Origin of the sequence: Comamonas sp. NyZ500, assembly GCF_016772095.1 — a bacterium.
GTDB classification, from domain to species: domain Bacteria; phylum Pseudomonadota; class Gammaproteobacteria; order Burkholderiales; family Burkholderiaceae_C; genus Comamonas; species Comamonas thiooxydans.
This window is the reverse complement of record NZ_JAEIJE010000003.1, coordinates 284,092-396,253: the sequence shown is the minus strand read 5'-3', so window position 1 is coordinate 396,253 and position 112,162 is coordinate 284,092. Positions and strand designations below refer to the sequence as shown.

Genomic DNA, 112,162 nt, shown 5'->3' with positions numbered 1-112,162 from the left:
TGCAGTATGCGACGCAGCAGGGCTTCGTCGCTGCGCACGATCAGCCGGCTGGGCATGCAGTGCAGGCTCAGGCCTTCGTTCTCGGCCTGCAGCGCAAAATTGTTGTGGACCACTTCCAGCAAGGAGCTGAGCGCGAAGTCACGTACGCGGACTTCGAGCTGGCCCGATTCCATGCGCGAGATGTCGAGCAGGCTGGTGAGGATGGCGTCCTGAGAGGCCAGTGCCTTGTCCACCCGCTGGGCCAGTTGGCGGCCGGCCTCATCGTGCAGATAGGTGGGCAGCAGGCTGGTGAAAATGCGCGCCGCATTCAGCGGCTGCAGCAGGTCATGCACGGCCGAGGCGACAAAGCGGGTCTTGTAGCGGTTGGCGCGCTCGGCCTCCTGCTTGGCCTGAGCCAGGTCCCGGGTGCGGTCGGCAATGCGCTTTTCCAGCGTATCGGCCAGATTGCGCAGCTCGCGCGCCGTGTTCTTGTAGCTGGTGATATCGGCATAGCTGGTGACAAAGCCGCCATCGGGCAGGGGGTTGCCGCGAATCTCCAGCACCGTGCCGTCGCCCTTGGCGCTTTCGTGCAAATGGGGGCTGCCGCTGCGCAGATGCTGGAGCCGACGCTGGATCGCAGGCTCCACATCGCCCTTGCCCAGCAGGCCGCGCCTGGCGTTGTGGCGTATCAGAGCCTCGATGGGCTGGCCCACATGCATGAGCTCGGGCGGGTAGCGGAACAGCTCCACATAGCGCGAGTTCCAGGCCACCAGCCGTAGCTGCGGGTCCACCACCACCACGCCTTGCGGCAGATGCTGCAGGCTGCGCGAGAGTCCGGTGTCGGCCTGCTTGGCGGCCTGGACAATGCCGTCCTGGGCCGTGCGCAGCTCCTGCGCATGCTGGTGCAGAACGGTCTCCAGCTCCTTGCGGCTGCGCTGGCGCAGGGCCGCCAGGCGCTGGCGCTGGCGGATATAGAGCACCAGCAGCGAGGCGGCCAGCCATAGGCCGCCGGCGGCCACTGCCGCCCAGTGACTGGCCGTCTGGCTGTGGACGATGTCGTGCAGCAGATGCAGCTGCCATTGGCTTTCGGGGAGTTCCATGCGCAGCCAGAGCATGGGGTCGACCAGCGGAGGCTGGCTGAAATGGGCCAGCATGCCGATGCCCGCGGGCTGCCGGCTGGTGCGGTAGCCGAGCGGAATCAGGGCCTGGCCCGCGTATTGATGGGTGTCCCGCACCTCCTGCTGGTCGTTGCTGGACAGCGGCTCCAGCAGGCGGTAGCGCCATTCGTCGCGGTTGGAGAGAAAGACCACGCCATGCTCGTCCGAGGCGAAGACGATGTCGGGCGACTGGCTCCACTCGCCTTCGAGCTCCTGAAACAGGATCTTGATGGCGATGAGCCCAAGCACCGAGCCGTCATCATCATGAATGGCCTGGGAGAGAAAGTAGCCGGGCAGTCCCGTGGTCATGCCGATGCCGTAGAAGCGGCCACTGCCCTGGCTCAGCGCCTGGGTCACATAGGGGCGAAAGCTGTAGTCCTCGCCCACATTGCTGTGCGAGTCGCGCCAGTTGCTGGCGGCCAGGGCCTTGCCGCTTTTGTCGATGAGGGTCAGCGTGGAAGCTCGGCTGGCGCCGTTGGCCTGCTCCAGCTTGTGGTTGAGCCTGTCCACCTCGGTGGCGCTGAGCGGGTGGCTGAGCGCGCTCTTGAGTTCGGCATCGAGCGCCAGCACCTCGGGCAGGGTGCGGTAGCGGTCCACACGCTGCACCATGGCCTGGGCATAGAGCGTGAGCTGGCGCTGCACGCTTTCGCTTTCATCGTGCAAAGAGGTTTGCAGCGCGACGCGACTGGCGGCCCACATGCTCAGCAGCATGCCGCTGAGCACGATGACAAGGGTCAGAAACAGTCGGTTTCGGGCAAGGTTTCGCGCAAGACGCATGACGAGAGTGGGTGATCAAGGAGTCCAGTGTGGCTCTGGAGCCGGTTCAGTGCGAATTCTGAGGCCTAGGGATTTCCCTAAGTTGGTGCATGCTCTCCAAGGGAGCGCGTACGGACCTAATACCAATGGGTTATCGGCACAAAAAGGGCGCGGGAGTACAAACGGCAGCAATTCGGCGCACCACGGTGGTGCGCCCGCAATTTTGGAGATGCAGCGTGCACACTCTGCCCACAGAATCTGCTCCGCGCGAGCACTTGCCGTTCTACCGTCAGCTCTACTTCCAGGTGGTGTTCGCCATCATCGTGGGCGTGCTGCTGGGGCATTTCGAGCCCGCCTATGGCGAGGCCATGAAGCCCTTTGGCGATGCCTTCATCAAGCTCATTAAGATGATCATCGCACCGGTGATCTTCCTGACCATCGTCACCGGCATTGCCAGCATGACGCACCTGAGCGCCGTGGGCCGTGTGTTCGGCAAGGCCATGGCGTATTTCCTGACCTTCTCCACGCTGGCGCTGGTCGTGGGCCTGATCGTGGCCAATGTCATGCAACCCGGTGCCGGCATGCATATCAACCCTGCCGATCTGGACCAGACGGCCGTCAAGGGCTATGTGGCCAAGTCGCACGAGATGACGCTGACCGGCTTCGTGATGGACATCATCCCCAAGACGCTGATCAGTCCGTTCGTGGGCGACAACATCTTGCAGGTGCTGCTGGTGGCCGTGCTGTTCGGTGTGTCCCTGGCCATGGTCGGCGAGGCCGGCAAGCCCGTGCTGAACTTCTTTGAAGCCCTGACCAAGCCCGTGTTCAAGCTGGTCAACATCGTGATGAAGTTCGCTCCCATCGGTGCCTTTGGCGCCATGGCCTTCACCATCGGCAAGTTCGGCCTGGGCTCGCTGGTCAACCTGGCCGAGCTGGTGCTGACCTTCTACATCACCTCGGCCCTGTTCGTGCTGGTGATTTTGGGTGCCGTGGCGCGCTTTTGCGGCTTCTCCGTGCTCAAGCTGATCAAGTACCTCAAGGACGAGCTGCTGCTGGTGCTGGGCACATCGTCTTCCGAGTCGGCCCTGCCTTCGCTGATGCACAAGATGGAAAAAGCCGGCTGCGGCAAGTCCGTCGTCGGTCTGGTCGTGCCTACCGGCTACTCCTTCAACCTGGACGGCACCAATATCTATATGACGCTGGCTGCGCTGTTCATTGCCCAGGCCACCGATACCCATCTGACCCTGGGCCACCAGATCGCGCTGCTGCTGGTTGCCATGCTGTCGTCCAAGGGCGCGGCGGGCGTGACGGGGGCTGGCTTCATCACCCTGGCCGCGACCCTGGCTGTGGTGCCCGAGGTGCCCGTGGCCGGCATGGCACTGATTCTGGGTGTGGACCGCTTCATGTCCGAATGCCGTTCGCTGACCAACTTCATCGGTAACGCCGTCGCCACCGTGGTGGTCTCCAAGTGGGAAAACGCGCTGGACTACGAAAAGCTGGATGCTGCTCTGGCAGGCAAGGAAGAGAACGAGGCGGTGTCCGCTCACGCTTGAGCGCGCACAGACCTCAATCCAAAAAGCCCCGATCTGATGGTCGGGGCTTTTTTCATGGATTTCAGGCTTTAAGCCCAGCCGGGGAAGGCGCTGATAGCTATTGATTTGATTGCATTCAGGCGGAGTGTGAGGTGGCCGTCAGCAAGTCATGGGCCGCCAGCACGCGCAGGGTGTCGCGTCCCAGGCTCTTGCTGCGGGGCAGAAAGCGCACCCAGCTCAGTTTGTTGACGGTGCGCTCCAGCACCTGCCGGGCCTCGGCGGGAAGCTGCTGCACAAATTGCTGCCAGGTCTCCCGGGCCTGCTCCAGCGCACCAGCCTGCTGCAGAAACAGCGCTGTGGACTGGGCGTAGTTGAGCGCATCGCGCGCCATGCAGACGGCTTGCGGTAAATGGGCTGCAGGATCGTCTTCAAAGTCGATGAAGCCTATGACCCCGTCGGCGCAGACCACCATATTGCGCGCCACGGCCTGACTCAGCACCTCGCCGCGGGCATGAGCCTGCTGGATGGCCTCCAGGCCTTTTCGCCAGAGCTCCAGCGTGGGCTGCGCGCCCCGGGCAATCGCTTCCTCGATGGCATTGCTCAGCGATGGAGCTTCTTCGCCCGGGCGGCCCAGATGGCGCATCACAAAGGCCTGGTCGTCCGTGGCCAGCACTTGCGGCACGCGCAGCCCCTTGGCCTTGAAACTGCGCAGGCGGCGCACCTCGGTTTGCAGGGACTCGGTCCCTCCGGGGTTGGGCACGGGCTGCAGCACGGCGGCCCTGAACAGCTTGGCCAGCGTGCTCAGCAGCCAGTAGTTGAGGGCCGGGTTGCCTTTGTTGGCGCGCTTGACCCAAAGGGTTTCATGCGCGAGTTCATAGCGCATGATGCTGTGAGGCTGGTCCAGATGCTCGCGCAGAAATGCCTGGTAATCGATGGCGTTCTGCGCAGAGGGCATCTGCTCTTGGGCGGAAATATCCTGATATGGCACGGCGTGGGATCTGTCGGGCGCGAGGCTCTGGCTTCTCAGGTCCAGATACCGTTACGTTGGGGAAAAGCCTGCGATTGTGCCGCGTTGTCGGCATTGCCCGCCGCAGAGGGGCGCAATACGGGCTCGTGCAGCGGCTGAAAGCTCTGTGCCGTGGCCAGCGGCCAGTAGTTCTGGAAGACCTTGTGCTGGCGCTCCAGGTTCTTGAGCAGGCAGCCTGGCTCCACGCGCAGAATCAGGTTGGACAGCAGGCTGACCTGGGTGTCGTCCAGCCGGCGCACGATATGGTGGGCCGTGATCTCGTTGGGATGCCTGAGGCCGGCGGCCTGAACCAGCTCCTGCAGCGCATGCAAGGTGTTCTTGTGGAAGTTGGCGACGCGCGTGGCCTTGTCGGGCACAACCAGCGCCTGCTGGCGCACGGTGTCTTGCGTGGTGACGCCCGTGGGGCAGGTGCCGGTGTGGCAGCTCTGTGCCTGGATGCAGCCCAGCGCCATCATGAAGCCGCGCCCCGAATTGCACCAGTCGGCACCCAGGGCCATCATGCGGGCAATGTCAAAGGCCGTGATGACCTTGCCGGCCGCGCCGATCTTGATGCGCTGGCGCAGGTTCACGCCCAGCAGCGTGTTGTGCACCAGCAGCAGGCCTTCTTGCAGCGGCACGCCCACATGGTCGACAAACTCAACAGGCGCAGCGCCCGTGCCGCCTTCGGCACCGTCGACGACGATGAAGTCGGGCGTGATATTGGTTTCCAGCATGGCCTTGACCATGGCAAACCATTCCCAGGGGTGACCGACGCAGAACTTGAAGCCTGTGGGCTTGCCGCCGGAAAGACGGCGCAGCCTGGCGATGAACTGCATCAGCTCCACAGGGGTGGAGAATGCGCTGTGACTGGACGGCGAAATGCAGTCCACGCCAATCGGTATGCCACGCGCTGCTGCAATTTCGGGAGTGACCTTGGCGCCGGGAAGCATGCCGCCATGGCCGGGTTTGGCGCCCTGGCTTAGCTTGATCTCGATCATCTTGACCTGCGGATCGGTGGCGTTGGCGACGAATCTTTCTTCGCTGAACGTGCCGTCCGCATTGCGGCAACCGAAATAGCCCGAAGCCACTTCCCAGATCAGATCGCCGCCATGCATGCGGTGGTACTGGCTGATTGAGCCTTCGCCCGTGTCGTGGATGAAGCCGCCCATCTTCGCGCCCTGGTTCAGCGCCTGGATGGCGTTGCCCGACAGCGCGCCAAAGCTCATGGCCGAGATATTGAAGACGCTGGCGTGATAGGGGCGGGTGCAGGGATCCACTCCTTCAGCTGGTTGCTCCTGCGTGCCGCCAATCCAGAGGCGGAAGTCATGAGAGCTGAGCTTGGTGGGTTGCAGGGAGTGGTTGACCCACTCATAGCCCTGCTGACTCACGTCGAGCTGGGTGCCGAACGGCCGGTTGTCGACCTGACCCTTGGCACGCTGATAGACCAGCGATCGCTGGGCGCGCGAGAACGGCTGGGCCTCGGTATCGCCTTCGATGAAGTACTGGCGAATCTCGGGGCGTATGAACTCGAAGATGAAGCGCATATGCCCCATGACGGGATAGTTGCGCAGTATGGCGTGCTGCTTTTGCAGCAGATCCCAGATGCCGAGAAGCACCAGCAGCAAAGACGCAATCAACCACCCAAGCCCCTTGCCTGCCGTGGTCAGCGTGTAGAGCGAAATGCCTAGCACGAGCGCGGAAATGAAGAGGGCGCCATAGCGCAGGGGCAGACTATTGAAGAAGCGATGCACTGCAGATACTCCCATGGCAGGGTGTGTTGATGGCGGCCCGCTAAAATTCAGCCTGTATGGGGGCATCCATCCTGGATGCTTTGTCCCCTTGATCCATCGCCCGGCCCTGCACTTCGATAGTGATGAAATGGTTCGGGCCATCATAAAAGCCTTTCCCTATGCAAGAACAAGCACCTAACTCCGCCGCAGAAGACGCGGCTCTCGCCGACATGCCCGAGGGCGCGCTGAGCAATGATCAGCTCGAAGAGCTGGACGCGCTGCTCGACGAGCTGCGCACCCGCGGCGACGAAATTCCCCAGTGGGAATTCTGTGACGGTTTCCTGACCGCTCTGGTCTGCACACGCCGCCCCATTGCCGCTGCCGAATACATGCCCATGCTGCTGGGCGATGGCGAAGCCCTGCAAGTGGCCGAAGGCCAGCCTCTGCCCAAGCTGGAAGTCTTCAAGGACGAGGCCCAGCAGGCACGTTTCATGGAACTGTTCGAGCTGCGCCTGGCCGAAGTGCGCGAGCAACTGGATGCCGACATCAAGTCCCTGGCCGACGACGCAGCCTTCCAGCCCGAAGCGCTGGATACGCGTGGCGCCATCGCCATCCTGCCCGAAGCCGAGCAGGCCGAGCTGGCCGGCGAAGAAGTTCCCTCGTTCTCGCAAGTGTGGGCGCTGGGCTTCATGTTCGTGGTGGAGAACTGGGCCGACGAATGGGCTGCGCCACGCGACAAGGAAGCAGCCCAGTTGCTGGACGCGGCCATGGAGTTCATCGTCAACCTGACCGAGGACGACACGGACGAGCCGGCTCTGAATCTGTACGACGAAGCCGGCCCTGCCTCGACCAGCCAGGAACGTGTGGATGCCTTTGGCGAAGCCATCTGGGCCGTGTATGACCTGTACCGCCTGTGGAAGAGCATGGGCCCACGCCAGGAAACCATCGTCAAGGGCGAGCAGCCCGGCCGTAACGACCCTTGCCCCTGCGGTAGCGGCAAGAAGTTCAAGAAGTGCCACGGAGCCTGACCAGAGCCATCGCCTGAGGCGCTTTGCGCTTTCCCCCAAGGGGCGGCAGCACCGCTGCAGGGCGGTCTTTGCTTGCTGCCACCGAGTTAGGGACAGTGGCGTTGCAAAGGCCTTCTATAAAAGCGTCTCGGTTGGTGGGGTACTCAAAAAGCCGCGCGATATTTGCGCAGGCACTTGCGTGCAGTGTGAGTTAGTGGGATAGATGACGCATTTAGGTGAACGCATACGCGCCCGGCGACAGGCGCTGGGTTTGAGCCAGGGACGCCTGGCGCAGATGGCGGATGTCACTGCATCCGCCATCTCGCAGATCGAGTCGGGAGCCATTCGCACTCTCAAGAATGACACGTTGGCAAGACTGGCTATCGCCCTGCAGACCACGGCGCTGGAATTGATGGCAGGCCTGCATTCCGAGACCGCATCGCTACCCAGCGATGAGCAGCGCTTGCTCGACTGCTATAGAAAACTGCAGCCACCGCTGCAGGACATTGCTCTCAAACTGATTAAAGCCCTGCAGTGATTTCCGAATCACTTTATTGAGCAATCTCTTTTGTTTCAGAAAGGCCTGCTATCTGCAGGCCTTTTTGTTTTTTCATTTAAAAACAAGGGTTAACCCGATTATTGAATGTAGGACGAAATCTATTAATCTGTAGGAAATAAATGAAGATTGCGTAGATTGAACCGGAAGACATATGTGAGGGAAGAGTCAAGAAAATTGCAGATGCGTCTCGGTGTTTTTTGAAGTCTTTGTTTTTATTGGGGTTTTTCTGTGGGAGTACTCGCTTGCACATTGATTTAAATTGCCGAGAACTATGCTGCATAGTTGTTGATAGCTATTTCAAATATTTCAAGATGTTTCTGGCTTCGTAAGATTGGTTCCGCGGTGGTCGAAAACAGCCACAGCGATCTACCAACCTGATTGTTGAAGGAGCTAATCATGAAAGACCAAATCATCAAATTCTGGCGTGATGAAGAAGGTGCAACGGCGATTGAGTACGGCCTGATCGCGGGACTGATTTCCATTGGAATAATTGCTGGAACGACCGGTATTGGTACTAAGTTGGGAGATATTTTTACGAAGATAAAAACGACCCTTCAAGGGGTGGTTACAACTTAATTAAGGCGGTTGCATCACATGGGGTTGATATTCCTATTCTGGTTGATTCTTTCTTCGGTGTGTGATGCATTATTTCGAAAAAGCTTTAACTGGAATGCGATGTTGGGCGGGTTTGTTGCAATAATATCTATTATTTTTTATCCCAACTCGCATCCAGTGAATATTGGTATATTGGACTCTCTCTTAGGGGCTATGGCGGCTTTTTTTGTTCTTTTCGTTTTTTATAAAATGAAAATGATGGGAGCAGGGGATGTAAAATTTTCATCTGCTTTGGGGCTCTGGGTGGGATGGAAGTTATTGCTACCTATATGGGCGTTAAGTTGCATTTTTGCGATTATCCATGGAGCATTTGCACGTAGCGCACTAAAGTATTTTTTTGTAATGACGAGCTCCATTAAAGATGGAACTAGTGGCAGCAAAAAGTTCGTTCCCTATGTAACCTATTTAAGTTTGGCAACAATTTTAGTGATTGGATATCATAAGAGTCAATAAAAGGAAGAATTATGAGAAATCAAAAAAGGCAAAAGGGCGCCGAAGCTATCGAATTTGCTATTCTTTTTCCTATCTTCTTTTTGACTTTTTATGCAATCATTACTTACGGTTTGATCTTTGCGGCTCAGCAGACGTTGACGCTGGCTGCCGCTGAGGGAGCTAGAGCGGCTGTGCGCTATCCTGCTCCATTGCCCGTCAATGTTTCTCAAATTACTGCACGCAAGAATGCGGCATGTGCGATGGCTAATGGTGCAGTGGACTGGTTGAGAAAAATGGGCAACGGCTTGGGTGGGAGTTCTTGCATAGATAGCTCAACTGGTGACGCGGCAGGGATCTATGTCTCCTCGGGCGATTGCGTGGGCATCGTCACGACAGGTATTTCCTGTGTCAATGTTCGTATCAATTACAACTATTCAACTTCACCACTGATTCCAAAATTACTGGGGCCACTATTAAGCCTTCCGACTCCCGATTTGTTGAAAGGCGGGGCAATTGCTCAAGTAAGTTTGCGAGATTGATGAATTGAAAAGCTCTGCCAATGATGTAGAGCAACAAGAGGGGGTGGTTATGGTGAATGTCGCAAAGATCGCGGTCGGGGTTTTGCTGGCAGTGGCATTGGCTCTGGGCATTTATGGGTGGATGCTCGCCAAGGCGCCCCAAACTCCAGACCCTCAGGCTCAGACCTCCGCCAGCGACAGCAAGCCTAACGCCAATGTGAGCGTGGTGATGGCCTCACAGCCCATCCCCGCAGGACAGGTGCTCAAGGCCGAGGATCTGCAGGTCTTGCAGTTGCCAGCCATACCCGATGGCGCCTATAGCGAGATTCAGGCAGCTGTTGGTTCGGTGCCGGCAGTGGACATTCCCAAGGGCGCACCAGTACTCCAGGGGCAGATGGTGACCGGCCTGGCTCTCAAGGTGTCAGAGGGTGAACGTGCTGTCGCGGTCAAGGTCGATGAAAACATTGGCGTAGGCAATCGCATCAGGCCAGGTGACTTTGTCGATGTCTTCTTTGTACTGCGCCGCGATGGCAATGAAATCGACCAGAGCCAGGCGCGCTTGCTGCTCTCGCGCAAGCGTGTGCTGGCCTATGGCGCTGCGTCAGTCGATGCACTGACTACGGCTGAGAAAGCAGAAGGCAAGCAGGCCAATGGCCCCGACAACGCCCGCACTGCAGTGCTTGCAGTACCTGTGGCAGAGGTGAGTCAACTGGCCTTGGGAGGCTCTAACGGTAGCTTGGTACTTGCACTGCGCAATCCGACGGATATGACAGAGCCGGATATGGAAAAGTTTGCGCCGCTGTCCGGCGTGCTGACTGTGGCCATGCCCAAAGGAGCTGTTGCAACGCCGCTGGAAGGTGCTGACGCAGCGCAGGCCGGGGTAGCCATGAGCAGCCTGGCAGGGTCTGCAGGTACTTCGGCTGCGCGCATGAATGCGGCCAAGCCTATGACAGCCGGGGTTGCCAAGCCAGCAGTGCCGCGCACACGTACCGCTTCCGCAGACTCTTCCCTGCCCGTTGAATTCGTGCGTGGCGCCAACTCCCAAACCGTGCGGTACTGATCTATGAACAACAAGACTGTTTCAATCGCATCCCGCACCTTTTCGCTGAAGCCGCTGTATCTGCTCTGCGGCCTGTCCTTGAGTGTTGTCACTGCCCCGGTCCTTGCGCAGCAAGTGCCCAATACGGGCGAAAGCAGAGCGCAGCAAGCGACAGCAGCCAGGGAAATCAAGCTGGTGATGGGCGCTCAGCATGAGCTGAACCTGCCCGGCGGAGTGGAGCGCATTGCAATCGGTGACGACACGATTGCGGCGGTGCATATCAAGCGTGCAGGCAAGGGGGCTGCCGCCAAGATCCTGCTGAGCCCGCTCAAGCCCGGCAGTACATCGTTCATGGTCTGGCCGCGCGGTGAAGCGCAGGCGCAGACCTATATGCTCAATGTGCAGCAGCGGGTGGAATTGCGCACGGCCAAGGCTTCCAGCCTGATAGAGCAGCAATTTGCCGGCGAGCTGGCGAATGCGCAGTCCGCCGACAAGGCCAAGACCGTCGATCTCTCCAGCGTCCAGCTCAAGAGCAATGTGGTGCAGGTCGATGTCAAGGTGGTCGAGTTCAACAAGACCCAGATGAAGAAGGTGGGTCTCAACCTGTTCAGCACGGCGCCCAACAGCTCGGGTTTCAGCTTTGGTATTTTTGGACGTGGCTCCTATGGCATAAGCGGTGGTAGTTCCACGACGGGCGCGGCAGCAAACCCTTTGACCCAGGCTTTCAACTTGCTGATGCAGTTCGATAAGGCCGGAATTGGCGTCAATATCGGCATGCTCGAAGGCAACAATTTGGCGCGAGTGCTGGCGGCTCCAACGCTGGTGGCTCTGTCGGGTCAGAGTGCTAATTTCTTGTCGGGCGGGGAAGTGCCGGTTCCCGTACCTGCGGGTACGGGCATGGTGGCCATTCAGTACAAGCCTTACGGCATTGGCTTGACGGTCTCACCCACGGTGCTGTCCAACGATCGCATCGTGCTCAAGGTTGCGCCGGAGGCCAGCGAGCTGGATTACGCCAACACCATTGTTCTGAATAGTGCGACTGTCCCCTCGATTACCACCCGCCGTGCCGATACCACGGTGGAGCTGGGCGACGGCGAAAGCTTTGTGATTGGCGGCCTGGTCAGCCGCAACACCACATCAGGTACCGACAAGGTTCCTTTGCTGGGCGATATTCCGATTCTGGGCGTGCTGTTCAAGCGTCAGGAGTTTCAGCAAAAGGAGAGCGAGCTGGCGATTGTGGTGACGCCGCGCCTTGTCAAACCGCTGGCGCGCGATGTGAATGTGGAGCCGCTGCTGCCTGGGCGCACCGAGCAGCGTGATCCTGCGGTATGGGGTCCATGGGTGGCGGGTGGTCTGTCGTCCAGCGTGGCGCCGGGCTTCTCGCGCTGAGTGTCCGGGTAGAGGCATGAATATGCGCATGGACTCATCCCAACTCAATACCGCACAGCCAGGGGCGGCGAGAGGCAATGCACGAGTGGTGCTGGTCACCCAGTCGCCATCGCACGCTTTCTGGCTGGCGAGTGTTCTGGGTAGCGATGCTGAAGTGATACCGGTGGCAGGCGATCTGGCTGCGCTTCACACTGCAATTTCGGCGCCTGGGCTTGGCGTGGTGATCGTGGATTTCTCGGCTCCCATGACGGAGGCTGCCATCGTCCTGGTCGGCGATCTGCGCGCCAGCTTCCCCGGGGTGGTGATCATGGGGTCCGGCTCTGCTGCGGAGCCCGCTTCCATGCGTGCGGCCCTGCGCTGCGGCGTGGCTGAATTCATTGACTGGGATGCGTCCGAAGGCGAGGCCAATACGGCCATCAGGCATCAGATGCATGCACGCAGTCAGCTGCCTGCGGCTGTAGCGCTGGAGCCGGAAACCAAAGGTTTCTCCCTGCCTTTGCTGGGAGCGCGTGTAGGGATGGGGGTGACTACGCTGGCAACGCATCTGGCCGTGATGTTCCAGGAGATGCATGCCTATGACATGCGAGGTAGCAAGAACAGAAAGCAGATTGCCAGGCCTTTTGGCGCAAGTCAGTTGCCGCTGGATGAGTCCGCACATGCGGTATTGCTGGATCTGGGCTTGCCTGCACGCGATGGCTTGCTGTATCTGGGCATCGCTGGTGACTTCAGTTTTGTGGATGCGGTTCAGAATACTCGCCGTCTGGACGCGACATTGATCGAATCGGCCTTTGCCAAGCACTCCACGGGCACTGTGACTCTGGCCTGGCCTTCCGATCTGGGCATGCTGCGCGAAGTCAGCCCTGCAGCTGCAGCGGGCGTAGTCAACACGCTCAAGAGCTTGCTTGGGGTGCAGGTGATTGATCTGGGCGGCATGGTGCAGGCTGATTTTCTGGCGCCTTTGCTACGCGAGAGCGGACAGGGCTGGGTGGTTTGTGACCAGTCGCTGGGAGGCATTGTGTCTACGGCACAGATGCTCAAGGAGCTTGATGCCAAGGGTGTGAATCGCAGCACGCTCAAACTGGTGCTCAACCGCTTCAATGTGCAGGCCGGCCTGCCAGCCAAAGAGGTCGCGCAGCGCCTTGGTCTGGAATTGCTGCACGTGGTTCCGGATCGATCCACGGTTTTGCTGAATGCCGCCAGCTGTGGACAGTTGTTGTCGCAGTCGCTGCGCGGTGATCCCTATGTGACCTGTGTCAGAAGCATGGCCAGAGCATTGCTCAGCGGAGCGGTTGCTGCCGACAAGGTCGCGGCGCCAGCGTCGGGCGTTCTGGGGCAATGGGCCAAGCGATTGAGGAGAGGCGAATGAGCATGGACATTGTTTTCGCCGAAAAAAGCAGTCATTTTTCGGACTCCAAGCAACTGCTGCTGATCAAGAACGTCGCACACGAGCATTTGCTGACGCGTGTGGAGGAGCTGGGCGCGGTGTTTGCCAAATGGTCAACCAGTCGTGTGCGCCAGTTCGTACACCAGGAACTGGAACAGTTTGTGCGTCAGCAGCGGTTTCCCGTCAATGACGAGGAGGTGCAATGGATTGCGCAGGCTCTGAACAAGGAGCTGTCCGGGCTGGGGCCGCTTGATGACCTGATGGCCGACCCGGAGGTCGAGGACATTCTGATCAACGGCTATCAGCGTGTATTCGTTTCGCGCAAGGGAATTTTGCAGCAGGAGGCCTTGCATTTCACCGACAACGCCCATGTGCTGCGCATCGTGCGCCGCATCATCTCTCCCTTGGGTCGCCGCCTCGATGAATCCACGCCCATGGTCGATGCGCGCTTGCCGGATGGAGGGCGTATCAATGTGGTGATAGAGCCGTTGTCGCTGGACGGGCCGGCGGTGTCGATACGCAAGTTTCGCAATGATCCGCTGCGGGTTCAGGATCTGGTCGATTTCGGCACCATGGACGAAGGCATGGCCCGCTTGCTCGAGCTGGCGGTGCGCGAGCGCTGCAATATTCTTATCAGCGGCGGCACCAGTTGCGGCAAGACCTCCATGCTCAATGCGATTGCGGGCTTTATCCCCGCCAATGAGCGGGTGGTGACGATTGAGGATACGGCCGAGCTGACGCTGCCTCACCCTCATGTGGTGCGCATGGAAAGCCGTCCCGGTGGCTTTGAAGGCGCGGGAGTGGTTTCCATTCGGGATTTGTTGCGCAACAGCTTGCGCATGCGCCCGGATCGCATTGTGGTGGGCGAGGTGCGCGGCGCGGAAGTGCTGGAGATGTTGCAGGCCATGAACACCGGTCACGACGGCTCCATGGCCACCATCCACGCCAGCTCTCCGCGCGAGTGTTTGCATCGCATGGAGATGCTTGCCGGCTTTGCGGGCTTTCAGGGCAGCGAGGTCAGCCTGCGCCGCCAGATTGCCAATGCGCTCGATTTCATCGTGCAGATCAGCCGCCTGCCCAATGGCAAGCGGCGCATCACGTCGATCACCGAAGTCACAGGCATCATCGATAGCGTGATTGCCACGCAGGAGCTCTATCGTCACGAGCTGCTGCCCCAGAATGATGGAGAGGATCTGGAGCGTTGGACCACGCTGGGCATGGTGCCGCATACGCCCAAGCTGACGCGCTATCGCGCGGTGCTGCAGCACGCCGGAGGCAACGGCGCAAACCATGCGGGACTGCGCCATGGCTAGCAATGCGTTTTTACTCCTGAGTCTGGCGCTGCTGACTGCGGCTGCCGCGATTGCGCTGTGGATGCTTGTCGGCCGGCAGCAGAGGACACGTCGGATGACCAGGCATCTGGAGCAGAGCCTGGAAAAAAGCGCGGCCGCTGCAGCCGGGTTTGTCGCCAAGAATGCGGCATCGGCTTTTGATGGTTCAGTGGCGGATGCCTTACTGGGCAACGAGAAAAGAACAGGCTGGCCGGTTCCCGCCATTTTGTTGGGGACGGCCAGTGCCGGACTTTTCTATGGCGGGCTGGTCTTGATTGCTGTGGCGTTTCTGATCGTTGGCTTTGCTGTTGGCTGGCTGGCCGGTAGTGCGGCGCTGGTGGTATTGGGAATTGGCTTTTTCTTTTTGCTTTACACGCGGGCACAGAAGTACCGCGCCAGGCTCACACAGCAATTGCCGGGCTTTCTGGATAACACGGTGCGCTTGGTGACCATTGGCAACTCCGTTCAGGCGGCCTTCCAGATGGCTGCAGCCAGCACTAAAGACCCGTTGCAGTCGGTCATGGAAAAGGCCGCCAGTCTGGCCCGCGCGGGCATGGATCTGGAAAATGCGGTGGCCCATGTAGCGAGGCAGACCAGGCTGGACGAGCTGCATCTGCTGGCAGCTATTCTGCGCATCAGCGTGCGTTATGGGGGACGGGTCGATCTGCTGCTGGAACGTGTGGCCAATTTCATGCGCGACCGCGAACAGGCCGAGCAGGATCTCTCTGCCATGACGGCCGAAACGCGTCTGTCCGCCTGGGTGTTGAGTCTGCTGCCGGTGGCCGTGTGCTGCCTGATCATTTCCTTCAACGCGAGCTACTTTTTGAACATGTGGGATGACGCCAGTGGTCGCAATATCATTGGGGTGGCGGCGGCTTTGCAGGTCTTTGGGGTGGTGCTGCTCTATCGATTGGCCAAGCTTGATGAGGGGGGGGATTGATGGAGGCCGCACGTATTTACTTGATGTTGAGTATTGCGTTGCTTGCCGTGGCTGCTTTGATTGGAGCCGCCGTGATTGCCTATACGCATCAGCGCCGTGAACGCAGCAGTCAGGTGGTGCGGGATGCACTGAGCCGCAGCGGCGCGGCTGCGGCGAATGAGGCTGCTACGCCTGCCAGGCCCGCAGATCTGCTGCGCTCGCTCAATGGCGATGGCGAGCTGCCTGCGCACTGGCTCAATACCTCGCTTGGCAAGGCGTTGGTTGCACAGGAAGATCGTATTTTGCTGAGCAAATGCGGTTGGGGATCGACTCGCGCGCAGCTGCAATATTTGATAGCGCGCTGCCTGATCTCTGTATTGTTTTCGCTTCTTGCAGCCTTTGTTTTTTTGGGTAGCAAGCAATTTCTGCTCTACCTGTTTGCTGCGTTCACCATAGGTTTTCTGCTTCCCAAATGGGTGCTGCGCAGCGTGGCTCGCCGCCGCAGGGCCTGCGTTGCCCGCGAGCTGCCTTTGTTTGTCGATTTGCTGGGCTTGCTGCAAGGCACGGGAATGAGTCTGGACCAGACCCTGCAGGTGATTGGCTCTGATTTCGGCAATGTCATGCCTGTGCTTTCGCGAGAGATACAACTGGCCAACCAGCAGTACAGCCGGGGCAGCACGCGCGAGCGCTCCTTTGGGCGCATGAGCGAGGTCTATCAAAACGACAACCTGGCCAATCTGACATCGCTGATGATTCAGATCGACAGATACGGCGGAGCCGTGCAGGAGCCGCTGCGCATTTTTGGCGAACGTCTGCGCGAGCAGCGCAAGGCCAAGATGAAGGAGTTGATAGGAAAGATCTCGGTCAAGATGACTGCCGTCATGGTGGTGACGCTGCTTCCGGCCCTGATCATCATTACAGCCGGACCGGGGTTCCTTGCCGTGATTCGGGCGCTGGGAGGGATGACGAAATGAAAAAAGAAAGCCGATATCTGATGCTGCCATTGGCCGCTGCAACCATGGCCCTGCTGTCGGGCTGCTCCAGCATGGGTAATCTGCTGGGGCAGAACCAGCCCGTGTTGTCGCCCGCAGCCAAGGCCGCAGCAGACAGACCGCTGGAGAAGGAGGCGGTGGTCGACACGCAGGACACTTACCTCGCTCTGGTCAAGCAGATGCAGTCCAAGTCGCTCTGGTATGCCTCCATTGCGCACCTGGATGCGCTGGACAAGCAGTGGGGCGCTTCCAGCGATTCGCGGCTGTTGCGTGCCGATGCATTGCGTCAGGTGGGGCAGCTCAGTGCGGCCATCCCCATTTACCAGGGCCTGCTGGGCAGCGCCAAGGACGGAGCCGCACGCTACGGCCTGGGCCGTGTGGCCGCAGAGCAGGGCGACTTTCGCAGTGCCGCTCTGCAGATGGAGCAGGCGCGCATGAGCAATCCCGTGGACTCGCGCCTGTTGACCGATCTGGGCTATGCCTATCTGCGTGCGCGTGATCTGAATGCAGCGCGCATCCCCTTGATGCAGGCGGCGCAGCTCAACCCCGAGGACGCTCAGGCCAATGTCAATCTGAGCCTGTTCATGATGGTCAGCGGCCAGGGCGCACAGGCTGAGGAATTCATGCGCCAGCGCAAGCTGGATGCACAGACCCAGCAACTGGTCAAGGAGCAGGCTGGGGAGTGGTTGAGGGCTGCAAGCCTGGCCGCGGCAAAGCCTGCCGCGGCTGCGACCGGCAAGGTCGTCAACCTCTCCCGTCCGGAAGTGAAGACCGCGCCCGAGGCCGTGGCCAGTTCCGGGAAATCCGCCGAAGTGCCGGAGCCTGCTGCAGCGCAGGAGGTGCCCGCCGCAAAAAAGCCCGCACCGGAGCCTGAAGCCGCAAAGGCTCCGGTAGTGGTAGTCAAGGCAGCGGAGTCTGTGCAGCCTCCTGCTCAAACGTCCCAGCCCCCGTTGCCGCTGCCCGCAGCTGCGCCCATGATGGCGCGGAATGTGGAGCGGGGGCTCAGTGGTGGTCAGTGGATGGTCTCTGGCGGCAGCTTCGATGCAGGGCGACCACGTCACCCTGGTCAGGGGGCGAGCCAATTTATGCCAGCAGCTCCGCAAACCTATGCCTACGCGCCGCCTGTGCCTGTGCAGACAATTGACGCTCCTGTCGATGTAGCGGCTGCCGCTCCATTGGAAAGGATTCAAGAGTCAAATCGACCTGAAGTTTCCATACTTAAAGCGCAACAAGCTCCTTCATTGATAGCGGAAGTGGCACCACCTCTGGAGGCGGCCGTGGCGACGGCTTCTCAATCCGCGAAGCAGGAGACGCCCAAGCCTGCACAGCCTCTACTTACCGAGGCGATGCCCGTAAAGCTGCAGCAGACGCAGCCGGCACCGCAGCCCGTGATCTCGCGCCAGCCCGTGCGCCCGACAAGATCGATGCCGGAGGCTGCTGTGGTGATGGCTGCGGTAAACCCTGTCGCAGTGCGTCAGAGCGGTGAATCCGGTGGCAAACAGGCGGTGCAAGCCATGCTGCCCCAGCGCGCGGCGGCGGGCGGCTTGTTCTTCGAGACGCCCGATGAAGATGCCGGCAGCAAGGCTGCGGCCTCTGCCAAGAAGAGTGCACCCGAGCGTGCCTGGCCCTGAACCTTCAAGGAGTCCCCATGAATACGCAGACAGCATTCACCCAACGGGCCCGCGCATTCACCCTGGCGTTGATGGTACTGGGCACGGCCTCGGTCGCCATGGCGCAGGCCGGCAGCAGTACCGGCTCCAGCACAGGCGTGACCAATATGAGTGCGCCCCGAAGTGCGGCGGTGACGCCCACTGCAACAGCTCAGGCAGCAGTGACGCAGACACCAGCTCCCGGCAATGCTTCCCTGACATCGCCCGCAAGCAATCGGGTGGGCGACGCCACCAGCTATCTGCTGGCGTTGCAGGCCAGTGGTCAGTACGCATCGCGCAATGCCTATCCCGTGACAAGCGATGTGGCCCAGCGTACCTATCAGCGCTATCTGGAGAGTTTTACCCACAAGATCCCGGAAAGCACGGAAACACAAGTGGGCAGCAAGACAGGTGGTAGCCGCTAAGCGGTCAGCGAGGTTTTCTGCATGCAGTCTTTTGCCAAAGACCTGAGCCGTGTTCGCATTCGTCGCCAATCGGGCTCTGTGGCGACGCTGGGGGCGTTGTGGCTGATGATTGCCGTGATTTGCCTGGCAACCATCGATATCGGCAATGTGTTCTGGCAGAAGCGTGAGTTGCAGAAGATGGCGGATCTGGCGGCGCTGGCCGGGGCCAGTGGCACACCTCGCAGCGGAGCATGTCAGTCGGTGGCGGCAGATAGCATTCCAAGAAATGGGGGCATTCCATCGGAATTAGTGAGCACTGCGGAGGGGCGTTGGGAAGTCAGAACCGGATTGACGTCAGAGCAGTATTTCGTCGCAGGACAGGGGCCGTTGAATGCCTGCAAGGTGCAAGTGGCCAGAGTGGTCCCCTACTTGTTTCTTTTCGGAGCGGACTTGGATGCGGGGGGGCGACAAGTAACGGCATCTGCCACGGCTTTTCGCGCTCCACGTCTCGCACGCCTTTCCGTACGGTCTACCTTGCTAGAGCTGGATACGACAAAGTCGGACTTGCTGGACGCCGTGATTGGAGGAATGCTGGGAGGCAGCATTAAGCTGGGTGCGGTTGGTTGGCAGGGTATCGCGGGTGCCGATATCAATCTGCTCAAATTTCTGGATGCATTGAAGATTCGTGGCTCACTGAATGTGGGCAGTTACGATGAAGTCGCCAACGCAAAAGTGTCTCTTAGCAACTTCATGCTTGCCATGGCAGACGTATTGCCTCAGCAAGGAAATGCTGCGGCGGTTACGGCCTTGAAGATATTGGCCGCCGGGGTCGGGCAAATCCAATTGGCATTGGCGGATGTCTTGAAGCTGGGAACGGGACTGGGAACAGATGCGTTGCGTACGGATGTGAACGTGCTGGATATGGTCACCTTACTGGCTCAGTTTGCCAATAGCAAAAGTGCGGCCAAGGTAGGAGTTAATCTGGATCTAGGACTGGTTCATGCGGGCGTGAATCTCAAAGTCATAGAGCCCGCGCAGAGTGCGATTGGAGATCCTGACAGAGATGTCATTGAAGCAAAGACATCCCAAATCGACCTTGTGGTTGGATTGGGCCTGAACTTGCTGCTGGTGGGTGTGAATCTTTCCCTGGATGTGAAGCTGGCCCAGGGTGGTGCCCGTGTCACGGGTTATCAGTGCAGCAGTGCGGGAAAGTCTTTGACTGTCCTTGGGCAGACCGGAGTGGGAACCGTTGCGCTGAAGGGTGAGGCGACTCTGTTGCTTTCGTTGATCAAAATTCCAGTCGTGATCTCACTACCCTTGCTGTCGCCGCCCCAACAGTTGCTGTTCAATAGTCCGCCGCCGCCTAGGCTGGATAAGCCTGCAGTCTGGTTGAGCATGGTGCAAACCAATTTGGTAGGAGCCTTGTTCACTGCGCTGGAAAGTCAGCTCGGTCCACTTGGTACGCTGCTGGCGGCAGTTCTGTCCCCACTGACATATGCACTCGAGTCGATACTGAATTTGCTGCTGAACCTTTTGGGTTTGAGTTTGGCGCAAACAGATATTGGGGCACAACTCAATTGCGACACCAATGTGGAGTTGGTTTATTGATCGGACATCAGCAGTCGTGTCAGGTCGTGTAGTGCTATATGTGTAGTTATCTCTCGGATTTTCTGGCGAGAGCCATGGAGTGCAAGACGTCGTGTATTAGAGGTATCCGAGGTGCTCCACCCCACCCACACCGTCCCCACTGGCTTTTCAGCAGAGCCTCCGCTAGGGCCCGCAACCCCCGTCACGGCAATGCTGACCTGGGCGCGTGAGTGACGGATGGCACCTTCGGCCATGGCGCGCACGACTTCCTCGCTGACGGCGCCGTGCTTTGCGATCAGCTCGGCGGGCACGCCCAGCATCTCGGTCTTGGCCTCGTTGGAGTAGGTCACGAAGCCACGTTCAAACCATTGGCTGGAGCCTGCGAGATCGGTGCAGGCTGCGGCAATCATGCCGCCGGTGCAGCTTTCGGCGGTGGCCAGCATCCAGCCTTTTTCGGTCAGCCTGGCCGCCAGTTGCTGAACCAGTTCTTCGATATTGGCTTCTTGTGTGCTCATCGTCTCCTCCAGGACTCACGCGGTCAGAAGAAATGCCGCCAGAGGGCCACGACCAGCAGGGTGCAGAAAGCGGCCACCAGGTCATCCCACATGATTCCCCAGCCGCCGCGCGGGCCGAAGCCTTTGAACAGGCGGTCTGCCCATTTGACGGGCTGGGGCTTGACGGCATCAAAAAAGCGGAACAGCGCAAAGCAGATGAGCTGGCCCCAGAAGCCCATGGGCATGCACAGCCACAGAACAATCCACATGGCGACCACTTCGTCCCAGACGATATGGCCGGGGTCGGCCACGCGCATATGCTTTGCAGTGACGGTGCAGGCCCACCAGCCTACGGGAATGCTGGCGGCAATCAGCCAGCCGATCTGTGCCGGGCTCAGCCACAGTGCCAGCACCAGATAGGCCAGCCAGGCCCACAGGCTGCCCACCGTGCCGGGGGCGACGCGGGGCAGGCCGGAGCCAAAGCCCAGAGCAATCAGATGGGCCGGGTGTTGCAGCATGAACTTCACGCTGGGGTGGGCGATTCCCGCCGCATTCATGCCGGGGCGTGCTTTGTTATTGATAGCTGCTTGCGCAATATCGGCAGGTGCTGCAGCGCTGTTTGATGAGTCATCCGTCATGGCGTGATGATAAGCGCAGGCTTATTGCAGTCCGGTGATGGGCTGGTTTTCGGGGAAGCGGATCTGGTGCGTGGCCTGGAACTGCGCCGTGCTGCGGGCGGCCAGATTCTGCTCCCAGGCAACCATGCCGTTTTGCGCATTCCAGCTGGTGGTGGCAGGCTGCGGGCTGTATTGCGACTGCACCTTGATCTGCTCATTGCGCGAAACAGGGGCCGAGTCCAGCACCTGCAGCGCGATGGGCTGGTTGTGACGGTTTTCGACGGCGTAGTTGCGCACGATGCTGCGCTCAGTCTTGCTGCTGACCCAGCTGCCGCTGCCGGTATGACTTTGCGCAGGCAGGCGGCGCACCACGACGTTGTCATCGCGGCCAAAAGACAGACCTTGTGCCAGCGCCTGGGCGTTGCCAAAGTCCAGTCTGCCATTGCCAACCAGCGCCTCGTCACGGAACAGTGCTACCGGGCCCGCCGGCCAGATGCCTGGCGGAGCCTGCAGCGTGGCAATCAGATAGGCCGCCTCTTCCATGACCGGCGCGGTGCGAGTCAGCAAGCTGGTGGCCAGATTTTCCTGACCTAGCGACAGCGTGATGCGCTCGGCGCTGGAGGGCACGCTGATCTTGTACGGCACGATGAATTGCGTGCTGTAGGCCGTGTTGATGCTGGAGACATCGAGCACCGGCAAGTCCGGTGCTGCTGCCTCTTCGCGCATTGCCCTGGCTCCGCCGCGCGCCATCATGGCGATGGGGGCTGGTGCCGGAGCGGCGGGGGGCAGTGGCTGGGCGATATCCACCGTCCAGGGGCGCGGCATGACACCCTGGGTGCTGCGGCTGGGTTGGCCGGTGGACAGGCGCAGGCGCACATTGCTCCAGTCCTCGCCACTGGCCTGCACGACCAGGGCCTGGCGCTCCAGCTGCACCTGCTGCTTGGTGGTGTTCAACTGAGCGCGGTAGCTAGGCTGCCAGCTGGGGCCGCGCACCTGATAGCTCAGGCGCACATTGGCAGCGCGTGCGCTGGCCAGCTGCACGCTGACTTTCATGACCTGAGACTGCTCGGAGCCCGTGCGGTCGCGCTCCTGGCGCAGGGGCTGCAGCTGTGCCAGCAGATCCTGCTTCTGGCGCTGAATCTGGTGAGCACGCAGGCTGTTGTCGCGGCTGGTCTGGCGCAGGGCCTGGCTGGTGCCGGCGATCTGAGCGGGGCTGATTCTGGCTTCGTCGCCGGGCTTGCTCATGCCCTGCAGAAAATCGCCCACCAGCCTGGCTGCTCCTTCTTCGGCCTCGATGTTCGCGAGCTGATCCTCAAGGCTGCGAATCTGCTGGTCCAGCGGGCTGGTGCACTCCTTGGCAGCCATCTGCCTGGATTGCATCAGGGTCTTGATCTCACCCACGCGCACGCCTTCGTCTCCGCTGATCTGCAGGCTTTGCGTATCCACGCTGGCGGGCAGGCATTCAAAGCTGAGCAGGCGGGTCTGGGCGTCGATGCGAGCCTCGCGCTGTACGGCGGCGATGCCGGGATAGAGCGTGACTTCGGTGATGGGCGCGCGATTGCCCGAGACACTGAGGCTGCTGGCGTCGGCCAGGGCGAGCCCGGGCAAAGCAGCTGCGACACAGACCATGGATACGGGCAGAAGACGGCTTGAACGCATTGGGCAGCTCTTGTGGACAGTGAGGGCTTGAGCTTAACCCAGGGCTCTTGGCACGCCGCTTGCCAGGTGCCGGCCGCCTCCTGCCCGCGTGCTCGGCGTTCAGCTGCCGAAGTGGTCGAAGGATTTCCAGCGGTTTTGCAGCAGGGCTCCATTTGCGTCGATCACGCGCAGGCCCGGCTCGGCATCGATGCGGCCTATGCGATGCACAATCGTGCCGCTGGCAGCGCCTGCTGCCAGCACGTCGGCATGCCGGGCTGCGGGGGCGGTAAAACACAGCTCGTAGTCATCGCCGCCTGCCAGTGTGCATTGCTGTTGCAGCTTTGAATCGAATTGCCATGCATCGCTTTGCGGATAGGCGGCTGCGGCCATCAAGGGCGTGGTGCAGCGGCTGTCTACCGTGGCCCCGACGCTGGACAGTTCCAGAATATGGCCGAGATCGCCGAGCAGGCCGTCGCTGACATCCAGCGCGCTGCTGGCAATGCCGCGCAGCGCCAGGCCCAGGGCCACGCGCGGCGTGGGGGCTTCCAGCCGCTGGCGGGCCTGCTGCAGCAGCTCGGCAGGCAATTGCACACGGCCCAGCATCGCCTCCAGTGCCAGGCGTGCATCGCCCAGAGTGCCGCTGACCCAGATCTCATCGCCGGCCCTGGCGCCGCTGCGCAACAAGGCCTGGCCAGCAGGGACTTCGCCGAACACGGTAATGCAGATATTGAGCGGGCCGCCCGTGGTGTCGCCGCCGATGAGTTCGCAGTCATGGGCATCGGCCAGGGTCAGCAGGCCGGTTGCAAATTCGCTGATCCAGTCTTCGTCGGCACGGGGCAGAGACAGGGCCAGCGTGAACGCCAGAGGCCTGGCGCCGCTGGCGGCCAGATCGCTGAGATTGACGGCCAGAGCCTTGTGACCCAGCAGGCGCGGGTTCACGTCGGCAAAGAAATGGCGGCCCTCGACCAGCATGTCGCTGGAGATGGCCAACTGCATGCCGGGGGCCGGGGCCAGCAGCGCGCAATCGTCGCCCACGCCCAGGGCGGCGCGACGTACGGGGCGCTGGAAATAGCGGCGGATCAGATCGAATTCACCCATAAGGTCTCTGGCCGCTCGCGATGCTGCGGCCTGCTGGGCCGCTGGTCGGCGGCGGTTAAAGGTCAAGGCCAGAAAAAGCTCAGCGGCCTGCGCCAGAAGCGCTGGCGTATGGCCTTGTAGATGCGCGAGCGGTCCACGCCGCTGACGTTGTGGGCACGCAGGGCGACACGGAAAGCCAGATAGAAGCTCACCCCCACATTCAGCGCCGCATTGAAGGGCAGCATGGCCACGGCCCACCACAGCAGATCGTCATGCAGCACCTCCCAGCCCAGCGATGCCACGGCGACGCCGATCTGGCCCGTGGACAGGGTGACGTGGCGTACTTCCAGTCCCAGACCGAAAAAGGCCGCAAATGCAGGCACCAGGCCCAGCATGAAACCCAGCGAGATATTGGATGCCAGGCTGGAGACATTCTTGCGCAAGAAGCTTGCCCAGCGATCCGCGCGGCCCGTGCCCAGAAAGCGAGTGATGCGCGGGTTGTAGCGAATCACCGAATCGATGTTGCGCAGCACAAACCAGTTCTCCGCACCGCCGGCAATCAGGCTGCTGACAAACAGCAGCACGCCGGTAAAGGCGGCGAAGAGCACGGACGGCCCCAGCAGACTCAGCGAGTCCAGCACCTGGCGCGCATGCGGGGTGCTGAGCGCCTGATGACCGACAAGATAGGCATAGCCCAGCGACAGCAGCAACGCCCCGGGGAAGACGATGAGCACGTTGCCCAGAATGGCCGCCACCTGGGAGCGCACCAGATGGGCGACTTCGTCGACGAACTCCTGGATGGAGCCATCACTTTGGATGTCCTTGAGCTTGGCCGCCATGGCCGGCGCCGTCATGGCCGGCTGCTTGGTGGCCACCGTGAAGTGCAGCATCTGGATCAGCACAAAGCTGATGGCGTAGTTGAAGCCCGCAGCCAGCCCCGACCAGAAGACGGACAGGCCCAACGCATACAGTGCAAACTTGGCCAGCGTGGTGAAGGCCATCACAAAGCCGCCGCCCGCGGCCTTGGCGACCATCTTGCGATATTCGCTGCCGTCGCGGGTGATGTAGTGCTCGCCGGTTTCGGCACTGCGCTCGGCCACCTTGGCGGCCAGCAAGGACGAGTTGGTGGACATCAGCGCACGCACGCTTCGGCGCTCTATGCCCACGGCCACGAGGTTGGAGAGCAGCTCGGACGTCTCGTAGGCACGGTCTTCTGCCAGCAGGCAATCGAGCAGGCGGCGAATGCGCAGAATGCGCGCACGCACCTGGCGCAGGCGGAAGATCAGGCCGACGGAAATGCCTTCGGCCTCGACATAGGAGTACACCGAGGACACGGCGGCGCGGCAGGCCTCGAGCCGTTCGCGCAGCTGGGCGGCTGCGGCGTCGCGCCTGTCGGTGGTGCGCAGCGGCAGCATGACCTCCACACGCAGGTTTTCCACATCGTGGATCAGCGCATGAAACGGCTTTTCCTCGCGTGCCTGCTCGCTCATGCGCAGACGCAGCTCTGGGGCAAACCCCGTGGAGAGAATCTGGCCCGCGCAATAGGTGATGGCGTCAAGCAGGTTGCGCTCCCAGAAGCTCACGCCTTCTTCGAGCTGTTGCGGGGTCAGCAAGGTGGTGATGCGGGCCATGAGCTGGCTGTCCAGCGCATGCAGCCAGCGGGCGTCGAAACGGTCGGGAAAGACCAGCATGAACAGCTCGGAGGCATCCTCGGTCTCGGGCGTGCTGGGCAGCAGCTTGTAGCGCAGGCGCTCGGCCACTTCGCTGGCCATGGCCGTGCGCGGGGCAAAGCCGAAATCGGCCAGCAGGGCGGTGATGTCCACCGTCTCCATCAGCGTCTGGCTCCAGCGGCGCAGCCGGGCCAGGGCTTCGGGGTCGGCCTCGAAGGCCTCGACGATCTGTTTCACGCGCTGCACGGCGCCTTCGACAGAGGGTTCGGCTGCGCGTATCCATTCGGCCAGATGGATCAGCCACAGATGGCGTTGCGCAAGGCCAGCATCGGGGTCCAGGGACGCCAGCAGGCCGGGCAGGTCAAGAGTGCTTTTCTTCATGCAAATGTGGGTGCTTGCCTCAGTGCAGAACGCGCTTCTCGGGCATGGGCATGGGGTCGCCGGACTCATTCATCTGCAATACGAAGAGCGGGATCTCGCACTCGAAGGTCTCGCCCTCGTGGTTCACGCAGAGATAGCTGCCGCGCATGGTGCCCGTGGGCGTGCGCAGCTGGCAGCCGCTGCTGTATTCAAAGGATTCACCAGGCTGCAGCAGCGGCTGTCGGCCCACCACGCCCAGGCCCTTGACCTCTTCGACATGGCCCAGCTCGTTGGTGATGATCCAGTGCCGCGCAATCAGCTGCGCCGGCACCTCACCCGTGTTGGTGACGGTAATGGTGTAGGAAAACACATAGACGCCGGCGGCCGGAGCGGATTGCTCGGGCAGGTAGGCGGGCTGGACTTGGACCAGAAACTCATTCATCGGCATGAGCTAATGGTAACTGCGACAATTGCAATCCATGAGCCCCACCTACCGTATTGCCCCCTCCATCCTGTCAGCCGACTTCGCCCGTCTGGGTGAAGAAGTGCGTAATGTCATTGCGGCCGGCGCCGACTGGATCCACTTTGACGTGATGGACAACCATTACGTGCCGAATCTGACCTTCGGCCCCATGATCTGTCAGGCTTTGAAGCCCCATTCGGTCACACCCGATGGCAAGCCCGTGCCCATCGACGTGCATCTGATGGTGCAGCCCGTGGACGATCTCGCCACGGCCTTTGCCAAGGCAGGAGCGGACTACATCAGCTTTCACCCCGATGCATCGCAGCATGTGCACCGCAGCGTTCAGAACATCAAGGCCCACGGCTGCAAGGCCGGTCTGGTGTTCAATCCCGCCGCGTCGCTGGAGGTGCTGGACTGGATGATCGAAGACATCGACCTGATCCTCTTGATGAGCGTGAACCCCGGCTTCGGCGGCCAGAGCTTTATTGACAGCACGCTGCGCAAGATCGAAAAGGCCCGCAAGTTGATCGATGCTTCTGGCAAAGACATTCGCCTGGAAGTGGACGGCGGCATCAAGGAAGCCAATATCCGCGCCGTGGCCGATGCCGGTGCCGATACCTTTGTGGCTGGCAGCGCCATCTTCGGCAAGCCGGATTACAAGGCTGTCATCGACACCATGCGCAAGAATCTTGCCTGACTCCCGCTTAAGGTGCTGCGCCCCGCAGCTCCTTTGCATTGAGGCGGCGAAGCCGCCCAGGTCTGGCTCGCTGTCCTGGCTTCGGCTGCGCTCGATGCAAGAGCGCGGCTATTGGAGTCGGGGCTTGAGAGTTTTATTTTTGGCTGCAAGCCCAATATTGAAAAGCGCATGCAGCTATTGAATTAATAGTTGTATGAAGCTGAATCTGCCTGCTCCCGCCGCCGCCCTGGAACTGGATGCCGTCATGGTCGACCTCGATGGCACCATGGTGAATACGCTGGGCGACTTTGCCGAAGCGCTCAACCGCATGCTGGCCGATCTGCAACTGCCGGCCATAGCGCCGCAGATCATCGAGAACATGGTGGGCAAGGGCAGCGAGCATCTGATCCGCTCCGTGCTGGCGCATGTGGAGGCGCCGGACATCGATGCCCTGTATCCCCGCGCCTGGCAGCGTTATGAGCACCATTACCTGGCCATCAACGGCCAGTTTGCCGATGTCTATCCGGGCGTCGCCGAAGGTCTGCAGGCACTCCAGTCCCTGGGGCTGCGCATGGCCTGCCTGACCAACAAGCCCCTGTCCTTTGCCCAGCCCCTGCTGGCCGCCAAGGGGCTGGACGGCTTTTTCGACTGCGTGTTCGGTGGCGACTCCTTCCCGCGCAAAAAGCCCGACCCCATGCCGCTGGTCGAAACCTGCAAGGCCTTGGGCAGCGAACCAGCACGCACGCTGATGGTGGGCGACTCCAGCAACGATGCCCAGGCCGCCCATGCCGCTGGCTGTCCCGTGGTGCTGATGACCTACGGCTACAACCACGGTCAGCCCATCACGGCGGTCGAGGCCAGGGCCCATCTGGATTCGCTGGAGCAGCTTGTGGTGTGATGCCGTCTGTTGGTCCGCATATCTGGCAAGAAAGAGTGCGGATAAGCATATTTGCTAGAGTCATTTGCTTTGTTTGAACCCATGTCGGCTCGTGCATCGCCTTGCAGCCGGCAGAGAACGAAGGAGGACTCACGCCACATGCACGGATTGCACCTGACTGCCGACCTTTACCAATGCGCAGGCCATGAGCGCTACATGCTCGATGCCGACGCCATCGCCGGGCTTTGCCGCGAACAGACTGCGGCCTCGGGGCTGACCCTGGTGGATGACACCTGGGTGAAGTTCCCGCCCTATGAAGGCCAGCCCGGCGGGGTGACGGGTACGGTGCTGCTGGCGGAGTCCCATCTGGCCATACATACCTGGCCCGAGACGGGCAGTGTCACCATCGACGTCTATGTGTGCAATTTTTCCGCCGACAACTCGGGCAAGGCCCGCAGGCTGATGGAAGGCGTGATCGACGCTTTTGCGCCCAAAAAGGTGCTGCGCCAGCAATTGATGCGCGGAGACATCGGCATGGCGCAGCCGGCAGACCATGCCGTGGACCTTGCACCCGAGCCCGAATCCGGCTGGGCCCTGGAGCAGCTCGCGCCCCATGCACGCTTTGGCTATCGCGCCACGTCGTTGCAGACGCTGCAGACCCCATACCAGAAGCTGGAGTTGCTGCAGACGCCGCAGTTCGGCAAGGTGCTGCGTCTCGATGATTGCTTCATGACCTCCGAGGGCGAGGAGTTCTTCTATCACGAGGCCCTGGTGCACCCGGCCGCCATGGCCCACCCCGCGCCGCGCAAGGCCTTGATTCTGGGCGGCGGCGACGGTGGTGCCGCCGAGGAGTTGCTCAAGCATCCGAGCATGGAGCGCGTGGTGCTGGCCGAGCTGGACGAGGCCGTGGTGCATTTTTCGCGCCAGCATCTGCATGCCGTGCATCGCGGCGCACTCGATGATGTCCGTGTTGAAGTCTGCATAGGCGACGGTCTGGCCCTGATGGAGGCAACGGATGAGCGCTTTGATCTGGCACTGATGGATCTGACCGACCCTGACACGCCAGCCAGCGCCTTGTACGCGCCCGACTCGCTGGCACGCATGAAGCGCGTGCTGGCGCCGGGCGGCGCGCTGGTGCTGCATCTGGGTAGCCCTGTCTTCCACGGTCCGCAGGTGGCAGAGCTGGTGCGCAGCCTGCGTCAGCAGTTTGCCGTGGTGCGCTGCTACGGCCTCTATATTCCGCTTTACGGCGCTTACTGGGGGCTGGCCGTGGCCTCCGATGAGCTGGATCCGCTGGAGCTGAAGGCGCAGCAAGTGGCCGAGCGCCTCAGGCAGCGCAGGGTGCGGGATCTGCAGTACTACAACGAGCAGGTGCACGGCGCGCTGTTTGCGCTGCCCAACTATTACCGCGAGCTGCTCAAGTGAGTCAGCCAGCCTCGCCCAGCAGCGCTTTCTTGAGCTGCTGATCGGCGGGCCTGGGCCCGAGCCAGATGCCCAGCAGGGCATTGAAGAACTCGGGCTCCTTGAAGGCCTCGCCCTGAGGCTGGCCCTTGACGGTCACGAGGGCGCCCTGGCCGGGCAGCCAGTCCACCATGAAGCTCTCGCCCGCAAGCAGTTTTTTGTGCAGGGTGAAGATCTCGCTCATGCGCATCACCCCCGGAATCAGCTTGGAGAAGGCGGCGCGCTCCATATTGTCTTCCATGCCGCGCGAGAACAGCTTGCCCAGCTCGGCCGAGTCGATATCGCGCAGCATGGTCACGCTGATGCGCTTGGGGCCGGGCAGGGCAGCGATTTCCTGCAGGCTGCGCGCCGGCTTTTCCAGATACAGGCCGGCGGTATAGACCTTGAAGACGGCCTTGTAGCGGGTGCCTGCGCCGTTGAGTTCCAGCGTCCTGCCCTGGGATTGCAAGCTGGGGGCATAGATGACACCGTGAAGTTTCACGGGCTCGGAGGGCATGCCTTGTGCCTGAGCGGCCGGGCAGGCAAGAGCGGCTGCCAGCAGCAGGGCTGGCATCAAACGGGCACTGGGCATGGCTGTCTCCTCGTGATTTCCGGCCGAGCAGTTCTGGTGACCGCTTCGCTTTGCGCGCCGTGGGCCCGCGTTCCGGTGAAAACGGTATGTTTGTTTTTGCCCGTGATTGCCGCAATCAGGTCTGTCCCCAGCATGGAAGTCATTGCATGGCATCGGAGCGTCATTGTTTGCGCGGCGGCGCTATGCGCTACACTGTCCGCATCATGTTCATTCATCGCACGTTCAATGCAGGTTGTGGAGACCGGGGAGCCTGGCCCTGGCGTAAGCCTGCACATCCGAACTGCTGAAGCACCCGGCACGAGCCCGGCGTGCACCCCGCGGCCCCATGCTTTGCATACTTCGGGCCAATTGGAATGAACCGGCGCATCCTTTCTTCAAACGCGTCATCTGCCCGTAATCAATCCGTGCAGATGCACCATGCGCCATGACTCCCGGAGCTTCTCCCGTGATCACGGAACTGGAATTCAAATCACTTGCGGCCCAAGGCTATAACCGCATCCCGCTGTTGATCGAGGCCTTTGCCGACCTCGAAACCCCGCTCTCCCTCTATCTCAAGCTGGCCCATGCCAATGGCGACGGCAAGTACAGCTTCTTGCTGGAATCCGTCGTCGGCGGTGAGCGCTTCGGCCGCTACAGCTTCATCGGCCTGCCGGCACGCAGCTTTGTGCGCGCCTCGGGCTTTGGCACTGAAGCCAGGACCGAGGTCGTGACCGATGGCAAGGTGGTGGAGACAGCCGGCGGCAATCCGCTGGACTTCATCGCGGCCTATCAGCAGCGCTTCAAGGTGGCCGTCACGCCGGGCATGCCGCGTTTTTGCGGCGGCCTGGCCGGCTATTTCGGCTATGACGCCGTGCGCTATATCGAGAAAAAGCTGGAGAACAGCTGCCCGCCCGACAGCCTGGGCACGCCCGACATCATGCTGCTGCAGTGCGAAGAGGTCGCCGTCATCGACAACCTCTCGGGCAAGCTCTATCTCATCGTCTATGCCAACCCCGGCGAGGCCGAAGCCTATACCCGCGCCAAGAAGCGACTGCGCCAGCTCAAGGACCAGCTGCGCTATTCCGTCAGCGCGCCGCAGATCCGTGCCGGCGAGAGCTATCCCGCAGAGCGCAGCTTCGACAAGCAGGACTATCTGGACGCCGTGCAAAAGGCCAAGGAGCTGATTGCGGCGGGCGACTTCATGCAGGTGCAGGTGGGCCAGCGCATTCACAAGCGTTTCACGGCCTCGCCGCTGTCGCTGTACCGCGCGCTGCGCTCGCTCAATCCCAGCCCCTATATGTACTTCTACCATTTCGGAGATTTCCATGTGGTGGGAGCCAGCCCGGAGATTCTGGTGCGCCAGGAGCGCACGCCCGACGGCCAGAAGGTCACGATTCGCCCCCTGGCCGGCACTCGTCCGCGCGGCAATACAGTGGAGGCCGACAAGGCCACCGAGCAGGAGTTGATCGCCGATCCCAAGGAGCGTGCCGAGCATGTGATGCTGATCGATCTGGCGCGCAACGATATCGGCCGCATTGCCAGGACCGGGAGCGTCAAGGTGACCGAAGCCTTTGCCGTGGAACGCTACAGCCATGTCATGCATATCGTGAGCAATGTGGAGGGCATCTTGCAGGACGGCATGGACAATATGGATGTCTTCAAGGCCACCTTCCCTGCCGGCACGCTGACGGGAGCTCCCAAGGTGCATGCCATGGAAGTCATCGACCGGCTCGAGCCCAGCAAGCGCGGCATCTACGGCGGTGCCTGCGGCTATCTGAGCTTTGCCGGCGACATGGATCTGGCGATTGCGATCCGTACCGGCGTCATCAAGGACAACGTGCTCTATGTGCAGGCCGCTGCCGGCGTGGTGGCCGACTCCGTGCCCGAGCTGGAATGGAGAGAAACCGAGCACAAGGCCCGTGCCCTGCTGCGCGCCGCAGAACTGGTTGAGGAAGGTCTGGAATGAGCCAAGCCATTGATCTGGTGCAGCACTGCACCACCATGGAAGATGTGCGCAGCAATGTGAATGCGCTCGACGATGTGCTGGTGCCGCTGCTGGTCACGCGCATCGGCTATATGCAGCAGGCGGCGCGCATCAAGGGCGATGCGAGCCAGGTGCGCGATGAGGCGCGTATCGAAGCCATCGTCAGCCGCGTGCGTGAGCGCACGGCGCAGGAGGGCGGCCAGCCCGATGTGATGGAGACCGTCTATCGCGCGCTGATGGAAGCCTGCATCGACTACGAACACCAGGAATTTGCGCGCCTGCGTGAACCCAAGAAATCAGGGGAGTAAGACCATGAAACTGCTGATGGTCGATAACTACGACAGCTTTACCTACAACATCGTCCAGTACTTTGGCGAGCTGGGCGCGGAGGTGACCGTGGTGCGCAATGACGAAACCACGGTGGCCGAAGTCGGGGCGCTGATCGCGCGCGAAGGCATCGAGCGGCTGGTGATCTCGCCCGGCCCCTGCTCGCCCAACGAGGCGGGCATCTCGGTGGCGGCGATCAAGCATTTCGCAGGCAAGCTGCCGATTCTGGGCGTCTGCCTGGGTCACCAGAGCATTGGCGCGGCCTTTGGCGGCGACATCATCCGGGCGGGCCAGCAGATGCATGGCAAGACCAGCGTGATCAGCACCGATCAGAAGGGCGTGTTTGCCGACCTGCCCAGGCAGTTCACGGTCAACCGTTATCACTCTCTGGTCATAGACCGGAACACGCTGCCCGAATGCCTTGAAATCACGGCGACCAGCGAAGATGGTGAAATCCAGGGGGTTCGCCACCGCGAACTGGCCATCGAGGGGGTGCAGTTCCATCCCGAGAGCATTCTGACCGAGCACGGCCATGCGATGCTGAAGAACTTTCTTGACCAGAAATAACCGTCGATTTATTGATAGCTGCTAACGCTTGCTACTGCTTGATTTCAGGATGAAAACAATGGGAATTCAAGTGAAGGCAAGCGTAAGCAGCTCTCAAAAACATAGAGAGATATTGCAATGATCACTCCCCAGGAAGCGCTGCAGCGAACCATCGAGCATCGTGAAATCTTCCATGACGAAATGCTGCATCTGATGCGCATGATCATGCGCGGCGAGCTCTCGCCCGTGATGACGGCCTCCATCATCACCGGCCTGCGCGTGAAGAAGGAAACCATTGGCGAGATCTCGGCTGCGGCCGAGGTGATGCGCGAGTTCTCCAACAAGGTGAACGTGCACGACAAGAGGAATCTGGTCGATATCGTCGGCACCGGCGGCGACGGCGCCAACACTTTCAACATCTCCACCTGCTCGACCTTTGTGATTGCGGCAGCGGGCGGCAAGGTGAGCAAGCATGGCGGGCGCAGCGTCAGCAGCAAGTCGGGCAGTGCCGATGCCATGGAGGCGCTGGGCGTCAACATCAACCTCAACGCCGCGCAGATCGCCGATTGCATACGCGATGTGGGCATAGGCTTCATGTTTGCGCCCAACCATCATCCGGCCATGAAGAACGTGGCCCCCGTGCGCAAGGAGCTGGGCGTGCGCACCATCTTCAACATCCTGGGTCCGCTCACCAACCCGGCATCCGCGCCCAATATCCTGATGGGCGTGTTCCACGAAGACCTGGTCGGCATTCAGGTGCGTGCCCTGCAGCGCCTGGGAGCCGAGCATGCGCTGGTCGTCTATGGCCGCGACGGCCTGGATGAAATCAGTCTGGGCGCGGGCACGCTGGTCGGCGAGCTCAAGGACGGCGTGGTGCGCGAGTATGAAGTCCATCCCGAGGACTTTGGTCTGCGCATGGCGGGTACGCGCTCGCTCAAGGTCGAGAACCCCGATGAGTCCAAGGCCATGCTGATGGGCGTGCTGCAGGGGGACCAAGGCCCGGCGCGCGATATCGTCTGTCTCAACTCCGGCGCCGCCCTCTATGCCGCCAATGTGGCAGGCTCGATCGAAGAGGGCCTGGAGCGTGCGCAGAAGGCCATCGATAGCGGCGCGGCACTGGCCAAGCTCCAGGAGCTGGTGGCCTATTCGCAAAAGCTCGGCCAGGCTGCGGCATGAGCCTGCTGGATGCGCCCATCTGGAGCGATGCCGGCACCTGGATCGTGCTGGGCGTCTCCCTGCTGTTCATCGTGGTGGGCATAGGCATGCACCGCGTCATCATGAAGGTATTGCGCGGCCCGGCAGATGCCGCCACCAACAAGGAAAACCATGTCTGACATTCTCAAGAAAATCTGCGACGTCAAGGTCCAGGAAGTTGCTGCCGCCAAGAAGGCCGTGCCGTTTGCCGAGATGCGCCGCGATGCGGAAAGCCGTGTCTCCACGCGCGATTTCGTGGGCGCCATCCGTGCCAAGATTGCCAAGGGACAGGCCGGTGTGATCGCCGAAGTCAAGAAGGCCAGTCCCAGCAAGGGCGTGATCCGTCCCGACTTCGATCCTGCCGACATCGCCCAGAGCTATATGGTGGGCGACGGCAAGATCAGTGCGGCCTGCCTGTCGGTGCTGACCGATCGCCAGTTCTTCCAGGGGCAACCAGACTATCTCAAGCAGGCCCGCGCGAGCACGCTGCTGCCGGTGCTGCGCAAGGACTTCATGGTCGACCCCTATCAGATCTACGAATCGCGGGTGATGGGCGCCGACTGCGTGCTCTTGATCGCCGCCTGCCTGGATGATGCGCAGATGGCGGAGATGGAGCAGATTGCGCACAGCCTGGACATGGATGTGCTGGTGGAAGTGCATGACGGCGAGGAGTTGCAGCGCGCTCTCAAGCTCAAGACGCCGCTGGTGGGCATCAACAACCGCAATCTGCGCACATTCGAGGTCGATATTCAGACCACGATTGCCCTCAAGAAGGATGTCCCTGCCGATCGCCTGCTGGTGACCGAGTCCGGCATCCTGAGCCGCGACGATGTGAAGACCATGCGTGACGCCGGCATTGACGCCTTCCTGGTGGGCGAGGCTTTTATGCGTGCCCGCGAGCCGGGCGAGGCCCTGGCCCAGTTGTTTCAGTGAGCGATTGGCTGCTGTGCGGGTTCAGCGCAGAACCTGCACATCGGCATCCAGAAAATAGCCGGCACCACGCTTGGTCTTGAGCAGCGTGGGCGCGCGGCTCGATGCTTCGACCTTGCGGCGCAAGCGCAGCATCTGCACATCGATGGCACGGTCAAAGACATCGTCTTCGGCCTGCGTCAGATCCATGATCTGCTCACGGCTCATGATTTGTCTGGGACGTTTGAGCAGGGCCAGCAGCAGGGCGAACTCGCTCTTGGTCAGTCCCACCTCATGCCCGGCAGCGCTGATGAGGCTGCGCGAGCGCAGCCTCAACTCCCAGTCGGCAAACTTGAAGCCCTGGGGACTCAAGGTGAACGCAGGGCGGGCGCAGGAAAAGAAGGCCTGCGCGGCAGAGGCTTGTGAGTGACTGGCAGAAGATGTGTGCATGAATAACTCCTTGTGAGCCTGAGCCGCCAAGTGGTCAGCTATGTTGGAGTCGATTCTTTGCAAATTGTCAGAATGTGTCACTCACTGAAATCAGGTATTTTGAGCCTAGAAATAGGTGAGAACCCTTGAGGGAATCATTCGAGATGACTCTGGAAGTTGAGAAAATCCAGGCATGAACTTCACTAGCCTGAGCATGAGTGCTAACACCGCTGCGCCTACCCAGTTGATGAGTGCAGATCCGCAGGACTGGCCTGTCTCGCCAGACTGGCAAGCCGTTGTCGACTCTTTCTTTGCAGGAAGCACAGGCCAGGGCTTGCTGCAGTTTTTGCAGCAAAGACTGGATGCAGGGGCCGTGATTTTCCCGCCCAAGCCCCTGAGGGCCCTGGAATTGACGCCCGCCGAGGAGGTGCGTGTCGTGATCCTGGGGCAGGACCCCTATCATGGTCGTGGGCAGGCCGAGGGCCTGGCATTTTCGGTTGCCCCCGGGGTGCGCGTTCCGCCATCGTTGCAGAACATCTTCAAGGAAATGCAGCGCGAACTGGGCACGCCGTTTCCGGCGTTTCCCCAGCCAGGCGGCAGCCTGGTGAGCTGGGCTCAACGTGGTGTACTGCTGCTCAACACCAGCCTGACGGTGGAAGACGGGCAGGCCGCAAGCCATGCCAAAAAAGGCTGGGAAGAGCTGACCGACGCCATCATCCGCCAGGTGGCAGAGCAGGGACGGCCCACGGTCTTCATGCTCTGGGGCTCGCACGCCCAGTCCAAGCGTGTGTTCATTCCTCAGGATCGTGGCCATCTGGTGCTGATGAGCAACCACCCTTCACCGTTATCGGCCCTGAGGCCTCCCGTGCCCTTTATCGGTAACGGACACTTCGGCAAGGCCAGGGAGTTCAAGCTCAGACACGGCTATTGAGATGGCCAGATTGGGCTGTCTCAGCGCTTTTCCCTGATTCCAAGCCAGACGCCCGTCAGGCCGCTGAGCGTCACCACTGTCATTCCGAGCAGCGATGTGCTGTCGGGACGCTGCCCGAAAAACAGCCAGCCCATCAGCATGGCAAAGCCGATCTGGCTGTAGAGGAAAGGCGCCACGGTTGCGGGCGTGGCGTGTGTGTATGCCTGCAGCAGCATCAGGTGGCCAATGCCGCTGCAAAGGCCCATCACAGCTGCCGCTGCGTAGATCTGCCAGTCATCGATGGGCTGCCATACAAAGCCTATGAGAGGCGTAGTCAGCAGCAAGGGCAGCCAGGTCGAGTAAAGCTGGGTGGTTGGAGGTGAATCCAGGCGCGACAGGCGACTTCCGAGGACCTGGTAGGTGGTGCCCGATACCAGCAGACCAACCGGCCACAGAGCGGCCAGGCCCAAGGGCTGTCCATCGTTTTCCGGTCGGACGATGGCAATCACTGCCAGCAGACCGATCACCAGCAGCGACCAACGGGCAGGACTGACCTGCTCTTTGAAAAATAGCGCCGAGGCCACCACGATAAACAGCGGAGCCGCTGACCAGATGGCCGTGAAATTGGCCAAAGGCATGTTCTTTATGCAGAAAAAGGCGCAGACCGTGGTCAACAGCCCCGAGATCGCTCTCAGAAGCTGAAACCTCAGGTTCCGGGTTTTCAGTGCAGAAAGGCCGTGCCGAGGCAAAACCAGCACGCTGGTGACCAGAGCCTGGGCCGTGAAGCGCAGCCACAAAACCATGAGAACCGGAAGCAGCGTTCCCGTGAACTTGGTGGCGCTATCCAGAACGGCAAACAGCGCACAGGCGAATATGGTGAGCAGAACACCGCGGATGGCAGACTGCGCTGACGGGGAAAGTGTGGGAGAGAGCCAGCCGGGGAACATGTCCGTAGCGATTTGCGACAAGAGAAGCGAGGAATTCTAGGGGGCGAAGTTGTCGGCTTTGGTTGTGACGCCCATAAAAATGCCCGCACTGTTAGGTGCGGGCACTGGATGGGGTGATGAAGGATTACCAGGGCATGGCGTTACGAATACGCGCAATTTTTTCGGCCTGCTCGGTCGAAGACTCCTTGGCTGTGCGCAGCGCTTGCCGGATGAAGACAAACAGCAGCAGCAGGAAACCGGTGCCCACGGCCGCACCAATGGCCAGCATGGGCTTCTTGGGCTTGATGGAAAGTTCGGGCAGGGTCGGCATCTGGATCACATCGTCGTTGTCCAGACCTTCAAGGCGACGCTCCATGTCCAGAATCCCCTTTTGGCGATTGCTGTTCGCGGTCAGCAGTTCGCCATAGAGGCGGCTGGTGGCTTCGGTGACACTTTTCCCGGAGGAGAGATTGGCAGAGGTGTCATGCTCCAGCTTGAGCGACTCCTCCAGGCGTGTCTTCTCGGAGGCCAACTGCACCTCCAGCTGCTTTTTTTCCAGACCGCGTGGCTTGCTCAGGGGAAACAAGGTGTCCAGCAGTGCCTGGTTGAGCTTTTGAGCCGCTTCGGGCGATTTGGCCTGCGTTGCAATATTCAGCAGCTTGTCCTGCTTGCCGACATTGACGGTGATGCGCTTGCTGAGCTTTTTATAGATTTCTTCCTTGGTCAGGCCATCGTCCAGGCCCGCAACAGGGGCAATCTGATGCAGCACGTCAGCAGACATGGCCAGGCTGGCGGCCATGGGGGCGGTAAAGCTGGAGCCGGGACGCTCCACCTGAACCGATGCGCTGCTCTCGTAGGTCTTGGGGATTGCCAGACCGATTCCGTAAGCCGCAATGCCAGCCAATAGCGGGCCGAAAATCAGAATTTTCCAGTTTTCTGCGAGAGTGACCAATAGATCCAGCAGATCCAGCTCTTCATCTTGTGGGGTTTGAACTTCCATCGATTTTTCTAAATGAATAAGCATTTTGACAAAACGATGAAATCTACCACTAAGAAAAGATTGGACCCAGTGTTTCTGTAACTCCTTATGCCAGGAGCCGGCACAGCGGCTCCAATGTGTTGCAGATCAGCGCCGGCGCTCCAGCAGCATGGAGTCTCCATAGCTGAAGAAGCGGTAATGCTGGGCAATCGCATGCTGATACATGCCCATGATGTGCTCATAGCCCGCAAAAGCGCTGACCAGCATCATCAGCGTGCTTTTGGGCAGATGGAAGTTGGTGATCAGCATGTCGACCACCTGGTACTGAAAGCCCGGTGTGATGAAGATGCTGGTGTCGCCGCTGATATTGCCGTACTTGGCCCAGGACTCCAGCGTGCGCACCGTGGTGGTGCCCACGGCAATGATGCGGCCGCCGCGCTGGCGGCAGCGCTCCATGGCGGCCAATGTGGGCAGGGGAATGTCGTACCACTCGCTGTGCATGGTGTGGTCGGCAAGTTTTTCGGTCTTGACGGGCTGAAAGGTGCCAGCACCCACATGCAGGGTGACGCTGGCGCGCTCCACGCCCTTGGCTTGCAGGGCGGCCAGAACGGTCTCGTCGAAATGCAGGGCGGCAGTCGGTGCGGCTACGGCACCAGGGTGGGCTGCGAACACGGTCTGGTAGCGCTCGCTGTCTTCTTTTTCATCAGGGTCGTGCTCGGCGTTCTGCTGGCGCTCGATATAGGGCGGCAGCGGCAGGTGGCCGAACTGCTCCAGCAATTCATAGGGCGATTCGCCCTGGTTGCCCTTGAAGGAAAGATGGAACAGCGGCCCGTTCTCGTCCGGCCAGCGGCCCAGCAGGGTGGCTTCGAACCCTCCGTTCTTGAGGCCGCCGCAAAGATGGATCTTGGCACCGGGCAAGGGCTTTTTGCTCACGCGCATATGGGCCACGACCTCGTTGTTCTGCAGCACGCGCTCGACCAGCAGCTCGATCTTGCCGCCGCTGGCCTTTTCGCCAAAGACGCGCGCCTTGATGACCTTGGTGTCGTTGAAGACCAGCAGGTCGCCGGGCTGCAGCAGATCGGGCAGTTCGCGGAAGATGCGGTCGGTGGGAGGGAGGCTGCGGCCGTCAAGCAGGCGCGAGGCGCTGCGAACGGCGGTGGGATGCTGGGCAATCAGGGATTCGGGCAGGTCGAAGTCGAAATCGCTGAGTGTGAATTCACGGGTGCAGGAAGACATGCGGTGCTTGAGGGCCGTACGAGGCCCGTTCCAAGTTCAATCAAACAAGTGGGTGATTGTCGCAAATCGCCATTAGGGCTGCCGGCTTCAGGGCTGAGCAGCGGCTGGATTCCAGAGCTCGTTGAGATTCCTGAAGGGCCAGTCGGCAGGGTCTTCGCGCCCGACGATGCTGTCGTTGGCCAGGGGGCAAGCCAGATCGAGAATCTCGGGTGTGATGCGGCGCTGCTGGCTGAGGCAGTAAAAGCGCCGCACTTTCGGGGTCAGCAAGCAGGTCGGCGAGACATCCAGCACCACGGCAAGATGCTGCGACTGCAGCCGCACCAGCGAGCCCAGCGGGTAGATGCCCACCGTCTGGACAAACTGCTCGAAGATGGCCTTGTCGAAATGATGGGGCGCCCATTGCGCCATGCGCTGCAGCGCGATGGCCGGGTGCCAGCCCTGCTTGTAGGGGCGATCCGAGGTGATGGCGTCATAGACATCGCAGACTGCCGTCATGCGCGCCATCAGACTGATCTCGTCCTGCTTCAGTCCGTCGGGATAGCCCGTGCCGTCGACTTTTTCGTGGTGATGCAGGCAGGCGTCGGTAACGGCGTCGTCCAGCCCCTGAGGCAACAGGATTTCGTAGCCCCAGCGAGGGTGGGACTTCATGATGACCCATTCCTCGGCATCCAGCGGCCCAGGCTTGTTGAGAACATCCGGCGGCACTCTGCTTTTACCGATATCGTGCAGCAGGCCTGCGATACCGGCCTGATGCACCTGGTGCTCGTCCAGACCCATGCGGTGTGCCAGACCAATCATCAGCGCGCACACCGCAATGCTGTGCATATAGGAGTAGTTGTCCGCAGTCTTCAGACGCGCCAGGCTGATCAGGGCGTGGGGGTTGCGCTTGATCGACTCGGCCATCTCGTCGACCAGCAGACCTGAGGCAGGCAGGTCCAGCGGACGGCCCAGGCGAACGTCCTTGAACATGGTCTTGAGCACATCACGTGCCTGCCCAATGATTTGATGGGCCTGCTGCAACTCCACGCTGGTTCTGGTGGGCCGTACCGGCGAGCTGGGCACAGCTTCGTCGCCTGGCGACTCCAAGACTTCTGCGGGCGTGATGTCGGGGGCGATGTCGGCCCCCTTGCCGGTGTCTATCCACACCTGGCGGATGGTGGTGGCAAGCAGGCGTTCCAGGTCCCTGGGCTGATCGAGCAGGAGGCGGGTACGCAAAAAGGGGTGCTCCATCCACGAGCCGCAGAACTCGTGCACAAACATCCCCGGGCGCAGGTGCTCGACATCAACTCGCTTCAACATGGATTTACGAGGAAACACATAGTAACAATTTGAGAATGGTAGCGATTTTGACGTTATTGCGCTGGCGGCAGTTGTTTGCGAACCTGAATATGCTGTATATACATACATTGCTTTCCCTGTCGCGGGGAGTGTAGTCAAGGAGTCTCAGTTGTCTGTGTCAAAAAAGCCTGTTACCGAGCCGAAGTCTGCTGTCAAGCGCGCTGCCGCTCGTGAGAAAAAGGCGGGCATGGACCAGGATGCAGCTCCCAAGAAGACCGTCAGCCCTGCTCAGCAGGCCTTGCAGAAGATGGGATTGACGCGCGATATCGATCTGGCTTTGCATCTGCCGCTGCGCTATGAGGACGAAACCCGCATCGTGCCGCTGAAGAACGCGCGTGATGGTGAGACGGTGCAGATCGAAGCCACGGTCACGCACAGCGAGGTGCAACTGCGCCCCAGGCGCATGCTCAAGGTCACCGTGGATGACGGCAGCAGCACCTGTCTGCTGACCTTCTTCAGCTTCTATCCGTCGCAGCAAAAGACCATGGCGCCCGGGGCGCGCCTGCGCATTCGCGGCGAGGTCAAGGGCGGTTTCTGGGGGCGGCAGATGATGCACCCTGCATTCCGGGTGGCGGGCGGCGAGCTGCCCACGGCGCTGACACCGGTCTATCCCGCCACTGCCAGTTTGCCCCAGGCCTATCTGCGCCGGGCCATTGCCTCGGCGCTGTTGCGTGCCGATCTGTCCGAGACCTTGCCACCGGGGCAGTCGCCTCCCATTGCGCAGTTCTATGGTCAAAATGGACTGCAGCCGGCATATGACTTGCGCAATGCGCTCATTTTTCTGCACCATCCAACGCCCGATGTGGCCTTGGTCACGCTGGAGGACCATTCCCACCCGGCCTGGCAAAGACTCAAGGCGGAAGAGCTGCTGGCCCAGCAGCTGTCCCAGTACGAGGCCAAGCGCGAGCGCGCCCGCTTGCGCGCGCCTGTGCTCAGGCCGCAGGCCGGGATGGCGGATCTGACCCAGCAGTTTCTGGCGCAACTGCCGTTTGGCCTGACGGGGGCGCAGCAGCGCGTGGTGGGCGAGATTCGGGCCGATATGGAGCGCCGCATTCCCATGCACCGTTTGCTGCAGGGCGATGTGGGCTCTGGCAAGACGGTGGTGGCGGCCTTGTCAGCAGTGGCCTGTATCGAGGCTGGCTGGCAATGCGCATTGATGGCGCCCACCGAGATTCTGGCCGAGCAGCATTTTGGCAAGCTGGTCGGCTGGCTGGAGCCGATTCTGGCGCCGCTGGGCAAAAAGGTCGCCTGGCTGGCGGGGGCCCAGAAAAAGAAGGAGCGTGCCGCGATGCTGGCACTGGTGGAAAGCGGCGAGGCGGCGCTGGTCGTAGGCACCCATGCCGTGATTCAGGAGCAGGTGCAGTTCAAGAACCTGGCCCTGGCCGTGATCGACGAGCAGCACCGCTTTGGCGTGGCCCAGCGTCTGGCGCTTCGGCAAAAGCTCGCGGCCACGGGAATGGAGCCACATTTGCTGATGATGAGCGCCACACCGATTCCCCGTACCTTGGCCATGAGCTATTACGCCGACCTCGATGTCTCCACCATCGACGAGCTGCCGCCAGGGCGCACGCCCATCGTCACCAAGCTGATCTCGGACAGCCGCAAGGACGAGGTGATCGAGCGCATCGGTGCCCAGGTCGCCAGCGGGCGTCAGGTCTATTGGGTCTGCCCGTTGATCGAGGAGAGCGAAGCGCTGGATCTGTCGAATGCCACGGCCACCCATGAATATTTGAGCGAAATGCTGCCCGGTGTCATGGTGGGTCTGCTGCACTCGCGCATGCCCACGGCCGAGAAAAAGGCCGTGATGGAGCTGTTTTCTGCCGGCGTCATGGGAGTGCTGGTATCCACCACGGTGATCGAGGTGGGTGTGGACGTGCCCAATGCCTCGTTGATGGTCATTGAACACTCGGAGCGTTTCGGCCTCTCGCAGCTGCACCAGTTGCGCGGCCGTGTGGGGCGCGGCGCTGCAGCCTCGGCCTGTGTGCTGCTGTATTCGGTCAATGACAACGGGCGCCTGTCCGATACAGGCAAGGAACGCCTGCGGGCCATGGCCGAGACCAATGACGGTTTCGAGATCGCGAGGCGGGATCTGGAGATTCGCGGCCCGGGCGAGTTTCTCGGCGCCCGGCAGTCGGGCGCACCCATGTTGCGCTTTGCCGATCTCGAGCAGGACGTGATGCTGCTGGACTGGGCGCGCGAGCTGGCACCGCTTATGCTTGAGCAGTTTCCTGCGCTGGCTGCACGCCATGTCAGCCGCTGGCTGGGTGGAAAGGCCGAATATTTAAAGGCCTGAAATACCCAAACCTGCGTTTGAAGACGTAAAGAGTTACGTTTTTGCAGGAATATATGTAATCTTTTGCCTTGGCAATTTGTGATTGAATGCAAAAACAGGATGAATCAATGCTGTTATTGAGAATCCCAAAGACCCCCTCTCTATGACTCTTACCGAATTGAAGTACATCGTGGCCGTTGCGCGGGAAAAGCACTTTGGCCGCGCCGCCGAAGCATGCTATGTGTCCCAGCCTACGCTGTCCGTGGCGATCAAGAAGCTGGAGGAAGAGCTGGATGTCAAGATTTTCGAGCGCAGTGCCGGTGAAGTCTCGGTGACCTCGCTGGGCGAGGAGATCGTGCGCCAGGCCCAAAGCGTGCTAGAGCAGGCCAACGAGATCAAGGAAATTGCCAAGCGTGGCAAGGACCCGCTGTCAGGCGTTCTGACCCTGGGCGTGATCTACACCATAGGCCCCTATCTGCTCCCCGATCTGGTGCGCAACTCCATCAATATGACGCCGCAGATGCCGCTGATGCTGCAGGAGAACTTCACCGTCAAGTTGCTGGAGATGCTGCGCACGGGCGAGATCGACTGCGCCATCATGGCCGAGCCTTTCCCCGATACCGGTCTGGCACTGGCGCCGCTGTACGACGAGCCCTTCATGGCCGCCGTGCCCAGCACCCACCCGCTGGCGCAGAAGAAAAGCCTGTCCACCACGGATCTCAAGAACGAGACCATGCTGCTGCTGGGCGCGGGTCACTGCTTCCGCGATCATGTGCTCGAGGTCTGCCCCGAATTCGCGCGCTATGCCAGCAACTCCGAAGGCATTCGCCGCACCTTCGAAGGCTCCTCTCTCGAAACCATCAAATATATGGTGGCCGCCGGCATGGGCGTGACCCTGGTGCCGCGACTGTCCGTGCCCGAGGATGCACTGGCTCCCATTGAGCGCCGTCGCCGCGCCGATGAGCCTCATATTCGCTATCTTCCGATTCATGAGGAAGACGGCATTGCGCCGCCCACCCGCCGTGTGGTGCTGGCCTGGCGACGCAGCTTCACGCGCTATGAGGCGATTGCCGCACTGCGCAATGCCGTCTACGCCTGTCCGCTGCCGGGAGTGCAGCGCCTGTCGTAATAAGCGTGGCTTTAGCGGCTCGAAGAGGGCGGGAGCCTGGATTCGTTAAACCTGAAAGGTGAGTGCATGACCAAGCAAGGCAAGGACAAATCGCAGAAACAAAAGTCGGACGCCGCGCCGCAGGTGCCCGCAGGCATCCATATCGGCATCAGCGACGAGGACCGCGCCGCCATCGCCAAGGGGCTGTCGGCGCTGCTGGCCGACACCTATACGCTGTACCTGACCACGCACAACTTCCACTGGAATGTCACGGGGCCCATGTTCAACACGCTGCACACCATGTTCATGGCGCAGTACACCGAGCTGTGGAATGCCGTCGATCCCGTGGCCGAGCGCATCCGCGCACTGGGCCACCATGCACCTGGCTCCTATGCCCAGTTCGGCAAGCTCACCAGCCTGCCCGATGCCCCGGCCCAGCCGCCCAAGGCCCTGGAGATGGTGCGCATCCTGGTGCAGGGCCACGAGGCCGTGGCGCGCACGGCTCGCCAGCTGTTCCCACGTGCCGACAAGGCCGGCGACGAGCCCACGGCCGATCTGCTGACCCAGCGTCTGGCCGTGCACGAGCAGACTGCCTGGATGCTGCGCTCCCTGCTCGAGGAGTGAGCCGCGCCGCGGCAGCAGCTCGTCCCGGTCTTCCCCAAGCCCTGACGGGCTAGCCTCCAGAGGCCCGTCAGGGCTTTTTCGCTTTTGCTTTTGAAAGGAATGCCTGTGTTTTCTGCAGCGACTCCCGTGCTCCTGCTGGCGCAATGGGTGGACAGCCATGTCATCTGGGTGTTGCTGCTGCTATTGCTGGTTGGGGCCTGCATGCTGCGTTGCCGTGCGCAGGGCCGGGCCGAGTGGCTGTGGCAGGACCGCAGCGCGGACTTCAGGCCGGATGGCGGTCGCTTGCTGGCGGTGGCGGCACTGGCCGCTGTGCTTCTGGCCCTGCTGAGCGTCGGCGTGCACCAGTCCCAGTCGGTGCAGCCGCCTCAGGGGCTGATGGCCCTGGACCTGAAGCTGCAGCGCGCGGTGAGCGCGGCCCTGCCGCCCATGCTGCAGCCTCTGGTGCGGGCATGGACCCTGCTCGGGGATTTGCGCGTCATGGGGTTGCTAAGTCTGGTTGTGGGCCTGTGGCTGCTGTGGCGGCGCCAGGGTCTGCAGCTGCTGAGCTGGGTGGTGGCGGTGGCCGGCACCGGACTGTGGGTGCGTTTCATCAAGGGGACCATGCAGCGCGCGCGCCCGCTGGACGGGCTGGTGCATGAGGCCGGCTTCAGCTTTCCCAGCGGCCATAGCGCGGGCACGGCAGCGATTTTCGGCATGCTGGCCTGGCTGGCCGCTCGTCACCTGCCGAGGCGCTGGCGGACTTGGATCTTTGCGGTGGCCACGCTGCTGGCCCTGAGCACGGGCTTGAGCCGCGTGCTGCTGTCCGTGCACCATGCCAGCGATGTGCTGGCGGGCCTGTGCCTGGGCCTGGGCTGGACGGCTCTGGTGCTCTGGTTGACAGACCGTGTCGAGCATGGGGGCGGCGCCATCGGGCCGCCGCAGGCCGAGGCACAATTGCCGCTGCGCTGATCGTGGCCAGGGGCCCGGTCGTGATCTCCTGCCTTTCGGAACCCGTCTCATGTCCGCCTCCATCCCTGCTTCGCCGCGCTCCAAGCTGTCGCTGTATCTTGATCTGATCCGCTTCAACCGCCCCGCGGGTTGGCTGGTGCTGGTCTGGCCCACGCTGGTGGCACTGTGGGTGGCCGGCCAGGGCTTTCCGGGCTGGCATCTGCTCGTGGTCTTTGTGCTGGGCACGGTGCTGACGCGCAGCGCGGGCTGCACCATCAACGATATTGCCGACCGCGACTTCGACAGGCATGTGAAACGCACCACCCAGCGTCCCATCACCAGCGGCCAGATCTCGGTCAGGGAGGCCGCCATGGTCGGCCTGGTGCTCACGCTGGTGGCCTTCGGCCTGGTGCTGTCCACACGCTGGGAGGCCGTGGCCTGGTCGGTGCCCGCCGTGCTGTTCACGATTCTCTATCCCTTCACCAAGCGCTTTTTTGCCATGCCTCAGGCCTTTCTGGGCATTGCCTTCAATTTCGGCATCGTGATTGCGTTTGCGGCGGTGACGGGCGAAGTCAATGCCACGGCCTGGACGCTGTGGCTGGCGAATATGTTTCTGGTGCTGGCCTATGACACCGAATACGCCATGGTGGACCGCGATGACGATCTCAAGATCGGCATGAAGACCTCGGCCATCACCCTGGGCCGTTTCGATGTCGCGGCGATCATGCTGTTCTTTGCCCTGTGCTGGGGGCTGATCGCCTGGGTGCTGGCTCCTTATCAGCTGGGCTGGCCCTTCTGGCTGGGCATGGGCGTGGCAGCGGCCCAGATCGTCTGGCATTTCAGTCTGATCAAGGACCGCACGCGCGAAGGCTGTTTTGTCGCCTTCAGCAAGAGCCACTGGATTGGCGCTGCGATCTTTGCGGGTGTGGCGCTAGGGTTTGCGTTGAAATAGTCCTGTTTTGATAGCTTGAATCGCTTGACTGATAAGCGATGGACGCCTGAATGACGCAAAAAACCGGCCGAGGCCGGTTTTCTTTATTTGCCGAACTCGGCGGCCAGCTCCTGTGCGCGGATCTGAGCCTTGCGCATGGCTTCGATGAAATGCTCGGGCAGCTTCTGCTCCTGCATATGAGTGATGGCCGCGTAGGTGGTACCGCCCTTGCTGGTCACGCGCTGGCGCAGCACTTCGGCGCTTTCGCTGGAGCGTGCCGCCAGTTCCGAGCCGCCCGCAAACGTGGCCACGGCCAGCTTGTAGCTTTGCTCGGCGCTGAGGCCCATGTCGACACCCGCCTGGGTCATGGCTTCGAGGAACAGGAATACATAGGCCGGGCCGGAGCCGGAGATGGCCGTCACGGCATCCAGATGGGCTTCCTTGTCCACCCAGCTGAGTTCGCCGGTGCTGCCGATCACGGTCTCGATCAGGGCCTTGCCCTGGGCATCGACCTCGGGGCGGGCGAACAGGCCCGTCATGCCCTTGCCCACCAGGGCCGGTGTATTGGGCATGGCGCGCACGATGCGGTGGGTGCCGGTCCAGGCCGCAATGCTGTCGGTGGTGATGCCGGCCGCCACGCTCAGGTGCAGGGCGTGGCGGGTGTGGGCGGCAACGGGAGCAGCCGCTTCCTTGAAGCTCTGGGGCTTGACGGCCCAGACCACCAACTGGGCGCTTTGCAGGGCCTCGGTGGCGGCGGGCAGGGCGTCGATGCCGAAGCTGGTCTTGATCGCAGCGCGCGTGGCTTCAAAAGGCTCGACCACGGTGATGCTGCTGGCCGGAACGCCCTGGCGGATCAGGCCGCCGATGATGGCGCTGGCCATATTGCCGCCGCCGATAAAGGCGATGGGAGGGAAAACGGAGGTCGAGTGGTCGGTCTGGCTCATGATGGTTCGATTCGCTTTGCGATGCAGCAAGTGGGCAAGCCTGTATTCGGATTCCAGGCGCAGAACGGCACTATAAACCTGCGCCGCAGCGGCCGCGCTCCTCGCTCAATGCGACGAACTGGGTGACTTCGGCGGGATTGAAGTTGTTGTCGCTGACCAGCAGCAGCACGCGTCGGCCATCGGGCAGCAGCGGTCCCCAGCTCATGCCCTCCAGGTTGTCCACGGACCGCAGGCCGGCATCGGCCAGGTCCAGCAGCAATTCCTTGTCTGCAGGGCGGTAGCTGCCCGGCACGAGCCGGGTTTGGCCCAGCGTATCGCTGCTTGCGTCGGCACGGGTGCTGATGCGGTAGATGCGGGCGCCGAATCGCAGCGGTGGCGCAAAGGAGCGCTCCAGCACCAGCAGGTGTTCAGGGCCGTCGGCCAGCACGGCGCTGATGCCGTTGATGGCACCGTGTTGCAGCCACAGGCCGGCAGGCAGGGCATCGGGCAGATAGGCAAGCTGGCGCGCGGGCTGCTGCGTGCCCATGTCATAGGCGGTGATGCGCACCGGGCCGCCCGAGTGGTCAGCTGTGGGCAGGGCCCCGTCTTGTCTGAGCGCTGCCTCCATGGCCAGCCAGAGCGTTCGGCCATCCTGGCTCAGCGCCAGACCTTCGAGCGTGAAGTTGCTGCGCGGCCCTTGGGTTTTGCTGCTCGGCAGGTCCAGCTCGGGCGGCAGCGGCCATTCGCGCAGCCAGTGTCCATCCTTGCTCGATTGCAGCAATTGCGGGCCGAATCCGCGTGTGAAGTCGCCCTCGCTGCTCCACAGCAGGGACTGTCCTCCCGGCAGCACGCGCAGGGCTTCCGCGTCGGGTGTCGCGATGCCGGGCAGGGGCTGGCGGTGGCTGGGGTAGGGGGCCTGGGCGGGGCTGAGCAGCGGTCGGGCATTTTGCAGCCTGACCTGGTGCAGGCCGCTGGCGTCGTATTCGATACGCGCCGTGTAAAAGCGCGCCGGCCCGTGGGCGGAGCGGTCGTCGCTGACCAGGTAGTACAGATTGCTGCCCGCGTCGTAGTCGATCGAGGACAGGCCGCCCACTGGTGTGTCGGCAAACTGCTTGTCGTGCTGCCAGCGGATTTCCCCAAGCAGGGACCAGGGCTGAGCCGCGGATGTGCTGCAGATGCGGTGGGGTGCGAGCGGCGCCGTCGTGCAGGCAGCGAGGCTGGTGCAGATCAACGAGAGGCCCCAAAGGCAGAGCTGTCGTGGATTGTTCACATTTGTGCCTTGTACTTTTCGCTGATCGCTTTCTAAGATGCCAGCATTTCTGTGCCGCGCGGGGCTGCACGGACAACGCCATCGGAAATAGGGAGCAATCATGGCATCCAATGTCAAAAAATGGTCGGCGGAGTTTCTGGGTACTTTCTGGCTGACGTTTGGCGGTTGCGGCAGCGCGGTGCTGGCAGCGGCCTTTCCCGAAGTGGGCATCGGCCTGCTGGGCGTGTCCTTTGCCTTCGGCCTGACGGTGCTGACAGGCGCTTACGCCTTCGGTCCCGTCTCCGGCGGTCACTTCAATCCAGCGGTCTCCGTCGGTCTGGCAGTGGCGGGGCGTTTTCGCTTTGCCGAGCTGCCCGGCTACATCATTGCCCAGGTGCTGGGTGCCATTGTGGCGGCCGCCGCGCTGTATTTCATTGCCAGTGGCAAGGCCGGCGCCCAGGTGGCCGATCTGGCCACCAACGGCTATGGCGAGCACTCGCCGGGCAAGTTCAATATGGCGGCGGCGCTGGTGACCGAAGTAGTGCTGACCGCAGTGTTTCTGCTGGTGATCCTGGGCTCCACCACCAAGAAGGCTGCCGTGGGCTTTGCGGGCATGAGCATCGGCCTGTGCCTGACGCTGATCCACCTGATCTCCATTCCCGTGACCAACACCTCGGTCAACCCTGCCCGCAGCACCGGCCCGGCACTGTTCGGGCCGGCCATCGCGCTGGAGCAACTGTGGCTGTTCTGGCTGGCTCCCATCGTGGGCGCCATCATCGGCGCCGTGATCCACAAGGCGCTGCTGGGTGACGAAGACTGAGCGTTCAACGCGGCTGCTGCACAAGCAAAAAGGGATGCCTTGGCATCCCTTTTTTGATGGCTTGAGCGCTTGCCTGGTCAGCGCCCAGTGCAGCGGCTTTACTGCGCCGTGGTCTGGCGCACGGCCTGTTCCCAGCGCTGCATCAGCTCGTCGGCGCGGTCCTTGCCCAGCGTGGGCAGGAAGCGGCGCTCGGCCTTCCACAATGCCGACAGCTCCTCGGTGCTCTGATAGACGCCGCTGGACAGGCCGGCCAGATAGGCTGCCCCCAGGGCCGTGGTTTCCACGCAGGCCGGGCGCACCACGGGAATGCCCAGCAGATCGGCCTGGAACTGCATCAGCAGATTGTTCACGCAGGCGCCGCCGTCCACGCGCAGCTCGCTGACCGGCGTGCCGCCCGTGGCCACGGCGTCGCGGCTCATGGCGCCGAGCAGGGCCGCACTCTGGTAGGCAATGGATTCCAGGGCCGCGCGAGCGATATGGGCCATCGTCGTGCCGCGCGTCAGCCCGGTGATGGTGCCGCGCGCATCGGGCTTCCAGTAGGGGGCGCCCAGGCCGGTAAAGGCCGGCACCAGCATCACGCCGCCGCTGTCGGGCACGCTTTCGGCCAGTTGCTGTACTTGGCCGCTGTGCTCGATGGCCTGCAGGCCGTCGCGCAGCCACTGCACCACGGCACCGCCGACGAAGACGCTGCCTTCCAGCGCAAACTGGGGCTGGCTGCCCGCCTGGGCTGCCGATGTGGTCAGCAGGCCGTTGCTCGAGGTCTGGAAGCTGCTGCCCGTGTGCATGAGCATGAAGCAACCCGTGCCATAGGTGTTCTTGGCCATGCCGGCGTCGAAGCAGGCCTGGCCGAACAGCGCGCTTTGCTGGTCGCCGGCCACGCCGCCGATCTTGATGGAGCCGCCCAGCACCTCGTCGGCCGTCTGGCCGAAATCGGCGGCCGAGGGCAGGACTTCGGGCATCAGGCCCGCGGGAATGTCGAGCAGGGCCAGCAGATCGGCATCCCACTGGTTGCTGTGCACATTGAAGAGCATGGTGCGGCTGGCATTGCTCACGTCGGTGACATGGCGCTTGCCGCCCGTCAGCTGCCAGATCAGCCAGCAGTCCACCGTGCCGAAGGCCAGCTCGCCGGCCTGCGCTGCGGCGCGTGCGCCGGGTACGTTGTCCAGCAGCCACTTGAGCTTGGTGCCTGAAAAATAGGCATCGATGCGCAGGCCGGTCTTGCGCAGAATGGTGTCGCTGTGGCCGGCTTCGCGCAGTTGCACGCAGGTGGGTTCGGCGCGGCGGTCCTGCCAGACGATGCCGTGGTGGATGGGCGTGCCGGTCTTGCGGTTCCAGACGATGGTGGTCTCGCGCTGGTTGGTAATGCCCACCGAGCGGATATCGGCGGCCTTGAGGCCCGCCTTGGCCAGCGCCTCCTTGGCGGTGCTCAGCTGGGTGCGCCAGATCTCGCGCGGGTCATGCTCCACCCAGCCCGGCTGCGGGTAGATCTGCGGCAGCTCCAGCTGGGCCGATGCCACGATGCGGCCTTGCGTGTCGAAGACGATGGAGCGGGAGCTGGAGGTGCCCTGGTCCAGGGCGAGCAGATAGGTTGTCATGGGTTGTCCGTGATTCAGAGGGGGAGCACAAAGCGCGCCATTTCGGCCTGCTCGCTCCAGCCCTGCCGGGAGTAAAAGCCGCGCACATAGGAAGGGCGCTCGCGGTTGTTGACCAGCCAGATGCGTATGCAATGGCGCTCGCGCGCAGCCTGGGTGGCTGCGTCCAGCAATTGCTGGCCCAGGCCAGCACCGCGCGCTGCCTCGGCGACAAACAGCTCGCTCACATAAGCCTCCCAGCCTTGCAGCACGGCGACCGGCAGCCAGTGCACGGCGCAGTAGCCGTGAATATGCTGCTGAGCGTCTTGCGCCACCAGCATCAGAGAGCGCTCCGGCCCGGCCTGCAGCTCGTCCAGCAGCGCCTTCACGGCCTCGGTGTTCTGGGATGTGGAATGACTTTCGTAGGCCTTGAACCAGCCGATGTCATGCAGCAGCCCGGCAATGCCTGCGGCATCTTCGGGCAGCGCAGGGCGAATCAGATAGGGGGGGGCAGCATTCATTGGGCGATGGTGCATTGCACCTCGGCATCGCGCAACAGGGCATCGAATGGCGCGGAGGGCGCAACGTCGGTGAACAGGCGGTCGATCTGGTTCAGTCGGGCCAGCTCCACCATGGCCTGACGGCTGAACTTGCTGTGGTCGGCTGCCAGCCAGACTTCGCGCGACTGGCCGATGATGGTCTGGGCCACCTTGACCTCGCGCAGGTCGAAGTCGCGCAGGCTGCCGTCCGACTCGATGGCCGAGATGCCGATCACGGCAATGTCCACCTTGAACTGCCGCATGAAGTCCACGGCCGCCTCGCCGACAATGCCGCGGTCGCGTGTGCGCACCACGCCGCCGGCGACGATGACCTCGCAATCGGCGTTGCTGCTGAGGATGGCTGCAACATTGAGGTTGTTGGTGATGACGCGCAGCCCCTTGTGCTGCAGCAGGGCCTGGGCCACCGCTTCGGTGGTGGTGCCGATATTGAGAATCAGCGAGCAGCCGTTGGGAATGGCTTCGGCAATGGCGCGTGCGATGCGCATCTTGCCTTCGGCATGCAATACCTGGCGCTGGGTATGGGCCAGGTTCTCCACGGTGGCGCTGGGCACGCGCACGCCGCCATGAAAGCGCACCAGCAAGCCGGCATCGGCCAGCTTCTGTATGTCTCGGCGCACGGTCTGCAGCGTGACCCCGAGGATTTCTGCCAGTTGCTCCACCGAGGTGGACTGACGGGCGCGGACTTCTTCGACAAGCTGCAACTGGCGGGGATTGCTGTTCATGACTGATGACTGGTTATATAGGTGCTATTGGCGCATGGACGGGCTGCAGGTGAAGAGCTCTATAGGGGAGAGCGCCAGCCGCAGCGGGCAGTGCAGGGATTGTGAGCGAATCCAAACGAACCTCTAATAGGGTGATTTTCTATGGAATTGCCCGGTAAAAAACAAAAATGAATCCACGCCGAGTCTGAAGTCTGACAGCAAGCTGCGGTTATATGTCATCGTGGCGAGTTGTTGCAGCAGTAACAATTGGCGCTGCAAGAAGAATGCAGTTCATGCATTGAGAGTGTGCAAGCGCGCCGATTGCCGATGCTGCGGCCTGACAGGGGTGGCGCTGGGCTAGTGGTTTTGGCTTGAATCGCGCAAAAACGAATCGATATTTGGGATTTGCAATGCACTAAAAGCGAAAAAGAGCGAAAATATTCGATCTGAAATTTGTTCTTTGCTGTGCGCGTCTCATCGCTGGATGATGGCGGCGCGGCGATCACCGCAGAAGTCGTTCCATGAACCAGTCCACTCAACCCTTGGCTACAACGCGCGCACAACTGCTGGAGCGCCTGACGCAGACCGAAAGCTTCGATCTGGCCATCGTGGGCGGCGGTGCCACGGGGCTGGGCGTGGCGGTGGATGCGGCGGCGCGCGGCTTCAAGGTCGTGCTGCTGGAGTCGCTGGACTTCGCCAAGGGCACTTCCTCGCGTGCCACCAAGCTGGTGCACGGCGGCGTGCGCTATCTGGCGCAGGGCAATATCTCCCTCGTGCGCGAAGCACTGCACGAGCGCACGACCCTGCTGCACAACGCACCGCATCTGGCCCAGCCTCTGGCCTTTGTGATGCCCTCGTACAAGCTGCTGGATACGCCGTTCTACGGCATCGGCCTCAAGATGTACGACGCGCTGGCCGGCAAGGCCGGCCTGGGGGCTACCGAATTCCTCTCCAGCGCCAAGACCGTGAAATACCTGCCGACCGTGCAGCAAAAAGGTCTCAAGGGCGGGGTCAAGTACTGGGATGGTCAGTTTGACGATGCGCGTCTGGCGCTGGCGCTGGCGCGTACCGCAGCGGCCAAGGGCGCTTTGCTGATCAATTACTGCCCGGCGGAAAAGCTGATCTACGAGGGTCAGCAGATTGCCGGCCTGATCTGCCGCGATGCGGAATCGGGCCGCAACTTCACCGTGCGCGCCAAGTGCGTGGTCAATGCCACGGGACCATGGGTGGATCTGTTCCGCCAGCAGGATGCCGAGGCCCAGGGCAAGCCCGTCAAGCCCATGGTGGCGCCCAGCCAGGGCGTGCACGTGGTGGTGGACCGCGAGTTCCTGCCCACGGAACATGCGCTGCTGATCCCCAAGACGGCCGATGGTCGCGTGCTGTTTGCCGTGCCGTGGCTGGGCAAGGTCATTTTGGGAACCACCGACACGCCGCGTCACGATCTGGCGCGCGAACCCCTGCCTTTCCCCGAAGAGCTGGACTTCATTCTCGGCGAGGCCGGCAAATATCTGAATCGCCAGCCCACCCTGGCCGATGTGCGCAGCATGTGGGTGGGCCTGCGCCCCCTGGTCAAGCCGCAGGACGATGACGGCGAGAACACCAAGAAGATCAGCCGCGAGCACACGGTGATGGCCAGCAAGACCGGCCTGGTGACCGTCACCGGCGGCAAATGGACGACGTACCGGGCCATGTCCGAGGATGTGCTGGCCGAATGCTTCCAGATCGGTCGTCTGCCCAGCCGTCCTGCCGGGGTGACCGTGAACCTGCCCCTGGTCGGTGCGCCGGCCGAGGCCGCAGTCACGCACAGCATGAACCAGAGCCAGGGCCTGCACTCCTACGGCACGGATGCTGCCGCCGTGGCTGCGCTGCCTGGTGCGCAGAACTGGCTGATGGACGGTCTTTCCGAGGCCATGGTGCGCTTTGCCGCCCGCTTCGAATACGCGCGCACCGTCGAGGACATGCTGGCGCGCCGCAGTCGCCTGCTCTTTCTCGATGCCCGCAAGGCTGCCGAGATCGCGCCCCGCGTGGCGGCCATCCTGACCGAGGAGCTGGCCCAGGATGTGCAGCTCAACGACTTCCTGGCCCTGACCCGCCAATATCTGCCCGCCCAGGGCTGATCCGCGCGGCCGCCCTGCGGGGCGTGGCGTACGGGCAACAGGCTGTGGTCCGCAGGTCTTGCGAAAATGTGAGCTGTCAGCGCTTTCTGTCTGTTGATTTCAGATGGATTATTCTTTGAAATCAATGCTCTAAGAGCGCTATGCGCTATTGTTTTGGTTGCAAGTGCGAAAGGCCTGTCTGCCAGGCTTTGCGCCAGTGAAATCAGTGCGGGTATTGCAGGCTAAACGCTTGACGCACAAAGGATTTCCTGCGACAATCTCCTGCTTCACGTTTAAAAGCGTGGAACTTTCTGCCCAGCGGGAAGCCCTCCGGAATGGTCCGGAAGGTGGACGACGGGCCCAAGACTGACCGGCTGCTTGATCAGCCCTTGAGAAGACTCTGGGGCTGTCGAGCGTTGCTGGAGCAAGTTGGGAATATTGAAATGATCCAAACAGAATCTCGGTTAGAGGTTGCCGACAACACCGGCGCGAAGTCTGTTCAGTGCATTAAGGTGCTGGGCGGTTCTCATCGTCGCTACGCAAGTGTTGGCGACATCATCAAGGTGAGCGTCAAGGAAGCAGCTCCTCGTGGTCGCGTCAAAAAAGGCGAGATCTACAGTGCTGTGGTGGTGCGCACCGCCAAGGGCATCCGTCGTGCAGACGGTTCGCTCGTGAAGTTCGACGGCAATGCCGCCGTGCTGCTGAACGCCAAGCTGGAGCCTATCGGCACCCGCATCTTTGGCCCCGTGACTCGTGAACTGCGTACCGAAAAGTTCATGAAGATCGTGTCGCTGGCCCCTGAAGTTCTCTAAAGGAATAGCACCATGAACAAGATTCGCAAGGGCGACGAAGTTATCGTGCTGACCGGCCGTGACAAGGGCAAGCGTGGCGTGGTTTCTCTGCGCAAGGATGACTCCCACGTGATCGTGGACGGTGTCAACCTGGTCAAGAAGCACACCAAGCCTAACCCCATGAAGGGCACCACCGGCGGTATCGTGGAAAAGGCCATGCCTATCCACCAATCCAACGTGGCTATCTTCAATGCAGCGACCGGCAAGGCCGATCGCGTGGGCATCAAGGTGAACGCCGACGGCACACGTGTTCGCGTGTTCAAGTCCAATGGCGCTGAAATCGCCGCCTAAGGAGTAACACATGGCACGACTGCAAAAACTCTATCGCGAAAAGATCGCGGCTGAACTGAAGGAAAAGTTCGGCTACACCTCCGCTATGGAAGTGCCCCGTCTGACCAAGATCACTCTGAACATGGGTGTGAGCGAAGCCGTGGCCGACAAGAAGGTGATGGACAACGCCGTGGCTGACCTGACCAAGATTGCTGGTCAGAAGCCTGTGGTGACCAAGGCCAAGAAGGCTATCGCTGGTTTCAAGATCCGCGAAGGCCAAGCTATCGGCTGCATGGTGACCCTGCGTGGCGTTCAGATGTACGAATTCCTGGACCGTTTCGTGACCGTGGCTCTGCCCCGCGTGCGTGACTTCCGTGGTATCTCGGGTCGTTCGTTCGACGGTCGCGGCAACTACAACGTTGGCGTCAAAGAACAAATCATCTTCCCCGAAATCGAGTACGACAAGGTGGACGCTCTGCGTGGTCTGAACATCAGCATCACGACAACAGCGAAGAACGACGAAGAGTGCAAGGCACTGCTCGCCGCTTTCAAATTCCCCTTCAAGAACTGAGGTGGCGCATGGCTAAAGTAGCAATGATTCAGCGCGAACTGAAGCGCGAAAAGCTGGCAGCCAAGTATGCTGCCAAGTATGCAGAACTGAAGGCAATCGCCGGCGACGTGAAGCGTTCCGACGAAGAGCGCGACGCCGCTCGCCTGGGTCTGCAGAAGCTGCCCCGTAACTCGAACCCCACTCGCCAGCGTAACCGTTGCGAGATCACTGGCCGTCCTCGCGGTACCTTCCGCCAATTCGGTCTGGGTCGTGCCAAGGTGCGTGAATTGGCCTTTGCTGGCGACATCCCCGGTGTCACCAAGGCCAGCTGGTAAGCAAGCAGGAGAGATTAAACATGAGCATGAGTGATCCCATCGCTGACTTGCTGACCCGCATCCGCAATGCACAACTGGTCTCCAAGGCCACTGTGTCGGCTCCTTCCTCCAAGGTGAAGGTTGCCATCGCACAAGTGCTGAAGGAAGAAGGCTATATCGACGGCTTCGAAGTGAAGTCCGAAGGTGGCAAGTCCGAACTCGAAATTACCCTGAAGTACTACGCCGGTCGCCCTGTGATCGAGCGTATCGAACGTGTGAGCCGTCCCGGCCTGCGCGTGTACAAGGGTCGTCACGCAATTCCTCAGGTCCAGAACGGCCTGGGTGTGGCCATCGTCACTACTCCCAAGGGCGTGATGACTGATCGCAAAGCACGTGCTGCCGGTATCGGCGGTGAAGTGCTGTGCTATGTGGCCTAACGGACATTAAGGAGAAATACTGAAATGTCTCGCGTAGCAAAAGCTATTGTGACCATCCCCGCAGGTGTGGATGTGTCCATCAACGCTGAAACCATCAAGGTCAAGGGCAAGGGCGGCGATCTGTCGCTGGCTCTGAACGGCCTGGTGACCATCGGCAACAACGACGGCAAGCTGTCCTTTGCTCCCGCCAACGATTCCCGTGAAGCTGACGCTCTGGCCGGTACCATCCGCCAGCTGGTCAACAACATGGTCAAGGGCGTGACTGAAGGCTTCGAGAAGAAGCTGACGCTGATTGGCGTGGGCTACAAGGCCGCTGCACAAGGTTCCAAGCTGAACCTGGCTGTGGGCTTCTCGCACCCCGTCAACTTCGAGATGCCTGCCGGCATCACTGTCGCTACCCCCACTCCGACTGAAATCGTGATCAAGGGTGCTGACCGTCAAGTGGTCGGTCAATTGGCTGCTGAGATCCGTGCCGTTCGTCCTCCCGAGCCTTACAAGGGCAAGGGCATTCGCTATGCGAATGAGAAGGTCGTGATCAAAGAGACCAAGAAGAAGTAAGGAGCTGCATGATGTTGAACAAGAAAGAGCAGCGTCTGCGCCGTGCCCGTCAGACTCGCATCCGCATTGCCCAGCAAGGCGTTGCACGTCTGAGCGTGAACCGCACCAATCTCCATATCTACGCCTCCGTGGTTTCGGAAGACGGCACTACCGTGCTGGCTTCGGCCTCCACTGCAGAAGTCGAAGTGCGTTCGCAACTCGGCGCCGCTGGCAAGGGTGGCAACGTGGCCGCCGCCACGCTGATCGGCAAGCGCATTGCTGAGAAGGCTAAGGCTGCTGGCGTTGAGAAAGTGGCTTTCGACCGCGCCGGTTTTGCATACCACGGCCGCGTGAAGGCTTTGGCAGAAGCCGCTCGCGAAGCGGGCCTGCAGTTCTAAGCGGAGCGGATACAAATGGCTAAATTTTCCCCCAAAGTGCAAGACGAAGGTCGTGACGACGGTCTGCGCGAAAAAATGATCGCGGTCAACCGCGTCACCAAGGTTGTGAAGGGCGGTCGTATTCTCGGCTTCGCTGCACTGACCGTGGTTGGCGACGGTGACGGTCGCGTTGGCATGGGTAAGGGCAAGTCCAAGGAAGTGCCTGCTGCCGTGCAAAAAGCGATGGAAGAATGCCGTCGCAACCTGATGAAGGTTGCACTCAAGAGCGGCACCATTCACCACTCGGTGAAGGGCCATCACGGCGCTGCCAAGGTCGAGCTGCACCCAGCTCCCAAGGGTACCGGCATCATCGCTGGCGGCCCTATGCGCGCTGTTTTTGAAGTGGTGGGTATCACCGACATCGTGGCCAAGAGCCACGGTTCGTCGAACCCCTACAACATGGTTCGCGCAACTTTCGACGCTTTGAAGAACTCCACGACCCCTGCGAACGTGGCAGCAAAGCGCGGCAAGTCGGTCGAAGACATCTTCACCGCCTGATCGGAGTCCAGCACATGACAACACAACAAACTGTCAAGATTCAGCTGGTTCGTAGCCCCATCGGCACCAAAGAGTCGCACCGTGCGACTGTGCGTGGCCTGGGTCTGCGCAAGCTGAACAGCGTCAGCGAACTGCAGGACACTCCTGAAGTGCGCGGCATGATTAACAAGATCGCCTACTTGGTGAAGGTTCTCTGAAAGGATTGATGATGGAACTCAATAGCATCAAGCCTGCAGACGGCGCCAAGCACGCCAAGCGTCGCGTGGGTCGTGGTATCGGTTCTGGTCTGGGTAAGACTGCCGGTCGCGGTCACAAGGGTCAGAAGTCGCGTTCGGGTGGCTACCACAAGGTGGGCTTCGAAGGCGGTCAAATGCCTCTGCAGCGTCGCCTGCCCAAGCGTGGCTTCAAGTCGCATCTGCTGAAGTTCAATGCAGAAGTGACCCTGTCCGAGCTGGATAAGCTCGGCCTGGCCGAAGTCGATCTGGCTGCTCTGAAGCAAGCCGGTCTGGTTGGCTCTATCGCTAAGGTCGTGAAGATCATCAAGAGCGGTGAACTGACTAAGGCTGTCAAGCTCAATGGTATCGGCGCTACCGCCGGTGCCAAGGCTGCCATCGAAGCTGCCGGTGGCAGCATCGCCTGATTAAAGTTCTGAAAGAAGACATCCGTGGCTACTAGCGCAGCTCAAATTGCAAAGACTGGAAAATTCGGCGACCTGCGTCGTCGTCTGGTTTTTCTGTTGCTTGCGCTGGTCGTATACCGCATCGGGGCGCATATCCCCGTTCCGGGCATCGACCCAGCGCAGCTGCAGCAGCTGTTCTCTGGCCAGCAGGGCGGCATTCTCAATCTGTTCAACATGTTCTCGGGTGGAGCGCTCTCGCGCTTCACAGTGTTCGCACTGGGGATCATGCCGTACATCTCGGCATCGATCATCATGCAGCTCATGACCTACGTGGTCCCGACATTCGAGCAGATGAAAAAGGAAGGTGAAGCGGGTCGTCGCAAGATTACCCAGTACACCCGCTATGGCACTCTGGGCCTGGCGCTGTTTCAGTCCTTGGGAATTGCTGTTGCCCTGGAAAGCTCCGCAGGCTTGGTTCTGAACCCTGGTTTTGGCTTCCGCATGACTGCGGTGGTCAGTCTCACGGCCGGTACCCTGTTCCTGATGTGGCTCGGTGAACAGATCACTGAACGTGGTCTGGGCAACGGTATCTCGATACTGATCTTTGGCGGTATCGCCGCAGGCCTGCCGAGCTCCATCGGCGGTCTGCTGGAACTGGTGCGCACCGGTGCCATGAGCATTCTGGCGGCAATCTTCATTGTTCTCGTTGTGGCAGCCGTGACGTATTTCGTCGTGTATGTCGAACGAGGTCAACGCAAGATCTTGGTGAATTACGCACGCCGGCAAGTCGGCAACAAGGTGTACGGTGGTCAGTCTTCGCACTTGCCACTGAAGCTGAACATGGCAGGTGTGATTCCTCCCATCTTCGCTTCGTCGATCATCTTGCTGCCCGCTACGGTGGTGAATTGGTTCAGTGCAGGAGAATCCATGCGCTGGCTGAAGGATATTGCGAGCACGTTGACCCCTGGTCAGCCAATCTATGTCATCCTTTATGCTGCCGCGATCATTTTCTTCTGCTTCTTCTATACGGCCCTGGTTTTCAACAGCCGGGAAACTGCCGACAACCTGAAGAAGAGTGGCGCTTTCATCCCCGGGATTCGTCCTGGCGAACAGACAGCCCGCTACATTGACAAGATTCTGGTTCGCCTGACCCTGGCTGGCGCGATCTACATTACCTTCGTGTGCTTGTTGCCCGAATTCCTGATCCTGAAGTACAACGTTCCGTTCTACTTCGGTGGTACATCGTTGCTGATCATTGTGGTCGTGACAATGGACTTCATGGCGCAAGTGCAGAACTACGTGATGTCGCAGCAATACGAGTCGCTCCTGAAAAAAGCGAACTTTAAGGCTGGTATTTGATGACAAGGCTGCCCAAGGGGGCAGCCTGCCAAAAGTTAGTAGACGCCCATCGATCTATCGCGGGCATTGTTTCCAGGTCGATAGGCCGATAGTGGATGGAAAGTTTTAGGAGAAAAGAATGAGAGTTTCGGCTTCGGTCAAGAAAATCTGCCGTAACTGCAAGATCATCCGCCGCAAAGGTGTTGTGCGCGTGATCTGCACTGACCAGCGCCACAAGCAGCGCCAAGGTTGATTGAAAGCATTAGAGGACTAATATGGCACGTATTGCTGGCATTAACATCCCGCCGCACAAGCATGCTGAAATCGGCCTGACTGCCATCTATGGCATCGGTCGCACTACAGCTCGCAAGATCTGCGAAGCATGCGGTATCGAGTATTCCAAGAAGGTCAAGGACCTGACGGACGCTGATCTGGAAAAGATCCGTGACTTCCTGAATCCCATGACTCTGGAAGGTGATCTGCGTCGCGAAACCACGATGAACATCAAGCGCTTGATGGACATCGGTTGCTACCGCGGTTTCCGTCATCGTCGCGGCCTGCCCATGCGCGGTCAACGTACCCGCACAAACGCCCGTACTCGCAAGGGTCCGCGCAAGGGTGCTGCGGCTCTGAAGAAATAAGAGATTGAAAGATCATTATGGCTAAGTCTCCCGCAAACAACGCAGCTGCTCGCGTTCGCAAGAAGGTCCGTAAGAATATTTCTGACGGCATCGCGCACGTGCACGCTTCGTTCAACAACACGATCATCACCATCACCGACCGTCAAGGCAACGCTCTGTCGTGGGCTTCGTCGGGTGGCCAGGGCTTCAAGGGTTCGCGTAAGTCGACTCCCTTTGCTGCTCAGGTTGCTTCGGAAGTGGCCGGTCGTGCTGCTATCGAACAGGGCATCAAGAACCTGGAAGTCGAAATCAAGGGTCCCGGTCCTGGCCGTGAATCCTCGGTTCGCGCCCTGGGTGCTCTGGGTATCCGTATCACTTCCATCTCGGACGTGACTCCGGTTCCCCACAACGGCTGCCGCCCTCAAAAGCGTCGTCGTATCTAATTTTTTATCAAGCCCACCGCCGCCCAGGTGCATTTGCATCGCGGGCGGCTCCCGTGTTTGCGCACGGTAGATGACACAAAGGAAATCAAGTGGCACGCTATATTGGCCCTAAGGCAAAACTCTCCCGCCGCGAAGGCACCGATCTGTTCCTGAAGAGCGCACGTCGCTCCATCGCAGACAAGGCAAAGTTCGACACCAAGCCTGGTCAGCATGGCCGCACTTCCGGTCAGCGCACTTCCGACTACGGTCTGCAACTGCGCGAAAAGCAGAAGGTCAAGCGCATGTACGGCGTGCTGGAGAAGCAATTCCGCCGCTACTTCGAAGCTGCTGACCGCAAGCGTGGCAACACTGGTGCCAACCTGCTGTCGCTGCTGGAATCGCGTCTGGACAACGTCGTGTACCGCATGGGCTTCGGCTCCACTCGTGCTGAAGCACGTCAGCTGGTGTCGCACAAGGCTATCACTGTGAACGGCCAGTCCGTGAACATTCCTTCTTTCTCCGTGAAGGAAGGCGACGTGGTTGCCCTGCGTGAAAAGTCCAAGAAGCAAGCTCGCGTGGTCGAGGCTCTGCAACTGGCTGCTCAAGTGGGCTTCCCCGCATGGGTTGAAGTGTCTGCTGACAAGGCAGAAGGTACTTTCAAGAAGTCTCCTGACCGCGATGAATTCGCAGCTGACATCAACGAATCCCTGATCGTTGAGTTGTACTCGCGTTAATCTTTAGCAGCGACATTTCTGTAAACCGTCCCCACGGCGCGAGGCATCGCGCCGTGGGTGCTTCACCAGCCTTACCGGTGTAACGAGCCGAGGGTATTGAGAGGAAGTCTGCATGCAAACGAATTTGCTGAAGCCCAAGACAATCAATGTCGAGCAACTTGGTCACAACCGTGCCAAGGTTGTTCTGGAGCCGTTTGAGCGTGGCTACGGTCATACGCTGGGCAATGCCCTGCGCCGTGTTCTGCTCTCCTCCATGGTGGGTTACGCAGCGACGGAAGTGACGATTGCTGGGGTGCTGCATGAGTACTCCTCCATCGACGGTGTCCAGGAAGATGTGACCAACATCCTGCTGAACCTCAAGGGTGTGGTGTTCAAGCTGCACAATCGTGACGAAGTCACCCTGAGCCTGCGCAAGGATGGCGAAGGTGTTGTCACTGCCCGTGACATTCAGACCCCCCACGACGTAGAAATCGTCAACCCTGATCATGTGATCGCCCATCTGTCGCAAGGCGGCAAGCTGGACATGCAGATCAAGGTGGAAAAGGGCCGCGGCTATGTGCCCGGCAACGTGCGCCGCTACGGTGACGAATCGACCAAGTCGATCGGCCGTATCGTGCTCGACGCTTCGTTCTCGCCCGTCAAGCGCGTGAGCTACGCTGTCGAATCCGCACGTGTGGAACAGCGTACCGATCTGGACAAGCTGGTTCTGGAAATCGAAACCAACGGTGCCATCACCGCTGAAGACGCAGTGCGTGCATCCGCCAAGATCCTGGTGGAGCAGCTGGCAGTGTTTGCCCAGCTCGACGGTGGCGATATCGCCAGCGTGTTCGACGCTCCTGCCGGTGGCCGCGGCGCTGCCACGTCGTTCGATCCCATCCTGCTGCGTCCTGTGGACGAGCTCGAGCTCACCGTGCGTTCTGCCAACTGCCTCAAGGCAGAGAACATCTACTACATCGGTGACCTCATCCAGCGTACCGAAAACGAGCTGCTCAAGACTCCCAACCTGGGTCGCAAGTCGCTCAACGAGATCAAGGAAGTTCTGGCTTCCCGCGGTCTGACTCTGGGCATGAAGCTTGAAAACTGGCCACCCGCTGGCCTGGAAAAGCGTTAATTGCTACAATAGAGGACTTTGCTGGAGTTGATCCGGCAAAGTCCAAGTGCCTCGGGCAGTACCTGATACGGCTGCCTGATTTAATTTAGAAAAGATCTCCGGATAAAAACGGGGAGCAAAGGAAAAGCACCATGCGTCACGGCAACGGCCTCCGCAAACTGAACCGCACTTCTGCACACCGCAAGGCAATGCTGCAGAACATGATGAACTCGCTGATCGAGCACGAAGCAATCAAGACCACGGTCCCCAAGGCCAAGGAACTGCGTCGCGTCATCGAGCCCATGATCACTCTGGCCAAGGTTGATACCGTGGCTAACCGTCGTCTGGCTTTCGACCGCCTGCGCGACCGCGACAGCGTGACCAAGCTGTTCAACGTGCTGGGTCCCCGCAACGCTCAGCGTCCCGGTGGCTACACACGTATCCTGAAGATGGGCTTCCGCGTGGGCGACAACGCTCCCATGGCCTATGTGGAACTGGTCGAGCGCGCTGAAGAAGCCGCTGCAGCAGCTGAATAAGCCAGGGCAGGCTGCAAAGCCTGCTATAATTTGGAAATACCGCGCGATGGAGCAGTCTGGTAGCTCGTTGGGCTCATAACCCAAAGGTCGGAGGTTCAAATCCTTCTCGCGCAACCAAATTGAAAAGGTCACGACATTGTCGTGACCTTTTTTTTGTCCATTTTCCATTGAAGGGCGGCGGCGCTGGTATCAGCTCGTCATACCTCCCGGCGCTGTGCCCGAGCGCCGGCTCAGATGCTCGCGCACCCGGCTGGCAATCACCTGGGCGATTTCCGGGCTCAGTACCTCGCTGATATGCAGTACCTCGGTGTAGTGCAGATAGAGCAGGCCGCGCAAGGTCCTGAATGCCGTCTCATGCTCGGCACCGCAGATGCCGGCATCGTTGGCCAGCACGCGTTCGACGGCACCGGGGTCGAGCAGCCGGATCTTGCAGATAGCAGCCTGATGCAGTATCGCTAGATCTATTTCTTCAAGGCGGCTTTCCCATTCATCGGGCAGGAATCGGTTCGCTGGCATTTAGAGTGTCTCTCCTGCTGAATCCATGGGCATGTGCCCAATGCTTGAATACTGACACGTACGAGGTCTTGCCATCGGTTTTGCTTCTGCAAGTCTTGCCGTCGATCAAACTTTGGCAACGTAAAAGTCGGCCTGGAGTCGAAGCCATGCGGCACTGCATCATGATGCCAGTCTGTGACCCGAGCGCCAATGTCCGTCGGGGACTCCTGGCTTTTGCTGAGCTGAGGTATGGTGTCTCGATGCGCTGCAGGTAAAGAAAAGGACTTCTATGTTCGAGAAGATCGTCTCGATGTTCCGTTACTTCAAATCGGCCGTTCCGTTTCGGGTCGTGCCTGCACTGATTTCCACCCTGGTGCTGACCGGTCTGCTGCTGACGCCGGTACCTGCGGGACTGGACAGCAAGGCCTGGCAACTGGTGGCCATCTTTCTGACGACCATCGTGGCGATCATCCTCAAGGTCATGCCCATAGGCGTGATGGCATTGATGGCGATTGTCATCGTGTCGCTGTCCCAGGTCACCTCCAGTTCGTCCAAAGGTGCGATCACGGATGCGCTGAGCAGCTTTGCGAATCCCCTGATCTGGCTGATCGTGGTGGCGGTTCTGATATCGCGCGGTCTCAAGAAGACGGGGCTCGGCAACCGCATCGGATTGCTGTTCATTGCGCTGATGGGCAAGCGCACCATAGGCATAGGTTACGGACTCGCGATCTGCGAGCTGGTACTGGCCCCGTTCACGCCCAGCAACACGGCACGCGGCGGCGGCATCGTGCATCCGATCATGAAGTCCATCGCCAATGCCTTTGAATCGGATCCGGCCAAGGGAACGCAAGGCAAGGTCGGGACCTATCTGGCGCTGGTCAACTACCATTCCAATCCGATCACCTCGGCGATGTTCCTGACCGCGACGGCGCCCAATCCGCTGGTCGTGGACCTGGTGGCCAAGGCCACGGGTCAGTCCCTGCACCTGAGCTGGACAAGTTGGGCTCTGTACATGCTGCTGCCAGGGCTGCTGTGTCTGCTGTTGATGCCGCTGGCGATCTATCTGCTGTCGCCACCCGAACTCAAGGCCACGCCCAATGCCGTGGAGTACGCGCGCGCCGAGATGGCAGGCATGGGCCCGCTGTCAGGCAAGGAGCGCGTGATGCTCGGCACCTTCGGCGTGATGCTGCTGCTATGGGCGAATGTGCCGCAAATGCTGTTCGGCCCGGCGTTCACGCTGGACCCGACCGTGGTGGCTTTTCTCGGTTTGTTCGCCCTGATCATCACGGGGACCATCGATTGGGATGATGTGCTGTCCGAGAAAAGCGCCTGGGACACCCTGATCTGGTTCGGTGCCTTGGTCATGCTGGCCGAGCAGCTCAACAAGCTCGGTGTGGTCGCCTGGTTTGCCGAGGGCTTGAAGAGCGCCATCGTCGCCAGCGGCCTGGACTGGCTGCCCGTGGCCGCCATTCTGGTGGGCGTTTTCGTCTTCTCGCACTATCTGTTTGCCAGCACCACGGCCCATATCAGCGCCATGATGCTGGCCTTTCTGACCGTGGGCGCGCAACTGATCCCGGCTGACTACGTCGTCCCCTTCATGCTGATGATGACGGCCGGTTCGGCCATCATGATGACGCTGACGCACTACGCGACCGGCACTTCACCCATCATCTTCGGCAGCGGCTATGTGACTCTAGGTGTCTGGTGGCGCGTGGGGGCTGCGATGTGCGTGCTGGAGTTGCTGATCTTCGCTGTCGTCGGCAGCGCCTGGTGGAAGTTGCTGGGGCTGTGGTGAGCCGCGCTGTCAGCTGCTCGTGCACAGGGGCTCGCCCAGAGACAGCATGAGCCGGTTGGCCCAGTTGAAGAAGGCAGTGCCCTGCAGCGCATCGGAGATGGCCGCGTCATCCAGGCCGGCGGCGCGCAGCGCATCGATATGACTGGACTCCAGTGCGGGCGGCGTCTGCGTCAAGGCCACGGCGGCGGCGACGATGGCGTTCCAGCGCGGGCCCAGATCGCTGCCCGGACCTTCATCGAGCAGGCGCTGCACATCGGCGGCGCGTTGCGAGAAATGCGTGGCAAAGCGCGCATGTACCGAAGCGCAGTAGATGCAGCCATTGGTGCGTGAGGTTGCAGCTGCTGCCAGTTCGCGCTCGGCGCGCGGCAGGCCGGCATCGGGGTTGTAGAAGATGTCCTTGTCGGTGCGCGTGCGTGCTCCCAGCGTGTCGGGGTCGCGCGCCAGCAGCCGGAAATAGGGTGAACGCGCGCGCGCCGCGTCCACCAGGCCTGCATGGTGGCGCTCGCTCAGCTCGCTCTCCTGCAGCGGAGCTATCCATGGCTGCCAGTCGAGCTGTTCCTGGGTGAAGACCTGGGGGGAGGTGTTGTGCGTGGTGCTCATGGCTGGGCTTGCAGGGCGAGGGTGGAAGATGCCGTGGTGACTGCAGCTCGTGCGCCAAGCACGCGCAGCCCCGCCACGAGGCGGATCTGGAAGGACAGGAAAGAGGCGAGCTGGGACAGGATGACGATATCGGTCTCGCTCCAGCCGGCCTGCTGCAGCGCCAGCAAGGCCTGGGCACTCGCATCGCGTGGGTGGTAGGCCAGCAGATGGGCATGGGCCAGCGCGGCGCTCAGGCGCGGGCCCAGCAAAGCCGCATGGGCCGGGTCCACAGCGTAGCTGGGGCCGCTCTGGTCCTCGCGGCTCAAGGGGCCGGCCGGATAGATCCCGTAGGGACCGTGCGGGCCGCTGCCGGGCTGCAGGCTGGCAGCGCGCCCGCGCACCACTTCCGAGCTCACGGCATCGGCCAGATCGGCATCCTCGCCCGCCAGGGCGCGTGTGTAGAAGGCCGTGCTGCGAGGCTCGCCGTGTAGGCCTGCCGTGAAGGCGGCCAGCGTCAGGCGCTCGCGCAGCGAGACGGTTCCTGCAACCGGCTCGGCGGGGGTGAACAGCGCGGCAAAGCTTTGCTGGGCCTGGGTGCGTGCCTCGCTACGGTGGCGGCGCACCTGATCGAGCGTGCTGCCGGCAGCGATATCGGCGAGATGGTCGATCACATCTTCGGGAAAGCGGGTCTGTGCGGTATTGCTCATGGTCATGCGGCTTGAAGCAGTTCGGTCCGGACTGGGGGTTGGGAAGCGTCGGCGGGGGCCTCGCTGCGGCGCCAGCCCAGAGCCGGCGCCACGACGGCTGCTGTCAGCTCGATGGAGCGCAGAATGGCCTGGTGCGGCGGGTCGATGGAGTGGACCTGGAACACGATGTCGCTGGCTTGCGCCAGCGCCGTGTCGGCGCGCAGCGAGGCGATCACCTCCTCGGGCGTGCCCACATGCACGTCGTAGGCTTCAATGAGCTGCTGTAGCGGCGCCTGCGGATCGACGCGCGTTGCCCATTGCGTGGAGGAGGTTGAGGCCAGGGCCGCATGGCGCTGGGCCGAGCGGCGCAGACCGGCTTCGGCCCATTCCAGTGCCTGGGCGCGCTGGTCGGAAACCAGCAGGGTGCGCGAAGCCAGGATGCGCGGTGCGCGTCCTGCGGGCAGGGCCGCGAGATAGGCTTCGATGATGGGGTTCTGTATCTCGGACAGCGTGGCCCGGGGGCGGCCTTCGGGTCGGGGCTGTGTGCGCGAGAGCATCAGGCCGTCCCTGTTGGCACCGGCGCGTGCCCCGCCTTCGACCGAGAACGTGGCCTGCCAGACGCGCTCCAGCAGCTGCGGGGCTGCGGGGTACAGACGCACGCCGCCTGCCAGCTCGCGCCCGGCCCAGGCATCCCTCAGCACGGCGAAGTTGCGCGCAAAGACCGCGCCGCGCTCGCTGCCTGTGACGCCGAAGGCCTCGAAGGACTCCGCTGTGCCGCCCGTGCCAAGGCCCACCTCGAGGCGGCCGTCCGAGAGCAGGTCCAGCACGGCCGCATCCTCGGCCACGCGCAGCGCGCTTTCCAGCGGCAGCGTGACCACGCCCGTGCCCAGGCGGATGCGCCGCGTGTGTGCCGCCACATGCGCGAGAAAGACAAGGGGCGAGGGCAGGCCGCCCTCGCTTTCATGGAAATGATGCTGGGCGATCCAGGCCGAGTCGAAGCCCTGGGCTTCGGCATGGGCGATCTGCTCGGTGACCAGGCGGTAGCGTTCGCCGGCCGGTACCTCATCGAGCAGGCGGCTGAAGAAGCCCAGGCGCGGGGCAGGGCGCACGCGAGCAAGAGTGTCAGGCGGGGTGGGGGACAAAATCAATGCTCCTTTTGCCGGGAATGGCGTCCATGAGTTCGCGCGTGTAGTCGCTGGTGGGGCGCAGGAACACGTCCTCGACGCTGCCCGCGTCCACCACCTTGCCTGCGCGCAGCACCGACACCGTGTCGGCGATCTGGCGCACCACGGCAAGGTCGTGCGAGATGAAGAGATAGCTCAGGCCGAGGTCCTGCTGCAGCTGCGCGAGCAGGGCGAGGATCTGGGCCTGCACGGTCACGTCCAGGGCCGAAACGGCCTCGTCCAGCACCACCACCTCCGGTTGCAGCACCAGGGCGCGTGCAATCGCCACGCGCTGGCGCTGGCCGCCCGAAAGCGCATGCGGGCGCCGTTCGAGCACGGCGGCAGGCAGGCCCACGCGCTCGAGCATGTCAAGCACGCGCTGGCGGCGCTCCTGGGGCGGCAGCGGCTCGAAGTTGAGCAGCGGCTCCTCGATGATGTCGAAGACACGCTGGCGCGGGTCCAGCGAGCTGAACGGGTTCTGGTAGACCAGCTGGACCTTGCGCCGCAGCTGGCGCAGGGCCTCGCCGCGCAGGCCCGTGAGTTCGGCGCCGGCGATGCGGATGCGACCCGATGTAGGGCGTGCCAGGCCCACGATGTCGCGTATGGTCGTGGTCTTGCCCGAGCCCGACTCGCCGACGATGGCATGCGTGGAGCCCCGGCGCAGGCGCAGCGACACGCCGTCCACGGCGCGGAAAATGCCGCGCCCCTGGCTGGGGGCATGGAAGTCGTGAACCAGGTCCTCGACCTCGATGGCCCAGTCCTCGGTGGCAATCGCCGTCTCAGGCGGTGTGCGACGGGGGGCGGGCGTGAGCGAAGGTGCGTCCGACAGCAAGCGGCGCGTATAGGCGCTTTGCGGATGGCGCAGAAGCTCCAGTGTCGGGCCTTGTTCCTGGATGCGACCGCCCTGCATGACGATGAGGCGATGCGCGCGGTCGGCCGCCACGCCCAGGTCGTGGGTGACCAGCAGCACGGCGGTGCCGGTTTCGCGGCGCAGCTCGTCGATCAGATCCAGGATGCGCCGCTGCACCGTGACATCCAGCGCGCTGGTGGGCTCGTCGGCGATGATCAGCGCAGGCCGCAGCGCGATGGCGATGGCGATCAGCACACGCTGGCGCATGCCGCCCGACAGCTCGTGCGGATACTGGCGCGCCCGCAGGGTGGGCTGGGACAGGCCCACGCGGGTCAGCAGGTCGATCACGCGCGCCTCGATGGCAGAGCGGTCGCGCAGGCCGTGAATGCGCAGGATTTCGCCGACCTGGTCGCCCACGGTGCGCACGGGGTTCAGCGAGGTGGTCGGGTCCTGGGGCACCAGGCTGAGCACGCGGCCGCGAATGCTGTTCCAGCGCGCGGCGCCCCAGTCCGAGACCTCGATGCCTTGCAGCCGGATGCTGCCTTGCTCGCGGCGCCCGTTGTCGGCGAGCAGGCCGATCACGGCCTGGGCCGTGGTGGTCTTGCCCGAGCCCGATTCGCCGACCAGGGCCACGACTTCGCCGGGCGCCACGGAAAACGACAGGCCGTGGACCACGCGCTGTTCCTGGCCGCTGTGGTCGCGGTAGGCGATGACCAGGTCCTGGACTTCGAGCAGAGGGGCGGTGGCTGAGGCAGGGATTGCCGTAGCGGGGCGGTCTTGCAGCAGGGTGCTCATGCCGGCCTCCGCGCGAAGGAGGCGCCGATGCGGTTGGCGGCCAGAACCACGGCCACCACGACCAGGCCCGGCGCCGTGGTAAGCCACCAGGCGGTGGCGATATAGTTGCGCCCTTCGGCGATCAGCAGACCCCATTCGGGCGTGGGCGGCGGTGCGCCGTAGCCCAGAAAGCCCAGCGTGGAAATCGACAGGATGGCCGAGCCGAACTGCAGCGCGGCCAGGGCCACCACCGAGGTCAGCGAATTGGGCAGCACATGGCGCCACAGCACGGCGGCAAAGCGTCCGCCGCTGCCGAAGGCGGCCTCCACATAGTCCGAGCGGCGCACGCGTACCACTTCGGAGCGCACCAGGCGCGCGAAGCCGGCGACGGATGCCACCCCCACGGCGATGGCCGCATTGATGGTGCCAAAGCCCAGCAAGATGATGATGGTCAGCGACAGCAGCAGCGAGGGCACGGCCAGCAGCACGTCTACGAAGCGCATCAGCGCATCATCGACACGGCCGCCCGTGGAACCGGCCAGCAGGCCGATCAGCGTGCCCGCCACCAGGCCCACGGCCACGGCCAGGAAAGCGCCCGACAAGGAGTGCACCGAGCCATGCACCACGCGGGCCCAGAGATCACGCCCCAGCGCATCCGTGCCCAGCCAGTGCGCGAGGCCGGGCTCCAGCAACTGCTGGCCGGCCTGGCCGACGACGGGATTCTGATGCGCAAACCAGCCCGGAACCAGGGCCCACAGCGCGGCCGTGGCAATCACCAGCCAGGCCAGGGCCAGCGTGGGCGACAGACGCCTGAGTCTTTGCAGATCGATCAGGACGGGGCGCTGGCTTTTTGCGGCCGGTGCCGATGGGGGCACCAGCCTGGGCGCTGCGGTCGATGCGACGCCGGATGCCAGTGGCTTGGGAATGGCGGTCGAGACGGCGGTGTTCATGCCCGGTTCTCCACAGAATGACGCAAACGAGGATCGAGCAGCGGGTAGAGCAGGTCCACGGCGAGGTTGATGAGCACGAATGCGGCGGCCGAGACCACGACCACGGCCTGGAGCACGGCCGTGTCCTGATTGCCCACGGCCTGCTGGGTCAGCGTGCCCAGGCCGTTGAGACCGAACACGGCCTCGGTGACCACGGCGCCGGCCAGCAGCTCGCCGAACAGCACGCCGGCAATCGTCAAGGTGGGCAGCAAGGCATTGCGCGCCACATGGTGCAGCAGCACCCAGGGGCGAGAAGCGCCCTTGGCGCGCGCCACGGCCACAAAGGGCTGGGCCAGCACGTTGTCGATATTGCGCAGCAGGATCTGGGCCAGCGGCGCCGAAATCGGGACGGCCAGCGTCAGCGTGGGCAGGACCAGGCCTTCCCAGGGGCCGGGATTGATGACGGGAATCCAGCCCAGACGGAAGGACAGGACCTGGATCAGCATGATGCCCAGCCAGAAAGCGGGCACGGAGACAAAGACCGAGGGCAGGGCTTGCAGGGCATTGCGCAGCCAGGCCAGAGGCGCGAGGCTGGCCGCAGCCGCCAGAGCGATGGCCAGCAGCGCCGCCGTGGAAAAGCCCAGGGCCGCGAGGCGCAGCGTGGGCGGCAGACTGGTGGCAAGGCCCTGGCTCACGGGCACGCCGGCCTGCAGCGAGTAGCCGAAATGGCCCGTGAGGAACTGAGCCAGCGTATGCAGGTATTGCTGCCAGACGGGCTGGTCGGCGCCATAGGCGGCGCGGATGTCGGTGATTTCCTGCGGGCCCAGGCCCAGCTCGGGGTTCAGGAACTTGATCAGCACGGCATCGCCCGGCAGCAGCTGCAGCAGGATGAAAGAGGCCGTGAAAGCCGCCCACAGCACCAGGGCGGCCTGTGCGATGCGGCCAAGCAGATAGTGGCGTGGCATGGGTGCGCCTCCTTGGTCGCTCGCGCTCAGCGCTTGGCCAGCCAGGTGCTGTAGAAGCTGGGACGGCCCACGGCCTCGAAGCCCACCTCACGCACCCAGGTCGCACCCGCGAAGGCCTGGGGTTCCTCGAAGATCGGGATCACATAGGCCTGGTCGATCAGATAGTTCTGTACCTCGCCGGTCAGTGCGAGGCGCCGGTTGGCATCGGTCTCGGCCGCGATGGCATCGAACAGGCGGTTGAGCTTGCTGTCCTCGAAGGACTTGACCTTCTGGCTCACGCCGCCTTTTTGCAGCAGTACATTGCGGTTGCTCGGGTAGTAGTTGCTCTTGATCACGTCGGGGTCGGCGCGGCCCACCATGCCCGGCAGCACGCCTGTCTTGTCGGGGTCCAGCGTATCCACCGTGCGGCTGCCCGAGTCTCCGGCCAGCACATTGAGCTTGATGCCCAGCCTGGCCCATTGCTGGGCCACGAGCTGCAGGGTTTCCTTGTTCTGCGGCTGGGGCAGGGATTCGTAGGTCGAGAGCACGAAGTCCTGGCCGTTCTTCTGGCGCAGGCCGTTGGCGCCCAGGCTCCAGCCGGCTTCGTCGAGCAATTGCTTTGCCCTGGCCTCGTCAAAGACCAGCTTGGCCGACAGGTCCACATAGCCGGCTGCAGTGGAGGCGATCACCGAACGTGCCTGCGGGTAGCGCGGCGAGAACAGGGTTTCGACGATCTCCTTGGTATTGGTGCCATGCAACAGGGCCTGGCGCACCTTGAGGTCGGCCACAAGGGCGTTGTCGGGACGGATGGCGATGCTGTTGTTCACACCGCGCGTGGAAGGCGCGTAGATGCTGAACTTCTGTTGCTCCACGCGCTTTTCGTCATAGGCCTGGACCTGGCGGATGAAGCCGGCCTGACCGGCCAGCAGTGCGCCTATGCGCACGCTGTCCTCGGGCGTGACGATGAACTTGACTTCATCCAGGCGTGCGCGGCCCTGGTGGGCCAGCTTGGCCGGACCCCAGCGGTAGTCCTGGCGTGCCTTGAGCACCAGCTCCTTGCCCAGGGTCTCGCTGGCCACCACGAAGGGGCCCGAACCTATGATGCGCGTGGCATCGCCAAGCTCCTCGAAGGGACGATCCAGCGTGGCCGGCGAGACCAGGCCCGAGCCGATCACCGAAGTGCCCTGGAGAAAGCCCGGCGAGGGCTTTTTGAAGAAGAACTTCACGGTCAGCGGATCGACGACTTCGCTGCGCTCGTAATTGTTGATGACCTCGGAAACCGGCTGCTTGAGCGCCTTGTTGCCCAGGCCGTAGGTGTCGAAGTTGCGCGCCACGGCGGCCGCGTCCAGCGGCGATCCATCCGAGAAGCTCACGCCGGAGCGCAGCTTGAAGCTGTACTCGGTGGCATCGGCGTTCACGGTCCAGGACTCGGCGATCCAGGGCTGGATTTCCAGCGTCTCGGGGTCCTGATAGGTCAGCTTGTCCGTGATCTGGTTGAGCACGCCGCCGTTGGGATAAAAGCCGCCGGCAGGCGGATAGAGATTGGTATGTGCCTGCTGTTCGAGGTAGACCAGGGTGCCGCCCTGGACCGGTTCTGCCGATGCGCCGGCCTGGGCCGTGCCGGATTGCCTGGAGCAGCCGGCCAGCAGCATGCTGCCCGTCAGTACCGCCACTGCGACCCATAGGGCGCGGCGTCGGGCCGGCCTGTTTGCCGGCTGTTTTATCGATGGATCCGTCTGCGAAGGGAAAAACACGTTCATACCTCGTCGCCGCATGGCGTTGAAAACTCTGGTTCCGGACGCATCGCCGCAGCGACCGACCGGATTCATGGTTCTCATGCTATCGACACCAAATATTCGTGTTCATATATTGAGTAGCATCGTTATGCGAAAAACAACTAAGCAGTGAGAGACCGCATATTTGCAAAGCGCATAAGCGCAGACGAATTCCTTTGTTGGCCCGGCGCGCCGCTCTCACAACAATGGCCTGGCATTCCTCTATCGAAAGCCCGCTCATGAGCCATCTCAACGAATATCTTTCCGAAAAACGCGCGGCCGTGCTGGCGCGCAGCGCCGCCATCGAGGCGGGCACGGCCCAGGCCGCCAGGCTCAAGGCCAGCGTGCGTGCCGAGGGGCGCAGCGGCGTGCGTCGTCTGCGCATCCGCGAACACCAGGTCATCAGCGACAGCCCGCCCGACTTCGCGGGCTACAACCTCGGCCCGAGCTCGCCCGAGCTGCAACTGGGCGTGCTGGGCACCTGCGTGACCCATATCTTTCTGATCCAGGCGGCCGAGCGCCAGGTGCCGCTGGAGAGCCTCGAAGTCGAGGTCACGGGCGTCATAGACCCGCGCGGCGGCAAGCCCGGCCATGAGGCGACGCCGATCTGGCCGCACGATATCGGCTATACCGTGCATATCGATTCGCCAGCCAGCCGCGCCGAGATCAATGCGCTGTTCGAGGCCGTGGAGCGAAGCTGCCCCATCCTCAACCTGCTGCGCAACCCCCAGTCCATCCGCGCCGAGGTGCGCCATACCGACTCCAGCGCGCCCGAGCGCCTGGCGGCCTGAGAACCTCTAGAAAGACTTTTGCATGAGCCTGCCACTCGACCATATCGTCATCGCGGTCCAGGATCTGGAGCGCACGATTGCCGACTACCAGTCCCTGGGCTTCAACGTGCTGCGCGGCGGCGAGCACCCGGGCCGCTCCACGCACAACGCCCTGGTGGTGTTTGCCGACGGCGTCTATTTCGAACTCATTGCCTGGCGTGCGCCCGCGCCCGAGGAACGCTGGTGGCAGCAGTTGCAGCAGCATGGCGAGGGCCTGGTCGACTTTGCGCTGCTGCCCTCCGAGACCGGCGCCGTGGTGGCGGCGGCCCAGGCGCGCGGCCTGGACTATGAAGCGCCTTATGAGGGCGGACGTCTGCGTCCCGATGGAGAGCAGCTGCGCTGGCGCAATGCACGCGCCCACAGCCAGGATCTGCCGTTTCTGTGCGGCGACCTGACGCCGCGTGCCTTGCGCGTGCCCGAAGGCCAGGCCCGGGTGCATCCCAATGGCGTGACCGGCGTGGCGCGCCTGGAAGTGGCGGTGAAGGACCTGCGGGCCAGCCTGGCGCGCTGGCGGGCCTTGCTCGGCGAAGGCGTGGATGTCAGCGCGCTGCGAGTCTCGGCCGACGGCAGCACGCAGCAGCTATCGCTGGGTCTGGGCACCACCGAGCTGGTGCTGGCCGCACCCGTCCGGGCTGCGGGCCCTCTGGCCCAAAGACTGGCCACTCGCGGCGAAGGACCTTATGCGATCGTGCTGTCGGTGCCGCAGCAGGCGGTAGCAGAGGGACTGGACGAAGTTGCCACCCACGGGGTGCGCATTGAACTGGCACTGCATTCCGGCAGCGAGCTGGAAACCGCCGCCGCCTAGGCCCAATAACAGGGGCGCTAGAATAGCGCCCCCGCTGACACCCATGCCCACTTAGGTGGGCGTTTTCGTTGCGGCCGCGTCAGCCTTTGCGGGCCGACGCGGTGCAGCGCCGCCTTTCATGACCACAGCTCTCACGCCTGCCACTCTGGGCATCGATTTCGGAACCTCCAACTCTGCTGCTGCCTATCGCCTGCCTGGCAAGACCGCAACTTTGCTGCCTCTGGAAGGAGCGGCCACGGGCATGCCCACGGCGCTGTTCTTCAATACCGAAGAACACAGCACGCATTTCGGCCGCGATGCCATGCAGCAGTATCTGGCAGGCGAGGAAGGGCGCCTGATGCGCTCCCTCAAGAGCCTTCTGGGCAGCAGCCTGCTGCTGGAAAAGACCGCGGTGCACGAGCAGCTCGTCAGCTATCAGGACATCATCGCGATCTTTCTCAAGCGCGTGGCCGATCAGGCACGCCGGGCGCTGGATGGACGTCTGCCCGAGCGTGTGGTGCTGGGGCGCCCCGTGCATTTTGTCGACGAACACCCGGAGCGAGACCGTCAGGCGCAGGATGCCCTGGCCGCTGCGGCGCGCGCTGCTGGCCTGGGCGAAGTCAGCTTTCAGCTGGAGCCGATTGCGGCGGCGCTGGATTACGAGCAGCGCCTGAGCGAGGAGCAGTTGGTGCTGGTGGTCGATATCGGCGGCGGCACCTCGGACTTCACGGTGGTGCGTCTCGGTCCGCAACAGGCCGGGCATGCCGACCGCACCCAGGACATTCTGGCCACCACCGGCGTGCATATCGGAGGCACGGATTTCGATCATCGCCTCAACGTGGCCCAGGTCATGCCGCTGCTGGGCTACAAGCACATCGGCCCCAGCGGGCGCGAGGTGCCCAGCAGCGTGTTCTTCGATCTCTCCACCTGGCATCTGATCCAGTGGCTGTACACAGCCAAGGCCCTGGCTGCGGCGCGCGGTCTCAAGAGCGATTACAGCGATCAGCAGCTGCACCAGCGGCTGATGAAGGTGCTGGATTGGCGCGAAGGCCATAGGCTGGCCGATGCGGTGGAGCAGGCCAAGATTGTGGCTTCGCAAAGCCATGCGGCCTCGGCCATTGCTCTGGACTGGCTGGAGCAAGACCTGCCGGCGGCCATCTCCCCGGAGGTTCTGCAGGAGCAACTGCAGGCCTTGCTGCTGCAGGTCGTCGAATGTGCGCAGGACTGTGTGCGCCAGGCCGGCGTGGCAGCGCCAGACGCCATCTATCTGACCGGCGGCTCTTCGGCCCTACGTACCCTGCGCGATGCGCTGCGCGTCGCTTTCCCCGATGTGCCGCAGGTCGAAGGCGACCTGTTTGGTGGCGTGGCAACCGGTCTGGCCTACGCTTGAGTCGCAACCAGGCTTCCCCAAACGGGGGCTGCGGGGCAGCCCTTGCCAGGCGTCTCTGGTTTGTACCGCGCCCGGTTGACCTACCTATTCCTCTTCGGCGGCCCGCTTGAGTTCCAGCGCCCGGTCGTAGAGCGTGTTGCGGCTGGCCCCAGTGATTTCGGCGGCCAGCTTCACGGCCGTCTTGGTCGGCAACTCGGCCAGCAGCAGCTTGAGCACGCGCTCGGCCTCGCCCGACTCCTGCTGCACCGCCACGGGGTGCAGCACGATGGCGAACTCGCCCTTGACGCGCTGCGGCGAGGCCTGCAGCCAGGCTGCCAGCTCGTGGGCCGGCATGCTGGCGATATCTTCAAACTGCTTGGTGATCTCGCGCGCCAGCGTGACGCGACGCTCGCCCAGCAGGGCCAGAGCCTGGGCCAGCTCGATGATGCGGTGCGGTGCTTCCAGCAGCACGGTGCAACGCGGCTGGTCGGCCAGCTTCTGCACGGCGGCCAGTCGTTCGGCATTCTTGGTGGGCAGGAAGCCGGCAAACACAAAACCGCTTTCGCCCTGTGCCGGCGTGACGGCGCCGGCCACGCTGATGGCCGATGTCACGCTGCTGGCGCCGGGCAGCGGAATGCTGCGCAGACCCGTGGCCTGCAGCGCCGCGCACAGGCGCGCGCCCGGGTCGCTGACGCCGGGAGTGCCGGCATCGCTGACATAGGCGATGCGCTGGCCTTGCTGCAGGCGCTCGATCACCTGCTGGGCGGCTTCTGCCTCGTTGTGCTGGTGCACGGCCAGCAGCTGGTTGCCGGGTCGGTCCAGCCCGTAGCTGCGCAGCAGGCCCTGGGTGTGGCGCGTGTCCTCGCAGGCGATGCAGTCCACGATCTGCAGCACATGCAGCGAGCGCAGGCTGATATCGGCCAGATTGCCAATCGGCGTCGCCACCACATACAGGGCTCCCTGCGGATAATGCTGGGAAGCGGCCGCGTCATGTGCGGCAGTCAGTGCAGAGGCGAAAGAGGTAGTCAATGGATTTCCTTGGAAAGCGGCCCAAGCCGGCGCAAAGCACAACCGCACGCGGGCAGCAGGCCGAGGATGCCGCGTTGGCGCATTTGCAGACGCGGGGCCTGAAGCTTGTCGAGCGCAATTATCGGACGCCGGGCCGTGGTGGCGGCGAAATCGATTTGATCCTGCGTGACCGCGACGGGTCTTTGGTGTTCGTCGAAGTCCGCAGCCGCAACACCGAGCGCTTCGGCGGTGCCGGCGGCAGCATCGGCCGTCTCAAGCAGCAGCGCATCGTGCTGGCCGCCAGATACTATCTGATGCGGCTTGCGGCAGCGCCGCCATGCCGCTTTGATGTGGTGCTGGTCGATAGCGCCGGGAACCAGATGCGCCTCGAATGGCTCCAAGCGGCATTCGAGGCGCTTTAGTCGCCGCGTCATAGTTGTGCGCAACACTGATGCGCAAATAACGGTTTGCTACCAAAGAGATAACAGGTGGCGGGTATCATCGGGCCTCCATGCTAGAGCAACGAATTCAACAGCATTTCATCGACAGTGCCGACCTGAAGTACCAGGCCGCCCAGGCGCTGAGCCAACCTATTGCTTCCGCCGTACAGGCCATGCTGGCCTGCGTGACGGGCGGCGGCAAGGTGCTGGCCTGCGGTACGGGCGTTTCGGCCAGCGATGCCCAGTTATTTGCCTCCCTGTGCGTGACAGGGTTCGAGCGCGATCGTCCCGAGCTGGCGGCCGTGGCCCTGACTTCCGATGGCGGCCTGCTGGGCAGCGTGGGAGCCACGGGCTCGGGCGGCAATGCCAGCCAGTATCTGGCGCGTCAGGTGCGGGCGCTGGGGCAGCCCGGCGATCTGCTGCTGCTCATGTCGGTGACCGGCAACGACACGGCTGTGCTGGAGGCTCTTGAAGCCGCCCACGAGCGCGACATGATGGCCGTGGTGCTGACAGGCCGCACCGGCGGAAATCTGGCCACCGCCGTGCGCGAGACCGATGTACTGATCTGCGTGCCCCACGACCGTGCGGCGCGCGTGCGTGAAACCCATACCTTGATCCTGCACTGTCTGGCCGATGGTGTGGACTCTCAACTGCTTGGTGACCAGGAGATGCCTTTATGAAGTTGAAGTGGACCCGTGTTGCATGTGCGGCCCTGACTGTTGCCGCTCTGGGCGGTGCCTTGAGCGGTTGCGTGGCTCTGGTGGGCGGCGGTGCTGCTGTGGCGGGCATGTCGGCAGTGGACAGACGTACCACCGGCACACAGGTTGAGGACCAGGGCATAGAGCTGCGTGCCGGCAATCGCATCAGCGAGGTGATGGGCGACAAGGCCCGCGTCAGCGCCACCAGCTACAACCGTGTGGTGTTGCTGACCGGCCAGGCAGGCAATGCGACGGACAAGGCAACCATCGAGAAGCTGGTGCGCGAACAATCCACCGTGCGCCAGGTCTATAACGAGATCGAGGTCGCGCCTTTCACGGCCACTCTGGGTCAGCGCTCCCAGGATTCTCTGATCACGACCAAGGTCAAGGCCAGTCTGGTCAACGCCAAGGACATTTCATCCTCGGCCATCAAGGTCGTGACCGAGAACAACGTGGTCTATCTGATGGGCATAGTCACGCCGCGCGAATCCAAGCGGGCTGCCGAGATCGCGCGTGGCGTCAACGATGTGAGCAAGGTTGTGCGCCTGTTTGAGGTCATCTCCGAAGATGAGCTGGCTGCAGCAACATCCAAGGCCGCCCCTGTGGTCGAGGATCGCTCCAGCATGAACTGAGGTGAGCTGACGGTCACAAAAAAAGCCGGACTCGAGCCCGGTTTTTTTTCATGGCGAAGCGGCTCAGCGCAAGCGCTGGATCAGGCTGGAGGTATCCCAGCGATTGCCGCCCATGGCCTGTACATCGGCATAGAACTGGTCCACCAGTGCGGTGACGGGAAGGCGTGCGCCATTGCGCTGGGCCTCGGCCAGCACCAGCCCCAGATCCTTGCGCATCCAGTCCACGGCAAAGCCGAAGTCGAACTTGCCCACGGCCATGGTTTTGCCGCGATTGTCCATCTGCCAGCTCTGGGCGGCTCCCTTGCCGATCACATCGAGGACTTTTGCCACATCCAGGTCGGCACGAAGGCCAAAGGCAATGGCTTCGGACAGGCCCTGCACCACACTGGCCACGCAGATCTGATTGACCATCTTGGTCAGCTGACCGTTGCCGCAGGCGCCCATATAGGTGAAGGCGCGCGAGAAGGCATCGGCCACCGGGGCCACCTGGTCGAAGATATCCTGATCGCCGCCGCACATCACGGTAAGCTGGCCGTTGACCGCCCCGGCCTGGCCGCCCGACACAGGGGCATCGATAAAGTGCAGGCCGCGTTTGCGTGCTTCGGCATACAACTCGCGTGCCACCTGGGCCGAGGCCGTGGTGTGATCGACAAAGATGGCGCCAGGCTCCATGCCTGCAAAGGCACCGTCGTCGCCCAGCACAATGGAGCGCAGGTCGTCGTCATTGCCCACGCAGGAGAAGACCATGCGTGCGCCCTTGACGGCTTCGCGGGGCGTGGCCGCATGGCTGCCGCCGGGGAATTCCTCGGCCCAGGCTTCGGCCTTGGCAGCCGTGCGGTTGTAGACCGTGACCTGATGGCCAGCCGCAGCCAGGTGCCCGGCCATGGGATAGCCCATGACACCCAGGCCCAGAAAGGCCACAGGAGTGGAAGCGCAAGCAGCGTAGCTGCGGGAGGCGATGGTGGCTGTGCTCATGAAATCCTCTAAGACTTGGTGCGAAACAGTTCGATCATGGTAGCGCCGGAGTGCATGGCCGTGGCTGACAGCAGGGGCCTGGGCGGCCCGCCACGCAGCAAAACCCGCGCTCCTCCTGTGGGAAGAGATGCCAGTGCCTTGGGCTTAGACGATGGTCAGATGCTCGGTGCCGGCCGCCAGGTCCAGAGTCCGGGCACGCTGGCTGTTGAGCTTGATCTGCAGACGCAGGTCGTTGACCGAGTCTGCATTGCGCAGCGCATCTTCGTAGGTGATGAGATTGGATTCGAACAGGTCGAACAGCGCCTGGTCAAAGGTCTGCATGCCGATGTTGCGGCTTTTCTTCATGATCTCCTTGATCTCGACGACCTCGCCCTTGAAGATCAGGTCGGCAATCAGCGGAGAGTTGAGCATCACCTCGATGGCGGCGACACGGCCCTTGCTGTCCTGCTTGGGAATCAGACGCTGGGAGATGATGGCCCGCAGGTTCAGCGACACATCCATCAGCAGCTGAGGACGGCGTTCTTCGGGGAAGAAGTTGACGATGCGGTCCAGAGCCTGGTTGGCACTGTTGGCATGCAGCGTGGCCAGGCACAGGTGGCCGGTTTCCGAGAACGCAATCGCGTGCTCCATGGTTTCTCGGTCACGGATTTCGCCCATCAGAATCACATCGGGCGCCTGGCGCAGCGTGTTCTTGAGCGCGGCTTCCCAGCTTTCAGTGTCCAGGCCCACCTCGCGTTGCGTGACCACGCAGTTCTTGTGCGGATGCACGAATTCCACGGGATCTTCCACGGTGATGATGTGGCCGAAGGAGTTCTCGTTGCGCCAGTCCACCATGGCGGCCAGCGTGGTGGATTTGCCCGAGCCCGTCGCGCCGACCAGGATGCACAGGCCGCGCTTGGTCATGGTCACTTCCTTGAGCACCTGCGGCACGCCCAGGCCGTCAATCGTGGGCAGGGTGCTGGGAATGGTACGCAGCACCATGCCGACCTTGCCCTGTTGCATGAAGGCGTTGACACGGAAGCGCCCCACACCGGCAGGCGAGATGGCGAAGTTGCACTCCTTGGTGTGTTCGAAGTCCGCCACCTGCCTGTCGTTCATGATGGAACGCGCCAGGGCCAGCGTATGCAACTGGTTCAGCGGCTGGGGCGAAACCTTGGTGACTTTGCCGTCAATCTTGATGGCGGGCGGAAACTCTGCAGTGATGAACAGGTCGCTGCCGTTGCGGCTGACCATGAGCTTGAGCAGATCGTTGATGAATTTACTGGCCTGATCGCGTTCCATGATCGTTCCTTGAGGCAGCGTCAAAATTGGCAGAGCCCAAGTGAGAGACGCCGAGCAAGAGCCGCCTCGCGGCGAGGGCGTCGTCCCCCTGGGGGGAAGCGGCAAAGCCGCTCATGGGGGAGGCATCATCCAGGAAAATTCTCGGGAATCTTCGCCTTGCTGCGCGCTTCGGCCGGGCTGATGAGGTTGCGGCGCACCAGATCGGTCAGGTTCTGGTCCAGAGTCTGCATGCCCATGTTCTGGCTGGTCTGAATGGTGGAGTACATCTGTGCCACCTTGGCTTCGCGGATCAGGTTGCGGATGGCGGGCGTGCCCAGCATGATCTCGTGTGCGGCCACACGGCCCTGGCCATCCTTGGTCTTGCACAGCGTCTGCGAGATCACGGCCTGCAGCGACTCGGACAGCATGGCGCGCACCATTTCCTTTTCCTCGGCCGGGAAGACGTCGATGATACGGTCGATGGTCTTGGCGGCCGACGAGGTGTGCAGCGTGCCGAACACCAGGTGCCCGGTTTCGGCCGCCGTCATGGCCAGACGGATGGTTTCCAGGTCCCGCATTTCGCCGACCAGAATCGCGTCCGGGTCTTCACGCAGCGCGGACTTCAGCGCTGCCGCGAACGACAGCGTCATGGGGCCGACTTCGCGCTGGTTGATCAGGCATTTCTTGGACTCGTGCACGAATTCGATGGGATCTTCCACCGTCAGGATGTGGCCGTACTCGGTCTCGTTGAGATAGTTGACCATGGCGGCCAGCGTGGTGGACTTGCCCGAGCCCGTGGGGCCGGTCACCAGCACCAGACCACGTGGCTTCAGGGCCAGGTCGGCGAAGATCTTGGGGGCGTTGAGCTGCTCCAGCGTCAGGATCTTGCTGGGAATGGTACGGAACACGGCCGCCGCGCCGCGGTTCTGGTTGAAGGCATTGACACGAAACCGGGCCAGGCCTTCAATCTCGAACGAAAAGTCCACTTCCAGAAACTCTTCGTACTGCTTGCGCTGGGCATCGCTCATGATGTCGTAGACCATGGCGTGCACGGTCTTGTGGTCCAGCGGATCGATGTTGATGCGGCGCACATCGCCGTGGACGCGAATCATGGGTGGCAGGCCTGCCGACAAATGCAAGTCCGAAGCCTTGTTCTTGACACTGAATGCCAGCAATTGCGTGATATCCACGGAGATCCCTCTCTGGTTTGATACTCTGGCGCCAATTATGACGACGATTGAAAACAATCTGGGGCAGATTCATGCCCGCATGGCAGCCGCTTGCGCCAGTGCAAGCCGGCCCGTGACATCGGTGCAACTGCTGGCCGTTTCCAAGACCTTTGGCGCGGATGCGGTGCGCGAGGCGGTGCTGGCCGGCCAGCGCAGCTTTGGCGAGAACTATATCCAGGAGGCCGTGGAGAAAATTGCCGCGGTGCGCGCCATGCAGCTGGCGGGCGGCGAAGCGCTGCAGTGGCATTGCATAGGCCCCATCCAGAGCAACAAGACGCGGCTGGTGGCCGAGAATTTCGACTGGGCTCAGACCGTGGACCGGCTCAAGATCGCCGAGCGCCTTTCGGCCCAGCGTCCGAAAGGCATGGCACGGCTCAATGTCTGCATCCAGGTCAATGTGGATGGCGGCGCCACCAAGTCCGGCGTCATGGCCGAGCAAGCACTGGAGCTGGCCCAAGCCATGGTGAAACTGCCCAATCTGCAGCTGCGCGGCATCATGAGCATTCCTGACGATGCTCCTGATTTCGAGGCGCAATGCGTAGTCCACAAAAAGGCCAAAGCCGTTTTTGAGTCCATCAAGGCCAGTGGTCTCGCGGGGCTGGAGCATTTCGACACGCTGTCCATGGGCATGACCGGCGATCTGGAAGCCGCCGTGGCAGCAGGCAGCACCATGGTGCGCGTGGGCAGCGGGATATTTGGAAAGCGTACCTACGGTACGCCCACCCCCTGAGCCGCGTAGCGGCTTCCCCCTCTCTCTTCGGGAGGGAGGACGACAGCCTCGCTGCGAGGCGGCTCTTGCTCGCTGTCTCTGGCTTGGTGCGCGCCGGTTTCAAGCTTCAGTTGCTGTGTTGTAGTCTTTTGCTCAAGGTCGCTTCATCTGGCATTCGGTCGGTAGATCAAGCTGCTGGGCGGAGTAGACGGCATCGGTTCTGAAGCCGTAGTTCGTGCCTTCCCAGCCTGTCTTGACCAGCTTGCCGTCCACGGGGGCGATGGTGTTGACGACCTGGGGCAGCAGCAGCTGATGGTCCTTGCCGCGCATCTTGACGGGGCCGAAGACGGTGTCCATGGACATGTCCTCCATGGCCCTGGCAATTTTCACGGGCTCGGTGGACTGGGCCTTGGCCATGGCAGCGGCCAGCATACGCGGCACAAGATCCATGCGCGGGGCCAGAAAGTCCTGGTTCATCCTGGCCTTGTACTCCCTGGCCCGGGCGTCGGCCTGAGCATGGTCGGCCATGCCGGGATGCCATTCCGCGACCCAGGTCACCTGGCCTATCTTTGCCTGGGAAATCGAGGTCACGGTGCCCGGAAAGCCGCCGGCACTATGGTTGAAGTAGCGCAGGTTGTAGCCCGAGTCCCCGGCGGACTTGAGCAGCAGAGCCAGATCCTGGCCCCAGTTGCCGGTGATGACCGAATCGGTTCCGACCTCCTTGATCTTGGCCACATAGGGCGCAAAGTCCTTGATGCGACCCATGGGGTGCAAGGTCTCGCCCACGAACTGCACATCCGGTCTTGCCTTGGCTACCATGCTGCGCCCGAAGCTGGCCCATTGCTTGCCATGGGCATAGTCCTGGTTGAGCAGAAAGACTTTGCGGATCTCGGGCTGGGTCTTGATGTAGTTGGCGATGGCCTGCATGCGCATGGCCGTGTTGGCGTCGAACATGAAATGCCAGAAGCTGCAGGACTTGCCGGTCAGCTCGGGATCGATGGAGCTGTGGTTGAGTATCAGCACCTCCTTGCCCGGGTTGCGCTGGTTGTAGCGCGATGCCGCCTGCACCAGGGCCGTGACCACCGATGAGCCAGAGCCCCCCGTCACCACCACGCGTGCGCCCTGATCAATGGCGGCCTGCAGCGCGCTCTGGCTCTCCTGGGCCGAGAGCTTGCTGTCGAACTGCAGCAGCTGGAACTTGGCGCCGTTGTAGAGGCCGCCCTTGGCATTCACGTCATCGACAGCGTAGAGCACATGGTTGCGCATGACTTCCCCCACATTGGCAAACGGGCCGGAGAGCGGGTCGATGAATGCAATCTTGAACGGCTCTGCCGTCTGGGCGGATACGGTGCCGGCACACAGGCTGGCAGCCAGCGCAAGGGCTGAGAAGCGAACTGACATGGTTTTGTCTCCAGGAGTTGGAATGGCGCCTTGGCCTTCGAGGCTCTCAGCTGGCGCTGTTGGTGGTGGATGAAGCGCTCTTGCGGCGCCTGGGGGGCAAAGGGTTCTGCGCTGCTGGCGCAGGTGCGGCTCTGGCCGCGCGTTTGCGCGCAGGGGCCGCAGCAGTGCGCAGGCCCAGTACGCGCGAGGCCAGATCGGTGAGCTCGACCACCATCTCGGCCGGGCCCAGCTTGCCGTCAGGCTGATACCAGTTGTAGAGAAAGCCGGGCAGACTGCAGGCCGCCTGGGCGGTAATGCGGGTGTCGCGGAAATCGAAATGCCCGCTGGCGCGGCCTTCGTCGAGCAGGGCGCAGAACTGCTTGTAGAACTGCTGGGCCACATTGCGCGATGCCTTGAGATAGGCGGGGCTGAAAGCCTGCGGCTCGCGGTAGGGGAAGAAGCCCGCCGGGTAGTGCGCAATGGTGGCAGCGATCAGTCGCTGCAGGCCGTCAATGGCTTTTTCATGCGCGGGGCGCGGGTCGTCGGCTGCAAAGTCCAGCACCGTGAAGCAGGCCTCGGTCGGTGCCCAGCACAGGGTTTCGAAGATCTCCTGCTTGTTGCGGAAGTAGTAGTAGACAAAGGGCTTGGTCACGCCCAGCGCCTGCACGATCTGCTCGATGGTGGTGTTGGCATAGCCATAGCGGTCGAACAGGGCTTCGGCGGCCTTGAGAATGCGCTCGCGCTTCTCGTCGGAGCCGGCGGTGGGCAGGCGCTGGCGGCCGCGCGGCGCCACGGGCGCAGCCGGCTTTTTTTCGGTCTTTCTGGACGTGGCGGGCATGAGGGTTTGCGTGTGTCGCATTCGTTATACCAATGGGTAGCATTGTTCTACCGGCAGGTATACATTGACAAGACGCCGAGCAGCAGATTGCCCTAAGGCAATCCCTGAGAAAGCTCGCAAGTGGCGCAGCTGCCCGGTCTATACGAGACACCCAGGAGACAACCATGGCTGAATCCGAAATCCTCATTCCCCTGCATGAGGCCTTGCGCCGCAATGCGCGCCAGCACCCCGAGCGCGATGCCTATATCTGGTACGGACAGCACATCAGCTGGCGCCAGGTGGATGAGGCCAGCGATGCCGTGGCCGCCCATCTGCAGCAACTGGGCGTGAAGCCCGGCGAGCCTGTCGCCCTGTTCATGAACAACTGCCCGCAGTACATCATTGCGCACTACGCGGTGCAGAAGATCGGCGCCATCGTCTGCCCCTGCGGGCCGCTGAACAAGGAGCATGAACTCGAATATCAGCTCAATGATCTGCAGGCCAGGGTCATCATCGCGGCCGATGTGCTGCTGCCCGTGGTCGACAAGGTGCGCGGCAGCACCGCGCTGCAGCATGTGCTGGCCGTGCGCTACGGCGACTGGCTGCCCGCCAGAGCCACGCTGCCCCTGCCTGCCGAACTGCAGGCCCCCGTGCAGCCGCTGCCCGGCAACGTGACGTCCTTCTGGGATCTCATGCACAGCGGCGCCAGGCCTTCCCATGTCGAGGTGGACATAGACGAGGTGGCGCTGATGACCTATACCTCGGGCACCACGGGCCTGCCCAAGGGCGCCATGCTGAGTTTTGGCGCGGCCGCGTACAAGACGGCCGGCGCGTCCCGGGTGACCGGCGTCAGCGCCGAGGATGTCCTGCTGGCCGTGGCGCCGCTCTATCACATCGCCGGCATGTCCATGGGGGTGAACATGCCCGTGCATTCGGGCGCGCCCTGCGTGCTGCTGCATCGCTTCGATCCGCTGGCCGTGGCGCAGGCACTGGAGCGCTATCGTGTCAGCTGGTGGTACAGCATCGCGCCCATGAATGTGGCGCTGATGCAGGTGCCCGGTGTGGAGAAGATGGATTTCAGCGCGCTGCGCCGCAACACCGTCACCAGCTTCGGCATCACCTATACCGAGGATCTGGCCCTGCAATGGCGCAGGTTCGCGCCCAACGCCATCTCCAGCGAGGCGGCCTACGGCCTGTCCGAAACCCACACCATGGATACCTTCATGCCGGGCGATGCCATCCGCTGGGGAACCCATGGCAAACCTGCGCCGGGCAACGAGATCCGGGTGATAGATCCCGAGACCGGCGCACCGCTGGCCGCAGGCGAGGTGGGCGAGATCATCATTCGCGGCCCGGGCAACTTCAAGGGCTACTGGAACAAGCCCGAGGCCACGGCCAAGACGCTCAAGGACGGCTGGGTGCATACCGGCGACATGGGCAAATTCGATGCGGACGGCTATCTGACCTTCATCGGCCGCTTCAAGGAAATGATCAAGGTCTCGGGCTACAGCGTGTTCCCCGAGGAGGTGGAGACGATTCTGATCAAGCATCCGGCCATCGCCCAGGCTGCCGTGATCGGTGTTGCCGATGCTCAGAAAGGCGAGGTCGTGCGCGCCTTCATCGTGCGCAAGCCGGGGCAGAGCCTGGAGGTGGAAGGCCTGCTGGCCTGGAGCAAGGAAAACATGGCCAGCTACAAGGCTCCGCGCGAGGTGCGTTTCATCGATGCCTTGCCGGCCACCGGGGCTGGCAAGGTATTGCGCCGCCTGCTCAGGGACATCCCCTGATCGACACACGCTGCCGGCTCCGGATCGGCGCAAGTTGCGAACCATTCAAACGAGAGTCCTATGTTCAAGAAAGTCCTGATCGCCAACCGCGGTGAAATCGCGCTGCGCATCATCCGTGCGCTGCAGGAGCTGGGCATTGCCAGCCTGGCGGTGTACGCCGCCGACGATGCGGCGGCCCCGCATGTGCAGGCCGCTGACGAAGCGCAGGCACTGGGCGCCAGCGGCCCGGCAGCCTATCTCGATGGTGCGCAGCTGCTGCGGATCGCGCAGCAGCACGGTTGCGACGCGCTGCACCCGGGCTATGGCTTTCTCAGCGAGAACGCGGACTTTGCGCGCGCCTGTGCGGCAGCGGGCCTGCGCTTCATCGGCCCGACGCCCGAGCAACTGGCGCTGCTTGGCGACAAGGCCAGAGCCCGTGCGCTGGCGCAGCAATGCTGCGTGCCCCTGATGCCCGGCAGCTCCGAGGCCGTGACGCTGGAGCAGGCACAGCAGTTCTTTGCGCGCCAGCAGGCCGACGGGGCCAGCGGCATCATGATCAAGGCCATCGGCGGCGGCGGCGGGCGCGGCATGCGTGCGGTCACCGAGGCTGCCGAAGTGGCGGCCGCCTACCAGCGCTGCCGCAGCGAGGCCCAGGCGGCCTTTGGCATGGACGGCGTCTATGTCGAGCGGCTGATGAGCGGCGCGCGCCATATCGAGATCCAGCTGCTGGGCGACGGCAGCGAATGGCCGATGGCGCTGGGCGAGCGCGAATGCACGCTGCAGCGGCGCTTTCAGAAGCTGGTGGAGATTGCGCCCAGCCCGAGCCTGACGCAGCCGCTGCGCGAGCGCATCACCGAGGATGCGCTGCGCATGGCAGCCAGGCTGCGCTACGAAAGCCTGGGCACGTTCGAGTTTCTGATCGATCTGCATTCCGAGTCCCTGCCCTATGTCTTCATCGAGGCCAACCCGCGCCTGCAGGTGGAGCACACGATTACCGAAGAGGTCTTTGGCGTCGATCTGGTGCAGGCCCAGATCCGCATTGCGGCGGGCGAGCATTTTGCCGACCTGGGCCTCAACGTGAATGCCCCGCCCCGGCCGCGCGGCCATGCCATGCAGTGGCGCATCAATGCCGAGACCCTCGATGCCCGGGGCCACTCCCGCCCCGGCAGCGGCCGCATTGCCGAGCTGCACTGGCCGCAAGGCCCCGGCATACGCCTGGACAGCCATGCGCAGCAGGGGGCCAGTCCGTCGCCGCACTACGACACCTTGCTGGCCAAGCTCGTCGTGCACAGCAACGCGCCGCGTTTCGAGGATGTGCTGCGCCGCTCCCGGCGCGCGCTGGCCGACTGCCGCATTGCGGGCCTTGCCACCAATCTGCCGCTGCTGCAGGCCCTGGCCCAGCGGCCCGAGGTGCTGGAGCAGACGGTGCACACGCGCTGGCTCGAAGAGGTCTTGCCGCAGCTGGTGGATGCTGCAGAAAAGATAGCTTCAAGCGCAAGTCATTCAAAGAATTCAGATAATTTTTATTCTGAAAATAAGGCTGATAAAGCGCAGCAAGCTCCTGAAAATGCTGTGCTGGCCCCCATGCCGGCCAGGGTCGTTCAGTGGTCTGTTGCGGTGGGCGAGCAGGTGGCCAAGGGCGCCGAGCTGGGCATTCTCGAAGCCATGAAGATGCAGCATGTGCTGTTCGCGCAGGCGGCGGGCCGGGTCCAGGCGCTGCTGGCGGAGGCCGGCAGCTATGTGGCGCAGGACCAGGCCTTGCTGGTGCTCGCGCCCTTTCAGGGGGAGGCCGCGCATGCCGAGGTTCAGGCACAGTTGCAGGACCCCGACCACATTCGAGACGATCTGCAGCGCGTCAAGGATCGCCATGGCTTCACGCTCGATGCAGCGCGGCCCGAGGCCATGGCCAGGCGCCACGGCCAGGGCAGCCGCAGCGCGCGCGAGAACATTGCCGATCTCTGCGATGAAGGCAGCTTCATCGAGTACGGGGCGCTGGCGATTGCCGCGCAGACACGCAGGCGCAGCCTCGACGATCTGGTGGCGAACACGCCGGCCGACGGCATGGTCACGGGCATGGGTTCCATCAATGCCGCGCAGTTCGGCGCGGAGCGATCGCGCGCCGTGGTCATGTCCTATGACGCCACGGTGCTGGCGGGCACCCAGGGGGCGCGCAATCATGCCAAGACCGACCGCATGCTGGGCATCGCGCTGCAGCAGAAGCTGCCCGTGGTGCTGTTTGCCGAAGGCGGCGGCGGCAGGCCCGGCGATACCGATACCCCCGTGGTCGCGGGCCTGCATGTGCATACCTTCGCGGCCTATGCGGCGCTCTCGGGTCAGGTGCCCGTGGTGGGTATCACCCATGGCCGCTGCTTTGCGGGCAATGCGGCGCTGCTGGGTTGCAGCGATGTGATCATCGCCACGCGCAGCAGCAATATCGGCATGGGCGGACCGGCCATGATCGAGGGCGGCGGCCTGGGTGTCTTCCGTCCCGAGGAAGTCGGCCCCGCCAGCGTGCAGCATGCGAATGGCGTGATCGATATCCTGGTCGACGACGAGGCCCAGGCCGTGGCCGCGGCCAGGCACTATCTGTCCTTCTTCCAGGGGCGGGTCGAGCAATGGTCCGAGCCCGATCAGCGTCTGCTGCGCCAGGTCGTGCCAGAGAACCGCCTGCGTGCCTACGATACGCGCGCAGCCATGGCCGGGTTGGTGGACGAGGGCAGCCTGTTGATGCTGAGAACCGGCTTCGGCGCCGGTATCCACACGGCGCTGGCGCGCATCGAGGGGCGGCCCGTGGGATTGATGGCCAACAACCCGGGCCATCTGGGCGGCGCCATCGATGCCGATGCGGCCGACAAGGCGGCGCGTTTCATGCAGTTGTGCAATGCCCACGGCATCGCCATCGTCAGCCTGGTCGATACGCCCGGCTTCATGGTCGGGCCGGAGATCGAGAAAACCGCCCAGGTGCGCCATGTCAGCCGGCTGTTCGTCATGGCGGCCAAGCTGCGCGTCCCATACTTCAGCGTGGTGCTGCGCAAGGGCTATGGCCTGGGCGCCATGGGCATGACGGCGGGCAGCTTTCATGCGCCCATCTTCAATGTGGCCTGGCCCACGGGCGAGTTCGGCGCCATGGGCCTGGAAGGGGCTGTGCGACTGGGCTTTCGCAAGGAGCTCGAAGCCCTGCCCGAGGGCGCGCAGCGCGAGGCGTTGTTCCAGAAGCTGCTGGCCCAGCAATACGCACATGGCGAGGCCATGCACATGGCGGCCACGCTGGAAGTCGATGCCGTCATCGACCCTGCGGAGACCCGCGCCTGGCTGGTGCGCGGCCTGGCCGGTGCGCGCCTGCGCGAGGAAGGCGGACGCTTTGTGGACACATGGTAAACGCTGATGGGGATATCGAAATTTCAGCGTTTAATCGGCCGAAATCTCCGATGTGCAAAGCGCTTTCAGCTCATGTTTTTGATATGAGCTGCATACGCAAAACCATATTCCGGCTCATGCTAAGCTGAATGTCTTGCACCAGCGCCCCGGCGGCCCAACGTCTGCTCCGGGGTGTTTTTGACTGCCCAGTATTTGCGATTGGAGATATCCCATGCCCGGACTTTTGCCCGACGTCGATCCCGATGGCCTGCTCGAATTCTCGGTGGTCTACACCGATAGAGCGCTCAACCACATGTCCAAGAAGTTCGTGGGCGTGATGCAGGACATCCTGGGCATGCTCAAGGACGTCTATCACGCCCACACGGCCGTGCTGATTCCCGGCAGCGGCACCTTCGGCATGGAAGCCGTGGCGCGCCAGTTCGCCAATCGCGAGCGGGTGCTGATCGTGCGCAACGGCTGGTTCAGCTACCGCTGGACGCAGATCTTCGATGCCGATGCGGGCCTGGGCGGCGGCTCCGTGGTCTGCAAGGCGCGCAAGCAGGGCGAGGGCAGCCAGGATCCCTGGGCGCCATGTCCGGCGGAGGATGTGGCCGATACCATTCGCGTGGAGCGTCCCAAGGTGGTGTTTGCCCCGCACGTGGAGACGGCCAGCGGCATCATGCTGCCCGATGAATACCTGCGCACCGTCGCCGATGCCGCGCACGAGGTTGGCGCGCTGTTCGTGCTGGACTGCGTGGCATCCGGTGCCATGTGGGTCGATATGGAAAAAACCGGCGTGGACGTGCTGATCTCGGCGCCGCAAAAGGGCTGGAGCAGCTCGCCTTGCTGCGCCATGGTCATGCTCTCGGCACGCGCCCGCGAGGCCATAGAGCACACGCAAAGCTCCAGCTTCTCCTGCGACCTGAAGAAGTGGATGCAGATTGCCGAGGGCTACGAAAAAGGCCAGCACGCCTATCACACCACCATGCCCACGGATGCGTTGCTGCGCCTGCGTGACGTGATGCTGGAGACGCGCGAATACGGCTTTGCCAAGGTGCGCGAAGAACAGATGGAACTGGGTCGCAAGGTGCGCGAGCTGCTGCAGTCGCGCGGCTTCCCCAGCGTCGCCGCAGAGGGCTACAAGGCGCCTGGCGTGGTCGTGAGCTACACCACTGACGCGGAAATCCAGAGCGGCCGCGCCTTCCTCAAGGTGGGCCTGCAGACCGCCTCGGGCGTTCCGCTGCAATGCGATGAAGGCCCGGACTTCCAGACCTTCCGCATCGGCCTGTTCGGCCTGGACAAATGGCATGACTCGGATCGCTCCGTGGCGCACCTGTCCAGGGCTCTGGACGATATCGGCATTGCCCGGATCTGAGATAGGTGCGGCTTGCGGCATTGCTGCCGTGACATCTTTTCGACCCGACTTCGTAATAAAGTCGGGTTTTGTTTATTTACTCAGCGCATCCGATATGAAAAAAGCAATCTCCGTGATCGGGTTTGTATTTGCTCTGGGCGCTGGCGCAGTGGTTCATGCTGCGCCGGTCACTACCGCCAGCGGGCTGATCTATGAAAGCCAGGTCGAAGGCAGCGGGCCCAGTCCCAAGGCGACGGACACCGTCAAGGTGCACTACCGCGGCTACTTCCCCGATACCGGCAAGGAGTTCGACAGCTCCTATGCACGCAAGCAGCCCATCGAGTTCCCGCTCAATGGCGTGATTCCCTGCTGGACCGAGGGCGTGCAGAAGATGAAAGTGGGTGGCAAGGCCAAACTGACATGTCCTCCCGGCATAGCCTATGGCAGCCGTGGTGCAGGCCGTGCCGTTCCCCCCAATGCCACGCTGAACTTCGATGTGGAGCTGCTGGGCATCCAGGGCCGCTGATCAAGGCCTGTCGATCTCAAGCCGCTTGGCCAGGCGCTGCAGATTGGCTCGATCGAGCTGCAGCTCGCGCGCTGCGGCGGCCCAACTGCCCCGGTGGCGGGCCAGGCTGGAGCTGACCAGCTGGCGCTCATAGGCGCTGACGGCGGCGCGCAGACCGGCCTCGGGCGCAGCCGCTGCGGTGGCCGGGTCCATGGATGCTGTGGCCTGTGCGGCGGCAGGCGCCTCGGCCCGCTCCCAGAGATCGGCAAGTCCCAGGGTCACGATGCGCAGCCTGGCTCCCGCGCGGCTGGCGCTGCCGTCATTGCGGCTCAGGGCCCTGAGCACGGCGCGGCTGATGCAGTGCTCGAGTTCGCGCACATTGCCGGGCCAGCTGCGATTGAGCAGGGCCGCCTGTGCGGCCGCATCCAGGCGCAGGCCGCCGAGCCTGAGTCTGGATCGATTCTCCTCGAGGAAATAGCCCGCCAGCTGCAGCACGTCGCTGTCGCGCTCGCGCAGCGGCGGCACGGCGAGCGGATAGACATTGAGGCGGTGATAGAAGTCCGCGCGCATGCGCCCGGCGCCGACTTCCGCAGCCAGATCGCGGTTGGTGGCGGCGATCACGCGCACATCCACATGGTGCTCCCGGTCCGAGCCCAGGCGCTGCAGCTGGCCGCTTTGCAGCACGCGCAGCAGCTTGGCCTGCACGGGCAGCGAGAGTTCGCCGACCTCGTCCAGGAACAGCGTGCCCTGATGCGCCTGCTCGAACTTGCCGCTGCGCTCGCTCAGTGCTCCCGTGAAGGCCCCGCGCACATGGCCGAACAGCTCGCTCTCGACCAGGTTGTCGGGCAGGGCCGCGCAGTTGATGCTGATCATGGGCTTGTCGGCACGGCCCGACTGCGCATGCACTGCCTGGGCCACCAGTTCCTTGCCGGTGCCGGTTTCGCCGGTGACGAGCACGCAAAGATCGCTGGCGGCAACCAGGGCAATGTCTTTCTGCAACTGGCGCATGACAGGGCTTGCACCCTGCAGTCCGCGCTCCTGCGGCGCGGCCGCTCTGGCCGAGCCGGTGGCGCCGCGCGCGAGCTGGGACAGCTGGTGCACGCGCTCGGCCGTGGCCACGGTGGCTGCGGCCAGATTGCTGAAGGCCTGCAGCATGGCCAGCGCCGCGGGGTCGGCGAACCGGCCCGGCTCCAGTGCGTCCAGCGTCAGCAGACCCCAGGGCAGGCCGCCCAGCTGCAGCACGCAGCCCATGCAGTCATGCACATGCAGCTCGCTGATGGCCTGGCCTTTGTGCGCCACCAGCCCGTCATAGGGATCGGGCAGGGGACTGTCGGGTTCGAAGCGCATGGCCTGGCCGGCCGCCAGCAACTGGGCAAAGCGCGGATGCTCGCCCAGGCGAAAGCGCCGGCCCAGCGTGTCCGGCATCAGGCCGTCGATCGCCATGGGGCGCAGCCATTCGCCTTCGAGCTTCAGCAGGGCTACGGCATCGGCGGGCAACAGATTGCGCAGTGCAGCCAGCAGACGGCGCAGACGTTCGCGCTCGGACAGGTCCTGGGCCAGATCGGCGATCAGCGGGCTGACGGCGTTGAGAATGTGAGATGTTGTCATAACGACATCGGATGGTGTCAATGAGACAGCAATTGATGGATGTCATATTGACGCATGTTTTTGCAAGCCATTGTTCTGCAATGGTCTTGTTGCTGGCACGCCGTTTGCATTTATCCGCTCAAGCCTTGCAGCTGGCAAGGCAGCAACCAGGAGATTTGCATGCTTACCGAACGTCAACGCGAGATCGTCAAGGCCACCGTACCGCTGCTGGAAACCGGCGGCGAGGCCCTGATCACGCATTTCTACCAGACCATGCTGGGTGAGTATCCCGAGGTGCGCCCGCTGTTCAACCAGGCGCACCAGCAAAGCGGTGCTCAGCCGCGAGCATTGGCACATAGCGTGCTGATGTATGCCAAGAACATCGACCGACTGGAAAACCTGGGCAATCTGCCTGCGCAAATCATCAACAAGCATGTGGCGCTGCAGGTACAGGCCGAGCATTACCCCATCGTCGGTGCCTGCCTGCTGCGCGCCATTCGCGAGGTGCTGGGGGCAGAGATCGCCACGGATGAGGTGATCGCCGCCTGGGCCGCCGCCTATCAGCAGCTGGCCGATATCCTGATCGGTGCGGAGCGCGCGGTGTACGAGCAGACTGCGGCAACCGAAGGCGGCTGGCGTGGTGCGCGTGCCTTCAAGCTGGTGCGCAAAGAGGCCGAAAGCGCCGAGATCACGTCCTTCTATCTGGAACCCGTGGACGGCGGCGCGGTGATTGCCCATCAGCCAGGCCAGTACATCGGCCTGCGCGTGGTGGTCAACGGCCTGGAGCAGCGCCGCAACTACTCGCTGTCGGCGCCTGCCAACGGCAAGAGCTATCGCATCAGCGTCAAGCGCGAGGCCGGCGGCAAGGTCTCCAACCATTTGCACGACCAGCTGCACGTGGGCGATACGCTGGAGCTGTTCCCGCCTGCCGGCCATTTCACCTTGCAGGCCAATGCCAAGCCCCTGGTGCTGATCAGCGGCGGTGTGGGCATCACGCCCACGCTGCCCATGCTGCAGGCCGCGCTGCCCACGGGGCGCGAGATCACCTTCATCCACTGCGCGCGCGATCGCGGCGTGCATGCCTTCCGCGAGAAGATCGATGCGCTGGCTAACAGCCACGAGCAGCTCACGCGCCGCTATTGCTACGACCAGGCGGACGCGGGCGACGAGGTCGATGCCCAGGGCCTGCTGAGCACCGATCGACTGGCCCAGTGGCTGCCCGAGTCGCGCGATGCCGATGTCTACTTCCTGGGCCCGCGCGGCTTCATGCGCAGTGTCAAGCAGTCGCTGCGCGAGCTGGGCGTGCCCGAGGCCCAGGTGCACTACGAGTTCTTCGGTCCTGCGGAAGCTCTGGCTTGAGCGAGCTGAATGCTATTGAATAAATAGCTTTATGCGCTTGGTGTGAAAGGGGGAGAGGCTGAACAGGCTTGAACTCAAGTCTTTAGTCTCTTCCATGCACTATGGTGTGAATGATTTCCCTGCCATCCAGGATGCGGCTGACACCATTGAACCAGCGGCAGTCGGTGTGGATGTTGGCGTAGTGATCCATCCAATCCAGCGTGATGGGTGAAATGCAGACCAGACGCTGGCTCTGCAGACCAGCATCAAACACTTGTGCGCGGAACTGGCTCAGGTTGGCGGGGCAATCCATCTCTTGAGCAAAGCACTGCCATGCAGCATGCAAAGCCGTGGCGTCTGCTGCGCGCAATCGTGTTTCAGACTCGGAGGCTTCCGCGGGACTGGTTTGCCAGTCGCTGATTTGCCCCTGCTGCAGGGTGGCCTTGACGCAGTGCCCTGCATCGCCGAAGACCAGCGCTTGAGCATCGCTCAGGCTGTGTACATAGAGTCTGTTGGATTCTGGCACTTCTGCGGCAAAGCGTTGCAGCAGCGGTATGTCCATCCCTAAAACGAAGCTGCTGCAAAGCGCGGGCTGTACAGCGATGGCTTCGGGTCGCAGCACCTGCTGCACCCAGGTTTGCCAAGGCAGCGCAAGCTCGGGCATCAACCATCCCAGCTCGCCCTCCGTGATTCTGTGTCGCAGCCCGGCCTCTTGCCTTTGTCCATCGGCGATCTGGCTGCGAGAGTATGGCCGCACGGCATTCAGCTCACGCTTGAGCTGGCGCTTGTTCAGGCGTTGTGCGGCCACGGGGACTGGGTTTAGCGGTAATACGCTTCGACCGTACCCTTGAGCTTGATCAGCAGGGGCTTGCCCTTGCGGTCCAGGGTCTTGCCGGCGGGCACCTTGACCCAGCCCTCGCTCACGCAGTATTCCTCGACGTCAAAGCGGTCCTTGCCGTTGAAGCGAATACCGATGTCGTGCTCGAACACGGCGGCCACATGGTGGGGGCTGCGAGGGTCAACGGACAGATGGTCGGGCAGTTCGGGGCGTTGTATGTCGGTCATATCGTGCGGATCCAAAAATGCCTATTGTCCTCTGCTTTGCTGGCTAGTCCGGTGAGCTCCTGCCATGAGTCCCTGCTTTTCTTCCTGCGTGAAAACAAGCTGTTGGACTACTTTTGTCAATTCCTGGGGTTATTGACTGCCGCAAATGTTACCTGTGCGTGCGCCAGATGGCCGGTTCGGTTTTACATGTCTGCATACAGTTTCCGCTGAGTCGCTGCTCATGTGTGTCGACGGTGACTTTTTGTGCTGGTTTGCGTTGTCACCCCGAGAGGCCCAAGGGAAGTTCGGGCTGATGAAAACCCGAATTAATAAGGCAGGAACAGCGTGAATGTCCAACTCTGTATGTGGATGTAGCGTAACGGCTGTACAGCCTGTTTGTTTGCTAAATGCAACTTGGTTTTCAAAGTTTAAAAGCTATGAAAACGGTAGTCGAAGCTTCACTTCCAAACCGAAAAATGAGCTCTCCGAAACAGCGCCCCGAGCTTGTGCAGCCCGGCGCGCGCAACACAGGAGAGTCTGATGGATACAGCCATCCGCACCAAGGCAGGCTTGGTTTTTCTGGGGCCACTCACTACAGCCGTCCCTGAGTCAGAGCGATCTGTCTCCTATCAGGATCTGGATGCGCTGATGCACTCCGGTGTACAGCCGCAGGGCATTTATTTGCGTGCCGTGCCGCACCAGGTCTGGCGCAAATGGCTCAATCGCACCCGCCAGAGCGACTGGTGGAGCCTGCCGGTCTTTGCGGAACCGGCGCTGCGCGACGCGCAGCCGTACGTGGATGCGCTGTGCAGCGTGGAGCGGGCACATGAAGTCACCGAGGGCATGGCCTTGCGCCGCCAGATGCTGCCCGATCCTGGCGATGTGCTGGGGCTGGAGGAGCGTCTGCTGTACTTCCTCTACGAACGCGGGCCGCAGACGGGATTTCGGCCGCTGCTCGACCGCGACAGCGACCAGCTCTACCGCTATCCGGTCGCGGAGCAACTGGCCTGCGCACAGGAGAGCGTGTCCCAGGCGCTGGAGGAGCTGCGCCGCCGCGGGCTGCTGCGCTCCGAGGGGCTGGTGGACCGCACCCGGCTGTGCTCGGGTTGCGGCTCGGCGCACATCCATTTCGTGGACGTATGCCCGCATTGCCAGAGCCTGGACACCCGACGCGAGTCAATGCTGCACTGCTTTGCCTGCGGCCATGTCGGCGCCGAATCGCAGTTCGTTGAAGGCGGTGCGCTGGACTGCCCCAAATGCCATGTGCATTTGCGTCACATCGGCGTGGACTACGACAAGCCGCTGGCCCAGTACCACTGCCGCAGCTGCCAGCGCTCATCGGTCGATTCCATGGTCCAGGCGCGCTGCCTGGACTGTGCGCGCACGAGCACGCCCGACGAGCTGGAGGTGCGTGAAGTCGCCACGCTGATGCTGAGCGCCAGTGGGCGTCAGGCTGTGCGCAATGGCGGAGTGGGCGAGGCCTACCCGCCGCTGAAGGCGCGCAACTATGTGGACCCGCAGGGCTTCAAGCGCATGTTGGGCTGGGCCAGCGACATCCAGGCGCGCAACCCGCAGTTCAGCTTCCACCTGATGCGCATGGAGCTTGAGCACAAGGGGCTACCGGCGCAGCAGCTCAGCCCCTGGCAGATCACCGAGCTGCTGGACGAACTCGCCGTGCGCCTGAATGCCCAGCTGCGCGAGTCCGACCTGATTACCCGCGTGGATGAGCACAGCCTGTGGGTGATCCTGCCATACACGATGCCGCAGGGCCTGCAAAGCCGCATCCAGAAAACCATGGAAAAGCTGGCCGAGGAAGAGGGTGAAGCCAAGCGCCTGGCCCTGTCGGTGCACCTGCGCAGCATGGAAGTCAAGGCCATGAACGACGGCAGCGAAGCACCGTCCGCGAGCAATCTGATGCGGAAGATGCAGGCCGACACGCTGCAAGAGGCCTGACCATGTGGCAGCAGTTTGTGGAATCTTTCTTGCTGCTGGCGCACAGCTTCAGCACGCGGGGCGCATGGGATCAGGCATTCAACCTGTTCCCGTTCATCGTCCTGCTGGAGCTGCCGTTCTATGTGCTGGTCGTCGGCGGGATGCTGCGCTACGGGTTGCGCCATTGGCGTGTTCCGGTCCGGCGCCTGCAGTACCCGTCCGTGTCTTGCCTGATCACCTGTTATTCCGAAGGCGATGATGTGCGCAAGACCATCAGCTCCTTGGTGAATCAGCGCTATGCGGGGCGCATCCAGATCATTCCGATCATCGACGGAGCTATCAAGAACAGCGACACGCTGCATGCGGCACTGTCCGAGGCCAAACGCTGGGAAGGTACCGAGGGGCGCGAAGTCACCGTGCTGCCCAAGTGGCAGCGCGGCGGCCGGGTGTCTTCGCTGAATGCGGGGCTGACGCTGGCCACGGGCGACGTGGTGATGGCACTGGACGGCGATACCTCGTTCGACAACGACATGGTGGAGAACGCCACACGCCACTTCGACGACCCACTGGTGGCGGGGGTTGCGGGCAATCTGCGTGTGCGCAACCAGGGCAGAAACCTGGTGACCAAGATGCAGGGGCTGGAATACATGCTCTCCATCAGCGGTGGCAAAACGGGCCTGTCCGAGTTCAACATCGTCAACAACATCTCGGGTGCCTTTGGAGTGTTCCGGACTTCGCTGGTCCGGCACCTTGGCGGTTGGGACGCGGGGACGGCGGAGGACCTGGACATGACGCTGCGCATCAAGCAGTACTTCGGTCGCTACAGCGGCATGCGCATCAAGTTCGAGCCGCATGCCATGGGGCATACCGACGCACCGGAATCCTGGCGCGTGTTCTTCAAGCAGCGCTTGCGCTGGGACGGGGACATGTACTACCTGTTCGTGCGCAAGTACCGTTTCAACCTGCGGCCTTCGTTGCTGGGGTGGCCGAACTTTCTTTTCACCCTTATCAACGGCCTGCTCATGCAGCTGGTGCTGCCCTATCTGATCGTGGGATCGCTGGCAATGCTGCTGTTCATCCAGCCGCTGGGCATCGTGCTGGGCACGCTGGCTTTCGTCTACCTGGGCTATCTGCTGTTGCTATTGGCCTACTACCTGGTCTACCTGGCCACGGTGTCGGAGCGCATCCGGCTGGACCTGTCCTATCTGCCGTACCTGCCGCTGTTTCCTCTCTTTGCCTTCGTGACCCGGGTGCACAGTGGCTACGCCATCCTGGTGGAAGCGCTGACCCATTCGCACCTGGACTCGTCCATGGCGCCCAATTGGGTGCTGCGCAAGAACAAATTCTAAAAACCAACGCATGAAACCATTTTCCCTTCACTACCTGCCGGGTGGGCCGCACCGCGTCCGAGCCCTGAGCGGTCTGATAGGCGTCAGCCTGCTGGCTTCCATGCTGGGAACAAGCGCGAGCGCGCAGACTACCACTGCCGTATCCGCAGCGTCTGAGACGCATGCTCCTGTCGCTTCCGCTGACACGGGCCAGCCCTGGAGCTGGGCCGACCTGCAGGCCTGGAGCGCGGAGCAGGCGCCAGCCGTGCGGCTGGCGCGCCTCAAGGAGCATGTGGCCGGCAGCAACCTCAAGCTGGTCGAGTCGGACAACGGTGCACGGCTTATCGCGGCTGCCGGCCTGGCACGCGCCAAGGAGCCGGTGACGGATACCCTGAACCGCGACTACAGCCGTCTGTCGGGGCAGGCTGGTCTGCGCTGGAGTTTTCTGGGCGCCGAGGAAGCACGCCGGCGCAATGTGCAGGAGGCCAGGACCGAGCAACTAAGCAGTACCGCGCAGACCCAGCTGCTGCAGGCCCAGGCCGTGACGGAGCTGGGACGGCTGTATGTGCGCTATCTGCGCAGCCAGCAGCGCGAGCAGGTGGCGCGGGCCTATCTGTCCACGCGCTCCCAGATCGAGGGCAGGCTGCAGGAGCGCGTGGCTGGCGGCCACATGCTGCGCTCTGAAGGGCTGGACCTGCAGGGCTACTACGAAGCCGCGCAGAACCGCGTGGCCAAGGAGAAGGAAATGCAGCGCGCAGCCTTGCAGCAAATGGGTTTTTTGACCGGCCGCCGTCTGCGCGCCCAGTCGGTGCCGGCTCTGGCCCTGCCGCCGACCTGCATGAATCCGGCCATGCTGCAGGATGCGCTCAACACGCATCCCGCGCTGGAATCTGCACGCTATGCGATGGAAGGATTGCGGGAGCAGGCTCGGCACACGCGCTATGGCGGAGTGACGGGCGGCGTGCAACTGAGCCAGAGCCTGAGCAAGGATTTCGGCGGCAGCCCCGGCCATGCGACGGCCGTGGCGGTGGATGTGTCCATCCCCCTGCAATGGCGCAGTCAGAAGGATGCGATGGCGGCCAAACTGCAGGGCCAGTATGACGAGGCGGCCGAGCAATACGCGCAGACCCAGGGCAAGCTGCAGCTGGAGCAGCAGACCGTGCTGGAGCAGTACAGGTTGAGCCAGGGCGAACTCAAGAGCAGTGCCCAGCGCTATGCAGCGGCCACCGAAGGGCTGCGTGTGGCGCAACTGCGCGCGCCCAGCCTCGGCGGTGACGGCATGGTGCAGACCATCAAGGCCGACAACGGCCGCTACGAAGCGGCGGTGCGCTATATCAGCGCCGCCGAAGGAGAGGATCTGGCGGCCATGGACATGCTGTATTACACGCGTGGTTGCAGCTTGCAGGTGCGTAGCGACGACCCCCTGCAGGCTGCGGTGCTGCAGCGTACTGGTGCCGCAGCTTCCGCAGTGGGTGCTGACGGACTGGTAGCAGTGGCGCAGCAGACCAGGCTCAGCGGGGAAGCGGGCGTTGCCAAACCCGCTGCAGCCGCTGCGGCAGCCGCACCTGCGGGAACCGGCTGGTATGCATGGAAAGGCTGGCAATGGGTGCAGCAGCCGGCCCGCATCGACCAGCTGCCGCAAGGCACGCAGCGCCTTCTGGTGTCGTTCACCGAAGAGCAGTTGCAGCGCCTGGCGGCCGACGAGCAGGCTCGCCAGGGACTGGAGCAGCTGGCGCAGCGTGCACGCCAGCGCGGCATCCGGCTGGAGCTGCTGCTGGGCGAGCCGACCTGGGTGCTGCCCAAGGGGCGCGGCAACATGCTGGCGCTGCTGCAGAAGGTGCAATCCATGCCGTTCGGCATGGTCCACCTGGACCTGGAGCGCAGTCAATTGCCCGAGGTACAGCAAAAGGACTGGGGCCGCAATGTGCTCGACAGCCTGCAGGAGGCGGTGACTCAAAGCCGCCTGCCGATCTCGCTGACGACCCACCACCGCGAACTGCGCGAACCCGGCTTTCTACAGGCCCTGCAGAAGGCCGGCGTCAAGGAAGTCGTGCCCATGATCTACAGCGCCAATGCGCAGAGCACGGTGAACGCGATCAAGCAGCTGCCGCCCATGCCTCAGGGGCTGGACCTGGCCGTGGCGCAAAGCATTGAAAAGGCATTGCCCTCGGAAGAGAGCTTGTTTCGCATAGGCAGGCGCCAGGCACTGGTTCATTGGCAGGGCGTGGCACAAGCGCTGCGGACGGTGCCCGGTTTCAAAGGCGTCGTCGTGCAGTCCTGGGAAGACTATATGGAGGCTCAACCGTGAAGATCCAATTCAATGCTCCGCCGGCTTCGGCGGAAGTCAGCAATGGCATTCCCGTCAAGTACGACAACGTCAAGCGCAAGGTGCCGCGCTGGCGCTGGTATCTGGTGCTGGGCATTGTGCTGCTGATACCCTTGTATTTTGTCTACAAAACCGTGAGCAGTACGGTGCTGCGCGCTTCGCCCGGCATGGTGGTCATCGACCAGGTCGTGGTGCGTGCACCGATCACGGGCCAGGTGGAGCAGGTCGCCCCGGAGGGGCAGGCCACTGAGCAGGGCGCGCGCGTGCTGCGTGTGGTGCAAAAGCAGGTGCCCACGCCAGCGGCCGGTACGGTGCAGGCAGCCGACGTGGTGGCCAGTTCCGCGGACCATACCTATGCGATGCAGCGCCAGGATCTGCAGGGCCAGCAAAAGGCCTTGCAGTCCAGTCTGCAGGCCATGCAGGGCCGCATGTCCCTGATGCAGGATCGCGTGCGGCAGATTGATGAGCTGTTCCGCCAGGGCGCGGCCACGCGCCAGGAAGTGGACGCAGCACGCCTGCAGATGCTGCAGGCACAGGCCGAGATTGGCCGTGCCCAGCGCGAAATCCTGGTTGCCAGCCAGCAGCAGAGCGCCCTGTATCTGCAGGCGGCCAAGGATGCTGCGGCCACGCGCCAGGCTGTCGGTCTGGCACAGGCCGGCAACATCACGCCGGTTGCGGATCTGATGGCGCCCGTGCCCTCGCAGGTGGTGCGCAGCTTCGTCAAGGCAGGCGAATGGGTGGTGGCCGGAGACGAGCTGATGGTGCTGCAGACGCGCAAGGCGCCCTGGGTCCAGGCCTATCTGACGCCCCAGCACCTGAGGTACGCGCGCAAGGGCCAGAAGGCCACGTTGGTCTTCCTGGATGGGCAGAAGGTGCCGGCCGAGGTCGATGAGGTCTTCTCGGAAACCCAGCGCATCCCGGCCGAGCGCGTGGGCCCGATGGAGTCGCAAAGCGCCGCGGTGGTGGTCAAGCTGCGTCCGCTGCAGGCCCTGCCTGCCGAGCATCGCGTCAACCGCCTGCCCATTGATGTGCACTTTGAGAGAAGCTGGTGGCCCTGGAGCCAGGACCACCGGCTTGCTGATTTCACGGCAGACGTCAAGGTCGGCTGACCCGTCCGATGCTGGCGGCAGCCCTGGGCTGCAGACGAGCGGGCCGAGAGGCCGTATGCTCTAGCGCATGCTCACGTCTGAACAACGTCGCTCACTGCAGCAGGCCAAGCGCATGCCGCTGGTTCTGCTGCTGCTGGTGGCCGCAGGTTTCATCGCCACTGCGCTGGCCGGCTCGCGCTGGGCCATAGAGGGGCAGGCCGTGCCTTTATGGCTGGTCTGTCTGCGCGGCATTTGCGAGGCTGCCATGGTGGGGGCGCTGGCCGACTGGTTTGCGGTCTCGGCGCTGTTTCGCCATATTCCGCTGCCGCTGGTGGGGCGGCACACGGCCATCATCCCGCGCAACAAGGATCGCATAGGCCGCAACCTGGCCACTTTCGTGCGCGACAAGTTTCTCGACGCGCCTTCGCTGGTGGCGCTGATCGAGCGCAACAACCCCGCCCAGGCGCTGGCGGACTGGCTCACGGCTCCCGCCAACAGCCAGCTGCTGGGCAGGCAGGTGGCGCGGCTGGCGCTGGCCGCGCTGGAGATGGTGCAGGACAAGCAGGTAGAGAAGTTTCTGACCCAGTCGCTCAAGGCCGTGATGCAGCATGTGGATCTGTCGCGCGCGGCGGCATCGCTGCTGTCGGGGCTGACGGCGGGCGGGCGCCATCAGGAGGTGCTCGACGATGTGCTGGCACGCATCAGCCGCGTGCTGCGCCAGGAGCAGACCCATGTGCTGATTGCGCAGACCATCGTGGTCTGGCTCAAGCGCGAGCACCCGATCAAGGAAAAAATGCTGCCCACGGACTGGCTCAGCGACAAGGGCGCCAGTCTGATCGCCAGCGCTCTGGACAGCCTGCTGCAGGACGTGGCCCAGAACCCCGGCCACCGTCTGCGCGAGGCCTTCGACAGCTCCATACAGCGCCTGATCGACGGTCTGCAGAACGACCCGGTCTACGCCGAGAGGGTAGAAAAACTGCGCAACTATCTGCTGCATGACGAGAAGCTGGCCGTCTATCTGCGCGAGCTATGGGCAGGCTGGCGCACCAAGCTGGAGCGCGATCTGGCCGACGAAAACTCGGCCATGGCACGGCGTGCCGCCGTGATGGGGCGCTGGCTGGGCCAGGCACTCGCGCATGACGAGGCGCTGCGCAACTCCATGAACGAGCGCCTCAAGCGCTGGGCGACGACGCTGGCTCCCGATGTCTCGCAGTTCATCGCCAGACATATTGCCGACACGGTGCAGCGCTGGGATGCCGAGCAACTGGCCACGCTGATCGAGGCGCATATCGGCAAGGATCTTCAGTACATACGCATCAACGGCACGCTGGTGGGCGGCGCCATCGGTTTGCTGCTGTTTCTGATCTCGCATGCCGCGGCCCTGTGGGGCAGCCTGCTGGCCTGGCTGGGATAAAGCTTTATGAGCCGCATGCCGGTGCCAGTTGGTGCTGGTTAGCGCTCTTGTCAAAGTACTTAACAGTAGAAATTCTTTTGAATAGCTGCTATTTACAGTTACAATGAGAACCATTCGCAACAAGAAGAACTTACTGCAATCCTTGACTTAGCCAGGCATGCCCATTGAATGGCCGCATGCCGCCATGCCCAGCTGCATGGTTTAGCCAGGACGATCTCATGTACAGATCGTGATTGCCTTCTTCATCACTCCAACAGCGCGAATGCTTCGCTGACCCGCTCCTGCTGTCCGTGGCTCCGGTCCTGGGACGCAGCCTTGCCGGGTCGATGTGCATCTTCTTCCGGACTCATCATGTCAACTCATGCAGCCGCTGCTGCAGGCTTCGCCACGGCCTGCGCCTCTTCGTCTTCCCGTCCTCTGTCCACCGCCCGCCGGTCGCTGCGTCCCATGCTGGGCATGGCGCTGGCGTCTGCCGGCCTGCTGACCCATGGGCTGACGGCGGCACAGGAGAAATCGCTGGAGACCGTGGTGGTGACGGCCTCGGGCTTCGAGCAGGAGATCAAGGATGCGCCGGCCTCGATTTCCGTCATCACGCGCGAAGAGCTGGGAAAAGGCAGCTACAACAATCTGCATGATGCGCTGCGCGACGTGCCAGGCGTGAATCTGGTGCCTTCGGACAACAACTCCAACGACATCAGCCTGCGCGGCATGGGCGTGAACTACACCCTGATCCTGGTGGACGGAAAGCGCACCAATACCCGCGAAACCCAGGCCAACGGCTCCACGGGTACCGACCAGAGCTGGGTGCCGCCGCTGGAGGCGATAGAGCGCATCGAAGTGGTGCGCGGCCCCATGTCCTCGCTCTACGGCTCGGACGCCATGGGGGGCGTGATCAACATCATCACGCGCAAGGTGGCCAAAGAGTGGATGGGCTCCATCCGCACCGAGGCCACGCTGCAGGAGCGCTCTTCCTCGGGCAATATCTACCAGAGCAATTTCTATCTGTCCGGCCCCATACAGACCGATCTGCTGGGCCTGAGCATCTACGGCAACTACAACAAGCGAGGCGAGGACAACATCCTCAACGGCTACAACGACTACGACAACCGCGCGCTCAACGTCAAGCTGGCACTGACGCCCAACAAGGACCACGACATCATTGCCGAGCTGGGCACGGGCAAGCAGCACTACACATCGACGCCGGGCAAGACACTGGCGGCCACGGCCGCACTCAGCGACCGCAAGTTCGAGCGCGACAACTTCTCGCTGCAGCACAAGGGACGCTGGGGCTGGGCGTCCTCGGACACCTATCTGCAGCAGGAGAAGACGCGCAATCTGTCGCGCGACATGACCATCAAGAACACGGTCTTCAACAGCAGCTGGGTGGCGCCGCTGGGGGCCAACCATCTGCTGACCACGGGCGTGAGCTACAACGAGCAGGACCTGACGGACACCACCACCAACACCTTGCCCAATGCCAGCCGCACCAGCATCAACCGCAGCCAGTGGGCTGTGTTTGCCGAGGACGAATGGCGTCTGCACAAGGACTTCGCACTGACCGGCGGCCTGCGTTACGACCATGACAGCCAGGCCGGCGGCCAGGTCAGCCCGCGCCTGTATGGCGTGTGGAATCCGGCCCCGCAGTGGACGGTCAAGGGCGGCGTCTCCACGGGCTTTCGAGCGCCGTCGCTGCGTCAGACCGTGGGTGACTGGGGCCAGGTCAGCCGTGGCGGCAATATCTACGGCAACCCCGATCTGAAGCCCGAAACCTCGCTGACCAAGGAAATCGGCGTGCTCTACGACAGCGGCGCCGGCACCACGGCGGGGCTGACGGTGTTCGACAACGAGTTCGAGGACAAGATCACCCGCGTGGCCTGCCCCAGCTGCGGCCCGCTCAACAGCTCGGGCCGCGTGCCCACCACGAACATCAATGTGGACAACGCCATCACGCGCGGCGTGGAGGCTTCGCTGGGCACCCAGCTGAGCAAGACGCTACGCCTGAAGACCAACTACACCTTCACCAAGTCCGAGCAAAAGAGCGGCCAGTTTGCCGGCCTGCCGCTGAACCAGCTGCCGCGCCATCTGTTCAATGTCTCGCTGGACTGGAGCCCCACGGCCCAGCTCAACGGCTGGCTCAAGGCTTCCTACCGCGGTGAGGAAAGCGCCCCCACGGGCGGAGCGTCCTCGGGCAGCTTCACCCAGAAGAGCTACACCATGCTGGACCTGGGCGGCTCCTACAAGCTCAGCAAGACCGTCACGCTGTATGCGGGCATCTACAACCTGCTGGACAAGCAGGTCATCTATGACGGCGTCAATTACGACACTGTGCTCGACGGCCGCCGCTACTGGCTGGGCATGAACGTCAAGTTCTGATTATCGCCATCGCAGCCGTTGCCAAGATTCGCGGCAAGGGCTGCTGACTTTTCTTCTGTTTTGCTTTTCAAGGTTCTTCATGCAGCAACTGATCAGCCGTCGCGCCGCCACCCTGGCACTGCTGACGACGGCCGGAACCGCCTGGGCGCAAACGCAGGCGGACCAGCCGTCTGCGGCCCAGCCCGCCCGCATCCAGGTCGAGCATGCCAGGGGCGTGGCCGAGCTGCCTTTCGCTCCCCGGCGTGTGGTGGTGTACGACCTGGCTTCGCTGGACACCATGCAGGCGCTCAAGCTGCCGGTGACGGGAGTGCCCAGGGTCCATTTTCCCGCCTATCTGGCGGGCTACGCCGATGCCCGCTATCAGGTGGCTGGCTCGCTGTTCGAGCCCGACTACGAGGCGCTGAGCCGCATCCGCCCCGATCTGATCGTGGTGGCCGGCCGCTCGGCCAGCAAGTACGAAGCGCTGAGCCGTATCGCACCGACACTGGACCTGAGCACTTCGGGCCAGGACTTGCTCGGCGATATGCAGCGCAATGTGAAGCTGCTGGCCAGCCTCTGGGGCAAGCAGGCGCAGGGCGAGCAGCTCATGCAGCAGGTGCGCGGCGATGTGCAGGCCACCCGCGCTGCCGCAGCCAAGGCCGCACCGGGCCTGCTGGTGCTGGCCGTCAACAAAAACATGAGCGCCCAGACCCCGGGTTCGCGCTTCGGTCTGCTGCATGACGTGCTGGGCATCAAGCCTGCCTTGCCCGCGGATCCGGCGCAGGCGCGCGGCATTGCGCTGAAGATGGACGATATCGCCAGGATTGACCCCGAATGGCTGTTCGTGATCGACCGCAATGCGGGCACGGGCAGCACCAGGGACAAGGACGGCAAGCCGGTCGTGCCGTCGCGGGAGCTGTTCGACAACGACACCATCAAGAACACGCGTGCAGGCCGCAAGCAGCAGCTGGTGTTCGTCGATCCTCAGCTCTGGTATTTGCTGGGCAGCAGCGGCCCCCAGGCCATGCGGGCCAATGCGCGGCAGATTCGCGCTGCACTCGAGCGCTAGGCTTCGCGGGAGGTGGCAAATTTAATAGCTGCTCTCGCCAATAAACAAAGGGGTTCAATGCATTCATGCACTGAACCCCTTTGTTTTAATACGCAGCAAGCTATCAAAAAATATCAGGCATCGGGCGCGGAAGGCTCGGGCGGCAGCAACTGTTTGCCAATCAGCTGCCAGGCCTTGGCGGCATCGGTCTGGCCGGCAAACAGGTGGCAGCTGGCGGCCGTCATGGCGATGCGACCGTTCTCTGGCTCCAGGTCGAAGGCCAGCTCGCATTGCGCAGCGGCGTTGGCCCACATGACCAGCGCGTTGCGGTTCTCCTCCTTCTGCAAGGCGTGGGCCTCGGCCATCCAGGCCTGTGCCAGGCGAAAGGCGGCTTCGGGCTCGCTCATATCGGCCTTGTGCGCCAGATAGAACTCCTTGCCGGCGGCCTGCCAGAATGCGCGGGCCTGCTCGAAGTCCTGCGTGGCAATCTTCTGGGCCTGCTGCACCAGCGCGTTGCCGGCCTGCAGATGGGCCTGATAGGTGGATGCGTCTTGATCTTGGGACATGGCGCTTATTGTCCTCATTGCCTGGCCTCGCGCAGCGCGACCGCGCGCATCTCCCCTGGACGGCCCCGGGGCATTGCCGCCTGCAGGCGGCTAGCTGCTAGTAGCGGAAGTCCAGCTGATGCGGGCCCTTGCCGATCTCTGCCGTCTGGGTCTGGCTGCTGCCTTCCTTCGTGGTGGCGGTGATCTTGTAGCTGCCGGCGGGCAGCTGGATCAGACAGACCGGGCCGTTGGCCGTGAAGCGGCTGCTGTCCTTGCCGGAGCTGACCTCGACCGCCACATTGGCCAGATAGGCGCCGTCCTTTTGTGCAAACAGCAGCGACAGCGGGTAGTCCTTCATCGCGGCGCGCATGAGTGTGGATTCATCTTCGCCTATGCCGCCGCAGCTGTAGCGCAGCACGCCGGCCTGCTGCATATCGGGAATCCGGCCCTGAGCCAGAGCGGGCAGGCCAAGAGCTGCGCTGGCGGCCAGGGCCAGGCAGGCAGCGTTTCTCAAGCAATGCATGGTGTCTCCTTTCAGCGATGCATGGCCGGCCATCTTGCGGCCTGATCGCGCAGCTCCATGTCATCCCCGCGCGGTGCTGCTTGTGGGCATCCCCGGTATTTACACCTGCTTGCCGGATGAAACAGGCGCCCGGGCTGGTAGGGCCTGGCCCGTAGGCAGACTCAGCCCGATGCTGGTGACAGACAGGTCGGAGCGTGCGAACGCCTGTCCGCCATGCATGCGCGCGATCGCGGCCACGATGGACAGGCCCAGGCCGTGGTTGCGATCGGCCTGGCTGCGGGCTGCGTCCGAGCGGTAGAAGCGGTCAAACAGCCTGGGCAGATGTTCGGCGGCAATGGCCTGGCCCTGGTTCTGCACCGCCAGCCTGACCTGGCCGGCCTGCGGCGTGCTGATCTGTATCTCTATGCAGCTTCCCGGCGTGGCATAGCGGGTGGCATTGCCCAGCAGATTGGACAGCGCCCGGCGCAGCAGTCGCGCATCGACCTGGGCCTGTGCATCGCCCTGCACCCGCACCTGCAGATCGGCCTCCTGCAGCGCGGCCTCGTGATACTCCACCACTTCGTGCGCGAGGCTGGCCAGGCTGGCCACCTGAATGCGGTGCGCGCTCTCGCCGCGATCGGCGTGAGAGAGAAAAAGCATGTCCGCCACGATGCCGGCCATGCGCTGCAGATCTTCAAGATTGGAAGCCAGGATATCGCGCAGCTCGTCGGCATCGCGGGGCTTGCGCAGAGCCAGCTCGCAACTGCTGATGAGCGTGGTCAGCGGGGTGTTGAGCTCATGGGCCACATCGGCATTGAAGGCCTCCATCTGCCGGTAGGCCACCGCCAGCCGCTCCAGCAGCGCGTTGAACTGTGCAATCAGCGGACGCAGCTCCTGGGGCTGGTTGCTGTCGTCAAGCCTGGTCTGCCAGTCGTGCGTGAGATCCTTGGCGCCCAGTTGCCGGGTCTGCTCCACCAGCGAATGCAGAGGCGCCAGCCCGCGGCGCACCAGCCAGGCGCTGAACAGCGACACCAGCAGCGCACCGCTGACGGCGGCCAGGCCCAGAATCCAGGCCAACTGGCGCAGCAGGGCATCGTCGGGGCGGCGGTCCAGCATCAGCAGCACCTGCACGAGCTGCTGTTCCTGCTGGTCCACATGGGCTGGCAGTACGACGCTGAAGCTGCGCCGTGCGCTGTGAACATCGTCGAGGGGCTGGTGCAGTTTCTCGAACAGCAGCGCGCCGCTGGCATAGCTGACGCGGATCGACATATCCTCATGGCCCGTGAGAAAGTCGGACAGCATGTGCTGCATGCTGGACGCGGAGCGGTTGGCACGCGCCTGTTGCAGAAGATGGGTGACCGTGACCTGCTTTTGCTCCAGGCTTTCCTGCTGGCGCTGGGCCAGTGCCAGCCAGCTGCCCCAGTAAACGGCAACGCAGACCAGGCCCAGGCCCAGCATGGTCTGCAGGGCCAGCGAGCGCGACAGCCGGCGGCTCAGGTTCGGGATCTGAGGAGTGCTTGGAGAGACGTGATCAGCGGTCATGAGTGGCTGCTATGCTGGAAGATTCATTGTTTGCGGTTTGCTGGAAAAGGAACGGACCATGAGTCTTGGTAACGCCATCATGAACAACTACGCCTTCTTGCTGGAGATGTACGAGGACAGCTATTTCCCTGAAGAACTGGTTCGCAAGGGCGAGGATATTCTGAGAGAACTCTGCCTGCAGATAGAGCAGCAAAAGCCGCAGAATCTGGAGCAGCTGTATCGATTGGCCCACGCTGCGACCGAGCGTTTCAACGATCTGCAGCAGGAGTTCGAAGAGCAGGGCAGCGAGATAGAGACGGCGGCACGTGAATGCATTGCGGCTGACTTCGAGGCCATTGCCAAGGCTTATGGTTTTGAAGATGCGGATGTGGAGGAACTGATTGCTCTACGCGAATGGTAAGCACCGGCCATCAGGCATCAAGGCGAAGCTCCAGCACATAGCCCATGCCGCGCACCGTGTGCAGCAGGGGCAGCTCGAACGGTGCGTCGAGCTTGAGGCGCAGGCGGCGCACGGCGACCTCGACGACATTGGTTTCGCTGTCGAAGTTCATGTCCCAGACCTGGGAGGCCAGCTCGGTGCGCGACAGCACTTCGCCCTGGCGCCGCAGCAGCAGACTCAGCAGATTGAACTCCTTGGCCGTCAGGTCCAGTCGCTGACCAGCACGCGTGGCGCGGTGACGCAGCAGATCCAGCTCCAGATCGGCCATGCGCAGCACAGTGGCTTCGGGCGTGGCCTGGGCCTGCAGGCCACGGCGCAGCAGTGCATGAATGCGGGCCACCAGCTCTGAAAATGCAAAAGGCTTGACCAGGTAGTCATCGGCGCCGGCCTGCAGTCCTTTGACGCGGTCTTCCACCTGGGCGCGGGCCGTGAGCATGAGCACTGGCGTCTGGCGAGACTGGCGCAGAGCCGCCAGCACGGCCAGGCCGTCTATGCCGGGCAGCATGCCGTCCAGAATGATGAGGTCGTAGGGCTGCTCGGTGGCCAGATGCAGGCCGTCAATGCCGTTGTGCGCGGCATCGACCACAAAGCCTTCCTCGCCCAGGCCTTTTTGCAAGTATTCGGCGAGTTTGGTTTCGTCCTCGATGACTAGAAGCTTCATGCGCAGATTGTCGAGCAAGTCGGTCGTTTGCGAAGATGACAAATTTGTCATCTTGAGGTCAGAACCCTGTGGGGGCCGCGAGGCTAGATTTGCTCCGCTTGCACAAGACTGCCAATGGAAGGGCAGGCATGCCGGCGGAGCATCACCATGACATTCATCACCAAGGCGGCCGCTGTGTTGCTGGGCAGCGGATTGGGCCTTTTCGTGCCTTGTGCCTGGGCGCAACAAGCTGCGC

Annotated in this window: 111 protein-coding genes and 1 tRNA gene (1 of these 112 cut by a window edge); 71 read left to right on the top strand and 41 right to left on the bottom strand. The window is 62.6% G+C overall.

Going from position 1 to position 112,162, the window contains the following annotated elements; genetic code table 11:
• On the bottom strand, positions 1-1,913 hold the 5' portion of the coding sequence (locus tag JAO85_RS07555; protein ID WP_054073692.1) for a PAS-domain containing protein. It extends 751 nt beyond the left edge of the window; only the first 1,913 of its 2,664 coding nucleotides appear in the window; the start codon lies at positions 1,911-1,913; its stop codon lies beyond the left edge, outside the window.
• Positions 1,914-2,128: 215 nt separating this feature from the next.
• On the opposite strand from JAO85_RS07555, the gene JAO85_RS07550 reads away from it, so the two are divergent.
• Positions 2,129-3,445, top strand: a complete 1,317-nt coding sequence (locus JAO85_RS07550; protein ID WP_202787816.1) for a dicarboxylate/amino acid:cation symporter — start codon at positions 2,129-2,131, stop codon at positions 3,443-3,445.
• Between the two features lie 115 nt (positions 3,446-3,560).
• On the opposite strand, the gene JAO85_RS07545 is transcribed toward JAO85_RS07550, so the two are convergent.
• Entirely contained in the window at positions 3,561-4,379 is an 819-nt protein-coding gene (locus JAO85_RS07545) for an RIO1 family regulatory kinase/ATPase (RefSeq protein WP_202787815.1), read from the bottom strand.
• A gap of 68 nt (positions 4,380-4,447) precedes the next feature.
• Positions 4,448-6,196, bottom strand: coding sequence for an FMN-binding glutamate synthase family protein (locus tag JAO85_RS07540; RefSeq protein ID WP_202787814.1), 1,749 nt, complete (start codon positions 6,194-6,196; stop codon positions 4,448-4,450).
• Positions 6,197-6,390: 194 nt separating this feature from the next.
• On the opposite strand from JAO85_RS07540, the gene JAO85_RS07535 reads away from it, so the two are divergent.
• The 14 genes from JAO85_RS07535 to JAO85_RS07470 all read left to right on the top strand — a co-directional run bounded on the left by JAO85_RS07535 (position 6,391) and on the right by JAO85_RS07470 (position 20,006).
• Entirely contained in the window at positions 6,391-7,188 is a 798-nt protein-coding gene (locus JAO85_RS07535) for a YecA family protein (protein WP_003076152.1), read from the top strand.
• A gap of 202 nt (positions 7,189-7,390) precedes the next feature.
• A complete protein-coding gene (locus JAO85_RS07530; RefSeq protein ID WP_034373920.1) occupies positions 7,391-7,705 on the top strand; it encodes a helix-turn-helix domain-containing protein in 315 nt (104 codons plus the stop codon).
• 417 nt (positions 7,706-8,122) lie between these two features.
• Positions 8,123-8,302, top strand: a complete 180-nt coding sequence (locus JAO85_RS07525; protein WP_034377367.1) for a Flp family type IVb pilin — start codon at positions 8,123-8,125, stop codon at positions 8,300-8,302.
• A gap of 18 nt (positions 8,303-8,320) precedes the next feature.
• Positions 8,321-8,794: a prepilin peptidase gene (locus JAO85_RS07520; protein ID WP_080692980.1), complete on the top strand. Its 474-nt coding sequence runs from the start codon at positions 8,321-8,323 to the stop codon at positions 8,792-8,794.
• An 11-nt stretch (positions 8,795-8,805) separates the two neighbouring features.
• Positions 8,806-9,312 (top strand): TadE/TadG family type IV pilus assembly protein, encoded by a 507-nt coding sequence (locus tag JAO85_RS07515; RefSeq protein ID WP_012840134.1) that lies wholly within the window; start codon positions 8,806-8,808, stop codon positions 9,310-9,312.
• Between the two features lie 49 nt (positions 9,313-9,361).
• Positions 9,362-10,351, top strand: a complete 990-nt coding sequence (gene cpaB / locus JAO85_RS07510) for a Flp pilus assembly protein CpaB (protein WP_202787813.1) — start codon at positions 9,362-9,364, stop codon at positions 10,349-10,351.
• 3 nt (positions 10,352-10,354) lie between these two features.
• Positions 10,355-11,719 carry a type II and III secretion system protein family protein gene (locus tag JAO85_RS07505; protein ID WP_012840132.1) on the top strand — a complete coding sequence of 455 codons (1,365 nt, stop codon included), beginning with the start codon at positions 10,355-10,357 and terminating at the stop codon, positions 11,717-11,719.
• A 28-nt stretch (positions 11,720-11,747) separates the two neighbouring features.
• Complete coding sequence (locus tag JAO85_RS07500) at positions 11,748-13,085, top strand: histidine kinase (RefSeq protein ID WP_237734748.1); 1,338 nt, start codon at positions 11,748-11,750, stop codon at positions 13,083-13,085.
• Positions 13,082-14,416 carry a CpaF family protein gene (locus JAO85_RS07495; protein WP_012840130.1) on the top strand — a complete coding sequence of 445 codons (1,335 nt, stop codon included), beginning with the start codon at positions 13,082-13,084 and terminating at the stop codon, positions 14,414-14,416. Before JAO85_RS07500 ends, JAO85_RS07495 begins: the two co-directional genes overlap by 4 nt.
• Positions 14,417-14,477: 61 nt before the next feature.
• Positions 14,478-15,374 (top strand): type II secretion system F family protein, encoded by an 897-nt coding sequence (locus JAO85_RS07490; RefSeq protein WP_237734747.1) that lies wholly within the window; start codon positions 14,478-14,480, stop codon positions 15,372-15,374.
• Positions 15,374-16,327, top strand: a complete 954-nt coding sequence (locus tag JAO85_RS07485) for a type II secretion system F family protein (RefSeq protein ID WP_012840128.1) — start codon at positions 15,374-15,376, stop codon at positions 16,325-16,327. Before JAO85_RS07490 ends, JAO85_RS07485 begins: the two co-directional genes overlap by 1 nt.
• Positions 16,324-17,976, top strand: a complete 1,653-nt coding sequence (locus JAO85_RS07480; protein ID WP_202787811.1) for a lipopolysaccharide assembly protein LapB — start codon at positions 16,324-16,326, stop codon at positions 17,974-17,976. Before JAO85_RS07485 ends, JAO85_RS07480 begins: the two co-directional genes overlap by 4 nt.
• A gap of 17 nt (positions 17,977-17,993) precedes the next feature.
• Entirely contained in the window at positions 17,994-18,419 is a 426-nt protein-coding gene (locus JAO85_RS07475) for a DUF3613 domain-containing protein (RefSeq protein WP_202787810.1), read from the top strand.
• Between the two features lie 21 nt (positions 18,420-18,440).
• Positions 18,441-20,006, top strand: coding sequence for a pilus assembly protein TadG-related protein (locus tag JAO85_RS07470; protein WP_202787809.1), 1,566 nt, complete (start codon positions 18,441-18,443; stop codon positions 20,004-20,006).
• On the opposite strand, the gene JAO85_RS07465 is transcribed toward JAO85_RS07470, so the two are convergent.
• The 6 genes from JAO85_RS07465 to apaG all read right to left on the bottom strand — a co-directional run bounded on the left by JAO85_RS07465 (position 20,000) and on the right by apaG (position 26,289).
• Entirely contained in the window at positions 20,000-20,500 is a 501-nt protein-coding gene (locus tag JAO85_RS07465) for a CinA family protein (protein ID WP_202787808.1), read from the bottom strand. The genes JAO85_RS07470 and JAO85_RS07465 overlap by 7 nt on opposite strands.
• A gap of 23 nt (positions 20,501-20,523) precedes the next feature.
• On the bottom strand, positions 20,524-21,117 hold the full coding sequence (locus JAO85_RS07460; protein ID WP_202787807.1) for a phosphatidylglycerophosphatase A: 594 nt from the start codon (positions 21,115-21,117) through the stop codon (positions 20,524-20,526).
• A 21-nt stretch (positions 21,118-21,138) separates the two neighbouring features.
• A complete protein-coding gene (locus tag JAO85_RS07455) occupies positions 21,139-22,755 on the bottom strand; it encodes a DUF4139 domain-containing protein (RefSeq protein ID WP_202787806.1) in 1,617 nt (538 codons plus the stop codon).
• A 99-nt stretch (positions 22,756-22,854) separates the two neighbouring features.
• Entirely contained in the window at positions 22,855-23,832 is a 978-nt protein-coding gene (thiL, locus tag JAO85_RS07450; protein WP_202787805.1) for a thiamine-phosphate kinase, read from the bottom strand.
• Between the two features lie 62 nt (positions 23,833-23,894).
• Positions 23,895-25,862 carry a site-specific recombinase gene (locus JAO85_RS07445; protein ID WP_012840120.1) on the bottom strand — a complete coding sequence of 656 codons (1,968 nt, stop codon included), beginning with the start codon at positions 25,860-25,862 and terminating at the stop codon, positions 23,895-23,897.
• A gap of 19 nt (positions 25,863-25,881) precedes the next feature.
• Positions 25,882-26,289, bottom strand: coding sequence for a Co2+/Mg2+ efflux protein ApaG (apaG, locus tag JAO85_RS07440; protein ID WP_019043152.1), 408 nt, complete (start codon positions 26,287-26,289; stop codon positions 25,882-25,884).
• Positions 26,290-26,320: 31 nt separating this feature from the next.
• On the opposite strand from apaG, the gene rpe reads away from it, so the two are divergent.
• From rpe to speE, 3 genes are all read left to right on the top strand, one after another.
• Complete coding sequence (gene rpe, locus JAO85_RS07435; RefSeq protein ID WP_012840118.1) at positions 26,321-27,001, top strand: ribulose-phosphate 3-epimerase; 681 nt, start codon at positions 26,321-26,323, stop codon at positions 26,999-27,001.
• A 193-nt stretch (positions 27,002-27,194) separates the two neighbouring features.
• The gene (gene gph, locus JAO85_RS07430) at positions 27,195-27,878 is read left to right on the top strand and encodes a phosphoglycolate phosphatase (RefSeq protein ID WP_012840117.1); all 684 of its coding nucleotides are present in this window, start codon (positions 27,195-27,197) and stop codon (positions 27,876-27,878) included.
• 138 nt (positions 27,879-28,016) lie between these two features.
• Positions 28,017-29,282 carry a polyamine aminopropyltransferase gene (gene speE, locus JAO85_RS07425; protein WP_202787804.1) on the top strand — a complete coding sequence of 422 codons (1,266 nt, stop codon included), beginning with the start codon at positions 28,017-28,019 and terminating at the stop codon, positions 29,280-29,282.
• Between the two features lies 1 nt (position 29,283).
• Here speE and JAO85_RS07420 read toward each other — a convergent pair whose 3' ends face one another.
• Entirely contained in the window at positions 29,284-29,889 is a 606-nt protein-coding gene (locus JAO85_RS07420) for a chalcone isomerase family protein (protein WP_039050181.1), read from the bottom strand.
• 445 nt (positions 29,890-30,334) lie between these two features.
• Between JAO85_RS07420 and trpE the strand changes: the two genes are divergently transcribed.
• The 6 genes from trpE to trpC all read left to right on the top strand — a co-directional run bounded on the left by trpE (position 30,335) and on the right by trpC (position 34,852).
• Entirely contained in the window at positions 30,335-31,834 is a 1,500-nt protein-coding gene (gene trpE, locus JAO85_RS07415; protein WP_039050258.1) for an anthranilate synthase component I, read from the top strand.
• Positions 31,831-32,160, top strand: a complete 330-nt coding sequence (locus JAO85_RS07410) for a chorismate mutase (protein ID WP_202787803.1) — start codon at positions 31,831-31,833, stop codon at positions 32,158-32,160. Before trpE ends, JAO85_RS07410 begins: the two co-directional genes overlap by 4 nt.
• A gap of 4 nt (positions 32,161-32,164) precedes the next feature.
• Complete coding sequence (locus JAO85_RS07405) at positions 32,165-32,746, top strand: aminodeoxychorismate/anthranilate synthase component II (protein WP_039050179.1); 582 nt, start codon at positions 32,165-32,167, stop codon at positions 32,744-32,746.
• A 111-nt stretch (positions 32,747-32,857) separates the two neighbouring features.
• On the top strand, positions 32,858-33,901 hold the full coding sequence (trpD, locus tag JAO85_RS07400) for an anthranilate phosphoribosyltransferase (RefSeq protein ID WP_152965008.1): 1,044 nt from the start codon (positions 32,858-32,860) through the stop codon (positions 33,899-33,901).
• Positions 33,898-34,059, top strand: a complete 162-nt coding sequence (locus JAO85_RS07395; RefSeq protein WP_164091279.1) for a hypothetical protein — start codon at positions 33,898-33,900, stop codon at positions 34,057-34,059. The genes trpD and JAO85_RS07395 overlap by 4 nt, the downstream gene beginning before the upstream one ends.
• On the top strand, positions 34,052-34,852 hold the full coding sequence (trpC, locus tag JAO85_RS07390) for an indole-3-glycerol phosphate synthase TrpC (RefSeq protein WP_034355065.1): 801 nt from the start codon (positions 34,052-34,054) through the stop codon (positions 34,850-34,852). The genes JAO85_RS07395 and trpC overlap by 8 nt, the downstream gene beginning before the upstream one ends.
• A 21-nt stretch (positions 34,853-34,873) precedes the next feature.
• Here the strand turns inward: trpC and JAO85_RS07385 are convergent, their stop codons facing one another.
• Positions 34,874-35,278: a winged helix-turn-helix domain-containing protein gene (locus tag JAO85_RS07385; protein WP_012840108.1), complete on the bottom strand. Its 405-nt coding sequence runs from the start codon at positions 35,276-35,278 to the stop codon at positions 34,874-34,876.
• A gap of 172 nt (positions 35,279-35,450) precedes the next feature.
• Between JAO85_RS07385 and JAO85_RS07380 the strand changes: the two genes are divergently transcribed.
• Positions 35,451-36,188 (top strand): uracil-DNA glycosylase, encoded by a 738-nt coding sequence (locus tag JAO85_RS07380; protein ID WP_202787802.1) that lies wholly within the window; start codon positions 35,451-35,453, stop codon positions 36,186-36,188.
• Positions 36,189-36,208: 20 nt separating this feature from the next.
• Here the strand turns inward: JAO85_RS07380 and JAO85_RS07375 are convergent, their stop codons facing one another.
• The 4 genes from JAO85_RS07375 to JAO85_RS07360 all read right to left on the bottom strand — a co-directional run bounded on the left by JAO85_RS07375 (position 36,209) and on the right by JAO85_RS07360 (position 40,607).
• Positions 36,209-37,135, bottom strand: coding sequence for a DMT family transporter (locus tag JAO85_RS07375; RefSeq protein ID WP_237734745.1), 927 nt, complete (start codon positions 37,133-37,135; stop codon positions 36,209-36,211).
• A gap of 103 nt (positions 37,136-37,238) precedes the next feature.
• Positions 37,239-38,093: a Wzz/FepE/Etk N-terminal domain-containing protein gene (locus JAO85_RS07370; protein WP_202787801.1), complete on the bottom strand. Its 855-nt coding sequence runs from the start codon at positions 38,091-38,093 to the stop codon at positions 37,239-37,241.
• A gap of 126 nt (positions 38,094-38,219) precedes the next feature.
• Positions 38,220-39,308, bottom strand: coding sequence for a tRNA preQ1(34) S-adenosylmethionine ribosyltransferase-isomerase QueA (queA, locus tag JAO85_RS07365; protein WP_202787800.1), 1,089 nt, complete (start codon positions 39,306-39,308; stop codon positions 38,220-38,222).
• 87 nt (positions 39,309-39,395) lie between these two features.
• Positions 39,396-40,607, bottom strand: coding sequence for an HD-GYP domain-containing protein (locus JAO85_RS07360; RefSeq protein ID WP_034362846.1), 1,212 nt, complete (start codon positions 40,605-40,607; stop codon positions 39,396-39,398).
• A 148-nt stretch (positions 40,608-40,755) separates the two neighbouring features.
• On the opposite strand from JAO85_RS07360, the gene recG reads away from it, so the two are divergent.
• From recG to ubiA, 5 genes are all read left to right on the top strand, one after another.
• Entirely contained in the window at positions 40,756-42,939 is a 2,184-nt protein-coding gene (gene recG / locus JAO85_RS07355; protein ID WP_202787799.1) for an ATP-dependent DNA helicase RecG, read from the top strand.
• 142 nt (positions 42,940-43,081) lie between these two features.
• Complete coding sequence (locus JAO85_RS07350) at positions 43,082-44,047, top strand: LysR substrate-binding domain-containing protein (RefSeq protein WP_003068373.1); 966 nt, start codon at positions 43,082-43,084, stop codon at positions 44,045-44,047.
• 66 nt (positions 44,048-44,113) lie between these two features.
• The gene (locus tag JAO85_RS07345) at positions 44,114-44,650 is read left to right on the top strand and encodes a Dps family protein (RefSeq protein WP_003068377.1); all 537 of its coding nucleotides are present in this window, start codon (positions 44,114-44,116) and stop codon (positions 44,648-44,650) included.
• Between the two features lie 99 nt (positions 44,651-44,749).
• Entirely contained in the window at positions 44,750-45,598 is an 849-nt protein-coding gene (locus JAO85_RS07340; protein ID WP_039050173.1) for a phosphatase PAP2 family protein, read from the top strand.
• A gap of 49 nt (positions 45,599-45,647) precedes the next feature.
• Positions 45,648-46,529, top strand: a complete 882-nt coding sequence (gene ubiA / locus JAO85_RS07335; RefSeq protein ID WP_202787798.1) for a 4-hydroxybenzoate octaprenyltransferase — start codon at positions 45,648-45,650, stop codon at positions 46,527-46,529.
• Between the two features lie 83 nt (positions 46,530-46,612).
• Here ubiA and proC read toward each other — a convergent pair whose 3' ends face one another.
• Positions 46,613-47,452, bottom strand: coding sequence for a pyrroline-5-carboxylate reductase (gene proC / locus JAO85_RS07330; RefSeq protein WP_039050256.1), 840 nt, complete (start codon positions 47,450-47,452; stop codon positions 46,613-46,615).
• Positions 47,453-47,522: 70 nt separating this feature from the next.
• Positions 47,523-48,701 carry an esterase-like activity of phytase family protein gene (locus tag JAO85_RS07325; RefSeq protein WP_202787797.1) on the bottom strand — a complete coding sequence of 393 codons (1,179 nt, stop codon included), beginning with the start codon at positions 48,699-48,701 and terminating at the stop codon, positions 47,523-47,525.
• 100 nt (positions 48,702-48,801) lie between these two features.
• Here JAO85_RS07325 and aqpZ point away from each other — a divergent pair, with 100 nt between their 5' ends.
• Positions 48,802-49,500 (top strand): aquaporin Z, encoded by a 699-nt coding sequence (gene aqpZ, locus JAO85_RS07320; protein WP_012840095.1) that lies wholly within the window; start codon positions 48,802-48,804, stop codon positions 49,498-49,500.
• A 98-nt stretch (positions 49,501-49,598) separates the two neighbouring features.
• Here the strand turns inward: aqpZ and glpK are convergent, their stop codons facing one another.
• The 3 genes from glpK to JAO85_RS07305 are packed head-to-tail and all read right to left on the bottom strand — an operon-like array spanning position 49,599 to position 52,353.
• Positions 49,599-51,095: a glycerol kinase GlpK gene (glpK, locus tag JAO85_RS07315; protein WP_202787796.1), complete on the bottom strand. Its 1,497-nt coding sequence runs from the start codon at positions 51,093-51,095 to the stop codon at positions 49,599-49,601.
• 14 nt (positions 51,096-51,109) lie between these two features.
• Complete coding sequence (locus tag JAO85_RS07310; protein ID WP_087865566.1) at positions 51,110-51,592, bottom strand: GNAT family N-acetyltransferase; 483 nt, start codon at positions 51,590-51,592, stop codon at positions 51,110-51,112.
• A complete protein-coding gene (locus JAO85_RS07305; RefSeq protein WP_003068405.1) occupies positions 51,589-52,353 on the bottom strand; it encodes a DeoR/GlpR family DNA-binding transcription regulator in 765 nt (254 codons plus the stop codon). The genes JAO85_RS07310 and JAO85_RS07305 overlap by 4 nt, the downstream gene beginning before the upstream one ends.
• 500 nt (positions 52,354-52,853) lie before the next feature.
• Here JAO85_RS07305 and JAO85_RS07300 point away from each other — a divergent pair, with 500 nt between their 5' ends.
• From JAO85_RS07300 to JAO85_RS07210, 19 genes are all read left to right on the top strand, one after another.
• Positions 52,854-54,449 (top strand): glycerol-3-phosphate dehydrogenase/oxidase, encoded by a 1,596-nt coding sequence (locus JAO85_RS07300; RefSeq protein ID WP_202787795.1) that lies wholly within the window; start codon positions 52,854-52,856, stop codon positions 54,447-54,449.
• Between the two features lie 422 nt (positions 54,450-54,871).
• Entirely contained in the window at positions 54,872-55,240 is a 369-nt protein-coding gene (gene rplN, locus JAO85_RS07295; RefSeq protein ID WP_003050500.1) for a 50S ribosomal protein L14, read from the top strand.
• Between the two features lie 12 nt (positions 55,241-55,252).
• The gene (gene rplX, locus JAO85_RS07290) at positions 55,253-55,570 is read left to right on the top strand and encodes a 50S ribosomal protein L24 (RefSeq protein ID WP_003068411.1); all 318 of its coding nucleotides are present in this window, start codon (positions 55,253-55,255) and stop codon (positions 55,568-55,570) included.
• A gap of 10 nt (positions 55,571-55,580) precedes the next feature.
• A complete protein-coding gene (gene rplE / locus JAO85_RS07285; RefSeq protein ID WP_003050507.1) occupies positions 55,581-56,120 on the top strand; it encodes a 50S ribosomal protein L5 in 540 nt (179 codons plus the stop codon).
• Between the two features lie 8 nt (positions 56,121-56,128).
• A complete protein-coding gene (gene rpsN / locus JAO85_RS07280) occupies positions 56,129-56,434 on the top strand; it encodes a 30S ribosomal protein S14 (protein ID WP_003050509.1) in 306 nt (101 codons plus the stop codon).
• Positions 56,435-56,454: 20 nt separating this feature from the next.
• Positions 56,455-56,850, top strand: a complete 396-nt coding sequence (rpsH, locus tag JAO85_RS07275) for a 30S ribosomal protein S8 (RefSeq protein WP_003050510.1) — start codon at positions 56,455-56,457, stop codon at positions 56,848-56,850.
• A gap of 24 nt (positions 56,851-56,874) precedes the next feature.
• Positions 56,875-57,408, top strand: a complete 534-nt coding sequence (gene rplF, locus JAO85_RS07270; protein ID WP_003068417.1) for a 50S ribosomal protein L6 — start codon at positions 56,875-56,877, stop codon at positions 57,406-57,408.
• A gap of 11 nt (positions 57,409-57,419) precedes the next feature.
• On the top strand, positions 57,420-57,785 hold the full coding sequence (rplR, locus tag JAO85_RS07265; RefSeq protein WP_003050513.1) for a 50S ribosomal protein L18: 366 nt from the start codon (positions 57,420-57,422) through the stop codon (positions 57,783-57,785).
• A 15-nt stretch (positions 57,786-57,800) separates the two neighbouring features.
• On the top strand, positions 57,801-58,322 hold the full coding sequence (gene rpsE, locus JAO85_RS07260; RefSeq protein ID WP_003050515.1) for a 30S ribosomal protein S5: 522 nt from the start codon (positions 57,801-57,803) through the stop codon (positions 58,320-58,322).
• 14 nt (positions 58,323-58,336) lie between these two features.
• Positions 58,337-58,519 carry a 50S ribosomal protein L30 gene (rpmD, locus tag JAO85_RS07255; RefSeq protein ID WP_003050517.1) on the top strand — a complete coding sequence of 61 codons (183 nt, stop codon included), beginning with the start codon at positions 58,337-58,339 and terminating at the stop codon, positions 58,517-58,519.
• Positions 58,520-58,530: 11 nt separating this feature from the next.
• Positions 58,531-58,962: a 50S ribosomal protein L15 gene (rplO, locus tag JAO85_RS07250; protein WP_003050519.1), complete on the top strand. Its 432-nt coding sequence runs from the start codon at positions 58,531-58,533 to the stop codon at positions 58,960-58,962.
• A gap of 24 nt (positions 58,963-58,986) precedes the next feature.
• Entirely contained in the window at positions 58,987-60,300 is a 1,314-nt protein-coding gene (gene secY, locus JAO85_RS07245) for a preprotein translocase subunit SecY (RefSeq protein ID WP_003050520.1), read from the top strand.
• 118 nt (positions 60,301-60,418) lie between these two features.
• Positions 60,419-60,532 (top strand): 50S ribosomal protein L36, encoded by a 114-nt coding sequence (rpmJ, locus tag JAO85_RS07240; protein ID WP_003050535.1) that lies wholly within the window; start codon positions 60,419-60,421, stop codon positions 60,530-60,532.
• 22 nt (positions 60,533-60,554) lie between these two features.
• Complete coding sequence (gene rpsM / locus JAO85_RS07235; protein ID WP_003068424.1) at positions 60,555-60,920, top strand: 30S ribosomal protein S13; 366 nt, start codon at positions 60,555-60,557, stop codon at positions 60,918-60,920.
• A gap of 17 nt (positions 60,921-60,937) precedes the next feature.
• Positions 60,938-61,342, top strand: coding sequence for a 30S ribosomal protein S11 (gene rpsK / locus JAO85_RS07230; RefSeq protein ID WP_003050538.1), 405 nt, complete (start codon positions 60,938-60,940; stop codon positions 61,340-61,342).
• 89 nt (positions 61,343-61,431) lie between these two features.
• Complete coding sequence (gene rpsD, locus JAO85_RS07225) at positions 61,432-62,055, top strand: 30S ribosomal protein S4 (protein WP_003068426.1); 624 nt, start codon at positions 61,432-61,434, stop codon at positions 62,053-62,055.
• 112 nt (positions 62,056-62,167) lie between these two features.
• A complete protein-coding gene (gene rpoA, locus JAO85_RS07220; protein ID WP_003050542.1) occupies positions 62,168-63,166 on the top strand; it encodes a DNA-directed RNA polymerase subunit alpha in 999 nt (332 codons plus the stop codon).
• A 131-nt stretch (positions 63,167-63,297) separates the two neighbouring features.
• Positions 63,298-63,681 (top strand): 50S ribosomal protein L17, encoded by a 384-nt coding sequence (gene rplQ / locus JAO85_RS07215; protein ID WP_003050544.1) that lies wholly within the window; start codon positions 63,298-63,300, stop codon positions 63,679-63,681.
• A gap of 40 nt (positions 63,682-63,721) precedes the next feature.
• Positions 63,722-63,798, top strand: a tRNA-Met gene (locus tag JAO85_RS07210).
• Between the two features lie 72 nt (positions 63,799-63,870).
• Here the strand turns inward: JAO85_RS07210 and JAO85_RS07205 are convergent.
• Complete coding sequence (locus JAO85_RS07205) at positions 63,871-64,197, bottom strand: hypothetical protein (protein ID WP_012840088.1); 327 nt, start codon at positions 64,195-64,197, stop codon at positions 63,871-63,873.
• A 268-nt stretch (positions 64,198-64,465) separates the two neighbouring features.
• Here JAO85_RS07205 and JAO85_RS07200 point away from each other — a divergent pair, with 268 nt between their 5' ends.
• On the top strand, positions 64,466-65,971 hold the full coding sequence (locus tag JAO85_RS07200) for a DASS family sodium-coupled anion symporter (protein ID WP_003068430.1): 1,506 nt from the start codon (positions 64,466-64,468) through the stop codon (positions 65,969-65,971).
• Between the two features lie 9 nt (positions 65,972-65,980).
• On the opposite strand, the gene JAO85_RS07195 is transcribed toward JAO85_RS07200, so the two are convergent.
• Genes JAO85_RS07195 through JAO85_RS07165 form a run of 7 tightly spaced genes read right to left on the bottom strand, consistent with a single transcriptional unit; the run spans position 65,981 to position 73,656 of the window.
• The gene (locus JAO85_RS07195) at positions 65,981-66,571 is read right to left on the bottom strand and encodes an alkylhydroperoxidase domain protein (protein WP_202787794.1); all 591 of its coding nucleotides are present in this window, start codon (positions 66,569-66,571) and stop codon (positions 65,981-65,983) included.
• On the bottom strand, positions 66,568-67,263 hold the full coding sequence (locus JAO85_RS07190; RefSeq protein WP_039050166.1) for a CMD domain protein: 696 nt from the start codon (positions 67,261-67,263) through the stop codon (positions 66,568-66,570). Before JAO85_RS07190 ends, JAO85_RS07195 begins: the two co-directional genes overlap by 4 nt.
• Positions 67,260-68,378, bottom strand: coding sequence for a putative FMN-dependent luciferase-like monooxygenase (locus tag JAO85_RS07185; protein WP_202787793.1), 1,119 nt, complete (start codon positions 68,376-68,378; stop codon positions 67,260-67,262). The genes JAO85_RS07190 and JAO85_RS07185 overlap by 4 nt, the downstream gene beginning before the upstream one ends.
• Positions 68,359-70,044, bottom strand: coding sequence for an ABC transporter ATP-binding protein (locus JAO85_RS07180; protein WP_202787792.1), 1,686 nt, complete (start codon positions 70,042-70,044; stop codon positions 68,359-68,361). The genes JAO85_RS07185 and JAO85_RS07180 overlap by 20 nt, the downstream gene beginning before the upstream one ends.
• The gene (locus tag JAO85_RS07175; RefSeq protein WP_202787791.1) at positions 70,041-70,973 is read right to left on the bottom strand and encodes an ABC transporter permease; all 933 of its coding nucleotides are present in this window, start codon (positions 70,971-70,973) and stop codon (positions 70,041-70,043) included. Before JAO85_RS07175 ends, JAO85_RS07180 begins: the two co-directional genes overlap by 4 nt.
• The gene (locus tag JAO85_RS07170; protein WP_202787790.1) at positions 70,970-71,917 is read right to left on the bottom strand and encodes an ABC transporter permease; all 948 of its coding nucleotides are present in this window, start codon (positions 71,915-71,917) and stop codon (positions 70,970-70,972) included. The genes JAO85_RS07175 and JAO85_RS07170 overlap by 4 nt, the downstream gene beginning before the upstream one ends.
• 26 nt (positions 71,918-71,943) lie before the next feature.
• A complete protein-coding gene (locus tag JAO85_RS07165; RefSeq protein WP_202787789.1) occupies positions 71,944-73,656 on the bottom strand; it encodes a TIGR04028 family ABC transporter substrate-binding protein in 1,713 nt (570 codons plus the stop codon).
• A 221-nt stretch (positions 73,657-73,877) separates the two neighbouring features.
• On the opposite strand from JAO85_RS07165, the gene JAO85_RS07160 reads away from it, so the two are divergent.
• The 3 genes from JAO85_RS07160 (at position 73,878) to JAO85_RS07150 (ending at position 76,675) form a co-directional block, all read left to right on the top strand.
• Positions 73,878-74,462, top strand: coding sequence for an OsmC family protein (locus JAO85_RS07160; protein WP_177340940.1), 585 nt, complete (start codon positions 73,878-73,880; stop codon positions 74,460-74,462).
• Between the two features lie 22 nt (positions 74,463-74,484).
• Complete coding sequence (locus JAO85_RS07155) at positions 74,485-75,306, top strand: VOC family protein (RefSeq protein ID WP_202787788.1); 822 nt, start codon at positions 74,485-74,487, stop codon at positions 75,304-75,306.
• A 118-nt stretch (positions 75,307-75,424) separates the two neighbouring features.
• On the top strand, positions 75,425-76,675 hold the full coding sequence (locus JAO85_RS07150; protein WP_202787787.1) for an Hsp70 family protein: 1,251 nt from the start codon (positions 75,425-75,427) through the stop codon (positions 76,673-76,675).
• 84 nt (positions 76,676-76,759) lie between these two features.
• Here JAO85_RS07150 and rsmI read toward each other — a convergent pair whose 3' ends face one another.
• On the bottom strand, positions 76,760-77,683 hold the full coding sequence (rsmI, locus tag JAO85_RS07145; RefSeq protein ID WP_202787786.1) for a 16S rRNA (cytidine(1402)-2'-O)-methyltransferase: 924 nt from the start codon (positions 77,681-77,683) through the stop codon (positions 76,760-76,762).
• On the opposite strand from rsmI, the gene JAO85_RS07140 reads away from it, so the two are divergent.
• The 3 genes from JAO85_RS07140 (at position 77,683) to JAO85_RS07130 (ending at position 79,432) form a co-directional block, all read left to right on the top strand.
• On the top strand, positions 77,683-78,084 hold the full coding sequence (locus JAO85_RS07140) for a YraN family protein (RefSeq protein WP_003068453.1): 402 nt from the start codon (positions 77,683-77,685) through the stop codon (positions 78,082-78,084). The two genes, rsmI and JAO85_RS07140, sit on opposite strands and share 1 nt — an antisense overlap.
• A gap of 89 nt (positions 78,085-78,173) precedes the next feature.
• A complete protein-coding gene (locus JAO85_RS07135) occupies positions 78,174-78,782 on the top strand; it encodes an SIS domain-containing protein (RefSeq protein ID WP_003068456.1) in 609 nt (202 codons plus the stop codon).
• Positions 78,779-79,432: a BON domain-containing protein gene (locus tag JAO85_RS07130; protein WP_003068458.1), complete on the top strand. Its 654-nt coding sequence runs from the start codon at positions 78,779-78,781 to the stop codon at positions 79,430-79,432. Before JAO85_RS07135 ends, JAO85_RS07130 begins: the two co-directional genes overlap by 4 nt.
• Before the next feature lie 63 nt (positions 79,433-79,495).
• On the opposite strand, the gene JAO85_RS07125 is transcribed toward JAO85_RS07130, so the two are convergent.
• The 3 genes from JAO85_RS07125 to JAO85_RS07115 all read right to left on the bottom strand — a co-directional run bounded on the left by JAO85_RS07125 (position 79,496) and on the right by JAO85_RS07115 (position 82,857).
• Positions 79,496-80,407, bottom strand: coding sequence for an NAD(P)-dependent oxidoreductase (locus JAO85_RS07125; protein ID WP_202787785.1), 912 nt, complete (start codon positions 80,405-80,407; stop codon positions 79,496-79,498).
• 144 nt (positions 80,408-80,551) lie between these two features.
• The gene (locus JAO85_RS07120) at positions 80,552-81,688 is read right to left on the bottom strand and encodes a PilT/PilU family type 4a pilus ATPase (protein WP_003068462.1); all 1,137 of its coding nucleotides are present in this window, start codon (positions 81,686-81,688) and stop codon (positions 80,552-80,554) included.
• A 125-nt stretch (positions 81,689-81,813) separates the two neighbouring features.
• Positions 81,814-82,857, bottom strand: a complete 1,044-nt coding sequence (locus tag JAO85_RS07115) for a type IV pilus twitching motility protein PilT (RefSeq protein WP_003068464.1) — start codon at positions 82,855-82,857, stop codon at positions 81,814-81,816.
• 37 nt (positions 82,858-82,894) lie between these two features.
• Here JAO85_RS07115 and JAO85_RS07110 point away from each other — a divergent pair, with 37 nt between their 5' ends.
• A complete protein-coding gene (locus tag JAO85_RS07110) occupies positions 82,895-83,626 on the top strand; it encodes a YggS family pyridoxal phosphate-dependent enzyme (protein WP_202787784.1) in 732 nt (243 codons plus the stop codon).
• 132 nt (positions 83,627-83,758) lie between these two features.
• Here the strand turns inward: JAO85_RS07110 and JAO85_RS07105 are convergent, their stop codons facing one another.
• Positions 83,759-85,006: a branched-chain amino acid ABC transporter substrate-binding protein gene (locus JAO85_RS07105; protein WP_202787783.1), complete on the bottom strand. Its 1,248-nt coding sequence runs from the start codon at positions 85,004-85,006 to the stop codon at positions 83,759-83,761.
• Between the two features lie 46 nt (positions 85,007-85,052).
• Positions 85,053-85,823 (bottom strand): TetR/AcrR family transcriptional regulator, encoded by a 771-nt coding sequence (locus JAO85_RS07100; RefSeq protein WP_202787782.1) that lies wholly within the window; start codon positions 85,821-85,823, stop codon positions 85,053-85,055.
• Between the two features lie 164 nt (positions 85,824-85,987).
• Between JAO85_RS07100 and JAO85_RS07095 the strand changes: the two genes are divergently transcribed.
• The 4 genes from JAO85_RS07095 to JAO85_RS07080 all read left to right on the top strand — a co-directional run bounded on the left by JAO85_RS07095 (position 85,988) and on the right by JAO85_RS07080 (position 92,802).
• The gene (locus tag JAO85_RS07095; RefSeq protein ID WP_202787781.1) at positions 85,988-87,586 is read left to right on the top strand and encodes an AMP-binding protein; all 1,599 of its coding nucleotides are present in this window, start codon (positions 85,988-85,990) and stop codon (positions 87,584-87,586) included.
• Positions 87,587-87,646: 60 nt separating this feature from the next.
• On the top strand, positions 87,647-90,943 hold the full coding sequence (locus JAO85_RS07090) for a carboxyl transferase domain-containing protein (protein ID WP_202787780.1): 3,297 nt from the start codon (positions 87,647-87,649) through the stop codon (positions 90,941-90,943).
• Between the two features lie 211 nt (positions 90,944-91,154).
• Positions 91,155-92,297, top strand: a complete 1,143-nt coding sequence (locus JAO85_RS07085; RefSeq protein WP_202787779.1) for an aminotransferase class V-fold PLP-dependent enzyme — start codon at positions 91,155-91,157, stop codon at positions 92,295-92,297.
• Positions 92,298-92,391: 94 nt separating this feature from the next.
• The gene (locus JAO85_RS07080) at positions 92,392-92,802 is read left to right on the top strand and encodes an FKBP-type peptidyl-prolyl cis-trans isomerase (protein ID WP_039050153.1); all 411 of its coding nucleotides are present in this window, start codon (positions 92,392-92,394) and stop codon (positions 92,800-92,802) included.
• Here the strand turns inward: JAO85_RS07080 and norR are convergent, their stop codons facing one another.
• The gene (norR, locus tag JAO85_RS07075) at positions 92,803-94,389 is read right to left on the bottom strand and encodes a nitric oxide reductase transcriptional regulator NorR (RefSeq protein ID WP_202787778.1); all 1,587 of its coding nucleotides are present in this window, start codon (positions 94,387-94,389) and stop codon (positions 92,803-92,805) included.
• Between the two features lie 159 nt (positions 94,390-94,548).
• Between norR and hmpA the strand changes: the two genes are divergently transcribed.
• Positions 94,549-95,727: an NO-inducible flavohemoprotein gene (gene hmpA, locus JAO85_RS07070; protein WP_202787777.1), complete on the top strand. Its 1,179-nt coding sequence runs from the start codon at positions 94,549-94,551 to the stop codon at positions 95,725-95,727.
• Between the two features lie 82 nt (positions 95,728-95,809).
• Here the strand turns inward: hmpA and JAO85_RS07065 are convergent, their stop codons facing one another.
• Both JAO85_RS07065 and JAO85_RS07060 read right to left on the bottom strand, forming a co-directional pair.
• Positions 95,810-96,514 (bottom strand): hypothetical protein, encoded by a 705-nt coding sequence (locus JAO85_RS07065; protein ID WP_202787776.1) that lies wholly within the window; start codon positions 96,512-96,514, stop codon positions 95,810-95,812.
• Positions 96,515-96,525: 11 nt separating this feature from the next.
• Positions 96,526-96,771: a DUF3297 family protein gene (locus JAO85_RS07060; RefSeq protein WP_003068494.1), complete on the bottom strand. Its 246-nt coding sequence runs from the start codon at positions 96,769-96,771 to the stop codon at positions 96,526-96,528.
• A gap of 519 nt (positions 96,772-97,290) precedes the next feature.
• Between JAO85_RS07060 and JAO85_RS07055 the strand changes: the two genes are divergently transcribed.
• The 7 genes from JAO85_RS07055 (at position 97,291) to JAO85_RS07025 (ending at position 108,259) form a co-directional block, all read left to right on the top strand.
• A complete protein-coding gene (locus tag JAO85_RS07055; RefSeq protein WP_039050150.1) occupies positions 97,291-98,703 on the top strand; it encodes a hypothetical protein in 1,413 nt (470 codons plus the stop codon).
• Between the two features lie 2 nt (positions 98,704-98,705).
• Complete coding sequence (locus JAO85_RS07050; RefSeq protein WP_039050149.1) at positions 98,706-100,031, top strand: glycosyltransferase; 1,326 nt, start codon at positions 98,706-98,708, stop codon at positions 100,029-100,031.
• 10 nt (positions 100,032-100,041) lie between these two features.
• Complete coding sequence (locus tag JAO85_RS07045; protein WP_054073753.1) at positions 100,042-102,318, top strand: TolC family protein; 2,277 nt, start codon at positions 100,042-100,044, stop codon at positions 102,316-102,318.
• Entirely contained in the window at positions 102,315-103,445 is a 1,131-nt protein-coding gene (locus JAO85_RS25805; protein WP_039050148.1) for an HlyD family secretion protein, read from the top strand. Before JAO85_RS07045 ends, JAO85_RS25805 begins: the two co-directional genes overlap by 4 nt.
• Before the next feature lie 67 nt (positions 103,446-103,512).
• Positions 103,513-104,838 carry a DUF445 domain-containing protein gene (locus JAO85_RS07035; protein WP_039050147.1) on the top strand — a complete coding sequence of 442 codons (1,326 nt, stop codon included), beginning with the start codon at positions 103,513-103,515 and terminating at the stop codon, positions 104,836-104,838.
• Between the two features lie 351 nt (positions 104,839-105,189).
• Positions 105,190-107,211 carry a ligand-gated channel protein gene (locus tag JAO85_RS07030; protein ID WP_202787775.1) on the top strand — a complete coding sequence of 674 codons (2,022 nt, stop codon included), beginning with the start codon at positions 105,190-105,192 and terminating at the stop codon, positions 107,209-107,211.
• A gap of 79 nt (positions 107,212-107,290) precedes the next feature.
• Positions 107,291-108,259 (top strand): siderophore ABC transporter substrate-binding protein, encoded by a 969-nt coding sequence (locus tag JAO85_RS07025; protein ID WP_039050145.1) that lies wholly within the window; start codon positions 107,291-107,293, stop codon positions 108,257-108,259.
• 113 nt (positions 108,260-108,372) lie between these two features.
• On the opposite strand, the gene JAO85_RS07020 is transcribed toward JAO85_RS07025, so the two are convergent.
• From JAO85_RS07020 to JAO85_RS07010, 3 genes are all read right to left on the bottom strand, one after another.
• Positions 108,373-108,804 carry a hypothetical protein gene (locus JAO85_RS07020; protein ID WP_003068510.1) on the bottom strand — a complete coding sequence of 144 codons (432 nt, stop codon included), beginning with the start codon at positions 108,802-108,804 and terminating at the stop codon, positions 108,373-108,375.
• 97 nt (positions 108,805-108,901) lie between these two features.
• The gene (locus JAO85_RS07015) at positions 108,902-109,306 is read right to left on the bottom strand and encodes a hypothetical protein (protein ID WP_232096845.1); all 405 of its coding nucleotides are present in this window, start codon (positions 109,304-109,306) and stop codon (positions 108,902-108,904) included.
• A 99-nt stretch (positions 109,307-109,405) separates the two neighbouring features.
• The gene (locus tag JAO85_RS07010) at positions 109,406-110,827 is read right to left on the bottom strand and encodes a heavy metal sensor histidine kinase (protein WP_012840053.1); all 1,422 of its coding nucleotides are present in this window, start codon (positions 110,825-110,827) and stop codon (positions 109,406-109,408) included.
• A gap of 58 nt (positions 110,828-110,885) precedes the next feature.
• On the opposite strand from JAO85_RS07010, the gene JAO85_RS07005 reads away from it, so the two are divergent.
• Positions 110,886-111,227, top strand: coding sequence for a DUF5713 family protein (locus tag JAO85_RS07005; protein WP_012840052.1), 342 nt, complete (start codon positions 110,886-110,888; stop codon positions 111,225-111,227).
• Between the two features lie 10 nt (positions 111,228-111,237).
• On the opposite strand, the gene JAO85_RS07000 is transcribed toward JAO85_RS07005, so the two are convergent.
• Positions 111,238-111,927 (bottom strand): heavy metal response regulator transcription factor, encoded by a 690-nt coding sequence (locus JAO85_RS07000; RefSeq protein ID WP_003068520.1) that lies wholly within the window; start codon positions 111,925-111,927, stop codon positions 111,238-111,240.
• Positions 111,928-112,162: the final 235 nt, after the last annotated feature.

Coding starts and splice junctions, on each gene's coding strand:
- JAO85_RS07545 (WP_202787815.1), bottom strand. CDS start 4,379: ATGCCCTCTGCGCAGAACGCCATCGATTACCAGGCATTTCTGCGCGAG.
- JAO85_RS07515 (WP_012840134.1), top strand. CDS start 8,806: ATGAGAAATCAAAAAAGGCAAAAGGGCGCCGAAGCTATCGAATTTGCT.
- rpmJ (WP_003050535.1), top strand. CDS start 60,419: ATGAGAGTTTCGGCTTCGGTCAAGAAAATCTGCCGTAACTGCAAGATC.
- rplF (WP_003068417.1), top strand. CDS start 56,875: ATGTCTCGCGTAGCAAAAGCTATTGTGACCATCCCCGCAGGTGTGGAT.
- JAO85_RS07470 (WP_202787809.1), top strand. CDS start 18,441: ATGCAGTCTTTTGCCAAAGACCTGAGCCGTGTTCGCATTCGTCGCCAA.
- JAO85_RS07505 (WP_012840132.1), top strand. CDS start 10,355: ATGAACAACAAGACTGTTTCAATCGCATCCCGCACCTTTTCGCTGAAG.
- JAO85_RS07135 (WP_003068456.1), top strand. CDS start 78,174: ATGCTAGAGCAACGAATTCAACAGCATTTCATCGACAGTGCCGACCTG.
- JAO85_RS07085 (WP_202787779.1), top strand. CDS start 91,155: ATGCCCGGACTTTTGCCCGACGTCGATCCCGATGGCCTGCTCGAATTC.
- JAO85_RS07475 (WP_202787810.1), top strand. CDS start 17,994: ATGAATACGCAGACAGCATTCACCCAACGGGCCCGCGCATTCACCCTG.
- JAO85_RS07495 (WP_012840130.1), top strand. CDS start 13,082: ATGAGCATGGACATTGTTTTCGCCGAAAAAAGCAGTCATTTTTCGGAC.
- JAO85_RS07465 (WP_202787808.1), bottom strand. CDS start 20,500: ATGAGCACACAAGAAGCCAATATCGAAGAACTGGTTCAGCAACTGGCG.
- JAO85_RS07050 (WP_039050149.1), top strand. CDS start 98,706: ATGTGGCAGCAGTTTGTGGAATCTTTCTTGCTGCTGGCGCACAGCTTC.
- JAO85_RS07445 (WP_012840120.1), bottom strand. CDS start 25,862: ATGAAGAAAAGCACTCTTGACCTGCCCGGCCTGCTGGCGTCCCTGGAC.
- rplQ (WP_003050544.1), top strand. CDS start 63,298: ATGCGTCACGGCAACGGCCTCCGCAAACTGAACCGCACTTCTGCACAC.
- JAO85_RS07530 (WP_034373920.1), top strand. CDS start 7,391: ATGACGCATTTAGGTGAACGCATACGCGCCCGGCGACAGGCGCTGGGT.
- JAO85_RS07485 (WP_012840128.1), top strand. CDS start 15,374: ATGGAGGCCGCACGTATTTACTTGATGTTGAGTATTGCGTTGCTTGCC.
- JAO85_RS07035 (WP_039050147.1), top strand. CDS start 103,513: ATGCTCACGTCTGAACAACGTCGCTCACTGCAGCAGGCCAAGCGCATG.
- JAO85_RS07165 (WP_202787789.1), bottom strand. CDS start 73,656: ATGAACGTGTTTTTCCCTTCGCAGACGGATCCATCGATAAAACAGCCG.
- JAO85_RS07140 (WP_003068453.1), top strand. CDS start 77,683: ATGGATTTCCTTGGAAAGCGGCCCAAGCCGGCGCAAAGCACAACCGCA.
- norR (WP_202787778.1), bottom strand. CDS start 94,389: ATGACAACATCTCACATTCTCAACGCCGTCAGCCCGCTGATCGCCGAT.
- JAO85_RS07305 (WP_003068405.1), bottom strand. CDS start 52,353: ATGAACAGCAATCCCCGCCAGTTGCAGCTTGTCGAAGAAGTCCGCGCC.
- JAO85_RS07460 (WP_202787807.1), bottom strand. CDS start 21,117: ATGACGGATGACTCATCAAACAGCGCTGCAGCACCTGCCGATATTGCG.
- JAO85_RS07100 (WP_202787782.1), bottom strand. CDS start 85,823: ATGCCCGCCACGTCCAGAAAGACCGAAAAAAAGCCGGCTGCGCCCGTG.
- rpsM (WP_003068424.1), top strand. CDS start 60,555: ATGGCACGTATTGCTGGCATTAACATCCCGCCGCACAAGCATGCTGAA.
- JAO85_RS07455 (WP_202787806.1), bottom strand. CDS start 22,755: ATGCGTTCAAGCCGTCTTCTGCCCGTATCCATGGTCTGTGTCGCAGCT.
- rplO (WP_003050519.1), top strand. CDS start 58,531: ATGGAACTCAATAGCATCAAGCCTGCAGACGGCGCCAAGCACGCCAAG.
- JAO85_RS07310 (WP_087865566.1), bottom strand. CDS start 51,592: ATGAATGCTGCCCCCCCCTATCTGATTCGCCCTGCGCTGCCCGAAGAT.
- queA (WP_202787800.1), bottom strand. CDS start 39,308: ATGTCTTCCTGCACCCGTGAATTCACACTCAGCGATTTCGACTTCGAC.
- JAO85_RS07000 (WP_003068520.1), bottom strand. CDS start 111,927: ATGAAGCTTCTAGTCATCGAGGACGAAACCAAACTCGCCGAATACTTG.
- JAO85_RS07385 (WP_012840108.1), bottom strand. CDS start 35,278: ATGCACACATCTTCTGCCAGTCACTCACAAGCCTCTGCCGCGCAGGCC.
- proC (WP_039050256.1), bottom strand. CDS start 47,452: ATGAGCCAGACCGACCACTCGACCTCCGTTTTCCCTCCCATCGCCTTT.
- JAO85_RS07175 (WP_202787791.1), bottom strand. CDS start 70,973: ATGAACACCGCCGTCTCGACCGCCATTCCCAAGCCACTGGCATCCGGC.
- JAO85_RS07500 (WP_237734748.1), top strand. CDS start 11,748: ATGGACTCATCCCAACTCAATACCGCACAGCCAGGGGCGGCGAGAGGC.
- JAO85_RS07155 (WP_202787788.1), top strand. CDS start 74,485: ATGAGCCTGCCACTCGACCATATCGTCATCGCGGTCCAGGATCTGGAG.
- JAO85_RS07120 (WP_003068462.1), bottom strand. CDS start 81,688: ATGGAACGCGATCAGGCCAGTAAATTCATCAACGATCTGCTCAAGCTC.
- JAO85_RS07045 (WP_054073753.1), top strand. CDS start 100,042: ATGAAACCATTTTCCCTTCACTACCTGCCGGGTGGGCCGCACCGCGTC.
- JAO85_RS07150 (WP_202787787.1), top strand. CDS start 75,425: ATGACCACAGCTCTCACGCCTGCCACTCTGGGCATCGATTTCGGAACC.
- rpsK (WP_003050538.1), top strand. CDS start 60,938: ATGGCTAAGTCTCCCGCAAACAACGCAGCTGCTCGCGTTCGCAAGAAG.
- rpoA (WP_003050542.1), top strand. CDS start 62,168: ATGCAAACGAATTTGCTGAAGCCCAAGACAATCAATGTCGAGCAACTT.
- rpmD (WP_003050517.1), top strand. CDS start 58,337: ATGACAACACAACAAACTGTCAAGATTCAGCTGGTTCGTAGCCCCATC.
- speE (WP_202787804.1), top strand. CDS start 28,017: ATGCACGGATTGCACCTGACTGCCGACCTTTACCAATGCGCAGGCCAT.
- trpC (WP_034355065.1), top strand. CDS start 34,052: ATGTCTGACATTCTCAAGAAAATCTGCGACGTCAAGGTCCAGGAAGTT.
- JAO85_RS07080 (WP_039050153.1), top strand. CDS start 92,392: ATGAAAAAAGCAATCTCCGTGATCGGGTTTGTATTTGCTCTGGGCGCT.
- apaG (WP_019043152.1), bottom strand. CDS start 26,289: ATGCCGATGAATGAGTTTCTGGTCCAAGTCCAGCCCGCCTACCTGCCC.
- JAO85_RS07480 (WP_202787811.1), top strand. CDS start 16,324: ATGAAAAAAGAAAGCCGATATCTGATGCTGCCATTGGCCGCTGCAACC.
- JAO85_RS07030 (WP_202787775.1), top strand. CDS start 105,190: ATGTCAACTCATGCAGCCGCTGCTGCAGGCTTCGCCACGGCCTGCGCC.
- JAO85_RS07195 (WP_202787794.1), bottom strand. CDS start 66,571: ATGAGCACCACGCACAACACCTCCCCCCAGGTCTTCACCCAGGAACAG.
- JAO85_RS07380 (WP_202787802.1), top strand. CDS start 35,451: ATGAACTTCACTAGCCTGAGCATGAGTGCTAACACCGCTGCGCCTACC.
- cpaB (WP_202787813.1), top strand. CDS start 9,362: ATGGTGAATGTCGCAAAGATCGCGGTCGGGGTTTTGCTGGCAGTGGCA.
- JAO85_RS07180 (WP_202787792.1), bottom strand. CDS start 70,044: ATGAGCACCCTGCTGCAAGACCGCCCCGCTACGGCAATCCCTGCCTCA.
- JAO85_RS07190 (WP_039050166.1), bottom strand. CDS start 67,263: ATGACCATGAGCAATACCGCACAGACCCGCTTTCCCGAAGATGTGATC.
- JAO85_RS07540 (WP_202787814.1), bottom strand. CDS start 6,196: ATGGGAGTATCTGCAGTGCATCGCTTCTTCAATAGTCTGCCCCTGCGC.
- JAO85_RS07350 (WP_003068373.1), top strand. CDS start 43,082: ATGACTCTTACCGAATTGAAGTACATCGTGGCCGTTGCGCGGGAAAAG.
- JAO85_RS07130 (WP_003068458.1), top strand. CDS start 78,779: ATGAAGTTGAAGTGGACCCGTGTTGCATGTGCGGCCCTGACTGTTGCC.
- glpK (WP_202787796.1), bottom strand. CDS start 51,095: ATGACAACCTATCTGCTCGCCCTGGACCAGGGCACCTCCAGCTCCCGC.
- gph (WP_012840117.1), top strand. CDS start 27,195: ATGAAGCTGAATCTGCCTGCTCCCGCCGCCGCCCTGGAACTGGATGCC.
- JAO85_RS07110 (WP_202787784.1), top strand. CDS start 82,895: ATGACGACGATTGAAAACAATCTGGGGCAGATTCATGCCCGCATGGCA.
- JAO85_RS07360 (WP_034362846.1), bottom strand. CDS start 40,607: ATGTTGAAGCGAGTTGATGTCGAGCACCTGCGCCCGGGGATGTTTGTG.
- aqpZ (WP_012840095.1), top strand. CDS start 48,802: ATGGCATCCAATGTCAAAAAATGGTCGGCGGAGTTTCTGGGTACTTTC.
- JAO85_RS07300 (WP_202787795.1), top strand. CDS start 52,854: ATGAACCAGTCCACTCAACCCTTGGCTACAACGCGCGCACAACTGCTG.
- JAO85_RS07105 (WP_202787783.1), bottom strand. CDS start 85,006: ATGTCAGTTCGCTTCTCAGCCCTTGCGCTGGCTGCCAGCCTGTGTGCC.
- JAO85_RS07410 (WP_202787803.1), top strand. CDS start 31,831: ATGAGCCAAGCCATTGATCTGGTGCAGCACTGCACCACCATGGAAGAT.
- ubiA (WP_202787798.1), top strand. CDS start 45,648: ATGTCCGCCTCCATCCCTGCTTCGCCGCGCTCCAAGCTGTCGCTGTAT.
- JAO85_RS07205 (WP_012840088.1), bottom strand. CDS start 64,197: ATGCCAGCGAACCGATTCCTGCCCGATGAATGGGAAAGCCGCCTTGAA.
- rpsN (WP_003050509.1), top strand. CDS start 56,129: ATGGCTAAAGTAGCAATGATTCAGCGCGAACTGAAGCGCGAAAAGCTG.
- JAO85_RS07490 (WP_237734747.1), top strand. CDS start 14,478: ATGCTTGTCGGCCGGCAGCAGAGGACACGTCGGATGACCAGGCATCTG.
- JAO85_RS07200 (WP_003068430.1), top strand. CDS start 64,466: ATGTTCGAGAAGATCGTCTCGATGTTCCGTTACTTCAAATCGGCCGTT.
- rpsE (WP_003050515.1), top strand. CDS start 57,801: ATGGCTAAATTTTCCCCCAAAGTGCAAGACGAAGGTCGTGACGACGGT.
- thiL (WP_202787805.1), bottom strand. CDS start 23,832: ATGGGTGAATTCGATCTGATCCGCCGCTATTTCCAGCGCCCCGTACGT.
- JAO85_RS07340 (WP_039050173.1), top strand. CDS start 44,750: ATGCCTGTGTTTTCTGCAGCGACTCCCGTGCTCCTGCTGGCGCAATGG.
- rpe (WP_012840118.1), top strand. CDS start 26,321: ATGAGCCCCACCTACCGTATTGCCCCCTCCATCCTGTCAGCCGACTTC.
- JAO85_RS07060 (WP_003068494.1), bottom strand. CDS start 96,771: ATGACCGACATACAACGCCCCGAACTGCCCGACCATCTGTCCGTTGAC.
- JAO85_RS07010 (WP_012840053.1), bottom strand. CDS start 110,827: ATGACCGCTGATCACGTCTCTCCAAGCACTCCTCAGATCCCGAACCTG.
- rplE (WP_003050507.1), top strand. CDS start 55,581: ATGGCACGACTGCAAAAACTCTATCGCGAAAAGATCGCGGCTGAACTG.
- JAO85_RS07405 (WP_039050179.1), top strand. CDS start 32,165: ATGAAACTGCTGATGGTCGATAACTACGACAGCTTTACCTACAACATC.
- JAO85_RS07015 (WP_232096845.1), bottom strand. CDS start 109,306: ATGCATTGCTTGAGAAACGCTGCCTGCCTGGCCCTGGCCGCCAGCGCA.
- JAO85_RS07025 (WP_039050145.1), top strand. CDS start 107,291: ATGCAGCAACTGATCAGCCGTCGCGCCGCCACCCTGGCACTGCTGACG.
- JAO85_RS07005 (WP_012840052.1), top strand. CDS start 110,886: ATGAGTCTTGGTAACGCCATCATGAACAACTACGCCTTCTTGCTGGAG.
- JAO85_RS07170 (WP_202787790.1), bottom strand. CDS start 71,917: ATGCCACGCCACTATCTGCTTGGCCGCATCGCACAGGCCGCCCTGGTG.
- rplN (WP_003050500.1), top strand. CDS start 54,872: ATGATCCAAACAGAATCTCGGTTAGAGGTTGCCGACAACACCGGCGCG.
- JAO85_RS07055 (WP_039050150.1), top strand. CDS start 97,291: ATGGATACAGCCATCCGCACCAAGGCAGGCTTGGTTTTTCTGGGGCCA.
- JAO85_RS07420 (WP_039050181.1), bottom strand. CDS start 29,889: ATGCCCAGTGCCCGTTTGATGCCAGCCCTGCTGCTGGCAGCCGCTCTT.
- JAO85_RS07535 (WP_003076152.1), top strand. CDS start 6,391: ATGCCCGAGGGCGCGCTGAGCAATGATCAGCTCGAAGAGCTGGACGCG.
- JAO85_RS07345 (WP_003068377.1), top strand. CDS start 44,114: ATGACCAAGCAAGGCAAGGACAAATCGCAGAAACAAAAGTCGGACGCC.
- JAO85_RS07525 (WP_034377367.1), top strand. CDS start 8,123: ATGAAAGACCAAATCATCAAATTCTGGCGTGATGAAGAAGGTGCAACG.
- JAO85_RS07125 (WP_202787785.1), bottom strand. CDS start 80,407: ATGAGCACAGCCACCATCGCCTCCCGCAGCTACGCTGCTTGCGCTTCC.
- rplX (WP_003068411.1), top strand. CDS start 55,253: ATGAACAAGATTCGCAAGGGCGACGAAGTTATCGTGCTGACCGGCCGT.
- JAO85_RS07520 (WP_080692980.1), top strand. CDS start 8,321: ATGGGGTTGATATTCCTATTCTGGTTGATTCTTTCTTCGGTGTGTGAT.
- JAO85_RS07020 (WP_003068510.1), bottom strand. CDS start 108,804: ATGTCCCAAGATCAAGACGCATCCACCTATCAGGCCCATCTGCAGGCC.
- rplR (WP_003050513.1), top strand. CDS start 57,420: ATGTTGAACAAGAAAGAGCAGCGTCTGCGCCGTGCCCGTCAGACTCGC.
- JAO85_RS07090 (WP_202787780.1), top strand. CDS start 87,647: ATGTTCAAGAAAGTCCTGATCGCCAACCGCGGTGAAATCGCGCTGCGC.
- JAO85_RS07370 (WP_202787801.1), bottom strand. CDS start 38,093: ATGGAAGTTCAAACCCCACAAGATGAAGAGCTGGATCTGCTGGATCTA.
- hmpA (WP_202787777.1), top strand. CDS start 94,549: ATGCTTACCGAACGTCAACGCGAGATCGTCAAGGCCACCGTACCGCTG.
- rpsH (WP_003050510.1), top strand. CDS start 56,455: ATGAGCATGAGTGATCCCATCGCTGACTTGCTGACCCGCATCCGCAAT.
- JAO85_RS07095 (WP_202787781.1), top strand. CDS start 85,988: ATGGCTGAATCCGAAATCCTCATTCCCCTGCATGAGGCCTTGCGCCGC.
- JAO85_RS07160 (WP_177340940.1), top strand. CDS start 73,878: ATGGCCTGGCATTCCTCTATCGAAAGCCCGCTCATGAGCCATCTCAAC.
- JAO85_RS07395 (WP_164091279.1), top strand. CDS start 33,898: ATGAGCCTGCTGGATGCGCCCATCTGGAGCGATGCCGGCACCTGGATC.